This window comes from Nocardiopsis baichengensis YIM 90130, assembly GCF_000341205.1.
Classification (GTDB): Bacteria; Actinomycetota; Actinomycetes; order Streptosporangiales; family Streptosporangiaceae; genus Nocardiopsis_A; species Nocardiopsis_A halophila.
In genome coordinates this window covers 1-112,171 of sequence record NZ_ANAS01000036.1, presented here as the reverse complement: position 1 = coordinate 112,171, position 112,171 = coordinate 1, and the positions used below count along the sequence as shown (strand labels likewise).

102 protein-coding genes, 1 tRNA gene, 1 rRNA gene, 2 CRISPR repeat arrays and 2 riboswitches (1 of these 108 cut by a window edge) are annotated in these 112,171 nt (G+C 72.6%); of the genes, 37 read left to right on the top strand and 67 right to left on the bottom strand.

Features of this window, described 5'->3' with window-relative positions; genetic code table 11:
- The 19 genes from C892_RS29530 to C892_RS0124445 all read right to left on the bottom strand — a co-directional run.
- Window positions 1-313, bottom strand: partial view of a type III-B CRISPR module-associated protein Cmr5 gene (locus C892_RS29530; protein ID WP_017559362.1) — the 5' portion only. The gene continues 182 nt to the left of window position 1, outside the view; the window shows 313 of its 495 coding nt (coding positions 1-313); the start codon lies at window positions 311-313; its stop codon lies off the left edge, out of view.
- The gene (gene cmr4 / locus C892_RS0124530) at window positions 306-1,271 is read right to left on the bottom strand and encodes a type III-B CRISPR module RAMP protein Cmr4 (protein WP_017559361.1); all 966 of its coding nucleotides are present in this window, start codon (window positions 1,269-1,271) and stop codon (window positions 306-308) included. Before cmr4 ends, C892_RS29530 begins: the two co-directional genes overlap by 8 nt.
- Window positions 1,268-2,461: a type III-B CRISPR module-associated Cmr3 family protein gene (locus C892_RS29525; RefSeq protein WP_083934464.1), complete on the bottom strand. Its 1,194-nt coding sequence runs from the start codon at window positions 2,459-2,461 to the stop codon at window positions 1,268-1,270. The genes cmr4 and C892_RS29525 overlap by 4 nt, the downstream gene beginning before the upstream one ends.
- Window positions 2,458-4,323 carry a Cas10/Cmr2 second palm domain-containing protein gene (locus C892_RS29520; protein WP_017559359.1) on the bottom strand — a complete coding sequence of 622 codons (1,866 nt, stop codon included), beginning with the start codon at window positions 4,321-4,323 and terminating at the stop codon, window positions 2,458-2,460. Before C892_RS29520 ends, C892_RS29525 begins: the two co-directional genes overlap by 4 nt.
- 29 nt (window positions 4,324-4,352) lie before the next feature.
- Window positions 4,353-5,171 (bottom strand): CRISPR system precrRNA processing endoribonuclease RAMP protein Cas6, encoded by an 819-nt coding sequence (cas6, locus tag C892_RS29515; protein WP_086003178.1) that lies wholly within the window; start codon window positions 5,169-5,171, stop codon window positions 4,353-4,355.
- A 545-nt stretch (window positions 5,172-5,716) separates the two neighbouring features.
- Window positions 5,717-6,034, bottom strand: a complete 318-nt coding sequence (locus tag C892_RS29510; protein WP_040685579.1) for a hypothetical protein — start codon at window positions 6,032-6,034, stop codon at window positions 5,717-5,719.
- Window positions 6,035-6,127: 93 nt separating this feature from the next.
- Window positions 6,128-7,171 carry a C40 family peptidase gene (locus tag C892_RS0124505; protein ID WP_017559356.1) on the bottom strand — a complete coding sequence of 348 codons (1,044 nt, stop codon included), beginning with the start codon at window positions 7,169-7,171 and terminating at the stop codon, window positions 6,128-6,130.
- A 52-nt stretch (window positions 7,172-7,223) separates the two neighbouring features.
- Complete coding sequence (locus C892_RS0124500) at window positions 7,224-8,048, bottom strand: PrgI family protein (protein WP_017559355.1); 825 nt, start codon at window positions 8,046-8,048, stop codon at window positions 7,224-7,226.
- A gap of 12 nt (window positions 8,049-8,060) precedes the next feature.
- Complete coding sequence (locus tag C892_RS0124495; protein ID WP_017559354.1) at window positions 8,061-9,944, bottom strand: hypothetical protein; 1,884 nt, start codon at window positions 9,942-9,944, stop codon at window positions 8,061-8,063.
- A 2-nt stretch (window positions 9,945-9,946) separates the two neighbouring features.
- Window positions 9,947-10,369 (bottom strand): pilin, encoded by a 423-nt coding sequence (locus C892_RS0124490; protein WP_026124609.1) that lies wholly within the window; start codon window positions 10,367-10,369, stop codon window positions 9,947-9,949.
- A 178-nt stretch (window positions 10,370-10,547) separates the two neighbouring features.
- Window positions 10,548-11,345, bottom strand: a complete 798-nt coding sequence (locus tag C892_RS0124485) for a hypothetical protein (RefSeq protein ID WP_017559352.1) — start codon at window positions 11,343-11,345, stop codon at window positions 10,548-10,550.
- A 335-nt stretch (window positions 11,346-11,680) separates the two neighbouring features.
- Entirely contained in the window at window positions 11,681-11,902 is a 222-nt protein-coding gene (locus C892_RS0124480) for a hypothetical protein (protein ID WP_017559351.1), read from the bottom strand.
- Between the two features lie 513 nt (window positions 11,903-12,415).
- Window positions 12,416-14,200: a CRISPR direct-repeat array (repeat unit 37 nt; unit sequence GTTGCGATCCTCGGCCGCCGCTGAGGGCGACCGCCAC).
- Window positions 14,201-14,331: 131 nt separating this feature from the next.
- Entirely contained in the window at window positions 14,332-14,622 is a 291-nt protein-coding gene (gene cas2 / locus C892_RS0124475) for a CRISPR-associated endonuclease Cas2 (protein WP_017540923.1), read from the bottom strand.
- Entirely contained in the window at window positions 14,623-15,645 is a 1,023-nt protein-coding gene (gene cas1c / locus C892_RS0124470; RefSeq protein WP_017559350.1) for a type I-C CRISPR-associated endonuclease Cas1c, read from the bottom strand. It lies immediately after the preceding gene.
- Window positions 15,638-16,294: a CRISPR-associated protein Cas4 gene (gene cas4 / locus C892_RS0124465; RefSeq protein WP_026124607.1), complete on the bottom strand. Its 657-nt coding sequence runs from the start codon at window positions 16,292-16,294 to the stop codon at window positions 15,638-15,640. The genes cas1c and cas4 overlap by 8 nt, the downstream gene beginning before the upstream one ends.
- Entirely contained in the window at window positions 16,291-17,193 is a 903-nt protein-coding gene (gene cas7c / locus C892_RS0124460) for a type I-C CRISPR-associated protein Cas7/Csd2 (protein WP_017540926.1), read from the bottom strand. The genes cas4 and cas7c overlap by 4 nt, the downstream gene beginning before the upstream one ends.
- Window positions 17,190-18,971 carry a type I-C CRISPR-associated protein Cas8c/Csd1 gene (gene cas8c, locus C892_RS0124455; RefSeq protein WP_017559348.1) on the bottom strand — a complete coding sequence of 594 codons (1,782 nt, stop codon included), beginning with the start codon at window positions 18,969-18,971 and terminating at the stop codon, window positions 17,190-17,192. Before cas8c ends, cas7c begins: the two co-directional genes overlap by 4 nt.
- A 4-nt stretch (window positions 18,972-18,975) precedes the next feature.
- Window positions 18,976-19,662: a type I-C CRISPR-associated protein Cas5c gene (cas5c, locus tag C892_RS0124450; RefSeq protein WP_239647517.1), complete on the bottom strand. Its 687-nt coding sequence runs from the start codon at window positions 19,660-19,662 to the stop codon at window positions 18,976-18,978.
- Window positions 19,659-21,854 carry a CRISPR-associated helicase/endonuclease Cas3 gene (locus tag C892_RS0124445; RefSeq protein ID WP_017559346.1) on the bottom strand — a complete coding sequence of 732 codons (2,196 nt, stop codon included), beginning with the start codon at window positions 21,852-21,854 and terminating at the stop codon, window positions 19,659-19,661. The genes cas5c and C892_RS0124445 overlap by 4 nt, the downstream gene beginning before the upstream one ends.
- A 218-nt stretch (window positions 21,855-22,072) precedes the next feature.
- Window positions 22,073-22,836: a CRISPR direct-repeat array (repeat unit 37 nt; unit sequence GTTGCGATCCTCGGCCGCCGCTGACGGCGACCGCCAC).
- A 752-nt stretch (window positions 22,837-23,588) separates the two neighbouring features.
- Between C892_RS0124445 and C892_RS0124440 the strand changes: the two genes are divergently transcribed.
- Together C892_RS0124440 and C892_RS0124430 are read left to right on the top strand one after the other, a co-directional pair.
- Window positions 23,589-24,293, top strand: coding sequence for a hypothetical protein (locus C892_RS0124440; RefSeq protein WP_040685578.1), 705 nt, complete (start codon window positions 23,589-23,591; stop codon window positions 24,291-24,293).
- Between the two features lie 246 nt (window positions 24,294-24,539).
- Window positions 24,540-25,016: an NUDIX domain-containing protein gene (locus C892_RS0124430; RefSeq protein ID WP_017559343.1), complete on the top strand. Its 477-nt coding sequence runs from the start codon at window positions 24,540-24,542 to the stop codon at window positions 25,014-25,016.
- A gap of 96 nt (window positions 25,017-25,112) precedes the next feature.
- On the opposite strand, the gene C892_RS0124425 is transcribed toward C892_RS0124430, so the two are convergent.
- The gene (locus tag C892_RS0124425) at window positions 25,113-26,288 is read right to left on the bottom strand and encodes a serine hydrolase domain-containing protein (RefSeq protein ID WP_017559342.1); all 1,176 of its coding nucleotides are present in this window, start codon (window positions 26,286-26,288) and stop codon (window positions 25,113-25,115) included.
- 184 nt (window positions 26,289-26,472) lie between these two features.
- On the opposite strand from C892_RS0124425, the gene C892_RS0124420 reads away from it, so the two are divergent.
- Window positions 26,473-27,243, top strand: coding sequence for a MerR family transcriptional regulator (locus C892_RS0124420; protein ID WP_017559341.1), 771 nt, complete (start codon window positions 26,473-26,475; stop codon window positions 27,241-27,243).
- Window positions 27,244-27,441: 198 nt separating this feature from the next.
- Here C892_RS0124420 and C892_RS0124415 read toward each other — a convergent pair whose 3' ends face one another.
- A complete protein-coding gene (locus tag C892_RS0124415) occupies window positions 27,442-28,209 on the bottom strand; it encodes an SGNH/GDSL hydrolase family protein (RefSeq protein WP_017559340.1) in 768 nt (255 codons plus the stop codon).
- A gap of 113 nt (window positions 28,210-28,322) precedes the next feature.
- Here C892_RS0124415 and C892_RS0124410 point away from each other — a divergent pair, with 113 nt between their 5' ends.
- The 3 genes from C892_RS0124410 to C892_RS0124400 are packed head-to-tail and all read left to right on the top strand — an operon-like array spanning window position 28,323 to window position 30,954.
- On the top strand, window positions 28,323-28,994 hold the full coding sequence (locus C892_RS0124410; protein ID WP_017559339.1) for a response regulator: 672 nt from the start codon (window positions 28,323-28,325) through the stop codon (window positions 28,992-28,994).
- Window positions 28,991-30,433 carry an ATP-binding protein gene (locus C892_RS0124405; protein WP_239647516.1) on the top strand — a complete coding sequence of 481 codons (1,443 nt, stop codon included), beginning with the start codon at window positions 28,991-28,993 and terminating at the stop codon, window positions 30,431-30,433. Before C892_RS0124410 ends, C892_RS0124405 begins: the two co-directional genes overlap by 4 nt.
- Window positions 30,430-30,954, top strand: a complete 525-nt coding sequence (locus C892_RS0124400; RefSeq protein WP_017559337.1) for a hypothetical protein — start codon at window positions 30,430-30,432, stop codon at window positions 30,952-30,954. The genes C892_RS0124405 and C892_RS0124400 overlap by 4 nt, the downstream gene beginning before the upstream one ends.
- A 30-nt stretch (window positions 30,955-30,984) precedes the next feature.
- On the opposite strand, the gene C892_RS0124395 is transcribed toward C892_RS0124400, so the two are convergent.
- Complete coding sequence (locus C892_RS0124395; protein ID WP_017559336.1) at window positions 30,985-32,238, bottom strand: acyltransferase family protein; 1,254 nt, start codon at window positions 32,236-32,238, stop codon at window positions 30,985-30,987.
- 108 nt (window positions 32,239-32,346) lie between these two features.
- Window positions 32,347-33,375 carry an aldo/keto reductase gene (locus C892_RS0124390; RefSeq protein ID WP_017559335.1) on the bottom strand — a complete coding sequence of 343 codons (1,029 nt, stop codon included), beginning with the start codon at window positions 33,373-33,375 and terminating at the stop codon, window positions 32,347-32,349.
- Between the two features lie 142 nt (window positions 33,376-33,517).
- On the opposite strand from C892_RS0124390, the gene C892_RS0124385 reads away from it, so the two are divergent.
- On the top strand, window positions 33,518-34,408 hold the full coding sequence (locus C892_RS0124385) for a helix-turn-helix transcriptional regulator (RefSeq protein ID WP_017559334.1): 891 nt from the start codon (window positions 33,518-33,520) through the stop codon (window positions 34,406-34,408).
- A gap of 9 nt (window positions 34,409-34,417) precedes the next feature.
- On the opposite strand, the gene C892_RS0124380 is transcribed toward C892_RS0124385, so the two are convergent.
- From C892_RS0124380 to C892_RS0124365, 4 genes are all read right to left on the bottom strand, one after another.
- Entirely contained in the window at window positions 34,418-35,857 is a 1,440-nt protein-coding gene (locus C892_RS0124380; protein ID WP_017559333.1) for an MFS transporter, read from the bottom strand.
- A gap of 140 nt (window positions 35,858-35,997) precedes the next feature.
- A complete protein-coding gene (locus tag C892_RS0124375) occupies window positions 35,998-36,753 on the bottom strand; it encodes a dienelactone hydrolase family protein (RefSeq protein ID WP_017559332.1) in 756 nt (251 codons plus the stop codon).
- Between the two features lie 224 nt (window positions 36,754-36,977).
- Window positions 36,978-37,517 carry a hypothetical protein gene (locus tag C892_RS0124370; RefSeq protein WP_017559331.1) on the bottom strand — a complete coding sequence of 180 codons (540 nt, stop codon included), beginning with the start codon at window positions 37,515-37,517 and terminating at the stop codon, window positions 36,978-36,980.
- A gap of 490 nt (window positions 37,518-38,007) precedes the next feature.
- Window positions 38,008-38,616 carry a short chain dehydrogenase gene (locus C892_RS0124365; RefSeq protein WP_017559330.1) on the bottom strand — a complete coding sequence of 203 codons (609 nt, stop codon included), beginning with the start codon at window positions 38,614-38,616 and terminating at the stop codon, window positions 38,008-38,010.
- A 70-nt stretch (window positions 38,617-38,686) separates the two neighbouring features.
- Here C892_RS0124365 and C892_RS0124360 point away from each other — a divergent pair, with 70 nt between their 5' ends.
- The 3 genes from C892_RS0124360 (at window position 38,687) to C892_RS0124350 (ending at window position 41,992) form a co-directional block, all read left to right on the top strand.
- Window positions 38,687-39,574 (top strand): LysR family transcriptional regulator, encoded by an 888-nt coding sequence (locus tag C892_RS0124360; protein WP_017559329.1) that lies wholly within the window; start codon window positions 38,687-38,689, stop codon window positions 39,572-39,574.
- 710 nt (window positions 39,575-40,284) lie between these two features.
- Entirely contained in the window at window positions 40,285-41,478 is a 1,194-nt protein-coding gene (locus tag C892_RS30165) for a hypothetical protein (protein ID WP_051060600.1), read from the top strand.
- Window positions 41,456-41,992, top strand: a complete 537-nt coding sequence (locus tag C892_RS0124350) for a hypothetical protein (protein WP_239647515.1) — start codon at window positions 41,456-41,458, stop codon at window positions 41,990-41,992. The genes C892_RS30165 and C892_RS0124350 overlap by 23 nt, the downstream gene beginning before the upstream one ends.
- 79 nt (window positions 41,993-42,071) lie before the next feature.
- Here the strand turns inward: C892_RS0124350 and C892_RS32430 are convergent, their stop codons facing one another.
- The 3 genes from C892_RS32430 to C892_RS0124335 form a co-directional block, all read right to left on the bottom strand.
- Window positions 42,072-42,257 (bottom strand): hypothetical protein, encoded by a 186-nt coding sequence (locus tag C892_RS32430; RefSeq protein WP_026124604.1) that lies wholly within the window; start codon window positions 42,255-42,257, stop codon window positions 42,072-42,074.
- Window positions 42,258-42,483: 226 nt separating this feature from the next.
- Entirely contained in the window at window positions 42,484-42,711 is a 228-nt protein-coding gene (locus C892_RS32425) for a hypothetical protein (protein ID WP_026124603.1), read from the bottom strand.
- A gap of 57 nt (window positions 42,712-42,768) precedes the next feature.
- Complete coding sequence (locus C892_RS0124335; RefSeq protein ID WP_239647514.1) at window positions 42,769-44,916, bottom strand: terpene synthase family protein; 2,148 nt, start codon at window positions 44,914-44,916, stop codon at window positions 42,769-42,771.
- 315 nt (window positions 44,917-45,231) lie between these two features.
- Between C892_RS0124335 and C892_RS29495 the strand changes: the two genes are divergently transcribed.
- Window positions 45,232-46,338: a hypothetical protein gene (locus C892_RS29495; RefSeq protein ID WP_239647513.1), complete on the top strand. Its 1,107-nt coding sequence runs from the start codon at window positions 45,232-45,234 to the stop codon at window positions 46,336-46,338.
- A 212-nt stretch (window positions 46,339-46,550) separates the two neighbouring features.
- On the opposite strand, the gene C892_RS0124325 is transcribed toward C892_RS29495, so the two are convergent.
- Window positions 46,551-47,357: a family 1 encapsulin nanocompartment shell protein gene (locus C892_RS0124325; RefSeq protein WP_017559325.1), complete on the bottom strand. Its 807-nt coding sequence runs from the start codon at window positions 47,355-47,357 to the stop codon at window positions 46,551-46,553.
- 79 nt (window positions 47,358-47,436) lie between these two features.
- Window positions 47,437-48,435, bottom strand: coding sequence for a Dyp-type peroxidase (locus C892_RS0124320; protein ID WP_017559324.1), 999 nt, complete (start codon window positions 48,433-48,435; stop codon window positions 47,437-47,439).
- A gap of 295 nt (window positions 48,436-48,730) precedes the next feature.
- Between C892_RS0124320 and C892_RS32665 the strand changes: the two genes are divergently transcribed.
- Window positions 48,731-50,317, top strand: a complete 1,587-nt coding sequence (locus tag C892_RS32665; RefSeq protein ID WP_026124602.1) for an OmpA family protein — start codon at window positions 48,731-48,733, stop codon at window positions 50,315-50,317.
- A gap of 122 nt (window positions 50,318-50,439) precedes the next feature.
- On the opposite strand, the gene C892_RS0124310 is transcribed toward C892_RS32665, so the two are convergent.
- The 7 genes from C892_RS0124310 to C892_RS0124280 form a co-directional block, all read right to left on the bottom strand.
- Complete coding sequence (locus C892_RS0124310) at window positions 50,440-51,102, bottom strand: hypothetical protein (RefSeq protein ID WP_017559322.1); 663 nt, start codon at window positions 51,100-51,102, stop codon at window positions 50,440-50,442.
- Between the two features lie 486 nt (window positions 51,103-51,588).
- The gene (locus C892_RS0124305) at window positions 51,589-52,503 is read right to left on the bottom strand and encodes a phosphotransferase enzyme family protein (RefSeq protein WP_051060604.1); all 915 of its coding nucleotides are present in this window, start codon (window positions 52,501-52,503) and stop codon (window positions 51,589-51,591) included.
- Window positions 52,504-52,514: 11 nt separating this feature from the next.
- Window positions 52,515-52,994: a nitroreductase family deazaflavin-dependent oxidoreductase gene (locus C892_RS0124300; RefSeq protein ID WP_017559320.1), complete on the bottom strand. Its 480-nt coding sequence runs from the start codon at window positions 52,992-52,994 to the stop codon at window positions 52,515-52,517.
- A 134-nt stretch (window positions 52,995-53,128) separates the two neighbouring features.
- Window positions 53,129-53,593: an ATP-binding protein gene (locus C892_RS0124295; protein WP_017559319.1), complete on the bottom strand. Its 465-nt coding sequence runs from the start codon at window positions 53,591-53,593 to the stop codon at window positions 53,129-53,131.
- A 215-nt stretch (window positions 53,594-53,808) separates the two neighbouring features.
- Window positions 53,809-54,612: a GntR family transcriptional regulator gene (locus tag C892_RS0124290; protein ID WP_017559318.1), complete on the bottom strand. Its 804-nt coding sequence runs from the start codon at window positions 54,610-54,612 to the stop codon at window positions 53,809-53,811.
- 86 nt (window positions 54,613-54,698) lie between these two features.
- A complete protein-coding gene (gene deoC, locus C892_RS0124285) occupies window positions 54,699-55,391 on the bottom strand; it encodes a deoxyribose-phosphate aldolase (protein ID WP_017559317.1) in 693 nt (230 codons plus the stop codon).
- A gap of 80 nt (window positions 55,392-55,471) precedes the next feature.
- Entirely contained in the window at window positions 55,472-56,377 is a 906-nt protein-coding gene (locus C892_RS0124280; protein WP_017559316.1) for a ribokinase, read from the bottom strand.
- Window positions 56,378-56,602: 225 nt separating this feature from the next.
- Between C892_RS0124280 and C892_RS0124275 the strand changes: the two genes are divergently transcribed.
- Complete coding sequence (locus C892_RS0124275; RefSeq protein WP_017559315.1) at window positions 56,603-57,571, top strand: nucleoside hydrolase; 969 nt, start codon at window positions 56,603-56,605, stop codon at window positions 57,569-57,571.
- A 12-nt stretch (window positions 57,572-57,583) separates the two neighbouring features.
- On the opposite strand, the gene nadE is transcribed toward C892_RS0124275, so the two are convergent.
- The 3 genes from nadE to putP all read right to left on the bottom strand — a co-directional run bounded on the left by nadE (window position 57,584) and on the right by putP (window position 60,817).
- Entirely contained in the window at window positions 57,584-58,414 is an 831-nt protein-coding gene (gene nadE / locus C892_RS0124270) for an NAD(+) synthase (protein WP_017559314.1), read from the bottom strand.
- Between the two features lie 122 nt (window positions 58,415-58,536).
- Complete coding sequence (locus C892_RS0124265; protein WP_026124600.1) at window positions 58,537-59,094, bottom strand: putative glycolipid-binding domain-containing protein; 558 nt, start codon at window positions 59,092-59,094, stop codon at window positions 58,537-58,539.
- A gap of 178 nt (window positions 59,095-59,272) precedes the next feature.
- Window positions 59,273-60,817, bottom strand: a complete 1,545-nt coding sequence (putP, locus tag C892_RS0124260) for a sodium/proline symporter PutP (protein ID WP_017559312.1) — start codon at window positions 60,815-60,817, stop codon at window positions 59,273-59,275.
- 216 nt (window positions 60,818-61,033) lie between these two features.
- Window positions 61,034-61,200, top strand: a riboswitch (cobalamin riboswitch).
- Window positions 61,201-61,293: 93 nt separating this feature from the next.
- On the opposite strand from putP, the gene C892_RS0124255 reads away from it, so the two are divergent.
- Both C892_RS0124255 and C892_RS0124250 read left to right on the top strand, forming a co-directional pair.
- A complete protein-coding gene (locus tag C892_RS0124255) occupies window positions 61,294-62,286 on the top strand; it encodes an ABC transporter substrate-binding protein (RefSeq protein WP_017559311.1) in 993 nt (330 codons plus the stop codon).
- Between the two features lie 2 nt (window positions 62,287-62,288).
- Window positions 62,289-63,353: a FecCD family ABC transporter permease gene (locus C892_RS0124250; protein ID WP_017559310.1), complete on the top strand. Its 1,065-nt coding sequence runs from the start codon at window positions 62,289-62,291 to the stop codon at window positions 63,351-63,353.
- A 48-nt stretch (window positions 63,354-63,401) separates the two neighbouring features.
- Here C892_RS0124250 and C892_RS0124245 read toward each other — a convergent pair whose 3' ends face one another.
- Window positions 63,402-64,157, bottom strand: a complete 756-nt coding sequence (locus C892_RS0124245; protein WP_017559309.1) for an MHYT domain-containing protein — start codon at window positions 64,155-64,157, stop codon at window positions 63,402-63,404.
- A 212-nt stretch (window positions 64,158-64,369) separates the two neighbouring features.
- Between C892_RS0124245 and C892_RS0124240 the strand changes: the two genes are divergently transcribed.
- Complete coding sequence (locus tag C892_RS0124240) at window positions 64,370-66,532, top strand: phosphocholine-specific phospholipase C (RefSeq protein WP_017559308.1); 2,163 nt, start codon at window positions 64,370-64,372, stop codon at window positions 66,530-66,532.
- Window positions 66,533-66,535: 3 nt separating this feature from the next.
- Here C892_RS0124240 and C892_RS0124235 read toward each other — a convergent pair whose 3' ends face one another.
- From C892_RS0124235 to C892_RS0124220, 4 genes are all read right to left on the bottom strand, one after another.
- A complete protein-coding gene (locus tag C892_RS0124235) occupies window positions 66,536-67,363 on the bottom strand; it encodes an alpha/beta fold hydrolase (protein ID WP_017559307.1) in 828 nt (275 codons plus the stop codon).
- 212 nt (window positions 67,364-67,575) lie between these two features.
- Window positions 67,576-67,923: a VOC family protein gene (locus C892_RS0124230; protein WP_017559306.1), complete on the bottom strand. Its 348-nt coding sequence runs from the start codon at window positions 67,921-67,923 to the stop codon at window positions 67,576-67,578.
- 206 nt (window positions 67,924-68,129) lie between these two features.
- The gene (locus tag C892_RS0124225) at window positions 68,130-69,203 is read right to left on the bottom strand and encodes a ribonucleotide-diphosphate reductase subunit beta (protein ID WP_017540989.1); all 1,074 of its coding nucleotides are present in this window, start codon (window positions 69,201-69,203) and stop codon (window positions 68,130-68,132) included.
- Between the two features lie 72 nt (window positions 69,204-69,275).
- Window positions 69,276-72,902 (bottom strand): ribonucleoside-diphosphate reductase subunit alpha, encoded by a 3,627-nt coding sequence (locus tag C892_RS0124220; protein ID WP_017559305.1) that lies wholly within the window; start codon window positions 72,900-72,902, stop codon window positions 69,276-69,278.
- A 137-nt stretch (window positions 72,903-73,039) separates the two neighbouring features.
- Window positions 73,040-73,304: riboswitch (cobalamin riboswitch) on the bottom strand.
- Window positions 73,305-73,377: 73 nt separating this feature from the next.
- Between C892_RS0124220 and C892_RS0124215 the strand changes: the two genes are divergently transcribed.
- A complete protein-coding gene (locus tag C892_RS0124215) occupies window positions 73,378-74,031 on the top strand; it encodes an HAD family hydrolase (protein ID WP_017559304.1) in 654 nt (217 codons plus the stop codon).
- Between the two features lie 86 nt (window positions 74,032-74,117).
- Here C892_RS0124215 and C892_RS0124210 read toward each other — a convergent pair whose 3' ends face one another.
- The 3 genes from C892_RS0124210 to C892_RS30160 form a co-directional block, all read right to left on the bottom strand.
- Window positions 74,118-74,669, bottom strand: coding sequence for a tetratricopeptide repeat protein (locus C892_RS0124210; protein WP_017559303.1), 552 nt, complete (start codon window positions 74,667-74,669; stop codon window positions 74,118-74,120).
- Between the two features lie 41 nt (window positions 74,670-74,710).
- Window positions 74,711-76,477, bottom strand: a complete 1,767-nt coding sequence (locus tag C892_RS0124205) for an NYN domain-containing protein (RefSeq protein ID WP_017559302.1) — start codon at window positions 76,475-76,477, stop codon at window positions 74,711-74,713.
- A 187-nt stretch (window positions 76,478-76,664) separates the two neighbouring features.
- Window positions 76,665-79,493 carry a sigma-70 family RNA polymerase sigma factor gene (locus C892_RS30160; RefSeq protein WP_026124599.1) on the bottom strand — a complete coding sequence of 943 codons (2,829 nt, stop codon included), beginning with the start codon at window positions 79,491-79,493 and terminating at the stop codon, window positions 76,665-76,667.
- Between the two features lie 267 nt (window positions 79,494-79,760).
- Between C892_RS30160 and C892_RS0124195 the strand changes: the two genes are divergently transcribed.
- On the top strand, window positions 79,761-80,513 hold the full coding sequence (locus C892_RS0124195; protein WP_017559301.1) for a hypothetical protein: 753 nt from the start codon (window positions 79,761-79,763) through the stop codon (window positions 80,511-80,513).
- 2,308 nt (window positions 80,514-82,821) lie between these two features.
- Here the strand turns inward: C892_RS0124195 and C892_RS0124190 are convergent.
- Entirely contained in the window at window positions 82,822-83,475 is a 654-nt protein-coding gene (locus tag C892_RS0124190) for a hypothetical protein (RefSeq protein ID WP_051060598.1), read from the bottom strand.
- Window positions 83,472-83,816 (bottom strand): divalent-cation tolerance protein CutA, encoded by a 345-nt coding sequence (cutA, locus tag C892_RS0124185; protein ID WP_017540995.1) that lies wholly within the window; start codon window positions 83,814-83,816, stop codon window positions 83,472-83,474. Before cutA ends, C892_RS0124190 begins: the two co-directional genes overlap by 4 nt.
- Window positions 83,817-83,894: 78 nt before the next feature.
- Between cutA and pyrE the strand changes: the two genes are divergently transcribed.
- A complete protein-coding gene (gene pyrE, locus C892_RS0124180; RefSeq protein WP_017559300.1) occupies window positions 83,895-84,428 on the top strand; it encodes an orotate phosphoribosyltransferase in 534 nt (177 codons plus the stop codon).
- Between the two features lie 51 nt (window positions 84,429-84,479).
- On the opposite strand, the gene C892_RS0124175 is transcribed toward pyrE, so the two are convergent.
- Entirely contained in the window at window positions 84,480-84,851 is a 372-nt protein-coding gene (locus tag C892_RS0124175) for a hypothetical protein (protein ID WP_017540997.1), read from the bottom strand.
- Between the two features lie 225 nt (window positions 84,852-85,076).
- The gene (locus C892_RS0124170) at window positions 85,077-85,463 is read right to left on the bottom strand and encodes a RodZ domain-containing protein (RefSeq protein ID WP_017559299.1); all 387 of its coding nucleotides are present in this window, start codon (window positions 85,461-85,463) and stop codon (window positions 85,077-85,079) included.
- A gap of 344 nt (window positions 85,464-85,807) precedes the next feature.
- Between C892_RS0124170 and fbaA the strand changes: the two genes are divergently transcribed.
- From fbaA to C892_RS0124130, 8 genes are all read left to right on the top strand, one after another.
- Window positions 85,808-86,830 carry a class II fructose-bisphosphate aldolase gene (fbaA, locus tag C892_RS0124165; RefSeq protein ID WP_017559298.1) on the top strand — a complete coding sequence of 341 codons (1,023 nt, stop codon included), beginning with the start codon at window positions 85,808-85,810 and terminating at the stop codon, window positions 86,828-86,830.
- A 157-nt stretch (window positions 86,831-86,987) separates the two neighbouring features.
- On the top strand, window positions 86,988-87,401 hold the full coding sequence (locus C892_RS0124160; protein WP_017559297.1) for a DUF3151 domain-containing protein: 414 nt from the start codon (window positions 86,988-86,990) through the stop codon (window positions 87,399-87,401).
- Window positions 87,402-87,579: 178 nt separating this feature from the next.
- On the top strand, window positions 87,580-88,863 hold the full coding sequence (locus C892_RS0124155) for an adenylosuccinate synthase (RefSeq protein ID WP_017559296.1): 1,284 nt from the start codon (window positions 87,580-87,582) through the stop codon (window positions 88,861-88,863).
- Window positions 88,864-88,916: 53 nt separating this feature from the next.
- A complete protein-coding gene (gene purD / locus C892_RS0124150; protein ID WP_017559295.1) occupies window positions 88,917-90,179 on the top strand; it encodes a phosphoribosylamine--glycine ligase in 1,263 nt (420 codons plus the stop codon).
- A 45-nt stretch (window positions 90,180-90,224) separates the two neighbouring features.
- The gene (purB, locus tag C892_RS0124145; protein WP_017559294.1) at window positions 90,225-91,532 is read left to right on the top strand and encodes an adenylosuccinate lyase; all 1,308 of its coding nucleotides are present in this window, start codon (window positions 90,225-90,227) and stop codon (window positions 91,530-91,532) included.
- Window positions 91,529-92,437 (top strand): phosphoribosylaminoimidazolesuccinocarboxamide synthase, encoded by a 909-nt coding sequence (locus C892_RS0124140; RefSeq protein WP_017559293.1) that lies wholly within the window; start codon window positions 91,529-91,531, stop codon window positions 92,435-92,437. Before purB ends, C892_RS0124140 begins: the two co-directional genes overlap by 4 nt.
- A 331-nt stretch (window positions 92,438-92,768) precedes the next feature.
- The gene (gene murA / locus C892_RS0124135; RefSeq protein ID WP_040685575.1) at window positions 92,769-94,070 is read left to right on the top strand and encodes a UDP-N-acetylglucosamine 1-carboxyvinyltransferase; all 1,302 of its coding nucleotides are present in this window, start codon (window positions 92,769-92,771) and stop codon (window positions 94,068-94,070) included.
- 275 nt (window positions 94,071-94,345) lie between these two features.
- Window positions 94,346-95,599: a hypothetical protein gene (locus tag C892_RS0124130; RefSeq protein WP_017559291.1), complete on the top strand. Its 1,254-nt coding sequence runs from the start codon at window positions 94,346-94,348 to the stop codon at window positions 95,597-95,599.
- 54 nt (window positions 95,600-95,653) lie between these two features.
- Here the strand turns inward: C892_RS0124130 and hisC are convergent, their stop codons facing one another.
- Window positions 95,654-96,742: a histidinol-phosphate transaminase gene (gene hisC, locus C892_RS0124125; RefSeq protein WP_017559290.1), complete on the bottom strand. Its 1,089-nt coding sequence runs from the start codon at window positions 96,740-96,742 to the stop codon at window positions 95,654-95,656.
- A gap of 110 nt (window positions 96,743-96,852) precedes the next feature.
- Here hisC and C892_RS0124120 point away from each other — a divergent pair, with 110 nt between their 5' ends.
- On the top strand, window positions 96,853-97,566 hold the full coding sequence (locus tag C892_RS0124120) for a hypothetical protein (RefSeq protein ID WP_017559289.1): 714 nt from the start codon (window positions 96,853-96,855) through the stop codon (window positions 97,564-97,566).
- A 53-nt stretch (window positions 97,567-97,619) separates the two neighbouring features.
- Entirely contained in the window at window positions 97,620-97,817 is a 198-nt protein-coding gene (locus C892_RS0124115) for a hypothetical protein (RefSeq protein WP_017559288.1), read from the top strand.
- Between the two features lie 92 nt (window positions 97,818-97,909).
- On the opposite strand, the gene C892_RS0124110 is transcribed toward C892_RS0124115, so the two are convergent.
- On the bottom strand, window positions 97,910-98,944 hold the full coding sequence (locus C892_RS0124110; RefSeq protein ID WP_017541009.1) for a MauE/DoxX family redox-associated membrane protein: 1,035 nt from the start codon (window positions 98,942-98,944) through the stop codon (window positions 97,910-97,912).
- The gene (locus C892_RS0124105; protein ID WP_017559287.1) at window positions 98,941-99,894 is read right to left on the bottom strand and encodes a hypothetical protein; all 954 of its coding nucleotides are present in this window, start codon (window positions 99,892-99,894) and stop codon (window positions 98,941-98,943) included. The genes C892_RS0124110 and C892_RS0124105 overlap by 4 nt, the downstream gene beginning before the upstream one ends.
- A gap of 275 nt (window positions 99,895-100,169) precedes the next feature.
- On the opposite strand from C892_RS0124105, the gene C892_RS0124100 reads away from it, so the two are divergent.
- Both C892_RS0124100 and C892_RS0124095 read left to right on the top strand, forming a co-directional pair.
- Window positions 100,170-100,688: a SigE family RNA polymerase sigma factor gene (locus C892_RS0124100; protein ID WP_017541011.1), complete on the top strand. Its 519-nt coding sequence runs from the start codon at window positions 100,170-100,172 to the stop codon at window positions 100,686-100,688.
- A gap of 125 nt (window positions 100,689-100,813) precedes the next feature.
- Window positions 100,814-100,900 (top strand) — tRNA-Ser (locus C892_RS0124095).
- A gap of 118 nt (window positions 100,901-101,018) precedes the next feature.
- On the opposite strand, the gene C892_RS0124090 is transcribed toward C892_RS0124095, so the two are convergent.
- Window positions 101,019-101,963 (bottom strand): saccharopine dehydrogenase family protein, encoded by a 945-nt coding sequence (locus C892_RS0124090; protein ID WP_017559286.1) that lies wholly within the window; start codon window positions 101,961-101,963, stop codon window positions 101,019-101,021.
- Window positions 101,964-102,082: 119 nt separating this feature from the next.
- Between C892_RS0124090 and C892_RS0124085 the strand changes: the two genes are divergently transcribed.
- Together C892_RS0124085 and C892_RS0124080 are read left to right on the top strand one after the other, a co-directional pair.
- Window positions 102,083-102,739, top strand: coding sequence for a TetR/AcrR family transcriptional regulator (locus C892_RS0124085; RefSeq protein WP_017559285.1), 657 nt, complete (start codon window positions 102,083-102,085; stop codon window positions 102,737-102,739).
- A 92-nt stretch (window positions 102,740-102,831) separates the two neighbouring features.
- Window positions 102,832-103,107: a hypothetical protein gene (locus C892_RS0124080; RefSeq protein WP_017559284.1), complete on the top strand. Its 276-nt coding sequence runs from the start codon at window positions 102,832-102,834 to the stop codon at window positions 103,105-103,107.
- 426 nt (window positions 103,108-103,533) lie between these two features.
- Here C892_RS0124080 and C892_RS31650 read toward each other — a convergent pair whose 3' ends face one another.
- Window positions 103,534-103,719 carry a hypothetical protein gene (locus C892_RS31650; RefSeq protein WP_161632000.1) on the bottom strand — a complete coding sequence of 62 codons (186 nt, stop codon included), beginning with the start codon at window positions 103,717-103,719 and terminating at the stop codon, window positions 103,534-103,536.
- A 356-nt stretch (window positions 103,720-104,075) separates the two neighbouring features.
- Between C892_RS31650 and C892_RS0124070 the strand changes: the two genes are divergently transcribed.
- Window positions 104,076-104,456: an ATP-binding cassette domain-containing protein gene (locus tag C892_RS0124070; protein WP_026124594.1), complete on the top strand. Its 381-nt coding sequence runs from the start codon at window positions 104,076-104,078 to the stop codon at window positions 104,454-104,456.
- Here C892_RS0124070 and C892_RS32415 read toward each other — a convergent pair.
- The 3 genes from C892_RS32415 to C892_RS0124055 all read right to left on the bottom strand — a co-directional run bounded on the left by C892_RS32415 (window position 104,426) and on the right by C892_RS0124055 (window position 106,482).
- Window positions 104,426-104,593, bottom strand: coding sequence for a response regulator transcription factor (locus C892_RS32415; protein ID WP_017559281.1), 168 nt, complete (start codon window positions 104,591-104,593; stop codon window positions 104,426-104,428). The genes C892_RS0124070 and C892_RS32415 overlap by 31 nt on opposite strands.
- A 250-nt stretch (window positions 104,594-104,843) precedes the next feature.
- The gene (locus C892_RS0124060; RefSeq protein ID WP_017559280.1) at window positions 104,844-105,512 is read right to left on the bottom strand and encodes an MBL fold metallo-hydrolase; all 669 of its coding nucleotides are present in this window, start codon (window positions 105,510-105,512) and stop codon (window positions 104,844-104,846) included.
- A 10-nt stretch (window positions 105,513-105,522) separates the two neighbouring features.
- Window positions 105,523-106,482 carry an aldo/keto reductase gene (locus tag C892_RS0124055; RefSeq protein ID WP_017559279.1) on the bottom strand — a complete coding sequence of 320 codons (960 nt, stop codon included), beginning with the start codon at window positions 106,480-106,482 and terminating at the stop codon, window positions 105,523-105,525.
- A 225-nt stretch (window positions 106,483-106,707) separates the two neighbouring features.
- On the opposite strand from C892_RS0124055, the gene C892_RS0124050 reads away from it, so the two are divergent.
- Window positions 106,708-107,175 (top strand): MarR family winged helix-turn-helix transcriptional regulator, encoded by a 468-nt coding sequence (locus C892_RS0124050; RefSeq protein ID WP_017559278.1) that lies wholly within the window; start codon window positions 106,708-106,710, stop codon window positions 107,173-107,175.
- Window positions 107,176-107,194: 19 nt separating this feature from the next.
- Here C892_RS0124050 and C892_RS0124045 read toward each other — a convergent pair whose 3' ends face one another.
- The 3 genes from C892_RS0124045 to C892_RS0124035 form a co-directional block, all read right to left on the bottom strand.
- On the bottom strand, window positions 107,195-107,716 hold the full coding sequence (locus tag C892_RS0124045) for a Uma2 family endonuclease (RefSeq protein ID WP_275041835.1): 522 nt from the start codon (window positions 107,714-107,716) through the stop codon (window positions 107,195-107,197).
- A 177-nt stretch (window positions 107,717-107,893) separates the two neighbouring features.
- On the bottom strand, window positions 107,894-108,178 hold the full coding sequence (locus C892_RS0124040) for a hypothetical protein (RefSeq protein ID WP_017559276.1): 285 nt from the start codon (window positions 108,176-108,178) through the stop codon (window positions 107,894-107,896).
- Window positions 108,179-108,292: 114 nt separating this feature from the next.
- Complete coding sequence (locus C892_RS0124035; protein WP_017559275.1) at window positions 108,293-109,219, bottom strand: LysR family transcriptional regulator; 927 nt, start codon at window positions 109,217-109,219, stop codon at window positions 108,293-108,295.
- Window positions 109,220-109,292: 73 nt separating this feature from the next.
- Between C892_RS0124035 and C892_RS0124030 the strand changes: the two genes are divergently transcribed.
- Window positions 109,293-110,231 carry an EamA family transporter gene (locus C892_RS0124030; protein WP_017559274.1) on the top strand — a complete coding sequence of 313 codons (939 nt, stop codon included), beginning with the start codon at window positions 109,293-109,295 and terminating at the stop codon, window positions 110,229-110,231.
- A gap of 20 nt (window positions 110,232-110,251) precedes the next feature.
- Here the strand turns inward: C892_RS0124030 and rrf are convergent.
- Window positions 110,252-110,370: ribosomal RNA gene (rrf, locus tag C892_RS0124025) — 5S ribosomal RNA — on the bottom strand.
- 266 nt (window positions 110,371-110,636) lie between these two features.
- Between rrf and C892_RS0124020 the strand changes: the two genes are divergently transcribed.
- The gene (locus C892_RS0124020) at window positions 110,637-111,458 is read left to right on the top strand and encodes a putative protein N(5)-glutamine methyltransferase (protein WP_017559273.1); all 822 of its coding nucleotides are present in this window, start codon (window positions 110,637-110,639) and stop codon (window positions 111,456-111,458) included.
- 84 nt (window positions 111,459-111,542) lie between these two features.
- Here the strand turns inward: C892_RS0124020 and C892_RS0124015 are convergent, their stop codons facing one another.
- Window positions 111,543-111,995: a VOC family protein gene (locus C892_RS0124015; protein ID WP_017559272.1), complete on the bottom strand. Its 453-nt coding sequence runs from the start codon at window positions 111,993-111,995 to the stop codon at window positions 111,543-111,545.
- Window positions 111,996-112,171 lie beyond the last annotated feature (176 nt).

Below are 112,171 nucleotides of genomic sequence, written 5' to 3'. Positions count from 1 at the left end.
ACTCCGCGGGCGCGGTATCAGACGTGACGTCTTCGAGCAGCTCCTCCTCGGCGATCCGGCCGATGAGCAGGTCGCGCAGGTCGCGGTAGGCGCGGGCCACGGCGGTGGTGTCGCCGGACTTGGAGTGGATGAAGGCGAAGGCCGCGACGAAGCCGGTGGAGCGCAGCCGCAGGGGGAGCTGGCGCATGCGGGTGCGCAGGGTCTTGGCGGCCTCCACGTCGGTGCCGGTGTCGGGGAGGATGCGGGCGGCTTGGGCCGCCATGGCCTGGTCCAGGCGCGGCGCGCGGGGCTGGGGCTGCGGGGGTTCACCCATCGTGGTGCTCCTGCGGGGTCGCGGGGTCGACGAGGCGGGCCCACATCAGCCCTTTGCCGGTGCTCTCCTGCCCGCCGATGCGCAGGGGCTTGCCGTCGAGCAGGGTGTGCAGCCGCTGCAGGTGGGCGGAGGCCTCGGACCGGATCAGCGGGGTGTCGGTGCGCAGGGTGATCAGGGCCGCCAGCAGTGTCTCGGCGGGCAGGTACTCGCTGGTGAACATCTGCTGGACGGTCTTGGTCTGGCGCCCCAGTTGGACGCGGACGGCGAACTCGGTGCACTCGCGCAGCAGGGTGCGCATCACGGTCTCGTCCAGGGCCACCAGGTCGGTGCTGAACTTCTTCGCGAACGGGGCCAGGTGGTCGCCGGCCAGGGCCGTCCTGGACAGGTGGGCGGCCCAGGCCCGGACCGGGTTGGCGGCATCGGCCTCCAGGGCGGGGATGTCCACGACGCAGGGGCCCAGCACCTCGCCGCGGGGCCCGGACCAGAACTCATCGGCCGCGGCCGCCTCGGCGTCCTCCAACTCGACCGGGGCGGGAGGGTCGATCTCCATCAGGGCGTGCTTGCGGGCCAGGCGGGCCAGGGCCAGCGGGGAGGTGGCCCAGGCGAAGGAGCGGCGCAGCGTGGGCACTGGCAGCGCGACCAGTTGGGCATCGCCCACCATCAGCGACCCCGGGGTGGTGGCCTCGTCGGTGTCCTCCCCCTGGCCGCCCCCGGCCTGCTGTCCGTCCCCGTTGTCGGCGATGTCGGAGCCGAACACCGCGGTCACCGCCTCTAGGTCCCAGCCGGCCTCCCCGGCGGCCTGGCGCAGGGCCCCTTTGAGGCTCTGACCCCAGACGAGGGGGTAGCCGGTGGCGGCCTCCCGCTGGATGGGCAGGTCCAGGACCCCGTCGGCGGCGGCCGCCCCCGCGTGCACGGGGGATTCGGCGTAGAGGTAGAGCAGCAGGGACGTGGTCGTCATGTCCAGACTCCTGTGAGCACGATGCCGAACCCGGCCGAGTGCAGTGCGGCCTGCTCGGGCGGTCCGGGTGTGCCGCCGGGGTGGTCGGCGGCCCAGTCGGCGGCGGGCGTGAGGGGGCGGTTGTGCCAGCGGGCGGCGAAGGAGGCGGCCGTGCCGGCAGGTAGTTGCAGCCAGTAGACCGAGCCGGGCGGCACCGCCCAGCGCAGCATGCGGGTGGCGCCGAAACCCCGCCGGGAAGAAGCGGTGGCCACCGGCATCGGCTCCCCCACAGCCGCAGCCACCAGGGACGCCTGCTCCGGCAGCGGCGGGCACCACCCATCGGGCCACAGGGCCGGGGTGGCCACGTACAGCAAGAGCCGGTCCTGCGGGAACTCCTCGGGCCGCTGGGGCCAGACCCCCTCCGGGCCGACGGGGGCGGCCTCCGTGGTCACGTCGGCCATGCGCGTCTGCCCGCCGAACGGCACCGGGCTCCTCAGCTGCAGGGGGTGGCCGCCGGGCGCGGCGGTCTGGGCCAGCAGGGCCCAGCCGGGCCGGGGCCGCAGGTGGGTGGCCTGGTACAGGTAGCCGATGCGCACCTGTCGACCGCGCCGGGCCACCCCGATGCGCGGCTCAGCGGCCCACGGGGGTTCGGCGGCCGGCTCCAGACGGCCCAGCGCAACGGGCTCCCCCGGCGTGGTGAACAGTTCCCCGCGCAGGTAGGAGCCCAGCGCATGGGCGTGGACCAGCCCTGCGAGGGGCTGAGCGCCCCAGGCGTCGGCGGGCTCCTGGAGCAGTCTCCGCGGCGCTGCCGGGGCGCCGGTGCCCATCGCACCCAGGTCGCTCGCGGAGGAATCGGCCCCGGGCGCCAGGCGGTAGGCCGAGCGCCCGCCCGCATCGACCACCACGTCCAGGGGCGCGGGAAAATGGGGCTGCCAGGGGCCGTCCTGCCGGTCGCGCCGGGCGGCGACCGGCCCGCGCACATAGGCGAGTTCGCCGCCGTGGGCCCGGCCCAGCGCCCCGGCCACGGTGCTGGGCCCGGGGGTGATGGTCTCGGCCACGGCGGCGCCGTCGTCACCGGCCTCGAACCGGCGCCCGTCGCGTACCAGAACGGTGTCGTGGGGCTCGATCACCGCCCACGTCGCAGGTCCGGCCCCGGCGTCGGGTTCCTGACCGTCTGCCGGGGCGGCGGCCGTCGCAGGGGTGGTCCTCACATGCACTCCTTGGCAACGAAGGTTCCCACTCGCACCGCGTCGGCCAGCGCCCCGCCGCCCCGCCAGGGCGGGGCCGCCCCGGCCAGGATCCGCAGCCGCTTGGCGGTGTGCGAGGCGAACTCCTCCCGTGCCGCCTTGGTGGATCCGGAGGTGTGGCGCAGCACCAGGCGCCGCAGCTCGTGCTCGTAGTCGTCCTGGTCGGCATCGCGCAGCTCGGCCAGGGCATCGCGGTCGCGCTCCACATCGGCCAGCAGCCGCGGCGAGAGCACGCGCGGCCGGACCTGCTCCCCCTGTGCTTCGCGGCCTTCGGGGGGAGGCGCGGGCAGGAAGACCGCCATGTCGTCGGCGGCCAGCGCCGCCCCGGGACCGGTCTCGGGCCGCCAGGGGTGAACGGTTGCCCCTCGGGCGCCGGAGCGGCGGATGTAGCCCACCGACAGTGCGTGCTTACCGGGCATGCGCTTGGCATCGGCCAGCACCTGGCGCACCGTCTCCAGCACCGCGTGCAACGGGTAGCGGTGGTGGAAGAACAGCACGGCACTGGAGGCGGAAGGCAGTTGCGCCTTCGCCGTGGCCGGTGCGCCGTAGCAGGCGACCGCGGCCGCCAGGGCGGTGGCGGCCGGGGTGAAGGCGAGCAGGTCGTCGCCGCCGGCGTAGACCGCATCGCCCAGGAGCTCGGGGGCGCGCAGCAGGTCGGTCTGTGCGCTAGCCACCGCATCGAGCTGGGCCGAGACCTGCCGGTGGCCCTGGGGCGTGGGGGTCCGGCCCAGGTGCGCGCCCATGTCGTCGAGGTCTTGTGCGAGCACGGCCAGATGCGGGACCGGCGGGGCCACCCCGCGCTCGCCCATCAGCCTCTCCAGCTCGCTCGCGGCCATGCGTCCCAAGGCGCAGTGCTCGGCGAACGCGGCGAAGCCCGGCCCGGTGGTGGCCAGCCCGAATTCTCGGGCCAGCGTGGCCGCCTCCCAGGTCTTCGGGTAGACCCAGCGCCCGCCGCGCCCCCACAGCCAGCGCAGGGCTTCCCCTTCCGGGCGCTCCAGCCCGGGCACCGGTGTCTCGGGGGTGTCCAGTACCGGTGTGCCGGCAGGGACACCGTTCGGGCGGTGCGCGACCATGGCGTGCAGGTCGACCACCGCCCCAGCCACATCGGAGTCGGTGGCTGCGTGCTCCAGGACGGCGCGCCGGTAGAAGGCCGAGGCGAAGCCGCTGGTCGAGGCGATGCCCTGGCTGCGGTGGGGCGAGTCGCGTGCGGCGCTGCGGCCGCGCTGGCGCTTGACCCAGTTCGCTGCGGCCAGCGTGTCGTCCTCGTGCTTGGGCATGCGCTTCTCGGGGCGCGGGTCCACGGGCCAGCGCGGGCTCAGCGTGCACACCCGGGTTCGGGGCCAGGCCTGGGCCCGGAAGTCCTGAACGCGTTTGCGCGCGGCCAGCATCTGCTGGGCCCGCTGCCACTGGCCCTGGTAGCCGTCGTCGGAGGCAGGCGCGCACACCCACACCACCCGCGGCATCCCCGGCGTGGCAGGTGCCCCGCCTGCACCCTTGTAGACCTCTTCGACGGAATCGGACCACTGCTTGTGCACGGCGGCGGCGGCCAGCGCGGCGATGTCGGCTCCTTCGCCGGCCGGGGCCAGGGCGACGATGCGGTTGGGGGCGCCGGTGGAGGGCGTGGCCGAGGGCAGCACCAGGCGGGCGCGGTGGGCGGCGCAGGTGTGCGCGGCGGTCTCGGCCAGCTCGGACATGATCCGGCTGGCCGCGCGCAGGTCGGCGGTCGAGCGCGACTCGGTGATGAAGCGCTGCACCCCCGACAGGGCGACGATGATCAGGTCTTCTCCGGCCTCGGGCCCGGTCCCGGGCGCCGCCTGCTGTTCCATGTTCGCGCCTGATTCGTTCCCCTGCCCCGTCACCGGGCCGCCCCCGTCCGCCGGGGCGGCGCGCTACGAGCGCCGTGGTCGGCACCGCGGCGGCGGGAGCGGGATGCTCCGGCCGAGGGGGGATCCTCCCCCGGGTAGACGGTGACCTGGCCGAGTCCGTGGGTGGTGTGGGCGCCGACCCCGCTGAAGGAGGCGAAGCGCCACAACGCGGCCAGCCACCGCCGCAGCGCCAGCGGCGCCTGCGCCGAGAGCCCGAAGGTGGCCGTTCCCACGAACCCGGCCCGGCCCTGGCCGCGAAGCTCCAGGGGCACGGTGCGCACCTCGTGACGCGCCACGTACACCGAGGCGAGCAGTTCCGCCGCCTGGGGCTCGGGAACGACCAGCGGGCTGAAGGCGTTCCACCGCCGCAGCAGACCGGACATCAGTAGTTCGGGCTCGGGCAGCGGGAGGTTGCGCCCGCCGCGGCGCACCAGCGCCGGCGCCTCGAACACCACCCCGACCCGGGACACCGCCGCACACGTGGCCAGATCGGCGTAGGAGGCAGTTTCCTGCTCCACAGCGCGCACCTGCACCGGCCGCGCCCCCAACCGTGTCTCCTTCTGGTGCCAGGACTCCCAGGCCGGGACGCGCTCGTCATCGAGCCAGCCGATCACCAGCGAGCCGGCCGACTCGCCGCGGGAGGGGGACGGTGTACCGATCCCCTGCAGCGCGAACGGCTTCACCGGCGCGTGATGGTCACGGTCCTCATCCTCCACCAGGGCGCACGCAAGCCCGTGCGCCTGTGCGGCCGTGACGCCGCCCGCTCCTGCGGCCGCGCCGTGCACGTGGACCTGTAACCGACTCGGCACGTGCCCCTCCTCCCGCCTAGGGTCGCTGCGGTCTTTGCACCGTCAAAGACGCGGCTCCGCACCCCCTGGGGGTGCGGGGAAGGTGAACGCTAGCAACCTGGGCTCTGCGTGCGGGGCGAAAGCGCAAAAACATGGCCACAACCGGCGCGAGCATGGACACCGGTACCCGCCGGCGCGACAATCCCGCAGGTGAAGGCATGCCGGGTTCGGCCGTGTACAACAGGTGCGGACACCGCCCCAGAACCCATGATCGCGTGCACGGCGTTTTCGCAGGTAGAACCCCCACAAGCCGACTTTGAGACGTGCATCACCCGACTCCGAAGCATCTGTGGAATGGTCGCGTGCAATCGGACACCATCACCGCAGGTCAGGTACTGCGAAATCCCGCAAGGGGTCCGAAGGACGTCAAAGCCCGAAGGGCATAAGAACACACTCCTGGTCGATTGACGCTGGACAGAGACTGGTCCGAAGGACGTCAAAGCCCGAAGGGCATAAGAACACACTCCTGGTCGATTGACGCTGGACAGAGACTGGTCCGAAGGACGTCAAAGCCCGAAGGGCATAAGAACTTGAGCCCGCCGTCGCGCAGCTTCTGGAGTTCCTCCATCGGTCCGAAGGACGTCAACGCCCGAAAGGCGCCGCCCCTCCACGGGCCACTCGGTGGACACGAGGGAGCGGCGGACGAGTTCGGTTTCTTCGTCACCCTTGGTGGGCGCCTGGCTGATGAGCACGCTGCGGATTTCGTCGGGTCCGCGGAAGCGGGGGATGTTCCCATGGTCGCCTGCGGCGAGTTCGATGACAGGCTCGCCGCGGTGGTCGAGGAGGTCGGTGAGCCGGTCGCCGGTGTCGGGGCCCAGACTCATAGGGCGACGCCGGAGATGAGAACGGCCCGATTGCCCCACATTGGTAGGGCCGACCTAGATTTGCTGGCCTGCCGGGCATTCACCTCGTCGCTCTCAGGGACGCCGCGCTCCCATGAAGCGTGGGCTGTAGTAGCCCGAGGCCACCGGCTCGACGCGGATGTCCTTGCCGGTCCTGGGGGCGTTGACCATCTGGCCGTCGCCGACGTACATCGTGACGTGGGTGGGCGGGGGCCCTGGGGCGTCGGTCTTGTAGAAGAGCAGATCTCCGGGCTCAAGCTCGTCGAGGGAGACGGCTTCACCGTTCCGGTACTGCTGGGTGGTGACGCGGCCGATGTCGGCCCCGGCGTGGGCCCAGGCCTTCATGGTCAGCCCGGAGCAGTCGAAGGCGTTCGGGCCGGTGCCGCCCCAGGCGTAGGGCTTGCCGACCTGGGCCAGCGCCCACTCGGCCGCCGCCCGGCCCTGCTCGCTCCCACCGCCGGCCACGCCCACGGCTGGTATTCCCATGGCGGTGTAGCGGTCGATCTCGGCCATGACCTCCTCGACATACCAGGTGGCCGGGTTGTAGCGGAAGAGGGCGTCTTCGAGCTGGGCGCGGTCGGTGAAGTCGACCCCGCCGGGGCCACTGGTACACAGTTCGACGGCGGTGGACAGGGTGGCGTCGTAGGCGTTGTGCGGGTCGGCCTTGTCGTCGTTGTTGCCGTCGCGGCCGTAGCGGGCCCAGTTGGCGGGCAGGTGCTGGGTGATACCGACGGCGCGGTCGTACTCGGTGTCGCGGTCCCACTTCCCGCCGTCGGTGTCGTAGTGCGGGGTGAGGTTGCCCCCGTTCCCGCTGCCGTCGAGCCGGGGGCCGATCACGGGCGGGGCGACATCGCCGTCGGGGCCGATGTCGCGCCCGTAGGCGTGGTCGGATTCGACTTTGGCGATGCCAGCGATGTGGGCCCAGGTCAGGCCGGTGCACTCCGGATGCGACTCCGAAAAGCCGTTGGCGGCTCGGGTGTAGGCGTCCAGCAGGACCGGGTGGATGCCGTCAACTGAGGCGGGAGCGCCTCCGCTTCCGGCGGCGCCTGCGGCGATGGCGGTGATGACGACCGGCAGCGAGAGCACTCCGGCCACGCCTGCCAGAGCGGCCTTGAGCACAGCAGCGCCCCCTCTTTCCAGCGACGGTGTCGTGTCCTAGTGGCCGGTGCGCTCAGGTGGCGATGTCGGCGATCTGGATGCGGCGGTCGCTTCCGGCCGGGCGCCAGATGGCCGAGGCCGCTCCGCTGGCGGCCATCAGGTCCGGGGCGGTGACCACGAGGAGGGCTTGGCGGCAGGTGAGCTCGTAGCGGTGCTGGACGCCCTCGAGGAAGTCGGCGTGGTCCTGCGCGGCCCGGGCCAGCGCCGGGTCGGGCGCCTCGGCGGCGTTGTCGCGTAGCAGCGAGGTGTAGGGGGCCAGGTCGAGCGGGCGGGCCTGGATGAGGACCTGCACGGGGTGGGCCAGCGAGTCGAGCACGGCGGCGAAGGCCCCCACGATCGCCTCCTGCTCCCGGTTCGAGGCGAGGTGGAAGTTGACCGAGGAGCAGGCGACCACCACGGCCTGCCGGCCTTCGCCCAGGGTGATGACCCCGTCGTCTCCGATGGCCGATGCCGGCAGCCGCAGCGGCGCCAACCGCACCCGGCTCCCCCGCACCCGCGGCGCCCACCCCGGCAGGCGCCCGGTGCGCCCTTCCAGGGCGCCGATGCGACGCTTGGGCGAGCGCCACCACACCAGCCCGGCGGCGAGGTAGGCGTCCAGGCCCATGCCGTCGCGCTCGCCCAGCGCCAGCCCCAAAACCAGCCCGCCCATGGCCACGGCGACGGCGATCTGCGCCCACACAGGAACCCGGTCTCCGGCGACCAGGTAGCCGACCCACAGTCCCAGGGCGGCCGGGGCGATGAGCAGGAGCTGCCGTCCGGTCAGGCCGAAGGCGACCGGTTCGGGTCGGTCGATGTCGGCGGGGATCCGCGCCCGCCACCGCGATGCCTCATCAGCCATCGCTGGCTCACCTCATTTCCTGTTGAAGCCGACGCGGTCGAGCGGAAGGCGGCGCTGGACCCAGTGCTTCTTGGGGTTGGCGAACAAAGGCACCTGCCCCCTGGGCGGGCGGACCGGCCGCTCGGGCCCCTTGACGGGTGCGTCGAAGACCTCGCCCAGGCGCTTTGCGCCGCGCCGCCCCGGGGCTCGCTCGGGCGGCGGAATCGGCAGCACCCCCTGGCGCCACCGCCTCCTGTGCCCGGAGGCCTCGGACTTCTTCGTTGGCGGCGGGGCGGGGCGGAAGAGCTCTTGCTGCTCGCTCCGTGGCCGCTTCGGGGTGGAGCCGTCGCCCAGGCGGCCCCGGGCGGGGTTGGTGCCGTGCGGGCGGGGCGGCGGCGGGCCGCCCAGGCCGCGCGGCCCCGGCAACCCGCGCGGTACGTCACCGGGAGGCAGTTCCTTGCGGCCGGTGCCCAGCTCGCCCGCCGCCCCACGGTGTTCGGGGCGGGGCCGGTACCACCAGATGCTCGGCCGCACCCGGTCCACCCCGCCAGAAGGCCCACTTGGGCCGCTCGGGCCGGGCGGCAGCGGCCCGCCCGGGGCGCCGGCCGCGCCCGGTCCGCCGAGGCGGGGCAGGCGCCGGCGCAGCGGCGTCAGGTGCGCCCGCAGCATCCCCGAGCCGCCCGGCGGCCCCAGGCCGGTGGACGGCTTGCGAGTGAAGGACAGGTTGCGCAGGGTCTTGAACAGCAGCACCGCCGCGGCCGCCTTGGCGGCGGTCATGACCGGCGAGGAGCCCGGGTGGGGCGACCAGACCAGCTTCATCACCCAGAACGGCACCCGGATCTGGATGTAGACCACGACCAGGAACAACACCAGGTCGTACAGCGCCGTCCCGCCGGCCTCGGAGTCCCCCTCCTCCGGGCGGGCATCACCGGTCGGGGCGCCCAGCAGCGCGACGGCATCCGGCACGTCGGGGACCATGTGGCCGTACAGGCTCATCTGGCCCTCGAAGAAGAGCTTCATCATCACGATGAAGGCCAGGCACTGGGCGATCGGCATCGCGCACAGCCCGGCCATCGAGCGCCACCACAGGGCGGCCAGCCGGTTGGTCTGCGGCAGGGCGTGGAAGCACAGCAGCAGCGGGGCCGCGATGACCAGCACGATCGACATGACCGTGCGCACCACGTCGGCGATCACCCACACCACCAGCCCCACCACCAGGGCCACAAGGAGCAGGACGGTGAAGGCCACGCCCTCCATGAGCAGGACCTGCATGCGCTCGCGCATGTTCTCGGCCGCCTCGACCGGATCCAGGCCCAGGGCGCCGATGCCCCGGGAGATGCCGTTGGCCGCGGTGAACAACTCCTTGGCGATCCAAAGCGAGGCGTTGCAGGCGATGAACGCGAACACCAAGCGGCCGAGCACTTCGCCCAGGCCGTAACGGGTCTGGACCGTGTGGTGGCCCATGAGCAGGCCGCCGCCTGCCAGCACCAGCAGCACGAACAGAAGGTTCGCCACAGTGAGCACCCCGGCCCACAGCCCCTCCACCCCCTCCGAAGGCAGCGGGACGCGGAAGGCCACCGAGGCCACCCAGGCGAACAGGGGGTTCAGGGCGCCGACCACCAGGTCGGCGAACCACGCCGAGACGTGGCAGCCCACATCGCCGAAGCCGCACTCGATCGGCGACTCCAACTCCCCGCTGCCGGCCCCGGACCCGGTGCCGGGTTCGGGCACCGAGTCGGGGTCGGGCGGAGGCGGGCCCGGGGACGGGTTCGGCTCGGGCAGCGCTTCGTCCTGCGGTGCCCCGTCGCCGGTCCCCTCCTCACCGGTGTCCGGCTCCGGTTCCGGTCCGGATCCGCTCGGCGGCGCGGGCTCCGGTCCTGGCGCGGCCGGTTCGGGTTCGGGCTGGGCCGGGAGCACGCTCAGGCCTCCGGCCCGGCGACCACGTAGTCCAGGACCGCCATCAGCACCGTCGCCAGAACAGCGATGCCGTACCCGATGCCCGCCCCCGACAGGGACTTCTTGGCCGCGTCCACCTGCGAGGGGTCCCCGCCGGCCATCAGCCACCGGATCCCGGCCACCGTCAGGAACAGGGTGCCGATCGCCGAGGCCAGTGCGACGATGACCTCGCGCAGGCGGTCGATGACTTCGCGGATGTCGGCGGTGGACTCCATTGCCGGACCGGCCCCCTGCGCCCAGGCGGCCTCAGCCCCCATGGCCACGAGCGCGACGGCGGCCATCACCGCCCCGGCTCCCCCGGCGAAGGCGAGCGTTCCGGCCCTGAGTTCTGCTTCGTGCCGCCTTGCGGCCTCCGAGCGGCCCTGTCGGTCTCCTCGTGTCGCCATGCCCGCATCCCCTCCCTGGTCCGGCTCGCCTGCGGAAGGTCCGGGCGCACACCCCGAAGGGGGTGTGGGGAGGGCGGGCTCCCCCTCTCCTGATCCGGTGGCGGTAGTCGCTCGTGCCAGGGCGAGTAGCACGGTAAGCAGGCCCCGCACCCCCGGGTGTGTGCGCCCGAACTACCCGTTAAAGAGCCAGCGCCCAGGCGCCCTTGGACAGCACCGGCGAAACCGAATCCACCACCAAGCCGCGCGGCCACCTCTCAAGGAGGGTCTCGGGGTCGAGGCGACCGTCGCGGATCGCGGTTGCCAGGCGCTCCTCGGCCCGCGAGCGGCGTTTGGCCAGCGCCCAGTACCCCTCACCGGACCGGTCGGCGACCTCGCGAAGCGGGGCCCCCTCAAGCCGGGTGGTGCCGATCAGCTCGGCCTCGGCCGCCGTGAGCACCCCGAGGGTGACGGCGCGCTGCAAGACCTCGTCCGCGCTGCCGACCGCCTCGGCCCCCTCGCCAGCCGGGTCGGTCTCGGTGTCCAGAGGGGCGGGGTCGGCCAGCACCCGGAGCCGGGCCCGCAGTCCGGCGCGCTGGGCGCGGCAGCGCAGGTACCACGACAGCTGGGCATAACCGGTGTTGATGCGCCGCACCTCGGCGATGAAGGCCGCGGCGACCTCCGACTCCACCTCGGCTGCCTGCTCGGCGGTCAGGCCCCGGGAGCACCGGCGGCCCACTGCCCCCAGGGCGGGCATGGCCAGCCCCAACGCGCCGGTCATCCACTCAGACGAGACGCGGGCGCGGGCGATGACCACCCGCCACACCGCATCCTTCGCGCTCCTGCTGGTGCCCGGTTCCAGGAGCAGGTCGCGGACGGCGAGCAGCCCCATCACCGGCTCGGGCAGCCCGGCGTCGACGTCGCGGGCCTCAAGGTGGAGCGGGTCGGGGACCAGGCGGTAGAACTCGCGCTCGGCGGCCTGCAAAGCGGTGGTGGTCATGTCGGCGTCTCCCCCGTACGGCGTTCCTTCTCGGACAGCGCCCAGGCAAGACACCTCCGCGATCACGGGGGCTTCACCGCGCACTCAAGCCGCGATCAGCGCACCTTCACAGCGCGCTCGTCCACAAGAAAATCCCGCCCCGCCGCAAACGGCGGAGCGGGGCTCTCCGTCAGGTCGCCGCGCGCCGCGATGACACCGTGAATACGGTCTGACCTGCATGATCATCTCTTCAGAAGCGCGGGCGCCGTCCCTGCCCGACACGCTCCGAGGTGTTCACGGCGCCATCACGGCGTGGCCGCCGAAAAAATTCCGGACCGCCGTCAGAACCCAGGGCATCAGGCCGCCGTGGGGGCCCGCAGCAAGGCGGCCAGCTCGTCCACCAGGCGCCGGGCCGCCCCCTGCGCATCCGCCCACGGGTGGGTGCGCTGGGCGCCGTCGGCGCCGCGCCAGCAGAACGCCCCGCCGCGTACCCACACGGTGATCCCGCCCGGGAGTGACACCACCGACACCCGGGCGTCCACCGACCCGAACACCCGCCCCACCCCGGCGGCCCGCACCGCTGCGAACAGCGCCTGCGCGGCCCCCGCAGCATCGCCCTGACACCGATCCAGGGGCCGATGGCCCGCCCGGGGCGCGGGAACCCCTGCAGGGGCGCCAGTCGCGCGTTGGCGGCCGCCAAACGCCCGCGCGGGCCCGGTCGCCCCGCGCGGGCGGGGCCGCACCAGCCCCAGCGGCCCGGCGGTGCCCCGAACGGTCTCGGTAGCGGTGGTGGTCGGCATGGACGCCCCTCCCATGGCCCGGCGCCGCCGCACGCGGCGCGATCACCACCGATGGACCCTCACCTCGACGAGAACCTTCAATACAGGGCAGCAAAGTACCTCGAGAATCTCGCATTGCAGACCTGAAGTCACTGCGCTCGCGCCCTGCCCTGTGGCCCTTCGACCGAACTGCTCCTTCCCTGGGCGGGGAAGCACGTCGTCGTCCGCGGGAGTAAGCCCCGCCGACCGGGGCGCCCCGTGTGGCAGCAACCGCCATCGCTGGAGCCCACGCTCGCCCGCCCCGAGTTCATCGTTGCGATCCTCGGCCGCCGCTGAGGGCGACCGCCACCGTCGTCATGGGCGGGGCGCTGCTCGACCTCCCAGGGTTGCGATCCTCGGCCGCCGCTGACGGCGACCGCCACCGGGCTCCTGCTGCAGGTGGTACAGCTCGTTGACGTCGTTGCGATCCTCGGCCGCCGCTGAGGGCGACCGCCACCCCGGGGAGCGCTCGCGCGCAACCCGCCCCGGAGCGTTGCGATCCTCGGCCGCCGCTGAGGGCGACCGCCACACCGTGAGCAGACGACGCGGTCGGTGCAGGTGTACCTGTTGCGATCCTCGGCCGCCGCTGAGGGCGACCGCCACGACCCGGACCTGACCCATCGGGGCTACCTCACCTGGTTGCGATCCTCGGCCGCCGCTGAGGGCGACCGCCACCCCGGGGCCCGCCACCACCAGACCACCGCGACCTAGTTGCGATCCTCGGCCGCCGCTGAGGGCGACCGCCACGCCCAGACAGGCCGTGTAGTGGCCACCACCGACCTGTTGCGATCCTCGGCCGCCGCTGAGGGCGACCGCCACCTGGTGCGTTCGGCGCCGATGTGGGTGGGCAGGGTGTTGCGATCCTCGGCCGCCGCTGAGGGCGACCGCCACGATGGCGCCCGGCCCCCTCAGCCGGACGCGGGAGGGGTTGCGATCCTCGGCCGCCGCTGAGGGCGACCGCCACACCACGGGCCCGAAGGTGTCCTGGTCGTCCATCGAGTTGCGATCCTCGGCCGCCGCTGAGGGCGACCGCCACCCGGGGCGCCCGCCCCCGCCGTTCGTGAGGGAGGGGTTGCGATCCTCGGCCGCCGCTGAGGGCGACCGCCACACTTCTCCAGCGACCCGAACCCGGCCCGGCCGTAGCTGTTGCGATCCTCGGCCGCCGCTGAGGGCGACCGCCACGAGCAGGGCGTTTTACCCCATCTACCCGATCACGGTGTTGCGATCCTCGGCCGCCGCTGAGGGCGACCGCCACTCGATGGCGACCTGGCCCGGCTGGCCCAGGTCCGCGCGTTGCGATCCTCGGCCGCCGCTGAGGGCGACCGCCACGGTCCACGGCCGCCAGGGCCTCGCACAGACGCTGGTTGCGATCCTCGGCCGCCGCTGAGGGCGACCGCCACCACTCCGCCCGGAACGCATCCCGCACATCGGGCTGAGAGTTGCGATCCTCGGCCGCCGCTGAGGGCGACCGCCACTCGATGGCGACCTGGCCCGGCTGGCCCAGGTCCGCGCGTTGCGATCCTCGGCCGCCGCTGAGGGCGACCGCCACGGTCCACGGCCGCCAGGGCCTCGCACAGACGCTGGTTGCGATCCTCGGCCGCCGCTGAGGGCGACCGCCACCACTCCGCCCGGAACACATCCAGCACATCGGGCTGAGAGTTGCGATCCTCGGCCGCCGCTGAGGGCGACCGCCACCTCTCCGCCCGGAACACATCCAGCACATCGGGCTGAGAGTTGCGATCCTCGGCCGCCGCTGAGGGCGACCGCCACGCCCTGCAGGAGCAGGTGCGCACCGCCAAGGAGATGTTGCGATCCTCGGCCGCCGCTGAGGGCGACCGCCACCACTGGGGTTAGATCCGATCATCGGATCTCCGTGAGTTGCGATCCTCGGCCGCCGCTGAGGGCGACCGCCACTACTACCCCGCCGACCGGAGCGAGATCGGGTTCTCGTTGCGATCCTCGGCCGCCGCTGAGGGCGACCGCCACGCGGATGCCTGGCGGCGGTAGTAGGCATCCGCCGAGTTGCGATCCTCGGCCGCCGCTGAGGGCGACCGCCACGGCGCCTGAAATGGGGAAACACCCCGGTCCGCGACGGTAAAACCGACGCGCGAACCGGACTCTCCTCCACGAAAAGGCGCAAACCTCATTGAGAACCTCCCCGGGATTCCATGGGCACCGGAGGTTCCCAACTACAGCACCAGCGCATCATCATGCGGCAGCGCACGAGCCCTCCCCATCGTCGCCACCGCCTTGAACGACCCGCGGTTCATCCGGTACACCCGGATGCTGTCCTCTTCCTCGTCGATGATACGCGCCAGCTGGTCGTTCAACCGCACCAGGTCCGCCTCGCCGCACACGACCTCGAAGACCGACTTCTGCACCCGCATCCCGAACCCCTCGCACAGCTTGGCCACCCGGCGCAGGCGTTGGGCGCCCTCCGGGGTCGTGGTGGCCACGTCGTAGGTGATGAGCAGTTCCATTCACACCGTCCAAGGAACATAGCCCGGCAGCTCGTCGCGCAGGTGGCGCGCCATCAGGCGGGCCTGCACCGAAGGCATCAGCGCGTGCTGCACTCTGCGTCCCAGCACCCGGTGCGACTGGTCCTTCTGGCGGTGCTGCTGCCACTGGGAGAGCACGACCTTGCGCCCCTCCTCGGTCAGCTGCACCGCCCCGCCGGGCAGGGTCTCGAAGTGGTCGGGGTTCACCTGGCGCCGGTTGACCAGGGTCAGGGCGAGCCGGTCGGCGATGACGGCCCGGAACTCCTCCATCATGTCCAGCGCCAGCGCCGGTTTCCCGGGGCGGATGCCGTGCAGGAACCCCACGTAGGGGTCCAGCCCCACCTGCTCGCAGGCGCCGTGGACCGTGGAGCGCACCAGCCCGTAGAGGAAGGACAGCAGGGCGTTGACCGGGTCGGTCGGCGGGCGCTTGATGCGCCCGGGGAAGGTGAACCCGCTCTCCGGGCGCACCATCAGCGCGAAGGCCTCGAAGTAGGCCCGTGCCGCCGCTCCTTCGGCCCCGAACAGCTCGCCGATGTCGGCCGCCTCGGCCGCCGTCTCCAGGCAGCCTTCCAGCGCGGCGGCCTTGTCCCGCAGCTCCTGCTTGTGCGTCGTGGAGTCGCGGGCGCCCCTGAGCAGGACCTGCCTGCTGTTCTGGATCTTGCCGGCCACGCAGGCCCGCGCGATCTCCAGCCGCTTGGCCTCATCCGCATGGGCCAAGTGCTGGCAGTGGCGCAGCAGCACGTTCCCTCGGGTGGGCCCTTCGACGCGGTAGCGGTACCTGCCGCCGCGGGTCATCCACACGATGGGGCGCCCGTCCTGGGCGCAGCGGTCCTGCAGGGGCGAGGTGACGTGCACCTCCCCCATGGCCACGATCGATTCCAGTCTCAGCAGCGGCAGCGTTGTCCGGCCCTCGGTCTCGGGCAGGACGATGCGGACCGTGTCGCCGTCCAGGTGCAGGGAGGCTCCCGGGGTCTGGACATAGAGGGTGTTGAGGAGTTCAGTCATCCCACTCGGTCTCCTCGGCGGGCCGGTACAGGGCGGCCAGGTGGCGCTGGTAGCGGGCCTGTCCGGCCAGGACTTTGGGCATGCAGGAGGTGTTCATCGAGCAGCGCCGACAGCGGGCGTCGGCGGCCGGGGGCGGCAGGACCGAGCCGCTCATGATCGCGCGCACCTGCTCGACGGCCGAGCGAACGCGCCCGCGCAATTCCTCGTCGACCGCGACGGTGTGGCGGCGCCGGTCGGCCATGGAGTAGACGGCCGCATCGGCGATGCGGGTGTCCATGCGCTCCTCCAGGCACATCGCCTGCGCCCCCACCTGGACATCGGCGGCCCCGCCCGGCTTGTAGGCCCCGGACTTGTACTCCACCGGAAGGACGGTGCCGTCGGAGAGGAGCTCCACCACGTCGCACACCCCGGTCATCCCCAGGCCGTGGTGCCACACGGGCAGGGCCCGCAGGGTGCGCACCCTGGGTCGGGACTCCTGTCCGGGGTCGTGGACCCGGTGGTGGGCCAGAGTGCCGCGCACGGTGGCGGCGTCGTCGGCGAAGCCGTCCTCCAGGAGGATGAGCCCGGCCTGGCGGGGGCAGTAGTCGTAGTGCTCCAGCGCGGACAGCGGCACCGGCAGCGGCTCCTGCACCCCGCCTGCGGTGCTCATCCGGCGAGCAGCGGCGTCAGCGTGATGCCCTCGGGCAGGCCGCTCTCCTCGGCGGTGATCTTGTAGTCGCTGAAGGAGCGCACCGGCCGCTGCTGGTGCTCGTCGACCAGGCCGGCGCGCACCCGGTCGAAGAGGGTGTGGGCCGGGGCGCGGCCGAAGGCGTCGTCGTGGGTGAACACGTACAGCCCGCGCATGGCCATCTCCCCGCGGGAGGAGGCGCGGTCGTGCTCGAACATCATGGCCATGGCCCGCCAGAAGGCCTCCATGTCGTCGGCGGTGACGCCGGTGCGCTTGGCCAGAGGGGCGCTGAAGTGGCCGAAGCCCTGGTAGAGCCCGTAGGGCACGGTGTGCTTGTTGCCCATCTCGGTGGACTCGCCCTTGTCGATGTCGGCGGTGCGGGTCTGGGTGATGCGGGTGATGCCGTGCTCCTGTTGCAGCACCGGGTGCAGGGAGCGGGAGAAGGTGAGCTGGAGCGGGCCCTGGACGCGCCCGGCGGGCTTGTCGCCGGTGCTCATCACCGCGCCGAACATGCGCACGTCGAAGAAGGTCTGGCACATCCAGTCGCGGGCGCGGGGCTGGTTGCCGGCGGTCTGCTTCTTGTCGTTCTTGTCGCCCTTGAGGCCCAGCTCGGTGTAGGCGCGCTCGTGCTGGGAGTTGAGGGAGACCCCGGCCTCGACGTAGATATCGAAGCCGGGCTGGCCCTGCTTGAACAGGGGGATGGTGTTGCGGATCTTGCGCTTGAGGGCCACGTCGGTGACCAGGCCCTGGCCGGTGTCGGGGTCCGTGCGCGGGGCGCCTGCGGCGTCCGGGTCGCCGTTGGGGTTGCCGTCGCGCACGTCGAAGAAGAAGACGAAGTCGTGCTTGCGCTCGGGGTCGAGGTGGGCGGGCGTGGTGGTCATCGCTGCTCTTCCTGGTCGGTGCCGCCGTTGGCGTGGGCGCGGCGCTGGCGCTGGTCGTGGGAGTGCTGCTGGTAGTAGCCCAGGCTGAACAGGGACTGGCCCTCCTGGTCGAGGGTGTCGGGCAGCGGGCCCTCCAGCAGGTCGTGCAGGGTGCAGATGGTGGTGAAGTAGGCGTGCTGGGCGGCCTGGTCCTTGGGCTTGCCCGAGGCGCGCAGGCGGCGCAGGTGGGCCTGGGACTTGTCCAGCAGCGGCTCCATCCGGGAGCGCGGGGTGGCCTTGGCCGCCGAGAGCCACTTGTCGGCGATGGTGCTGTTGGGGCCCTCGTTGGTCTCCGGGTCGCGCAGGGCCCGGTACTGCAGGGACTCCAGAACAGCGAAAAGGCGCCCGGCCACGTAGGCCGGGTCGGTGCGGTCCTCTTTGAGCACGGGCGGCACCTTTCCGTGGTCGGTTGCGAATGTGCGGTTGAACAACAGGCGCAGCAGGGCGGCACGGGGGTGGTCGATGCGCCCATCGGCGCCGATGCGCTGGTTGAGGTGGGACAGCAGGGAGCGGGGCGGCACGGTGTCGTTGAGGGCGGCCAGCATGAGCTGGCGCTGGGCCCCGTCGGGTGCGGTGTCGGGCAGGTAGCGCCACCCCTCGGCGGTGTCCCGTCCACGCCCCAGCGATGCGGCCATGCGCCAGACCGGGACGGGCCGCGGGCCGTCGCTGCGCCAGTCCTGGACCTGGTGGTCGTCGAACCAGGAGGCCAGGTGGTCCAGTTCCTGGCGCAGGGCCACGTCGATCCATTCACGCACGATGACGCGGCTCTGGTTGACCGACAGGATCAGGGCGTGGAAGCGGTTGGCGTCGATGTCCTGGGCGCCGCTGGTCCCGCGCGGCTTGTCGAGTTCAGCGAAGACGTGCGCGACGTCCTGGGCCTCAGTGGCCTCGAACAGGTCCATCACCGAGACGGCGGCGGGCTCCTTGAGCCACCAGGTGATGACCGAGTCGGGCATGCGGTAGCGGTGCCGGCGGTCGGCCAGGAGCGCGTTGAGCACGGCGGCCGAGCGGGCCCCGCAGGCTTCGCACACGGGGATGTCGGAGAGCTGGATACGGCCCCCGCGCCCTTGGGCCGAGGTGTTGACCGACACCAGCTGGGCGTCGCGTCCCCGGTTGGAGCCGGTCGGGATCAGCCCGGCCTTGACGGGTTCGGGAAGCGAGTCCAGCAGGGGGCGGTCCTTCCCGCAGGACAGGCACTGCCCCTGCCCGGCGCGGCCGCTCTTGCGGGCGGTGACGGTGGCCTGCCAGGCCTGCTGGGCGGCCGGTTGCAGGTGCGGCCAGGGCTGCCCGGACACGTCCACCGCGACCAGGTCCGAGGGTTTGGCCTTGCCGGGATCGACCGCGCGGTGGTGGCCGCCTTCGAAGCAGGCCAGTACAGCGCGGGCCGTGGCGTCGTCTTCGGCGGCCTGTGCCCACTGCCTGAGCAGGTCGATGTAGGCCTCGTTGCGGCGCCGGGCCTCTGTGCGGGCCTTCTCGGTGTCGGTCTTGGGGACGCCGAGCACGTACTCCAGGGTGTCGACCAGCAGGACGGGCGGGGGTTTGGCCCCGGAGCGGTAGACGTAGGGGGCGTTGAGCTCGATGCCCGTGGGGTGGTCGGCACCGGCGAGGTCGAGGAGCTCCGGGGACGGCCGGCCCTGGGCGTCCAGCTTCAGGCACCAGCGGATGGTGCGGGGGCGGTAGTGGGCCGGCGGCAGGTCCTCGATGTGGGGGGCGTGGTCGGCCAGGGCTTTGAGCAGCACCGCTTCATCCCCTCCCGCCGGTGCGCCCGGCCGGCGAGCCGGGCAGCTCGCCGCCGCGCTCGGGGACGTGCAGGACCCCCTCGGCCATGGCGGCGTGGAACCAGCGGTAGGCCTCGCGCTTGGCGCTGTAGTCGATGCTGTGCAGCATCACCCCCAGGTCCTCGCTCTCGGGAATGGGCGCGCGGTCGGTGGGTTTGAAGAAGGAGGCGGAGAATTCGCGGGTGCCCAGGAACGGCTGGCTGAAGCAGGCCCCGCGTTCGACGCGGCGGCGGAACTGGTCGCGGTACTTGGCCGGGTGGGCGTCGGCGTGGTCGCGCAGCCTGATGTGGGCGTGGATCCGGTAGGCCACGTCGCGCAGGGCCTTCATGTGGCGCTGGTCGCGGTGGGCTTCGACGTCGAACCGCTCGGCCGGGTCGTCCATGGCCTTGCGCACCCAGTCGGCGGAGGTGGTCTGGTCGACCTCGTTGCGCCGCACCGAGACCCACCGGATGGGTTTGAGGACCTCGATGCGCTCGATGCGGTAGGAGAACTCGGGCTTCCAGAAGATCGCTTCGAGGACGCCTTTGGCGGCCGAGGGGGTCATGACCGGGTAGCTGAACCGCTCGGTCTTGAGCTCGGGGCGGGTGAAGCAGGCGAAGGGGCCCTCGACCTCCACCGCCAGAGGTGGGGGCCCGGGGGGTGGGCTGGTCAAAACACGTACTCCTTGGTGTCGGCGATCACGATGCCGCGCTCGTCGTCGTAGTCGCCGAGCCACTCGTACAGGTCGCCTACGACAGGGGCGAGCAATCCGGCGGCCTTGCGCTCGGCCAGGCCTCGGGGAAGCGTGGCGGTGAAGGGGCGCAGCTCGCGCAGCAGGTGGCCGGGCGGGACGCCCTGGCGCAACAGGCTGAGCATCTCGCGGACGCGTTCGGCGTCTTCGGCGTAGCGCTCGGGAACGGCCACGACCGGGATGCTCACCTCTTTGATCATCGTGAACAGGCGGTCAGCCTCGGGGAAGTCGCCGTCGCGGCGGGCATCCTGGATCTTCTGGCCGTCGTTTTCGACGTTGGTGTACTTGAACCGGTCCTTGTAATAGGCGTCCATGACGTCAGGGGAATCGGGCCAGGCCTTTCCAGGGCCGAAATGCTCCCGGGTGGCCTCCAGCGCGGCCCCGTAGATGAACTCCCCGCCGCTGGAGACCTTTCCGTCGTCGCCGGTCAGGTCGAACACGACCACCCGGCCCTGCTCCAGGCGCCCGGAACGGTTGCAGCGGCCCGCGGCCTGCTGCAGCGATTCGGCCGGGGCGAAGGCGCGGAAGACCTCGGGAAAGTCCAGGTCCACCCCGGCCTCGACGAGCTGGGTGGACACGACCGCTGCCGGGGCTCCCGCCTTGTTCAGTTCGGTGATCTTCGCCAGGACGTCCTGGCGGTGGCGGGCCACCATGCGGGTGGACAAGTGCAGCACCGGACCGTCGTCCTGCCGGTGCTTGCTGATTCCTTCGTGGAGTTCCTGGGCCTGGGTGGTGGTGTTGCACACCACCAGCACCGAGGGCGAGGCGGCCGCGCGTTCGGCCAGCTCCTCGCGGGTGGGGGCCGGGTCGGTCCACCACGAGTAGGTCACCCGTGCCAGGCGCCGGTACAGCGGCGCCGGGTCCTCGATCACATCGCGGGCGGGCACGTCTTGGAAGGGCGAGAGGTCGAAGAAGGCCGGCTGGGTGGCCGAGGCCAGCAGCACGGTGACCCCGAAGTGCTCAGTCAGCGTGCGCAGCATCGACAGGATCGGCACCAGCAGTCGGTCGGGAAGCGCCTGCACCTCGTCCAGCACCAGCACCGAACCGGCTAGGCGGTGCAGGCGCCGCATCGCCTCGGGCTTGTGGGAGAACAGGGACTCGAACAGGCGCACCGTGGTGGTCACCACGAACGGGGCGTCCCAGTTCTCCGAGGCGAGCTTGGCCCACCGGTTCCCCGGGGCTTTGTCGGCGTCCAGATCGATGCCGCTGTGGTGCTCCAGCACCACCGGCTCCTGCCCGGGGGCCTCCAGCAGGTCCCGGTACTCCTTCGCGTTCTGTTCGGTGATCGTGGTGAAGGGGACGGCCACGATCACCCGGCCCAGCCCGTGGCGGCGGGCGTGGTGCAGCCCGAAGGCGCCCGCGGCATAGGTCTTGCCCGAACCGGTGGGCGCGGGCATCCGGTAGATGCCCTGTGGTCCTTCGGCGGCGGCCACGGCCTGCTCGTAGAGCCGGGCGCGGTCGGCGTCCACCGGCGACGGCGCCCGCCCCTCCAGCCGGGCCAGGCGGGACTGCTCGTAGCGCTCGACCAGGTCTCCGGCGGCCACCGGGTGGTCGGGGCGCGCGATGGCGTCCATGTGCTCGGCGGTGTCGAGGCGGTCGGCGTCCACCACCGCGCTGAAGACCATGCGCACCAGCACGTCTGTGACCAGCGGGGCGGAGGTGAAGGCGTCTTGGACCCAGGAGGGGAGGCCGGGCCCCTCTAAGATCTCGGGCACCACCTGGGAGACCCGGTCGATGGCCTCGTCGACCGACGCCTTGTGCTCAGTGCGGGCCTCTTGCAGTGCTCTCTTGAGTTCGGGGCGGCACTGCAGGCCGCCGTGGTGCCCGAACACCACGTTCGCGAGGGGCCCGAGTCCGGCCTTGAAGGCGAGGTGGGTGCCGGCGTGCTTGTGCGGGATCCCCACGCGCCCGCCCGAGGCCTCGGCCCGCAGGAGCCCGTTCTGCCAGGCGCAGCTCCCCTTGCCGACGTCGTGGACCCGCCCGAGGTACCCGGCGAGTTCACCTGCATGGAACCGGGCACCGTAGCGCCGGGCCCGCTCCTCGGTCCCGCGAAGATGATCAGCAAGGGTGTGACGCTCACCGGCGTCGTTGGCACTGTGGCCCCAGATCCCCATGCAACCGTCCCGAAGAAAAGCCGTCTGACTGGAATGCTCGGAACGCTAGCCCACCCCACCGACACCCGCCGGGGTTTCTATAAAAATCACTCACAAGCAGCCGAAATGCCGCGTACCCCCTATCGAACCGCAAACGCCTGGCGAGGCCGGGCCGCCACAGGGCGGCCCGGCGCTCACCACAAGCAGTGGATCTTCACCTCATGAAGTCCAGCCAACAAGTTGCGATCCTCAGCCGCCATCAAGGGCGACCGCCATGTCGTTCAACACCACGCTACTGGGCAGTGCGATTTTGGTGCGATCCTCGGCCGCCGCTGACGGCGACCGCCACTGCACCGTGTCCGGGCTGTACCACCGCCACTGCGGGGTTGCGATCCTCGGCCGCCGCTGACGGCGACCGCCACGCCCATCCTTCCTGCCAACCAGGCCGGTGCCGGTACCCGTTGCGATCCTCGGCCGCCGCTGACGGCGACCGCCACCGCCTACGACCTGGCCGCCTGACGGCCCCATGAAGTTGCGATCCTCGGCCGCCGCTGACGGCGACCGCCACCTCCCCGGCACCGGCACCGCCCGCCGCCGCGCGGAGTTGCGATCCTCGGCCGCCGCTGACGGCGACCGCCACCCCCGTCTCGCTCGGATCCGGTCGGCGCTTGGCGTGTTGCGATCCTCGGCCGCCGCTGACGGCGACCGCCACTTTTCGGAGGTGTCAGCTATGGCCGGTAATCCGGCGTTGCGATCCTCGGCCGCCGCTGACGGCGACCGCCACTCCGACGCCGTCCACGTGGGCGGTGGCGTCCTGGCGGTTGCGATCCTCGGCCGCCGCTGACGGCGACCGCCACCACCAGCCGCAAGACCACCAAGACGACGCCGGAGGGTTGCGATCCTCGGCCGCCGCTGACGGCGACCGCCACCAGCTGGTGCGCCTGCACGGCGAGCGCGCCCCGGCCTGTTGCGATCCTCGGCCGCCGCTGACGGCGACCGCCACGGCGTCTGAACAGGTAGGACGGCCCGGGAACGGAGCGCTGACCGGCACCTGGAACCTGCCACCAGACACCAAAACCACCCATACCCTTTTGAGAACCTCCCCGGGATTCCATGGGCACCGAGGGTTCCCAAGCGACAGACACCGCCCACCCGCGAACGCCAGCCGAAGGATAGCCCACACCACCCACACGAACCCCGGCGACGACTGAAAAGGCAGGCCCAGCCCGCCGTCCACCCTCGCGGGTGCACCGACCCCGCACAGGTGGTCCACCCTGAGGGTGCACCACTGGGAAAGCATCCCGGAGCAACCCGGCACACCCTGGACGACGCCTCCCCCTTCGCCTGCACATTCTCGAATTCATGCAGGTCAGAGCCCTGACCCTGGGGCATTCGATTCCCGTCATCCGCTCCATTCGCAAGAAAGCCCTGACCTGCAATGACACATCGAACAGGCAGGGCTTTTCTGCTGTCGGAGGTGAATGCGGGGAGCCGGCGCCCGAACACCTGAAGCCGTTCCCCTACCCGAGGCACCGCGCGACCGCCACGACTCCCTGGTCATCGGGCCGATCGTCGCCTGCAAGGTGCGATCCTCGGTCGCCGGCGGACACCACCCCGCGAAGACGCATGCGGGTCCCTCGGTCACCGCACTGCTGTGGGCCTGTGCGAGCCTGCCCCCCCCGGGTCCGTATGGGCGCGTGACCGAACGCTCGGTGCGGCCCGGGCTTCGGGTTCCAGTCTGTATGGGGGCGGCAAATGAGTTCGGCATTGGTGCTGGTCATCGTCATCTTCGGGACTCTGGCCATTCTCGCCGGCGTGGCCTTGCTGATCTTCTTCGTCCTCCGGGCCACCCGGGCCGCCCGCCCGCCTGAGGCGCAGCAGCTCCGACCCGCGATCGAGCAGTGCGGGTGGGCGTTCTCCGAGCGCGACGACACGCTCATCGAGCTGTACAACCGCCAGTTCGACCGGCGGGACCGGCGTACGCCGCTGGCGGGTCCCCCCAGAGCCACGGCGGCACATGACGTCGTCTCAGGAACCCACCGGGGGCGGCGCTTCCTCGCGTCCACCTTCGACGTGACCTACCAGGGGAACCACCAACGTGAGCGGGCCATCTGGGTCGCGACCCCGTCCCCCCATCCGATCCTGAACATCACGCGCGTCCCGCGGCTCCAGAACTCCGCCAACCAGGCCATCGGCCGTGGCGGGACATCGATCGGGCTCCCGGAGTTCGACGGCCAGTTCGAGGTGACGACCGAAGACGACGACTTCGCGCGGGCCGTACTGCAACCGGATGTCGTCAACCTCCTGCTGGCCGATCCGCGCGCTCCCCGCGGAATCCACTTCCGCGGGGAGTTCCTTGACGCGATCGACTCGATCAACGACCACCGGGACCCCCGGGAGCTGCTGCCCGCCCTCGACCTTCGGTGCGACATCCTGGACCGCATCCCGAATTGGAGGTAGGGCGCCGTACCACCGGGACTCGACGGAGGCACCGGGCACGGACCCGCCGGGATCGTATACACCACCAGTACTGCGACCGGGCGAGGAGATGCGCGCACGTCGACCACACGCCGGAGGGACGATGGCAATGGGCGAATGCGCGCCGCCGGAGGTGTCCGGACCGCCGGCGGTGGGATGGTGAGCACATACCTGGAGAGCTTCAAGCGCCTTGAGAGCGAAGCGGCGCCGCTGGACTGAGGGAGGACCATGCCCAAGCGGATCGACCACTACGACGACCCGCAGGCCCCGCCCGCCAACAGCCTCGTCCCCTCGGTCAACGTGATCGTCGTCAACGAGAGGGACGAGGTGCTGATGATCTGCCGCACCGACAACGGCAACTGGGCCGTGCCGGGCGGCGCGATCGATCTCGGAGAGTCCCTGACCGAGGCGGCGGTGCGCGAGACGCAGGAGGAGACCGGCATTACCTGCGAGATCACGGGAATCTCGGGGACCTACACCGACCCGAAGCACGTCATCCACTACACGAGCGATGACGAGGTTCGTCAGGAGTTCTCGATCGTGCTGACGGCGCTACCGGTCTCGGGGGAGGCGACACCGAGCAGCGAGTCCCGCGAAGTCCGCTGGATCCCGAAGGCGGAGTTGGAGGGATACCGGATGGACCGGTCGATGAAGCTCCGGCTCAGCCACTACGTGGAAGGCCGGGTCAGGCCCTACATCGGGTGAGGTCCGGCCCCTCCCGACCTCGGTCGATTCACCGGCCGGGATCAAGGGGCGTGCCCTCTGCGGTCCCGACCGTCTGCCCCGCCTTGTCGGCCCGCCTCAGAACACCTCGCTCTCGAGCCTCTGGTAGGCCTCCTGGCCCCGGGCGCTCATGGTCATGTCGGCGTCGTCCACGTAATTGATCACCGCCGTCAAGGTCGTGCTCCCGTCGGGCGCGGCGGCCGCCAGCGCGGCGTAACCCGGGACACCGCCATTGTGGTTGATGACGGTGCCGCTCTCCGTCTCCTGGACGAACACCCCGAGGCCGTAGTCCATCGACGGGATCCCCGTGGACCGCGGCGTGCACATCTCGACCACCAGCTCGGGCGGCAGGAGCTGGCCGCCCAACAGTGCGGACAGGAACACGGCCAGGTCCTCGGTGGTCGAGATCATGTCGCCGCCGGTGGAGAGCCAGGAGGGGTTCTGGCGAGTGATGTCGACCGTCTCCTGCACGCCGTCCTTCTCGTAGCGGAAGTAGGCACGGGCGTGCGGCGCGGGGATCTCCGGCGAGTCCTCCGGCAGCACGGTGCCCGTCAGTCCGAGCGGCCCCAGGATCTGCCGCTGCATCTCCTCAGGGAACGTGCGGCCGGTGACGCTCTCGACCAGCAGCCGGGCCAGCACATAGTTGGTGTTGGAGTAGCTCCATTCGGCCCCCGGCTCGAACCGCGGCGGCTTGGAGAGCGCCGGCCGCACCAGGTCCTCAGGGCGGTGGCTCGCCAGCCGACCGTCCAGCCACTCTTCGGTCGTCGCGCCGTAGGGCGTGGTGACGCCCGGGATCAGTGTCCCCTCGGCGTCGAACTCGCCCGTGAAATTGAAGACGCCGCTGGTGTGCTGCAGCAGCATCCGCACCGTGATCCGCTCGTCCAGACCGAACCCCGGCAAGTGGTCCGCTGCCGGGGCGTCCAGCCCGATCCGCCCCTCGGCCACCGTCCGCAGCACCAGGGCGGCGGCGAAGGTCTTGGTCGTGCTGCCGATCCGCGTGAAGGCGTCCGTCGCCGGCGCTGCGGTCCCGCCCAGCTCGGCCCGTCCGGCGCTGCCGGCCCACTCGCCCCGCTGGTCACGTACGCGCAGCGACACCCCGAGGAAGCCGGATTCGACGATCTCCTCGATCGCCCTCTGCAGCTCCGGGCGGTCCTGCCCGGCGGCATCCGTTCCGGGGGTGTCCGCTCCGGTGGTGCCGGCCGGCGGAGCGCTCTCGTGTCGGTCCTCGTGCCGACCGGAAAGGGGTGTGGTCATCGTGGCCCGCTCCTTCGAATCCGTCGTGCGCGGTCGGCACTGTGCCGTTGTGCCCGTTGTGCCGCTGTGCCTCTATGAGGAGCCTGGCCCTTGCCCTAAGGTCAACCTCAAGCGTGACCTACGCCACACGGACTCGGAGCACCCTCAGCGCATGGTCTCCGCACAGAAGGAAGGCGTCGCGCCGATGACGGACGGACTCACGATCGGCCAGGTGGCCTCCTTCGCCGAAGTGACGGTCAAGGCCGTCCGCCACTACCACCGGGTCGGACTGCTCGCCGAGCCCCCGCGCGACGCCTCCGGCTACCGCCGCTACGGCGCGGCCGAGGTACTGCGGCTGGTCCGGATCCGCACGCTGGCCGCCGCCGGAGTGCCCCTGGCCGAGATCGGCACCATGCTCGAATACGGCCCCGAGCGCTTCGCCGCGGCCCTCGACGACGTCGAGACGCGCTTGAACCGGCGGATCGAGGAGATGACCGCCCAGCGCACCAAGCTGCGCCGCCTGGCCGACGGCGACCAGGCCCTGCTCCCCGACCGCGCCGCGGTCCTGCTGGAACAGGGGCGCGCCTCCGGGCTCACCCCGGAGGAGGTGGCCGCCACCCGGGAGGGCATGGTCCTGGCCCGGGCGCTGGACCCCGATGCCTTCGACGAATACCTCGACAACGTGGAGGCCGCCCTGGGCGATCCGCACGTCATCGACCTGCACAAGCGTGCGGGGGAGGCCCTCGCCTGGGAGCCGGACGACCCCCGCGTCGAAGAGGTCGCCACCGACCTGGCCGAGTACGTCCTGGCCCACCCCGCGATGCTGAAGGTCGTGACCAGCTTTCAGAACGCCCGCACCTCGCCCGCGACCCGCTACCGGCTCATCAGCCGCTTCGGCAACCGGTCACCGGCCGGGGCCCGGCTTCTCGACCTCATCGAGGCCCGGCTCCGCTCCGCAGGCGTGTTCATCCCGTGAGGCCCGCCGGTTCCGCTCCTTAGGGGCACTCGACGCAGGTTCGAGCCCGCGTTCGCGTCCCCGGCCGACACCGACGGCCCGGAGGCGGCCTACCGGAACGTCCCTGACCTTCCTTGATGAGCCCGACAGGTCGAGGACGCGATACGCGAACGCGGCGGTCTCCCCGCGCCGAGAGGTCAGCGGCGCCTTCCAGGCGGGTCAGCAGCCCTTGAAGCGTTCGTCGGCCGACCAGCCGGTGTCGGCCCATTCGTCGGGCTCTGCCGGGGTGAACCCCGGGTAGGCGTCGCTCAGCTCTTCAAGCAGCCACTGGGTGAACCGCGCGGCGCCCTGGGGGCAGGTGTGGATTCCGTCCTCACTGCGGTCGGGTTCGCCGTCGCGCGCCCTCTGGTACTCGTCGCCCCACACCTCACCGGCGTCGAGAAGTCTCGCATCGCCCGAGGAATCCGCGACCTGCCCTGCGATCTCTGACGTTCGCTCCAGCTGGTCCATGTGCGGCCGGTAGAAGTCATCGGGCTTGATCGGCGGCATGGTCACGAACACCAGGTCCGCGCCCTGGTCGGTCACCGTGGTGAGCAGCTTCCCGTACCCCTCCCGCTGCTCGTCGGCGGTCCCCCAGTCGTAGGTGGTGACCTGGTAGACGACCAGGTCAGGGTCGGCGTCGGCGATCCGGTCGGGCAGCTCCTCCCAGTTCTTCTCGGAGAAGGGCCCGACGACGTTGCCCCCGCCGTCCGAGGCCTCCGACACGAACTCGACACCGCTCGCGTCGAACGCCTCCGCCATGGGGAGCGCCTGGCCCGCGGCCACCGAGTCCCCGAGCAGGAGGACCTCGGAGAGCCCGGGACCGGCCGAGGCGTCAGCACCTTCGGGCGCGCCCGCGTCCTCGGACGCGGAGCTCCCTCCGGAGCAGCCGACGGACAGGAGAAGGGGCCCGACCAGGCCCGCGATGAGGATCGGTCTGTTGATCATGTCCCCGACGGTGCCTGCCGCATGTCCCGGCCCCTCCGCCACCGTGTCCCGGTCGTGTCGCAGTCCCCCGCGCCTGCGGGCCCGGCGGCCGGCCGTTGCGCATACTTGGAGCGATGGCTGCGATTCTGCTGATCGAGGACGATCCCCTGGTCCGGCGCGGCCTCCAGCTCGCCCTCTCCCGGCACGGCCACGGGGTCGGCGCCGCGGACACCGGCGAGCGGGGCCTGCGGGAACTGGAGTCGGCCGCGTACGAGCTGGTGGTGCTCGACCTGATGCTCCCGGGCATCAGCGGTCTGGAGGTGTGCCGCCGCATCCGCGCGTCCGGCGGGGTCCCGGTGATCATGCTGACCGCCCGCGGCGACGACTTCGACATCGTCAGCGGGTTGGAGGCGGGCGCGGACGACTACGTCGTCAAACCGGCCCGGCCCACCGTGCTGGACGCGCGCATCCGCGCCGTGCTGCGCCGCAGCACCCCGTCCGACGGCCTGCGCGTGCACCGCGACCTGAGCATCGACACCTCGGCCCTGACGGTGGCGCTGCACGGCGATCCGGTGGCCCTGACGCCGACGGAGCTGCGACTGCTGCTGACCCTGTCCCGGGCGCCCGGCCGGGTGTTCAGCAGGCAGCAGCTGCTGGAGGAGGTCTGGGAGCACGACTACCTGGGCGACTCCCGCCTGGTCGACAACTGCGTGCAGCGGCTGCGCGCCAAGATCGAGGCGCGCCCCTCCGCGCCGGAGTACGTGCAGACGGTCCGCGGGTTCGGCTACCGCTTCGGGCCGGTGTGAGCCCCGTGCTCGGACGGCTGCGGCCGCGCGGGCTGCGCCCCCGGCTGGTGGTCGCCTTCGTCCTGGTGACCGTGCTCGGGGCCGCCGCGACGGCGTGGGCCGGCGCGGGTTCGGCCGCGACCGCCCTGGTCGACGGCGCCCAGGAGCGGATCACCGGGGAGGTCGCCGACCGGGTGGGTGCCGCCGCCCCCGAGCTGGCCTACCCCCCGGACCAGGACGCCCTCGACCGCCTGCGCCGGGATGTGGGCCCGAACACCCTGGTGACCTACGAGGACATGCGCTCCGCCGACGACACCGGCCCCCGCCTGGTCACCGACGCGCTGCGCGGGGCCGTGCGCGAGCGCTACCGGATCACCGTCCAGCGGGTCGCGGCCGACGGCCGCCCGTGGCTCCTCGTCGGGGTGCCGCTCATGATCACGGCCCCGGACGGCGGGCGCACCCCGTCCGGCATCGAGGTGTACGCCGTGCGCGACCTGTCGGGCGTGCAGGACCAGGTCGACGCGCTCACCCGGGCGGCGGCCGGCGCCTCCGCGCTGGCCCTGGTCCCGGCGGTGCTCCTGGCCCTGCTGGCCGCGCGCGGCGTCCTGCGCCCCGTGCGCGATCTCCGCGACACCGCGCGCCGGCTCGCCGGCGGCGACCTCGGCGCCCGGACCGCGCCACAGGGCGCCGACGAACTGGCCGAACTGACCGCCACCGTCAACGAGATGGCCGAATCCGTCCAGACGTCGATGGCGGAGATGGAGCGGATGCGGGCCGACGCCCGCCGGTTCGCCTCGGACGTCTCCCATGAGCTCAGGACGCCCCTGAGCACGCTCACCGCGGTGGTCGAGGTCCTGGCGACCGCGTCCGACCGCATGGAGCCGGACGACCGCGAGTCGGTCGAGTTGGCGGTCACCGAGACCCGGCGCCTGGTCGGGCTCGTGGAGGACCTCATGGAGGTGTCGCGCTTCGACGCCGGTTCGGTCCGGCTCCGGGTGGAGGAGTTCGACGCGGTCGGCGCGGTACGCGACTGCCTGCGCGCGCGTGGCTGGCTCGACCGGGTCGAGCTGGAGGGGGTCGAGGGGATCACGCTGCGGGCCGACCGGCGCCGCCTGGACGTCGTGGTGGCCAACCTGGTCGGCAACGCGCTGCGGCACGGGGAGCCGCCCGTGCGGGTGCGCGTCACGGCGACACCTGAGGAGGTGCGGATCGAGGTGACCGACGACGGACCGGGCCTGCCGGAGGAGGTGCGGCCGCACGTGTTCGACCGCTTCTACAAGGCCGACACGGCCCGCGCCCGCACCCCCGGCAGCGGGCTCGGCCTGGCGATCGCCGCGGAGAACGCCCGCCTGCACGGCGGCGGCATCACCGCGGAGAACGCCGGCGGCGGCGGTGCGCGGTTCGTGCTGCGGCTGCCGAGGGACCCGGGCGGGCAGGAGAAGCAGGAGGAGGGGTCGTGAGGCCGGCACAGGCGGTGCGGACGCGGTCGGCCGCGCGGGTCCTGCTCGGGCTGTGCGCGCTCGTGGCCTCGGTCCTGCTGTCCTCGGGCTGCGGGCTGCACCCCACCGGCCCGACCGACGGCGGTCGGGCCCCGACCGGCGTGGCGCCCGGCATGACCCTCTACTTCGTCGACGGCGACGGCGAACTCACAGCGCAGCAGCGCGAAAGCGGCCGCCTGGGATCGGTCTCGGACGCGGTGTCCTTGCTCCTGACCGGCCCCGGGCCCACGTCCGGCCTGCGCACGGAGATCGCCCCGGTCCCCACGACACGGGTCGCCGTGACCACCGCGCCCGACGTGCTCACGGTGGTGGTGCCCCTGTCGGTCGACGAGGTGACCCCGCGGGGCATCGACCAGATCGTGTGCACCGCGCTGGGCGCCCACGTGCAGCAAGGGGGATCGACGGAGACGAAGGTCCAGGTCCGCTTCACCCTGGGCACCGCGGAATCGGAGGAGCACCGGACCTGCCCGCTGATCGGGTGACGCGCCATGGACGGTGGAAGGCGTCGCCGGTCACTCCAGTTTCGCGATGTCGACGGCGGGCGGGGCCGGGGCCGGCAGCACGACCCACAGGACGGCGAGTCCCACCATGGCCCCCGCGAACGCCCACGCCCCGCTGCGCCCGCGCGCCCACCGGGCGCGGAACCGGATCGGGTCCTCGACCAGGTACTTCGACAGGGCGGCCAGGGCGACGGCCGCGGCCGCCACGACCGCGGTCCAGGCCCACCCCTCCAGGCCGGTGCGCTCGGGCGAGAGCAGCACGATGACCGGCCAGTGCCACAGGTACAGGCTGTAGGAGACCAGGCCCAGCCAGCGCAGCGGCCGCCAGGACAGCGCGCGGGAGAGGCGCGTCCGCGGGGCCCGGACGCACAGGCCGATCAGCAGGGCCGAGGCCAGTGAGTGTGCGAAGAGCCCGCCGGTGAACAGCCACCTCGTGTCCGCGCCGTCCGCGAGCAGCCAGATGACGGCGATTGCGGCGGCCGTCGCCGCCGCGGCCGCGCCCGCCCACCGGCCGACGGCGGCCGCGAGGAGGGCGCGGGCCGGGCGCGTGGCGGCCGCGGCGCCCAGGAGCAGCGAGAACGCGCGGGTATCGGTGCCCATGTAGACGCGGGACGTCCCGTCGGCGCCGACGAGGAGGACCATCAGCACCAGCGAGGCGGCGGAGACGGCGACGGACGCCACCGCGATCCGGCGGTCCACCGGCCGTTCCGGGTGCCCGCGCCGTCCCGGGCGCCGTGCGGATCGGGCCGCGGCCAGCAGGACCAGCGGCCACACCAGGTAGAACTGCTCCTCGACCGCGATGCTCCACAGGTGCTCGAAGACCCGTTCCGCTCCGAAGCGGTCCCAGTACCCGGCCGACTCGGCGAGCAGGTGCCAGTTGACCAGGTTCACCTGCACCCACGGCCCGTCGGAGAGCATCGTGCGCACCGTGTCCGGCGGCCCGAGGGCCCAGACCAGTACGGCGACGGAGGCGAGCATCGCCGCCAGGGCGGGGAACAGGCGGCGGATCCGCCGACCCCAGAAGGCGGCGAGGGAGACCGATCCGCTCGCCGCGACCTCGCGCAGCAGCAGATCGGTGATGAGGTAGCCGGAGAGGGCGAAGAACAGGTCCACGCCGAGGAAGCCCCCGGGGAGGCGGTCGGTGTGGAACAGCAGCACCCCGAGGATCGCGACCCCCCGCAACCCGTCCAGGGCGGGAACGTACGGTGCGCGCCCGGAGGCGCCGTCGGCGGCCCGGACGGCCCGGTTCGGCTCGGCTTGCGTCATGGAAGCGAGGCTGCCGTGCCCGGGTCCGAGCCCCGTCGCCGCCGGGTCGCAGTCCTGTCGCAGCCTGCCGTCCGGCCCCGCGCCCAGGGAGCGGAGGGCCAGGCGGGCTCAGCGGCGCCGGAGCCCCAGCTCGGTGAGGTGCGGCGGGGAGTAGAAGACCGGGTCGCGGACCACGTCGGTGCCCGGTGGGACGATCGCGTCGATCCGGTCGAGGACGTCGTCGTCCAGCCGCACGTCCGAGCCCCGCAGCAGGTCGTCCAGCTGCTCCCGGGTGCGCGGGCCGATGATCACCGACGACACGGCGGGGTGGCTGCGAACGAACGCGGTCGCCAGGTGCGGCAGGGACAGGCCGGCCTCCGCCGCCACCTGATGCAGCTCGTCCACCGCTTCGAGCTTGGCGCGGTTGCCCGGCACGGACAGGTCGTACATCCCGGACAGGAACGCGCTGCGGTGGGCCGTCGCGGGGTCAGCGCCGCTCCCTCCGCCGTACTTGCCCGACAGCCAGCCCGCACTCAGCGGGCTCCAGGTCAGCACCCCCATCCCATGGCGCTGCGCCGTCGGGAGGACGTCCCGCTCGATCCCCCGCGCCAGGATCGAGTACGGCGGCTGCTCGCTCCGGAACCTGATGTGGCCGCCCGCCGAGGCCGCCCACTGCGCCTCGACGATCTCCTCGGCAGGGAAGGCCGACGTGCCGATCGCCCTCACCTTGCCCTGGCGGACCAGGTCCGACAGGGCGGACAGGGTCTCGTCGATGTCGGTCTCCGGGTCGGGGCGGTGCACCTGGTACAGGTCGATCCGGTCGGTGTCCAGCCGCCGCAGGCTGTCCTCCACCGCCCGCATGATCCACCGGCGCGAGTTGCCGCGCTGGTTGGCGTCTGGGCCCATCGGGTTGTGGAACTTGGTCGCCAGGACCACGTCGTCGCGCCGGCCCTTGAGCGCCTTTCCGACGACGGCCTCGGACTCGCCATCGGAGTACATGTCGGCGGTGTCGATCGTGTTGACCCCGGCGTCCAGCGCGGCGTGGACCATGGCGACCGCGTCGCCGTGGTCGGTGTTGCCCCACGCGCCCAGCATCATGGTGCCGAGAGTCAATTCGCTGACGGAGATCCCGGTCCTGCCCAGTGTCCGGCGTTCCATGTCGGTAGTGTCCTTTCGCCCCTGCCTGCGGACCGTCCTGTCGATCCGGCCTCTGGGACAGCACCCTGTCCCTCTCAGGAAGACCGAGCCAGGCCCGCCGCAACCTGGTTCTCCGAGTACCAGGTCGGCTAGATTCCCGGCCATGGCCCAATCGCCCTCCGACCTCAGCCGCTTCCTCAAGTCCCGCCGCGCAGCCGTCGACCCCGCGCAGACCGACGTGCCCCGCACGGCCAACCGCCGCCGCGTTGCGGGGCTGCGCCGGGAAGAGGTCGCCCAGCTGGCGGGGGTGAGCGTGGACTACTACACGCGCATCGAGCAGGGCCGCGCCGGAGAGGTCTCTGAGGAGATCCTGGACGCCCTTGCCCGCGCGCTGCGCTTGACCGGGGACGAGCGCTCGTACCTGGTCAACCTCGTCCGCCATGCGCGTCCTCAAGGCGCGAAGGGATCCGGCGGCCACGACGAGCGCCGCGTTCCCCCGACGGCGCCGCGCCAGCGCGTGCGCCCGGAGCTGCGCAATCTGCTGAACTCGATGGGCGGCGTCCCGGCCGCGATCCTCGGTAGCGGGCTGGACCTTCTGGCATGGAACCGGCCGCTCTCCCTCATCTGGCCGGGGGTGGACGACCTTCCGGAGGCGGAGCTCAATCTGCCCCGGATGGTGTTCCTGAACCCGGTCACCGGCGACCTTCATAGGGACGCCGAGACGGTCCGCCAGGACATCGTGGCCGGCCTGAGGGCCGCGGTCGGCCGGACCCCGGACGAACCGCGCCTGTGCGCCGTGGTGGTCGACCTGCGCCGGGGCAGCGCCCGGTTCCGTGAACTATGGGACAGCCAGCTGGTCGCCGAGCGTGTGCACGGCACCCACACCTTCCACCACCCCGAAGCCGGTGAACTCCGCCTGCGCTATGAGAAGCTCCCGATGCCCGCAGACCCGCAGCAGGTTCTGCTCCTGTACTCGGCGGCACCGGGATCACCGACAGAGGACCGACTGCGCAGGCTGCGCGAGGCGCACCCTGTCGGCGCGGCGCATCCCTGATGAGACCGGCTACCCTCCCGCTTCCCCAGAGCGCAGGCGGGGAAGAACGGCGAGGACGAACACGGCACCTGCCATGAGCACGAGGCCGCCGATCTGGAACGCGAACCCGTAGCCGCCCGCCAGCGCTTCGGGAGCGGACCGGCCCGCCGTGTACGACGCCGCCACCGTGGACAGCACGGCGAGCCCCAGCGCTCCACCGACGGTGCGCGCGGTGTTGACCAGGCCCGAGACGAGCCCCGCGTCCTCCGGTGCCGCGCCCGAGGTGGCCGACGACGTCAGGGGCGTCGCCGCCAGCCCCGATCCGAGCGCCATCAGGATCCCGGGGCCGAGGACCGTGGCGACGTATCCGCCGCCGGCCGGGATCCCCCACCCGGCCCACAGGAAGCCGGCGCCGCTGACGGCGATCCCCGCCATCGCCACGTACTTCCCGTCGAGGGCCCGCATCACCACCGGGGCGACCTTGGAGCCGAGGATGATGCTCACCGTCTGCGCGAGGAACCCCAGACCGGCTTGGAGCGGGCTGAAGTGCAGGACGTTCTGCATGTACAGCGACATGAAGTACCACATCGACACCATGGCGGCACCGCATACGAACATCGCGGCGTTCGCGGCCGATACCGGGCGCGACGCGAACAGCCGCAGCGGCACCAGCGGGGCCTCCGTCCGCGCCTCCACGAGGACGAACGCCCCCAGCATCACGAGCCCGCCGATCAGCGGTCCGAAGGCGCCCGGGGCGCCCCAGCCCTGCGTCTCGGTCTGCACCACCCCGTAGACCAGCGTCACCAGGCCGAGGGTGACCAGCAGGGCACCCGGCACGTCGAGCCGGGGCGGCGCGCCCTCCCGGTCGTCCCGCCGCTCGGTGACCCACAGAGCGGCCGCGACGACGGCCAGCATCCCGATGGGCACGTTGATGAGCAGCACCCAGCGCCAGGACAACAGCTCGGTCAGCGCGCCGCCGATGATCCCGCCGGCCGCCCCGCCTCCGGCGCCGACGGCCGTCCACGTGGCGATGGCCCGGGTCCGCGCCGCCCCCGGAGGGAAGGACGTGGTGAGGATCGTCAGCGTCGCCGGGGCGAGCACAGCGGCCCCGATCCCCTGCACCGTGCGCGCGCCGAGCAGCTGCCACGGCTCCTGGGCGAGGCCGCCGACCAGGCTGGCGACGATGAAGGTACCGAGGCCGAGGAGGAACATCCTCTTCCGGCCGAAGACGTCGACGGCCCTGCCTCCGAGCAGCATGAGTCCGGCGAAGGCGATGGTGTAGAGGTTGACCACCCATTGCAGGCCGGTGGCGCTCAGGCCGAGGTCGCTCCGCATCGCGGGGAGCGCGACGTTGACGACCGACACGTCGAGGACGACCAGGAACTGCCCGGCACAGGCGGCGAGCACCACGGCCCACAGCCGCGGGGAGCGGCCGCCCGCCGTATCGGGGTGGGCGGGTGATGTGACCACGTGACCGGCCATTCGTCGTCCAATCGGGGTGGGCCGCACAGGGCGGCGGCGGGCGGCGGCGGGCGGCGCCGATCCGGACCGACGGGATTCGGGGCCGAGGGAGCCGGGGGCCGACAGGGGCGGGGTCGGCGGCGCCGGGATCAGTCGGTCGTGAGGTTCCGGTCGAGCAGCGGGACGAGGTCCTTCCAGTGCCGGTCGAGGCCGGAGGGGCTGAACGCGGAGGTGTCGGCCATCGTGAAGCCGTGGACGGTGCCCGGGTACACCTCGGAGGCGCAGGTGACGCCCGCCTCGTCCATGGCGTCGTCCCAGCGCGCGATGTCCTCGGGCTTCATGCCGTCGTCGTGCTCGGCGAAGCCGAAGTAGAGCTCGGCCGCGATGTCGGAGGCGAGCCGGTGCGGGCTGTCCGGGGCGTCGGTGACCAGGGAGCCGGGGTGGAAGCCCGCCGCGGCGGCGACCTGGCCGGGCCGGGCGGCGGCCGTGCGCACGGCCAGCACGGCGCCGAAGCAGTAGCCGACGGTCCCGACCGGCCCCGGCCGGACCTCCGGCCGCGCCGCGAGGAAGTCGAGGTAGGCGCCGGCGTCGGCGAGCGCGCGCTCGACGGTGTGCTCGTGCAGCAGGGGCAGGGCCTCCCGGAAGAAGGCCTCGCGGTTCTCGGGCACCGTCAGGTCGGGGACCTCGACCACCGGGGCGGGGCCGTGGCGGTAGAAGAGGTTGGGGACGAGGACGTGGTAGCCGTGCGAGGCGAGCCGCTCGGCCATCTCGTGGATCACCGGGCGCGGCCCGATGACGTCCGGGTACAGGAGCACCCCCGGGTGCCGCTCCCCGTCGTCGGGGGACGCGACGACGGCGTCGGCGGTGCCGTCGGGCGTGGGGACCTGGACCGAACGTGTCGACATGTGCGGGTTCCTCTCTGGACGTCGTCAGGTGCGCCGCAGGCGCACGCGCCCATCCTCCGCCATGGGCCGCGCTTCCCGCTCCGAACGCACCTCCCGGACGCACGAACGACCCTAGAACCTCAAGCTCACTGGAGGTCAATGGGGACCGCGGATCTGTCACCTTCCCTGCGTGCGCGGCAGATCCCCGTCCTGACCTCCCCGCGCCGCCCCGAAACGGCCGACCCCTACTCGGCCTCCGGATCCCCGAACGCCCTGCGCAGAGACGCCGCCGCGTCGCCACCGATCGCCTCCCCGACCAGGGGGAAAAGACACTGCTTGGCGATCTGCGGATGCCTGGCGGGGTCGGGGCACATGAAGACGGCCATGATCCTCATGATCAGGATCGGATCGCTCAAGTTCACGAGCAGGACCGCTTTTACACAGAGAACAGCGAGGTCCTTCTGACTCTCGTCAAGGAAAGGATGCCCCTCCTCAGAGAGCCCCTCTGCGAATTCCAGTGGAGCATCCCCCACGTCGGCGACCTTGTCCAAGGCTCCTGACATCTCGGCTAGAAGGGAACACCAAAAATGGCCGAGTGTCCGCCTCTCCGGATCGGCCTCCCTCCCCTGCACGGGGGGCTGCTTCTTGGCGATCTCCATTGCTTCGGCCCGCACGGCCCCGGACAGGTGTTCTCCGAGCCGCGCTACCTGCTCCAGGAGCCTGTCGTCGACGGCGACCACATCAACGAGCTCGGCCGTGGCCTTCTTGACCGCCGCCCCCTTCATCTTGAGAGTCGGCTCCTTTAAGTGCTTACCACCTTGGAGCGCCGAACCCCACTCTTCGCCTGCAGCTCGGTGGCGTTCATTTCGATCCGCAGCCGAACCTCGGGCGAGATCCTGGAAACCCGGCCACCCGTGGAGGGCTCCGCCGCACCCCCCGCACTTGCACCCTGGACGCTTGGCACTCGCGCAATTCATGTTATGGGCCATGAGAACTCCGAGCCTGTGACGGGGGCAGGGTTGGAACAGAACAGGTCCACCAACGTCATTCCATCCCTCACCAGGAAGGAAAAACCCTCCGACAGGCACAGGATTCTGACCTTCAAGAAAGCAGGGTATTCCTGATCGGAGATGCTTGGCCTCGACACATCTCCGCGACGGCGCGGAGAGCTGGGACTCCTCGCAAGCTACGGGACCGCGCCGTTCCCGCGACAGCGGCCGGATGAGGACAGCAGTGCAACAACCCGCCGCACTCATCCGGCCACAGAGGAAGCGACTACGCCAGCTCGTAGACTCGGCCGGTGTGGGCTCCTTCCAGGGAGCGGATGTAGGCCTGGGCCACCTCCGCGAGGGGGACCGGGGGGACACCCGGGAAGAAATCGCCGTACTTCTCCAGGCTCTCGGTGAAGACCGTGGGGCTGACCGCGTTGATGCGCTGCGGAGCGATCTCGATGGACGCCGCCCGGACGAACGCCTCGACCGCGCCGTTGGCCATCGCGGCCGCGCTGGAGGTCGGGATGGGATCGCGGGACAGGACGCCGGTGATCAGAGTGAACGACCCGCGTTCGGCCACGCGGGTCAGGCCCTGGCGGACCAGGTCGATCTGGGCGAGCACCTTTCCGTGGAAGGCGGAGGTGTAATCCTCCGGTTCCATGTCGGCGACCGGCTTGTAGAGGACGTCGCCCGCGGCGCTGGCCACCGCGTCGAGGGGGCCGGCCCGGCGGGCCTCGCTGTACATCGCCGCCACTTGGGCCGGGTCGGTGATGTCGTACCGGAGGTCGCCGCTCGACCTGCCGACGGTGGTGATGTCGTGCCCGCGCTCCACCAGTGCCTGCTCCACCGCCGTGCCGAGCTTGCCGGCGGCCCCGATCAGAAGAATCCTCATGGCAAGGACGGTAGGCCGCCGGTACCGGTTCGGGGAAATGCCGATCGTGCAGGATTTATGATCGGGACGCATGAATGTGGAACTGCGCCATCTGCGCGCGCTGGCCGCGATCGGGGACGAGGGGACGCTCACCGGAGCCGCGGAGGTCCTGCACATCGGCCAGCCCGCGCTGTCGCGGACGCTGGTCCAGCTGGAGGGCCGGGTCGGCACGCGGCTCGTCGAACGCACCACGCGCAGCCTCGCACTCACCGAGGCCGGGCGGCGCCTGTACGAGCACGCGCACCGCATCCTCAACCAGCTCGACGACGCGCTCCTTGAGGTCCGCGCCGGCACGCGGCCGCTGCGGCTGGGCTTCGCCCATACGGTCCTCGGCGCGCTCACCGTTCCCCTGCTGCAGGACTGGCGCGACACCCGGCCCGACACTCCCGTTCGGGTCCACCGCCGCGGCGACCCGGTGGAGGCGCTGCGGCGGGGCGACATCGACGCCGCTCTGCTGCGCACGGAGCCGCCGACCGCTCCCGACCTGCGCGTTCTCGCCCTGATGCGTGAGCGCCGCGTCGCCGCGCTCCCCGACGGGGACCCGCTGGCGGCCTCCGGCTCCTTGCGCCTGGAGGACCTCGCCGACCGCGACGTCGCCCTCTGCACCACCGCCGCGAGCACGGGCCCCGGCCTCTGGCCCGAGGGCCGCCGCCCCCGCACCGTCGAGGTCGCCGACGTCGACGAGTGGCTCGCCGCGATCGCCACCGGGGAGGCCGTCGGCGTCACCGCCGAGGGCACGGTGCACGGCCACCCCTACCCCGGCGTGCGCTACGTCCCGATCTCCGATGCGCCCCCGGTGACCGTCCACCTGGTGTGGCCGGAGGTCCCGACGCACCCGGCGACCGGCGCCTTCGCCGAGCACTGCACAGGAGCACTCGAAACGAACGGCCCCCTCTCCCCGGGGACGTCTGGACAATGAGCCTCGGCCCTTTCTGCATCCGCATGGCCGGCAGGGACCAGCAGCAATTGCAGTTCCTCCAGAAGTGAGCGGTGGTAGACGGCTCGAGAACTCAGGAGCATGTGCTGGACTTTCCCGACGGGGATCTCCAAACCAACACTCACCGTGAACATTCGCAACCTACAGCAAGAAGTTCCCGTTGCGGCTGTCGCGCTTTCCGTTCAACACATTACAAAGCCCTGTGTTTCCGCCTTGCCTTCCATGCTCCCCATCCCCGGACCACCGTGGTGGTCGGGCAACGGGAAGGGACACCGCTTCACGCCGCGGGCGGCGGACGTCCGCACACAGCCATGGCGATGGCCGGTACCGGCCGGGGGTGACAACGGTCTCGGTGTGCCTGTCGCCCCCTGCACAGCATCGGCAAGCCGTGCCACCTTCTCTTCCACCAGCACGGATTCACTCCGGAGACGTCCTCCGCCCCCTGCGTCGCCCGCGTCCGAGGCCCGCCGCCCTCAGGAAACAGCGGCTCAGGGGGCTCTTCGTAGGACACATGGGGTCGTTACCGTGATGCAGACGTTCGCGCCCTTGACAGGGCGATGTTCACCCCCTGACGCTTCGCCCGTTCTGTGGAGACTCGGTGCGGCAGCGGAATCCGGAGACGTGGAATGCACTGGGTATGGCGCGCTGAGCACGGCGGATTCAAAGTCGAATACGGTGCCTTGATCCTCTTGGTGGCGACGGTCGTCGCCGCGGTCTTCGCCTTCGGCCTCCCGACCGATGTCCAGCGCCTCTACGCCGTCGGCATGTGCCGCGTGCAAGGCGAGGAGAACTGCGACGAACTCGCCGGTGACGGAAGCCCCGGCCAAGACGGCGCGGCCGATGACGGGGAGGGGGCCCCGGAGGAGGACGGCTCGGACGGCCGCGCCGATGAGGACGCGCCCGGCACGGACGGCCCCGAGGGGAACGGCGACGGCGGAGAGGACGGTCAGGGCTCCGACGACGGTCCCGTGTCCTGGGAGGGCGTCTACAACCCCGATCTCGCGCAGGATTTGGAGGACGCGGAGAGCGAGCTCGATGATGCCGAGGCGGCGCTCGCCGATACCGGCTACGACGAGGTCTACGACGAACTGCTGGAGGTCGTCGCCGACATCGTCGGGTGGACGGATGCCAAGGCGTGCATCACCGAGGGCGACATCATCGCCTGCCTGACCACCATCGTGGGCTTCACCCCGTGGGGGAAGGGCGCCAAGCTCATCTCCAAGTCACCCAAGATCATCAAACTGTGGAACCGCTTCCGCAAGGCCAAGAAGGCCCGTGACGAGGCGAAGACGCGGGTCGACGACGCGAAGGGCAAACGCGACGACGCCGCGCGGGCCTGCAACGGCAATCGGCCGCGCGCGGTGCACCCCGCCACGGAGACCATGGTGCTCTCCGACGGTGCGACCGTCGTCCTCGACTGGTCGGAAGGCGAAGGCGACGCCCGGCTCAATCCGGGACACCCCCCTGAGGCGTCCGCTCCGGTCGGCGGCACGGAGGCTTGGGCGGATGAGCCCTCGCAGACGGTGATCGTTCCCGCGCAGTCGTCGAACGGCCAGGGCGACACCTGCGACATCGGGAACGACTACGACAAGGACGACCCCTACCTTGAGCAGGACCTGGAGGAGGACGCCGCACTGATCGCGCGGCACTCCAACAGGGCGGAAGAGCTCGGCTTCGAGAACCAGGACGAGTTGACCGACTACATCCAGAAGACGATCGACCCGCGGAACCCGCCCGGTTCGATCGTCAAGAAGCCAACGCTGAAGAACGGACGGATCGCCTGGTATGACGAGGACACCGGGGTGATCATCATCCGGAACGCCAACAACCCGGCCAGAAGCACGGTGTACAAGGGGACGCTTGATGAGTTCCTCAGACTCAGCTGAGAACGGGCCGCCTCAGGACGGCGCCCCTCCGCCCGCCGATCTCGCCGACCTGGTGAGGAGCGATCGGGCCACCGACGACGACTTCCGCAGCGCGTTCGCGGCCATCGATCGCCACGAGACCCCGGACGAGGCGGCCGGGGAACTGATCAACGCCATCGCCCGGTCGCCACTGGCAACTGAACGACTTCCCGAGCTGAGCCGCTCGTTGCGGGAGACACGCAGCCCAGGCCGGGCCATCCTGCTCATCAGGGCGCTCAGACGGCACGGCGGGCTCCCTGGGATCGTGCCCGACCTGATCCGGATCTCCGAAGGCTCCGAGGCCTCCGACTGGGACCCAGAGCGCCAGGCATGGGCGGTGGCCGTGAACACCCTCGCCCAGCACGCCGGCGCCACGGGCGACACTGTGCTGCTGGAACGGCTCGGCGCTCTAGCGGAGGACCCCGGCCTCACGGACGACGACGTCGCCTGGGTACGGAAGTGCCTCGCCAAGGCCGAACCGGGAGCCGGGCGCTGAGTCCGGGGCGGGCGGCCTGTCACACGACGCCGACTCGCGCCTGACGATCGGCCGGAGCGGAGGCCGCACCCGTGCCGTCCTAGGGCTTCGGCGGCATGGGCGGAACGGGAAGGTCGACAAGGCGGGCGAGGGCGGCCGTGACGGGAGCACAGTGGCCGGGCAGGTGCCTGGACGACCAATCGGCCGCCCGCGTGAGGAAGTCGGCCAGGTCACGCTCGACACCGGTGAGCAGGTGGCGGAGCTCGGCCACGCGCAGCTCGACCACCGGACTGTCACTCTGCTCGGCGTTGACAGTGAGCCGGACCGTGTCGCCGAAGCGCTCTGCGGTCGGTGATACAGGGGGTGGCCGAATCCGAGCAGGCCGCCGTCCTCGACAAGCCGGTGCCAGTCGCGCCACTCCTCCAGGCCATCACAGCAATCGGGCAGGAAGGTGACGCCTGTCGAGTGGTCGGTGGCCCGCAGGCCGACGGGTGCGATGAGGTCGTCGCACGTCAGCAGTCCGCAGAGGAACGAGGCGAGTGCGGCGGTCGGTTGAGGCGACCGATCCCGTCGGGGTCGATGTCGTTGTCGTCGGCGATGCGCATCATGGCCGCCCCGACCTCGGCCGGTGAGAGCTCACCACTGAGGGGCAGGAAGTCGAACGGCTCGATCTCGGCGATCGGCCAGAGGTCGAAGCCGTCAGGCGTGTACATCTCCAAGACGGGCTGCATCACGATCACACGGCGAAGTGTCCCGTATCCCGTGCCCGTACCGCCTCCCGTTTTCGCCCGGCACGGCTAAAGCGTCAGCGGGCGGCGGTAGGAGGCGTCGACGGGGCCCCTCGAGGGGTGGAGGGGGTGGGGTTCGGGGAGGAGGTACGGGCGCCTCCTGGGGCGGTTGTACCGGTCGGTCCTGCGGTACCACTCGTTGTCGCCGGCCATCCAGGTCTTCAGGGCTTCCACATGCCTGTGGACGGCCTCTCGGGTCGGGGCGTCGAAGGACGTCCGGTCGAGGGCCGACGGCAGGTCGGCCTCCGCGCTGCGGAAGTCGGCCACGCGCTCGGTGAACAGGGCGTAGGCCAGGTCGACCGCCTCCTGCACCGTGCAGTCGAGGAAGCGCCGGATCGCCACCACCCCGTTGGCGGCCCCGTCCTCCTCTTCGGTCTCCTTGCGGTAGGAGTGGACGTCGTTGCGGATCCCCACCGTGTCGGCGAACGCCGCGTGCAAGGGGTGGAGAAGGGCCGATCCGAGCAGGGCCTGGAGGCCTGAGGAATGGGACCCCTCAGCGGAGGCGTGCAGCATCAGGGCGATGGAAAGGTCCGCCCTGGACGTCGTGCGGCGCGTTTCGAGGTGGTCCACGGGATCGAGCGTCCGTACCCGGATCATGTCGTCCAACTCCCACAGGTGGGATCGGGCGAAGGCGACGACGCCGGAGCGGAACCGTCGCCGCAGGGCCTCCGGCATGTCGGAGGAGGTCGTGCGCCACAGATCGGCGACGGCGGCTTCGATCCGGTCGCGACGGTTGCGGGGCGGAGCAGGCACGCGAGACGCGCAGGGCACGTCTGTGAGGGGCATGAGGGCGGGCAGGCGGCTGACGAACGCGCGCGCGGCGGCGAGCTCCCCCTCGTCGTTCAGCGCCGGTCCGGTGGCCGAAGCGAAATGGTCGTCGACGGCCATGAGGCAGACGTTCCAGAGCGCCGCGCGGCACAGCCGCTCCTCGGTCGCATCGGGAAGCGTCAGGGCGGCCAGGAGGGGGACGTCGTCGGCGGTGAAGGTGTGCTCGGTCCAGACGGGTGCCGTCGACGCGTCCGTGCCCGTGGAGATGAGGCCGACCCCGCGCGCCCACCGGCGGGCCCTCTTCCGTGCGGCTTCGACGTGCGGGTTGATCCGGTGCGCCCACGGCAGGTCGAAGGGCGGGAGCCGGAACGGGTGGCCTAGAGAGGACGGGGGAAAGGTCGGCGGCCGGGCGGCTGAAGGGGCGGCAGGGCGGAGGGTGAGGACGGCGGCCGCTCCCTGCCCCGTCTGCCTCGCCTGCGTCATCGATGCGCGGTACCGGCCCGACCTCTGGTGCCACTCGACGATCCCGGCCTGCCAGTCCTGCAGGCCCCTGAGGTAGTCCGCGATCGCCGCGCACTCCCCCGGGGACAGGTCGTGGTCGGCCAGCCAGGCCGGCGCTTCGGACGCCGACATCTCCTCGAAGCGCCGCATCCTCGCGGTGCGCAGCCCGTTCACCCGCTCGGCCGCCTCCTGCGGCGGGACGCCGAGGGCGTACTCCAGCGCCGACACGGCGTTGTCCAGCGCCCCCTCGTCCTCGGTCTCCCTGCGATAGGAGTAGAGGTCGTTCACCAGGTGCGCCGCGTCCGAGAAGCATGCGCGCAGGGAGGCGAACCGCCGCGCCCCCAGCACCCGGCCGGGCGGCGCCTCAGGGCAGGTGACAGCGACCAGCTGCATCGCCCATACCGCGGCGCCCGATTCCCTCCGCCGGGACAACAGCCGCAATGGGTGGGGAGCCGATACGCCCGGCATCCCTTGCAGGCCGGACTCGGAGACGATGAGCGCGCGCGTCGCCGCGGCGAAGCCGTCGAGCAGGTGTTCCGGGGCGGTCGCCGCCGTGCGCGGCCAGAGATCGGCGAGCCCGGCCTCGGAGGCGGAACGCGGACAGTCGGCGGGCGGTGCCTTCCCGTCGAGGAACCGCGCCAGGCGTTCGGCACGCTCCGCGGCGCAGTACCGACCGTGCAGGCCGTACCGACCTTGCCGGCCGTCCCGGAGATCGCGGCGGAACCGGTCGGCCGTGAAGAACAGCCATGTGTACCACTGGGTGAGCAATTCGAGCTCCGAAGCCGATGCGTCGGGATGCGCATAGGCACCGAGGAGGCCGGTGTCCATGGAGTCGAATTCCTCCTCCGACCACGCCGCCCCTGCCCGCCCCCTCTGACCGGCGAGCATGCCCACCCCTTTGGCCCACTCTCTTCCACAGGCGCGGGCCGCTTGGATATTGACGTTCAATCGCGCCGGATACGGGCGGTACAGATCGGGGACGACATAGGGCTGCGCCATGGGCCCGGCTCCGCTCTCTACGGGTCAGGAGACACCCCTCTGCGGTCAACCCTGCTCGGAGCGCACATGCCGCGTCAACGCGAACGGAGAATGACGGGACGTTGTACCGGTTTTCCCGGATAGCGGACGAAACACCGTTTTCCTCCCGCCCGTTTCTCGCGCATCCGCCTGCGGATGCGCCGACCGCGCGGCTACTCTCCCGCCATGGGAAGCCGAGCGCATTACGTGATCATCGAAGACGGCCGCCACCGGAACCTCTACTCCCAGTGGGGCGCACACGAAATCGACCTGGACCTTCTCCCCGGCCCCGGAAGCGCCCTCCGGTTCGCCCGGGCGCAGCATCCCGTCGAGGCCTGGACGGACGCCGAGATGTGCGACGGGGCCGCCCTGTTCGACCTGGACACCCGCACACTGCTCTGGTTCGGCCACTGCGACGGCGACCCCGCGGTCCGCACGGCCGCCCTCATGGCTCTGCGCCGCACCTGGCCCGGCTGGACGGTGGAGTGGGCCTACAACGGCCTGATGGACGTGGTGGCCCGCCTCGGCACGGACCCCGCCGCGATCCGGGCGCCGCGCGCCATGCCCGTGGCCGACGACCTGCGCACCCCCGAGGACTTCCACGCGGCCTTCCCTCAGATGCGCCTGGGCCCCGAGGCGTACCCTCCCGGCTCCCTGCTCCCCCGGGAACTGCCGCTCGGCCCGATCGGCCTCGGGGAGGCGGACCCGGACGAGCCATGGGGTTCCGTCCTGCTCACCGTTCGGCAGGAGGGCCGCGTCAGCGCCTATGACGTGGACGGCACGCCGGCGATCATCGCGGAGAACGGGGCGGAGCGCGTGTTCGAGTACCTCGCCTCCTGGACCCCCCGCACCCGCCTGCCGCGGCCCCCCGTCGCCGGCGTCCACCTGGACGCGGACGCGCGCCGGGCCGGCGTCTGGACCTCGTACCCGGACCTGCTCGGTGAACCGGCCATGTCCGCCGCGCTCTGGCCCTCATGGCGGTGGGACCTGTGGCAGGACCGGTCCGGCGAACAGCTCGAGCGCTGCGACGGCGCGGTGGCGGTCCCCGCCCCCGACCTCTGCGCGGGGTTCGACCGCCTCTCCGAGCGCTTCACCAAGCACCAGGACGGCGGTTCCGCGGTGGAGGGGATCTCCATGCTGCTCTCGGTGGTCGGCGGCCTGCGGGCCGCGGCCGAGGAAAAGGGGGCCCGACTCCGCGCCGATACCGGTGCCGCCATGCTGCACCGACCGATCGACCTCGAAGAGCACGAGCGGAAGGCGGCCGAGACGGCGATCGAGGAGGTCCGGCCCTGAGCCGGGATTCGCCCCCGGAGTCCGGCCGGGTCCGTGGAGCCGCCCCGTTCCGTGGTTTCCCCGTCCCCGGATTCCCCGTCGGCGCGGAAATGTCGACAAATCGACGAATCGACGTGGAGACATTTCCAGCGGAACTCTCGGGACGACTTTATCGGTTCCGCTCTTTCCGTGGGGCCGGTGACCGAAATCGGCACCCGCGCCGCGGACGCCCGCTATGCCGGGAGCGGCACCGCGGCCTCGGCCGCGAAGAGCAGGAACGCAAGGGTCTCGCGCAGGTAGAGGCGGACCTGGGTGGCGTCGTGGTCCAGGTACCCGATGGACAGGTCCTCCCCCAGGCGCAGCTCGAAGTCGCCGCCCCGCAGCGACAGCACGAGGCCGCCCGAGAGCGACGGCGCCCACACGATCCCGCCGTCCACGAGCTCCTTCAGGTGGTCCCTCACCGGGTAGCCGTGGATGCTCGTGTCGGACACCGCCGTGTAGGCGTCGGCGTCCAAGAGCAGGGCGTACGGCCCGTCCACGCCCTGTTCGCGCAGCAGGCGCAGGGCCCGCCCGACGGCGTCGGGGTACTCGCGCACCGACTCCGGCAGCTGCACCGCGGCGTTGGAGGAGCCGGAGGCGATGCCGGTGAACCCTGCCGCCTCGTAGCCGCGGACGACCGCGGTGTCCTCGGCCAGCGCCATGCTCTTCACCGCGTCCTTCACCGGCTGCCAGTCGGCGTCCTTCGCCCCGCGCTCCACGGCGTCGATCTCTTCGCGGCTCAGCACGAAAGGGATCTCCAACTCGACCAACGGCACGGACTCCCGCACACGGGCGAGGACGTCCTCGCCCGGGGGAGCCGCGGGATAGGACCGCCCGGTGCCCACCGATGCCAGGTCCGACCCTGCCGGGTCGGGCACGTCGACCACCTTGCGAGCGGCCGCATGGCGCCGGAAGGTCCGGCGCGCCTCCTCCTCCAGGTCGGCCCATGCGGCGCCGGAGACCGGCGCCAACCACCGGTGGAGGTTGTCTCGCGTGCCCATTCGGGCCTCCTCTCCGTCGTCTCCGTCGTCCGGGTCAGAGCGGGTCCTGTGTGCGCGGCCCTGCGCGCTCCTCAGGGCCTCAGAGGCCTCTCAGGCCGCCGATCCCCAGGGACCCGTTGCCGGACCCGTCTTGGGGCGCGTCCGGCATGTCGTCGAGGAAGTCGAGTGTGGGGACGTGGAACAGCCCGCCGGTGAGCGCCGTGGAGAAGTCGAGGATCCGGTCGTACGTGCCCGGCGGATCCCCGATGAACATGTTCTCCAGCATCCGCTCGGTCACGTCCGGCGTGGAGGAGTAGCCGATGAAGTAGGTACCGAACTCCTCCTCCCCCACCCGGCCGAACGGCATGTTGTGCCGGACGATCTTGCGCTCGGTGCCGTCCGGGTCCGTGATGGTGTTCAGCGCGACGTGCGAGTCCGCGGGCTTGGCGTCGTCGTCCATCTCGATGTCGGTGAGCTTGGTGCGGCCGATGACCGCCTCCTGCCGCTCGGTCGTCAGCGCCTGCCAGGCCGCCATGTCGTGGAGGTACTTCTGCACGATCACGTAGCTGCCGCCGGCGAAGGCCGGGTCCTCGTCGCCGATGCGCACCGAGTCCTCGGCCTCGGTGTCGGTCGGGTTCTCCGTGCCGTCGACGAACCCCAGCAGGTCGCGCTCGTCGAAGTAGCGGAACCCGTGCACCTCCTCGACGATGCGCAGCGCCGGCCCCGCGGCCGCGGTGATCTGCAAGGCCAGTTCGAAACAGACGTCCATCTGCCCCGCGCGGATGTGGAAGAGCAGGTCGCCGGGGGTGGACGGGGCGCGGTGCACCCCGCCGTCCAGCTCCCGGAACGGGTGCAGGCCCGCCGGGCGCGGCCCGGTGAAGAGCCGGTCCCAGGCCGCCGACCCGATGCCGGCCACGCAGGCCAGCCCGCTGTTCAGGTTGCGGAAGCCCACGGACCGCTGCAGCGCCTCCAGCGACCCCAGCACCTCGCGCGCGCCGTCCTCGCCGCCGGGCGGGACGACCGCGGTCAGGAAGATCGCGGAGCGGGTCAGCGGCGCCAGCACCGGCTGCGGCCGGGGGCGCCCGGGGGCGCTGGGCATGGGCTCTCCTCGCGGTCGGCGGTTCCGCCCGCCGGCCGCCGGGGCCGGGAGCGGGCGCGTCCCCACCGGGTCTACCCGTGGCAGGTCAATGCGGGGTCGGCCGCGGCCCGGCTGCGGGTCAAGGCGGCGCGGTGCGACGCTGAGGCGGCACAGGGGCCGCACAGGAACGGCACGGAGACGAAGCGGCGCGGGGCCGGACCAAGCGGGCCCGGGAGACCCCGTTTCGCGCCGACGCGCCCGTGTGCCCCAGGATGTTGACCGACACGTCCCCCTCAAACGATCGGAGTTCACCCGCATGGCGCGGAAACGGGCCCTCTCTGCGGTGGCGCTGGCGGTGTCGGGCGCTCTCCTGCTGAGCGGTTGCAGCGGCGACTGGTCCGACTGGTTCGGAGGCGGCCCGCCGGAGGTCACGGAGGAGTTCCCCTACACCAAGGAAGGGCGCATCTTCCAGGACACCGGGCAGGACAACGAGATGCGCTTCTCCATCACCGGTCTGGAACGCACCGACGACTACACGGTGATGCACTACGAGATCTCCTACCCCGACGGCTTCAACGGCGCGAACCGCAACCTGAGCATGCCCCACACGCTCGTCGACACGGTCACCGGGCGGGCCTGGCGCCAGTACTTCGACGCCGACGGTCTCAAGTACGGATCGGTCAGCCCCAACGGGGACGGCCTGTACCCGGTGCACGACGGCGTCACCAACGAGTACCGGCGCTACTTCCCCCGCCTCCCCGACGAGGTCCGGCAAGTGACGTTCGTCGGCAGCGGCCTGGGGGCGATGACCGGCATCCCCGTCCAGGACGTCGAGGAGGAGCGGGCCGACCCGGAGGACCCCAACGGGCCGGACCACCTGACCGTCGACGATCCGCCGCCCGCCGGCGAGGACCTGGTCTTCGAGAACCGCCGCCCCGGGGAGGACGCCACCGCCGAGGAGGGCGAGGTGGAGAGCTTCGTGGACTCGGAGATCGCCTCGACCACCCGTGACGGCGACACCGAGACCATCTCGCTGCACTCCGACGTCATGTTCGAGTTCGACGAGTACGAGTTGACGGCCGAGGCCGAGGACGTCGTGCGGCAGGCCGCCGCGTCGCTGGCCGCCAACGTCGACCCGGACGACCCCGCCATCACCGTGATCGGCCACACCGACGGCAAGGGCACCGACGCCTACAACCAGACCCTGTCGGAGAAGCGCGCGGAGACCGTCCGGGACCTGTTGCAGGAGGAGATCGACGGGGACTACACCTACGAGGTGGAGGGGCGCGGCAGCAAGGAGCCGATCGCCCGTGAGGGCGGTCCCGACGACGAGCAGGCGCGCGCCCGCAACCGCCGGGTGGAGTTCTCCTACACCGTCACCACCGCCGACGAGGAGGACGTCGAGGAGGAGGACCAGGCGGTCGACGGCGGCCTGGGCGTGGCCGACCGCCACGTGAACTGGCCCGCCCCGTTCAGCGACGACCCGGGCGGCGCGGCCGCGAGCGCCGAGAAGGACGGCGTGACGCTGGACGTGTACCCGCTGGTGCGGGACGGCGCCTATGTGATCGGCACTGTGGAGCTGACCAACACCACCGACGAGGCCCTCACTCCGGACATGGGCGGCCTGGACCAGAAGGTCGCCGGCGGGCCCGAGCAGTTCAGCAAGGGCTCTCTGGGCGGCTTCCAGCTTCTGGAGCCCGAGACGGGGCTGGTGCGGTACGTGGCGCAGATGAACTTCGGCGACGGCGTCTACGACGGCTTCGCCGAGGAGGTGCACCGGCTCCAACCCGGCAACACCTACCAGCTGGTCGCCGTGTTCCCGGCTCCCGGCAAGGACGTCGAGGAACTGGACCTGCGCGCCGGACCCTTCGGCGTCCTGGAGGACGTACCGGTGGAGGGCTGAGGCCTTCGCCGGTCCCCGCCGGCCCTCCCTTGTTGATCTCGGGGAACTCGGCCTTATGACGGCCCCCTTAAGGCCGACTTTCCCGAGATCAACAAGGGAGGGGGCGGGCGGCGGGGGACCGCCTAGTTCCCCTGCATCCGCTGGCCCGCCTCCAGGGCGATCTGCTCCAGGTCCTGCTGTTCCAGGTCGCCGCCGGTCGCCGCGGCGGCCACGTGGACGTCGCCCGGCAGGGTGAGGAAGACGTACCGGGTGGTGTCGCCGGCGGTGGCCATGTACTCCAGCTCGCCGCCGACGGCGTCGGCGTCCTCGGAGTGGTAGGTGTCGCCGTAGACGTCCACGTCGACCTCCCAGTTGGCCTCCTCCTGCCCCGCGGAGACCTGCACCACCTGCGCCAGGTCGGTGGTGTCGACGTTGACCGCGTACACCACGGCGACCGACTCGCCCTGCCCCGACCACACGCAGCCGAGCCGCTCGCTGTCCTCGACGCCCTCGACCGCGCCGGTCTCCTCCTCCAGCTGCGCCCCGGCCGGTACGCTGCCCCCGACCAGCTCGGCGGCGCCCGCCTCGGCGCAGCTCGCGGGAAGGGCGGGTGCCTCGGCGCCCTCGGCGTCCGCCGACGGGGAGGCCGAGGGGACCACCTCGCCCAGGTCGGGCAGCTCCAGCTCGCCGACCTCGCCGCCGAAGTCGACGGACCCGCTGCAGCCCGCCAGCAGCACACCGGCGGCGGTGAGCGCGCCGGCGGCCGACGCGGCGCGGGTCAGAGGGGAGGAGGACGGGAGGGGCATGGGGGACTCTCCGGCTCGGGGCGGCTGCCGCGCGGGGATCCGGCGACATCTCGGACGACACACCGCACGGTAGCAAGAAGCGTCAGGCCCGGCGGGCCCACGCGGGTCCGGGGCCCGGTCGCACACCGGGTGCGCCCGGGGCCCGGACCGCGCCGCTCCGGCCGGTCCCACCGGGTGTGGACGGATCGCCTGCCAGGTGGCGAACACCCGGGACACGTTCCGGAGCGGGTCGGGACACGTGTTTCGAGGCGCGCGACCGCTGGGCCCCTCCCCTGTCTCGCGCGGTTGGCGACGCCCCGTTGATCACCCCACGTGAGCGGAATCCTTCGGCGGACAGGATCGATCTTCCCATGTTGGAATGTCAACATTCTTCGGTCACGGCTACCGGATCCGGCCAATTCCCAGGGATGCCGCTCATCCGAGCGCGTCCCGCCCGTCCGGAGCCGTTCCGGCGCGCCCGTTCCGTGGCGACCGAGGGTGAAGAGGCTAGAAGGGGCGCCAGCGGACCGAGGGGGCCCCGTCCCTCAGTGAGGCGACGCGCCGTTCGAACTCCGTGCGGGCCTGCGGGCGGCCCGGGGCGTGCTGGGCGACCCACGCCGCGCTCGCGGTCTCCCGCGCCCCGCGCAGCACCGCCGCCCCCTCCCACAGGGCCACGTCCCACCCGTAGACGGCGGTGAAGGCCCGGTACTCCTCGGCCGGCATTCCGTACCGGTCCCGCATCAGCCACATGACGACGAGGTCGTGCTCGCGCATGTCGTCGGCGAAGGTCTCCAGGTCCACCAGGACGGGGCCGTCGGGCCCCACGTGCACGTTGCGCAGCAGGGCGTCGCCGTGCACGGGGCCGGGCGCGAGCGGCGGGTCCAGCACCCTGAGCCGTTCGGTGAAGGCGTCGCGCCGCTCCTCCAGGTAAGCGGCGTCGGCCGGGTCGATGTGCCCCTCGGCGGCGGCGAGCCAGCGCTCGACCCCGGAGAGGAGGTCGCGCGAGGGGAGGGCGAAGGGCGGCCGCTCCAGGGCGTGGACCCGCCGCAGCAGCCCTGCCAGGTCCGCACCGCCCGGCGGACGCACCGGGTCGGGCAGGCGCCGCCAGAAGGAGACCGGGTGCCCGTCGACGAGCCGGGGTTCAGGCGCCCCCTCCGCAGGGCGGACGGCGGGCACGCCCTCTTCGGCGAGCCACGATGCGACCCGCACTTCGCGCCGTGCCCGTTCCAGGAGGGCGGGGTCCCGACCGACGCGCACCACGACCCCGGGGCCGTCGAGCGCGAACACCGCGTTCTCCCCCAGGGCGATCTCCCGAGCGCCTTGAGAGGGATATCCGGCCTCAGCGCACGCCCGCTCCAGCACGGCACGGGCGGCTGCACCGTCGAACACCCCGCGCTCCTTCCCCACGCTCACGTCACGCATGTCCGGCGACACTACCGGCGGGGCTCGAAGCGGACGAAGGGCAGGCGGCGCCCCGCCTCCCGGAAGTCGGCCTCACTCCCATCGACGCGGAACCCCATGAAGCCCGCCAGCGCTCTGGCCGAGCGCGCATGGCGATGCGCATAGCGGGCCATCGCTTCGGCCCCCTCTTCGGCCCTGAGAGGGCGTGCGGTCACCCGCATGCGCTTGACGCCCACCTGGATAACGGCCTTGGGCTCGGCGAGCAGGTTCCGGTACCAGTCCGAACGGGGGCCGAACCCGGAGCACACCGTGTAGGTGCCCTGCGGGGCGTCCCGGTCCACCACTTCGACGACCGTACGGCGCACGAGCCCCGAACGGCGACCGATGTGGCTGAGCATCAGGAAGCGCCTGCCCATGAGCCACCCGAGGTTCCACCGGTACAGGTGGGTCGGGGCGCGGAACAATGCCTTCGACAGGCCCGTCGGCCGCTTCGGCCTGCCGGTCTCCTCCATGGCCCCTCCCCTGCGCGCCTTGAGCGGGAGGGTACCGGTCCGCCCCCGTCATCCCTTGGAGGCGGCGCCAGTGGCCGCGTCGGTGGCGGCGTCGGTGGCGGCGTCGGTGGTGGAGGAGCCGATGGCGGAGCCGCTCAGGAACGCGACCGCTCGGTAGGGAACTCAGCCCAGGTGGCCATCGCGCCCGTGCCGTCGTGGGGGGCGCGGCCCCATTCGCTGCTCAGGGCGGCGGCCAGGAACAGTCCCCGGCCGTCGGGGCGGCTCAGCGTCGGGGCGAGCACCCGCGCGGCGGTCGCCGGGCGGTCGGCGCAGGCCCCCTGGTCCACCACGGTCAACCGCACCGGGGCCCCGTAGCCGCCGGTGAGCTCCACGTCCACCACGCCTCCCGGCCTGCCGGAGGCGGTGTGCCGGACGGCGTTGCCGAAGAACTCGCTGACGACCACCTCGACCGCGTCGGCGGCGTCGGGGAAGGGCCGCATCACCGAACGCGCCCACAGGCGGGCCTCACGGCACTGCTCGGGCACGCCGGGGAAGGTCCGGCGCGCATCCAGCGCCGGGGGGTCACCGACCATGGACGTGGCGTCTCCGGTCTCGTTCATCAGGCCACCGCCGGGGGCACGCCGCCGCGCCGGGGCAGAGCGGGCGGCCGGTTCGGAACGGCTCCGCGCCGCCGTGCGCGCCTGGCGGTGCGGGACGGTGCGGGACCCTGTGCAGCCGGACGATATCGGACTCCCCACCCCGAGACCACTGCAGGGCCGATAGCGGCCGGAAGGCGTTCCCCTGCCGTCCCGCCCGCCCCTGTGGGCCCCGCGGCCTACCGGGCCCGGCGCGCCCCTCCCACCGGCCCGCGGTCCAGGAGCGAGGTGACCTTCACGCGTGTGCTGTCGATCCACACGTCCGAGTACTCCACCGCGTGCCCCCGGCGCGTGTAGGTCACCTGCTCCAGGTAGAGCACGGGGGCGCCGGGCTCCAGGCCCAGCGCTTCGGCGGCCTCGTCGCGCGCGGGCTCGGCGCTGAAGGAGCGGCGCCCCTCGGTGATGTCCAGTCCGTAGCGCTGTTCGAGGGTGCCGAACAGCGACTCCCGGGAGAAGTCGACCCCTTCGATCTCCGGGCACAGGTCCGCCCGCACATAGTTCACCAGGTAGGCGAGCGGCCCCTCGTCCCCGTGGAAGACCCTGACCAGGCGCAGCCCGGGGGTGTTGGCCTCCGCGCCGAGGAGCGCCTGGACGGTCAGCGGCAGGCGCACCAGGCGCGCGTCCACGACCTCGGCCCGCACCTCGATGCCCTGGTCCCGGAAGTCCTCCGACAGCGAGCGCAGCCGCTGGGCGATGGAGGGCTCGGCCTTGCCGGAGGTGACGAAGGTGCCGCGGCCGCGGGACTGCACCAGCAGGCCCTCGTCGGTGAGCGCGGCCAGCGCCTTGCGCACCGTCCCCCGGTTCACGCCGAGCTCGCGGGCGAGGGCGGGTTCGGCGGGGAGCTTGAAGTGCGGCGGCCACGCCCCGCTCGCGATGCGCTCGCGCACCGCCCGGGCGATCTGCACGTTCAGCGGCTCGGGTGCACCGCGGGAGACCGCCCCGGCCAGTCCCGCACCGCCCCCGGCGGCGTCCACGCCGTCCACTTCGTCCCTCCGTGTCCCACTTTCGCTCCCCGGCACCCTACCGACACGCGACCCGACGACCGGCAGGTTCTCCCCCTCAGGCGCGGTCAGTACGCCCCCGAGCTCTCGCCCCCGCTGACGATGGCCACACCGGAGCTGGTGCCGAGCAGGGAGGCACCGGCCTCCAGCAGCGCGCGCGCCTGCTCCCGGGTCTTGATGCCCCCGGAGGCCTTGACCTTCACCCCTTCACGCACCCGGGCGGCCAGGTAGGCCACGCTGTCGGGGTCGGCCACCTCGACGGCGCCACTGCTGGCGTTCTTCAGGTAGGCGGCGCCCGCGTCCATGGCCAGTTCCACGGCACGCTCGCGCTCGGCGGGTGTCAGCAGCGGCAGCTCCAGCATGACCTTGACCGGGACGCCGGCGGCGACCACTCCGGCGATGTCGTCGTGGAACTCCTTCTCCATGCCGCTGCGCAGCCAGCCGATCTGCACCCCCATGTCGATCTGCCCGCCGCCCGCGGCGGCGATGGCGCGCGCTTCGGCGGCCTTGCCCTCGGACGTCATGACGCCGACGGTCGGGAAGTCGAGCGCGGAGGCCACGGCGATCCCCGTGCCCTTGAGGACCTCGGAGGCCAGGCGGGTCCAGGACGCCGGGATCATCGCGGCGTTGAAGCCGTAGCGCGCCGCCTCTTCACAGTGGGCGACGATGTCGTCCCGCGTCAGGCCGGCGTCGATGGCGGTGTGCTGGATGTAGGGCGCCAGGGATGCGGCGTCGGTCGCGGTGGCCTGTGCGTCGGTCATGGTCCTTCTCCTCGTTCGTGGGGCCGCGCCTCGTCGGCGGACGGGGCCCGGCGGCGGTGCTCTCTTCAGCCGAGCCCTCTTCAGCCGATGAGGGCGTCGATGTCCGCGGGACGCCCGAGCCCCGGCAGCGCCTCGTGGCGGGAAACGGCGAACGCCCCCGCCGCGACGGCGCGCTGCACGGCCGCGTCGAGCGCGAACCCGGCGCACACGGCGGCGGCGAGGGCCGCGTTGAAGGCGTCCCCCGCGCCGGTGGTGTCGGCGACGCACGTGGGTCGCACGGCGGGCACCCGGGTGCGCGTCCGCCCGTCGTCGGCCCACGCCCCTTCGGCACCGCAGGTCAGCACGGTGGCGGCGGAGGGGAAGCGGACGCGCAGCGCGTCCAGGAGCCGCTCGGGCCCGGCCTCCTCCCCCAGACCGGTGAGCAGGCGCGCCTCGCCGAGGTTGGGGGTGAGGTAGCCGACGAGGGCGGCGTCGGCGTCGGACAGGTCGCGGGCGGGGGCGGGGTTGAGCAGGGCGGGGGTGCCGACGCGGTGCGCGGTGCGCAGGGCGGCCGAGACGGTCGCGGCGGGGATCTCGTTGCACGTCATCATCAGGTCCGCCTCGGCGATGCGTCCGGCGAAGCCCTCGACGTGCTCCGGGCGCAGCTCGTCCAGCGCACCGGGGGCGATGACGATGCGGTTCTCCCCGTCGCCTTCGACGAGGATCACCCCGACCATGGTGGCCGCCCGCGCGGTGACCACGGAGCGCGCGTCCACGCCCTCGGCGCACCACAGGTCCCGTGCCTCGTCCCCGAAGGCGTCCGGGCCGATGGCCGTCAGGAGGGACACGTCGGCGCCGAGCCGGGCCGCTCCGATGGCCTGGTTCGACCCTTTTCCGCCGGGCCCGGAGGCGAACACACCGCCGCCGAGGGTCTCCCCGGGATCCGGCATCCGGGGCGTGCGCATGGTCAGGCCCGCGCCGTAGCTGCCGACGACCGCGATCCGCATACTCTCACCCGATCTTCGCAAGGGGGGGGGTAGACATCTCTGTACATTTGTACCCCATGCACGGTGTCCACTTCCACGCGCCGTTCCACCGATATGACCGATTGACGCACGTCAGATCCGTGGCATAGCGTGCTCTGGCGACGCGCGGACGGGAGGCGGCGGCCGGTCGGCCCCCGGAGGGCGCAGTCGACAAAGGATGGACACATCGCGCTCCCGGAGGGGTCAATGCCCGTTCCCCTGATCATCGACACCGACACCGCACAGGACGACTGCGTTGCACTGCTCGCCGGACTCCTGGACCCGGAGGCAGACCTGCGCGCGATCACGATGGTGGCCGGGAACGTCGGGTTCGAGCGCCAGGTGCGCAACGCCTACCTGACCCTCAGCGCCGCCGGGCGCCTCGGCGAGGTCCCCATCCACCTGGGCTGCCGCCGCCCGATGGTGCGCCCCTGGGTGAGCGCCGAGGACGTGCACGGCGACGGGGCCGGCGGCCTGACCATGGACGACGCCGACCTGTCCCCCGAGGACGAGCACGCCGTGGACGCCCTGGTACGGCTGGCCGCCGAGAACCCGGGCGAGCTGTCCATCGTGGCGATCGGCCCGCTCACCAACATCGCCACGGCCGTGGTGAAGGACCCTCGCTTCGCCGAGAACGTCAAGGCGCTCTACGTCATGGGCGGGTCCAACAACGGGCGGGGCAACATCACCGCCGCCGCAGAGTTCAACTTCTACGTCGACCCGGAGGCGGCCAAGACGGTCTTCGCCGCCGGCTTCGACGTCACCGTCGTGCCCTGGGACCCGCTCACCCTGCGCCAGGCTGTGTTCGGGGAGGAGCGGCTGGAGGAGATCGCGGCGCTGGGCACCCCGCTGTCGGACTTCTTCACCCGGGTGTGCGCGGCGACGCTGGAGTTCGACCGCAGCGTCGGCATCGACGGCACCACCCACCCCGACTCGCTCACCGCCGCCGTTCTGCTCCACCGCGGCCTGGTGCGCGCCTCGTCCCGGTACCACGTGGACGTGGAGACCGCGGGCGAGCTGACCCGCGGCTACTCCGCGATGTCGTGGGGCGTCCACGGCCTGGAGCCCAACGCCGAGGTGGTCGAGGAGATCGACGCCGAGGGGTTCTACGCCTACATCAAGGACCTGCTGTCCACCCCGACCACCCCGTCGCGGGAGATCCGCGCCCCGCAGTAGGCGCGGGGAGCGCTAGGGGGCCGTCGGCAGCGCGCGCTTGTGCGCGGTGGCCCGGTAGCGCGCCACGAGGGCCTCCTCGGCGCGGGCGTCGACGGGGAGGCCCTCCAGGAAGTCGTCGATCTGGTCGTAGGTGAGGCCGAGCGCCTCCTCGTCGGGCTTCTGCGGGCTCAGCGACTCCAGGTCGGCCGTGGGGGTCTTGTCCACGATGTCCGCCGGAGCGCCCAGCTCGGCGGCGACCGCGCGGACGCGACGCTTGGTCAGCCCGGTGAGCGGCACCAGGTCGGCGGCTCCGTCGCCGAACTTGGTGAAGAAGCCGGTCACCGCCTCGGCCGCGTGGTCGGTGCCGACCACCAGGCCGCCGGCCGCCCCGGCGACGGCGTACTGGGCGGCCATCCGCTCGCGCGCCTTGGCGTTGCCGATGACGAAGTCCCGGGCCGAGTCGCCCGCGTAGTCCAGGCCGGCCTTGTCCAGGGCGTCGGCCAGCCCGTCCGTGGCGGGACGGACGTCGACGGTCAGGATCCTGTCCGGGGCGATGAAGCCCAGCGCGCGCTGGGCGTCGTCCTCGTCGCGCTGCACCCCGTAGGGCAGGCGCATGGCGATGAACTCGGCGTCCCCGCCGCCCTCGCGCACCCGCTCGGCGGCCAGCTGGCACAGCCGCCCGGCGGTGCTGGAGTCGACGCCCCCACTGATCCCCAGCACCAGCGCGCGGGCACCGGTGGAGATCAGCCGCTCGACGAGGAACGCGACGCGGCGCTCGATCTCCCGGCGCACGTCGAACTCCGGGGCGACCTCCAGGTCGCGGATGATCTCACTGCGGGCGTCGCTCAGGTCGGGTGCGCTCATGTGGGTCCTCCCCGGGGCTGCGTCTGTCCTCGGAGGATTATCCCGCTCCCGGGCAGGGCACCGGGCATCGGGGCCTGAAGCGGGCCGACAGGGGGCCGGGAGGGGCCGGGGTGCGCCGACGCTCACGCGGCGCGCGTGTACATGCCTTCGAGGTCGAAGGGAACCCCCTCGCGGTCGACGGTCACCCGGACGGTGCCCAGCGCCTCGTCGCTGATCTCGTAGCACTGGCGTCCCCCGGCCGGCTCCAAGCGGGTGCACCGGCGGGCGATCTTGCGCACCGTCAGGCCGGGAACGTCGACCCACGCCATCGCGATCTCGCGCGCCTCCCCCTTGCGCAGGCCCAGCCTGCGGACGGGAAGGGTCACCGTCAGCGGGGTGCAGGAGGCGCACACGTCCACGCAGCCGTCGAGGTCGGGGCGGCGTGTCCCGTCGACGCTCCACTGCGCCCCCGCGCGGCACAGCTCCACCGCCTTCATGCCCTGATCGGTCACGGCCTCAAAGCGCGCACGGAGGACCTCCCAGGCCAGGTCCGTGCGCACGGTCAGGCGGCCGCCGAAAGGGCGCTCCCCCGCGGCGGCCTCCGTCGCCTCCAGGCGGAAGCCGTCGCGCTCGGCGATGACCGTGCCCACACCCGTGCCCTCGCCGCCCAGGCGGCGCCATGCAGCGGGATGCTCACACATGCGTCTGTTCTACCGTTCGCCCCCGTTACGCACCAGAACGCCCCCATCACAATGCATGAACGGAGGGCGATCCGGAGATGGGACGCCGAAACGGCGGTGCGCATGCGGAAGGGCCCCGCGCGGACGGTACGCGGGGCCCTTCCTTGTGAGGGGGGCGTGGTCGGATCGGACCGCGCCGTCAGGCGGACCCGGCCCTCTGCTTGGCGCCGCGGTACTCGGCGTCCACGCGGTCGAAGTCCTCGGCCATCCCGTCGGTCGCCTTGGCGAGCCCGTTGAAGACGAAGATCGCCGCGACGCTGACCACGACCGCCGGGACCATCGCGTACAGGCCGGTCTCCAGCACCTTCTCGTCCAGGACGTCCCAGATGACCGCGGTGGCGCCGCCGCCGACCATCCCGGCCAGCGCGCCGGTCCAGGTCATCCTCTTCCAGTACAGCGACAGCAGGATCACCGGGCCGAAGCCGGCGCCGAACCCGGCCCAGGCGTAGCCCACCAGGTCCATCACGGTGTTGTTCCCGCTCAGCGCGATCCCGGCGGCGGCCACCGCCACCGCCACGACCGCCAGCCGGCTGACCCACACCAGGGTCAGCGGCGAGGCGTCGCGCTTGAGGAAGGCCCGGTAGCCGTCCTCGGTGAGCGCCGAGGAGGCGACCAGCAGCTGGGAGTCGGCGGTGCTCATCACCGCGGCCAGGATGGCGGCCAGCAGCAGCCCGGCCACCCACGGGTTCATCAGGGCCTGGATGAGCGAGGGGAAGACGTTCTCGGCGTTGTCCAGCTCGCTGTCGAAGCCGAAGTAGGCGACGCCGGCGAAGCCCATGACCACGGCCAGGGTCATCGCCGAGACGGCCCAGGCCACGCTGACCGCGCCGGCCCGCGGCACGTCGCCCACCGAGCGGATGCCCATGAAGCGGGCGAGGATGTGCGGCTGGCCGAGGTAGCCGATGCCCCAGGCCAGACCGGAGATGACGACGACCGGGGCGAGGACGGCGCCGGTGTCGAGCGCCCCCTGGCCCTGGAAGCCGCCCAGGACGGAGGAGAGGCCGCCGGTGCCGCGCTCGGCGTCGCCGGTGATCGCGACGATGGCCACGATCGGCACGACGAGCAGCGCGATCCACATCATGACGGCCTGCACGACGTCGGTGTAGCTGACCGCGAGGAACCCGCCCAGGAAGGTGTAGAGCACCACGATCGACACGCCGGCCACGATGGCGACGGCCGAGCTCAGACCGAAGACCTGCTCGAAGAGCCCGCCCATGGCCACCAGGCCGGAGGCGACGTAGAACAGGTAGAAGGCCAGGATGAGCAGGGCCGAGACGCCGCGCAGCAGACCGGTGCGGTCGCCGAAGCGGTTCTCCAGGTAGGAGGAGAGCGTCAGGGAGTCGGACTCGCCGCCGCTGCGGGCGTCGGTGGCGCGCTCGGTGTACACGCGCAACCGGCCGGCGATGAGGATCCAGCTGCCGGCGAAGCCGAGCGCCAGGCCCACGGCGATCCAGGCCTCTCCCAGGCCCGACAGGTAGATGGCACCGGGCAGCCCCAGCAGGAGCCAGCCGCTGAAGTCGCTGGCGTTCGCGCTCAGGCCGGCGACCCAGCTGTTGAGCCTTCGGCCGCCGAGCACGAAGTCCGACAGCGACACGGTTCGCTTGTACACCCACAGACCGATCCCCACCATCACCACGAAGTACGCGGCGAAGGTGAGGACGGACGCCAGCAGTGACTGGTCCACGCCTGGCCCCCTTTTCTCCAGCTCAGGATGGTGACGACCACCGCATCCTGTACTCCGCGTCACGTGCGGCGCAATGACCGATATGCACTTCGCCACTCCTTCGAGATACGGCCGTCACATTCGTCCTCCATAGTTGTCCGACCAGCCAGAACATGGCCGAGCAGTTGTCCGATCGCACAGCGCGGACCTGCCTTCTCCCGCTCTGGGCCCTCCCCGTACGCTGGTGCCGCGACGGGAGCCAGGAAGCCGGTGCGAGTCCGGCACGGTCCCGCCACTGTGACCGGGGAGCCGACCCCGCTGGAGGCCACGGCGCGCGAGCGCTGGAAGGCCGGGCGACGCGACGATCCGGGAGTCAGGAGACTGACCCGTCGCGGAACGTTGCCGACCAGGGGCGCGGACCCCGGAGAGGATGCACACGTGCACGGCCCTGCCCTGCCCTTTCCCGGACGCGCCCGGATCCCGGGAGAGGACCGGACGTGCACCTTCGACCCCCGCACGGCGCCCCCGCGCGCCTGATCGCCCTGACCGCGGCCGCCGCAGCACTGGCCGGCTGCGGCACCACCGGCGCCTCCGAGGAGGAGGCCGCCCCCGCAGAGGGCTACCCCGTCACGGTCTCCGAGTGCGACCGCGAGGTGACCGTCGACGCCCCGCCCGAGCGGGCGGTCACCCTGAACCAGCACGCCACCGAGGTGATGCTGGCGCTCGGCCTGGAGGACCGCATGGTCGGCACCGCCTACCTCGACGACGCGGTGCTGCCCGAGTACGAGCAGGCCTACGAGGAGGTCCCGGTCCTGGCCGACGAGTACCCCTCCTTCGAGGACCTGCTCGCCGCCGAGCCCGACTTCGCCTACGCCGGCTACCCCGGCAGCGCCTTCGACGAGGCCGAGGGGCGCGGCCGCGACGCCCTCGAGGACGCGGGCATGACCACCTACGGCAGCCTCGAGCAGTGCGCGGACGAGGTGGGCGTGGAGACCTCACACCAGGAGATCCGCAACATCGGCGAGCTCTTCGGCGTCGAGGACCGCGCCGAGGAGCTGATCGCCGGGATCGATGAGCGCCTCGCGGAGACGGACTCCCGGATGGAGGGCACCGAACCGGTCGACGTGCTGGTGGTGGACAACGTCGACACCACGGTCTTCACCTCCGGCGGCAAGGGGATCGGCACCGACATCATCGAGCGCGCGGGCGGGCGCAACGTCTTCGACGACGTCGACCAGGTGTTCTCCGACGTGTCCATCGAGCAGGCCGCCGACCGCGAGCCCGAGGCCATCGTCTTCTACGACTACGGCTCGATCACGGTCGAGGAGAAGATCCAGGCCGTCAAGGACGACCCCCTGCTCTCGGGCACCGAGGCGGTGCGCGAGGAGCGCTTCGCGGTCCTGCCGCTGTCCTCGGCGGTGGTGGGGGTGCGCATCGGCGACGCCGTCGCCGACGTCGCCGACCAGCTGCACCCGGGCGAGGACGGCTGAGCGTGCGCACCGCGACGGGGCGCCGCCCCGGCCTGCTCCCCCTGCCCCTGGTGCTGGGTCTGCTCGCGGGCGCGCTGCCGGTGGCGGCCACCTTCGGCGTGATCGTCGGCTCGGTGGACGTCTCCTTCGCCGACACCTGGCGCATCACCGCCCACCGCCTGCTGCCCGGGCTGGTCGAACCGGACTGGCCGCGCGCCCACGAGGCGATCGTGGTCACCGCCCGCGCCCCGCGCGTGCTGCTGGCGGCGATGACGGGCGCGGGGCTGGCCGGGGTGGGCGCCGTGCTGCAGACCCTGGTGCGCAACCCGCTGGCCGACCCGCTGCTGCTGGGCATCTCCTCGGGGGCGACCCTGGGGGCGGTCCTGGTGGTGATCGGCGGCGTCACGCTCTTCGGCGCCTACTCCATGCCGGCGGCCGCGTTCCTCGGCGCGCTGGGCACGCTCGTGGCCGTGTACCTGCTGGCCCGCACCGGGCGGCGGATGACGGTCACCCGGCTCATCCTGTCCGGGGTGGTCGTGGGCCAGGTGTGCTCGGCCATGGCGAGCCTGATGATCATGATGTCGGGCGACCCGCACGCCTCGCGGGCCGTCCAGCGCTGGACGCTGGGCGGCCTGGGCGGGACCACCTGGGAGGACCTGCCGCTGGCCGCAGTGGCGGTGGGGGTCGGGCTGCTGGCGACGGCCGCCGCCACGCCCGCGCTCAACGTGCTCCAGCTGGGCGAGGAGATGGCGCACGGCATGGGGCTGAGGGTGCACCGGTTCCGCGCGCTGATGTTCGTCGCCACGTCCCTGGCGACGGGGGTGCTCGTCGCCCTCTCAGGGCCGATCGGGTTCGTCGGGCTGATGATGCCGCACATCGCCCGGCTGCTGGTGGGGACGGACCACCGGCGCGCCGTCCCGGTCGCGGTCCTGCTCGGGGCGTCGTTCATGGTCATGGCCGACCTGGCGGCGCGCACGCTCGCCGCGCCCCAGGAGATCCCGGTCGGCATCCTCACCGCCCTGTGCGGGGCGCCCTTCTTCCTGTGGCTGATGCGCCGCGACGCGCGCGCGGGCAAGACGATGGGCTGAGCGGACCGTTCGGGGCCCTGGGCCTGGGCCGGTGCACCGGAGGAGCGGCTAGGGGACGGCGGCTTCTCCGGTGACCGGGCGCTCGTCGGGCAGGACCAGGAGCAGCAGGGTGCCCAGCACCAGGAAGGCGCCCGGACCGATCACCATCGGGGTCAGGAAGGCCAGGGCGGGGACGCCTCCGGACGCCTCGTGCCCCGGGGCGCCCGCCGCCTCCACGCGCACCCCGGCCATCGCGATGTAGTGCATGGCCGACACCGCGCAGCCCAGCAGCCCGGCCCCCAGCAGCGTGGCCGACAGCGTCCACCGCTTGCCCACGAACCACAGCGCGCCGCCCGAGGCGCCCAGCGCCACCACCGCGGCACCCGCGACGAACAGCGGCTCATGGGCCATCGCCGCGTCCATCCGCATCGAGGCCATGCCCATGTAGTGCATGGTGAGCATCGCCGTCGCGACCAGCACCCCGCCGACCGGCAGCACGACCAGGCGGCGCCACCGGCGGGCGACCACCACGGCCAGCGCGCCGGTCATCACGACCACGGGGACGGCGGCGCTGGCGGCGGTCAGCAGCGGGTCGTAGCGGATCGGGGTGCCGGGGACGCGGAACCCGAGCATCGCGATGAAGTGCATGGACCACACCGCCGCCCCGCCCAGCGAGAGCCCGCCCAGCGCGGTCCAGGCCGCCCGGGTCCGGCCCGAGGACGACAGCGCCCGCGAGGCGTACCTGAGGCCGAGGAAGGCCCCCAGCACCGACACCGCGCACGCCACCAGCGGCGTCCACACCCCCTGAGCGAAATGCTCCACCATGCCTGTTTCCCCTCGCGGCCCGCACTACCAGGCCGTTTCCCCCTACCGCAGAACGCCGCAGATCATCGCAACCCGTGCAGCGCACCCGCAATCCCTGCACAGCGGCCGTTCCCGGACAACGGCCGTTCTCCCGCGCTCCATCCGCGGGCCTTCCCGCCGCCCCCTCGCACCCCTAGCGTTCCCGGGCGGCACCGTCGGAAGGAGCACCACCCGTGTCCCAGCCCAGCCCCCGCCCCCTCTCCCGCCGCGGCCTGTTCGGCGCCGGCGCGGCCGCCGCCGGAGGGGCCGCCGCGCTCTCGCTGCTGCCGCCCTCCCTGCGCACCGCGCTCGCCGAGCCCGCACCGCCCGGCGGGGTCGGGCGGATCGAGCACGTGGTCCTGCTCATGCAGGAGAACCGCAGTTTCGACCACTACTTCGGCACCCTGCAGGGGGTGCGGGGGTTCGGCGACCGCAACGCCGTGCGCCTGCCCGACGGGCGGAGCGTGTTCGAGCAGGGGCCGCCCTCCGCACCGGTGCCGCCGTTCGGCGTCCGCGAGGCGGCCGAGCGGCAGCGGGAGGAGCTGCAGTACATCGGCGCCCTCGACCACTCCTGGCACGGCGGGCGCCGCGCGTGGAACCGGGGGCGGATGGACGGCTGGACCGCGGCCAAGACCGCCGCGACCATGGCCCACTACGACCGCCGCGACCTGCCGCTGCAGTTCGAGCTGGCCGACACCTTCACCGTCTGCGACGCCTACCACTCGTCGATCCACACCTCCACCAGCCCCAACCGCAACCACTGGATCAGCGGGTGGACCGGCTTCGAGGCCGACGGGAGCCGGGCGGTCGGCAACGACGCCTACGACGAGGGGCGCCACCCGGGCTACGACTGGACGACCTACCCCGAGCGCCTGCAGGAGGCGGGCGTGAGCTGGCAGGTGTACCAGGAATGGGACAACTTCACCGACAACAACCTCGACTTCTTCGCCCGCTTCAAGGCGATCGCCCGCAAGGCGCTGTCGAAGGCCGGGGACTACAGCGGCCTCACCGAGTTCTACGGCGATCTCGCCGGCCGGCCCGAGGACGAGCGCGAGCGCCTGCTGGAGCTGCTGGAGCAGGGCGTGGAGGCGCTCGGCCGCGATGAGCGCGTGCTGTACGACCGGGGGCTGCGCCGCGGAACGCCGGGGAGCCTCACCGACGCCTTCCGCTCCGACGTCGAGTCCGGACGCCTGCCCCGGGTCAGCTACCTGGTGCCCAGCTCGGCCGAGTCCGAGCACCCCGGCTCCTCCTCGCCCGTCCAGAGCGCCACCCTGACCTACCGCGTCCTCGACGCCCTGGCCTCCTCCCCCGAGGTGTGGGCGAAGACCGCGCTCCTGATCTCCTTCGACGAGAACGACGGGTTCTTCGACCACGTGCCGCCGCCGGTGCCCCCGCCCGGCACCGAGGAGGAGTACTGGGACGGCGCCCCCACCGGCCTGGGCGTCCGCGTGCCCATGCTGGTGGTCTCCCCCTGGAGCGTGGGCGGCTACGTGTGCTCGGAGGTCTTCGACCACACCTCACAGATCCGGTTCCTGGAGCGCGTGACGGGGGTGGGCGAACCCAACATCACGCCGTGGCGGCGCACCGTGTGCGGCGACCTGACCGGCGCGTTCGACTTCACCCGCGGCCGCCCCCAGCCGGCCGTGGAGGAGCCCGGCCCGGTCCCGGAGTTCACCCGGCGCTGGCGGCCGCGGCCTCCGGACCAGGGCACCGTGCCCGCGCAGGAGGAGGGGCGCCGCCCCGCGCGCCCGCTGCCCTACCGGCCCGAGGCCTGGGCCGACCACGACGCCGACGCGGCGGAGGTGGCGGTGGCCGCCTCCAACGCCGGCGGCTCCAGCGTGCACCTCATCCTCTTCGCCTACGCCGGTGAGCTGGACGAGCCGCAGCACCGCGACGTCGGCCCGGGCGCCGACGCGGGCGCGTGGACGGTCCCGGTCCCCGGCGACGCCTACGACCTGCTGCTGGTCGGCCCCAACGGGTTCCGACGCGAGTTCGCCGGGGGCGCTTCGCCCGATGCGGCGGGCAGCGCGGCCCGGGTGGAGGCCCGGACCGAGTCCAAGGGCCGCAGAGTGGTCGTCACACTGGCCAACCGCGGTGAGGAGGAGCTGGTGTTCACCGTCTCCCCCGACGCGCACGGCGGGAACGGGGGGCACGGAGAGCACGGGGAGCACGGGGAGAGGAAGGGCAAGAAGGAGAAGACCGTCCGGGTGTCGCCCGGAGGGCAGCACCGGGAGACCTGGCCTGCGGCGCCGACCCAGGGCTGGTACGACCTGACCGTGACCGTGGAGGGGGACGACGGCTTCCGCCGCCGCTTCGCCGGACACATCGAGAACGGCCGGGAGAGCGTGACGGGCTGATGCTCAGGCGGCGGCCGGGGCCACAGCGCGCGGGGCGGCGCCGCTCAGGCAGGTGCTCAGGATGGTGTGGGCCACCGCGCGCGGGTCGTCGTCCATCGGGACGTGCCCGCAGCCCAGAAGCCGCACCTCGCGCGCGTGCGGGATCGCCCGAAGGACCCGCCGCACCGCGCGCACCGGCAGGACGCGGTCGTTCTCTCCCCAGGCCACGGTGGCGGGGCAGGTCAGGACCGGGCCGCCGGTGAAGTTGTAGCGCACCACCTCGGGTGCGAGCCGGGTGTAGGGCGAACCGCGGGTCACCGCCGCCGGGTCCAGCCTGGCCAGCCCGCCGTGGGAGTCGCGCAGGCCGCCGTGCACCGCCAGGGTGGTCAGGGTGCGCACCGGGCGGCTGTCGATCACCGCGCGCCAGGCCCGGGCCGGGACCCGGGTGGCGACGTGCATGCCCCCCACCATGAGGCGGCTGCCCAGCATCTCCGCCCCGCGGGCGAAGCCGATCGGGGACAGGGCGGTCACCGAAGCGGCCAGCCCGCGCGCGCCGAGCTCCAGGGCGACGGCCCCGCCGAGGGAGTTCCCTGCCAGGTGCGGGCGGTGCAGCCCGGCCGCTGCGCACCACGCGGCGACCGCGTCGACCAGGGCGGGTATGCCGTAGGGGCCCTCGGGTTCGGGGCCGGGGGAATCACCGAACCCCGGCAGGTCCAGGGCATAGACCTCGTGCCGCCCGGCCAGGTCGTCCAGGACCGACTCCCACGCCTGGCGCCGGTGGCCCAGCCCGTGCAGGAGCACGAGGGGGTCGCCCCGGCCGTGCCGCTCGTAAACGATGTCTCGGTGGTCCATAAAGAAACGGTCTACCCGAGGTAACGAGTCGGCGCCAGCGAAGGCGCGCTCCGGGCGCCGCCCTGTCGCCTCCCCCATGCCCCGGAACAGCTGACACACCGCCCCCACAGGAGGGAAATGTGATATGCGACACATTTTCGCAGTGCATCTCAGTGCATCTCAACGCGCCCTGCCGTGCACTGGTGCGCCGCTCCTCCCCAGGAGAACCCCCTTCAGCGGTGGCTCAGCACATTGACCACCTTGCCGTCGGGGTCACGGACGAAGAACCGGCGGACCCCCCACTCCTCGTCCTGCAAGGGGTGAACGATCTCCGCCCCGCTGTCCCGCACGGCCGCATAAGCCGCGTCGACGTCGTCCACCTCCACGCTCATGTCGGGGACGACCGGAGCGGTCGCGTCACCGGTCATGAGGATGATCTGAGCCTTGGGCTCCGTGGGCGAGGCGAGCGCCACGACCCAGCCGAGGTCCATCACCTCCTCGAACCCCAGGAGCCCATAGAACTCCCGGCTCTCCTGCAGGTCCTGCGAACGGATGTCGGGCACCACGCGGCGGACGGACATCGACGGCTCCAATCGGAACGGGACCTCACCGCAGATCCGTGGACCGCCCCGTCACGGCGGCCCCTCTCTGCTCCATGCGCCCCATCCTCGCCCAGGGGCGCACCCGTGTCTTGGAGGAATGGGAACCGCCGGCCCCGGCCCCTCCCGCGCGCGAAAACGGCCCCCGGACCCTCCGCCGACGGGTCCAGGGGCCGTGTCCTGTCAGGTCAGTCCCAGCTCAGGCCGCCGCCGGTCTGGTACTCGATGACTCGGGTTTCAAAGAAGTTCTTCTCCTTGTTCAGGTCCATCATCTCCGACATCCACGGGAACGGGTTCTCCGTGCCGCCGAAGATCGGCTCCAGGCCGATCTGCTCGGCGCGGCGGTCGGTGATGAAGTGCATGTACTGCTCGCACAGCTCGGCGTTGAGGCCCAGGACGCCGCGCGGCATGGTCTCCTTGCCGTAGGCGACCTCCAGCTCGCAGGCCTCGCGGAGCATGGTGCGCACCTCGCGCTGGAACTCCTCCCCCCACAGGTGCGGGTTCTCCAGCTTGATCTGGTTGATCACGTCGATGCCGAAGTTCAGGTGGATCGACTCGTCGCGCAGGATGTACTGGTACTGCTCGGCGACGCCGACCATCTTGTTGCGCCGGCCCAGCGAGAGGATCTGCGCGAAACCGGTGTAGAACCACATCCCCTCGAACACCACGTAGAAGGCGATCAGGTCGCGCAGGAACGCCTGGTCGGCCTCGGGCGTGCCGGTGGCGAAGTCGGGGTCCTCCAGGTTCTGGGTGAACTTCAGCGCCCAGGCGTCCTTCTCCGTGATGGAGGGGACCTCCCGGTACATGTTGAACAGCTCGCCCTCGTCCAGCCCCAGGCTCTCGCAGATGTACTGGAAGGTGTGCGTGTGCACCGCCTCCTCGAAGGCCTGGCGCAGCAGGTACTGGCGGCACTCGGGGTTGGTCAGCTGCCGGTAGACGGCGAGCACGATGTTGTTGGCGACCAGCGACTCCGCCGTGGCGAAGAAGCCGAGGTTGCGCTTGACCATCAGGCGCTCGTCGTCGGTGAGCCCGTCGGCCGACTTCCACAGGGCGATGTCGGCCTGCATGGACACCTCGGTGGGCATCCAGTGGTTGTTGCACCCGGCCAGGTACTTGTCCCAGGCCCACCGGTACTTCAGCGGAAGGAGCTGGTTCACGTCGGCGCGGGCGTTGATCATCGACTTGTCGTCGACGCTCACGCGGGCGCCGCCGCGGTCGATCTCGCCGAGTCCGGTGCCGTGGGTCTCCGGGGCCGTCGTCATGGGTGGGAACCGTCGTCTTTCGTGATTCGGTGCTCGATCGGGTGGCGGGGGCTCGGGCGGGGGCCGCCAGGGCTACTGGCAGGCCTCGCACTCGGGGTCCTCGATGGAGCAGGCCGCGCCCGCCGCATCGGGACCGTCCTGCTCCCCCGCGGCCGCTGCCGCCGCGGACGGGCCGGACGCGGGTGCGGAGGACCCGGAGGACCCGGAGGACCCGGAGGGCGACGGGGTCGCGGCGACCGCGTTGAGCCGGCCGTCGGTGCCCTTCAGCGTCGACTTCTCCACGTGCGTGGCGCTCTGCGACCGCAGGTAGTAGGTGGTCTTCAGACCGGTCCGCCACGCGCGCCGGTACAGCGCGTCCAGCTTCCGGCCGCTGGGGGCGGCCATGTACAGGTTCAGCGACTGGGCCTGGTCGATCCACTTCTGCCGCCGGGCCGCCGCCTCGACCAGCCACTCGGGGTCGATCTCGAAGGCGGTGGCGTACAGCTCCTTCAGGTCGGCGGGCACCCGGTCGATCGGGCCGAGGCTGCCGTCGTGCAGCTTGAGCCGCGCCACCATGTCGTCGTCCCACAGGCCGCGCTCCTTCAGGTCGCGCACCAGGTAGGGGTTGACCACGGTGAAGTCGCCGGACATGTTCGACTTCACGAACAGGTTCCGGTAGATCGGCTCGATGGACTGGCCGACGCCGGTGATGTTGGCGATGGTGGCGGTCGGGGCGATCGCCATCACGTTGGAGTTGCGCATCCCCTGGTCGCGCACCCGCGCGCGCAGCCCGTCCCAGTCGAGGCGGGCGGTGCGGTCGACGTCCAGCTCGCCCCCGCGGGCCTCGGCGAGGGCCTCCAGCGAGTCGATCGGCAGCACGCCCCTGCTCCACAGCGACCCCTCGAAGGAGGCGTAGGAGCCGCGCTCGGCCGCCAGATCGCTGGAGGCGGCGATGGCGTGGTAGGAGATCAGCTCCATGCTCTCGTCGGCGAAGGCCACCGCCTCCTGCGATCCCACCGGGATGCGCAGCCGGAACAGCGCGTCCTGGTGCCCCATGAGCCCCAGGCCCACCGGGCGGTGGCGCATGTTGGCGGTCCGCGCCTCGGGGATCGTGTAGTAGTTCACGTCGATGACGTTGTCGAGCATGCGCACCGCGGTGCGCACCGTGCGCTCCAGGCGCTCGGAGTCCAGCCGGCCGCCGGAGACGTGCCGGGCCAGGTTGACCGAGCCGAGGTTGCAGACCGCGACCTCCTCGCCGGCCTTGGTGTTCAGGGTGATCTCGGTGCACAGGTTGGAGGAGTGCACCACCCCGGCGTGCTGCTGCGGCGAGCGCAGGTTGCACGGGTCCTTGAAGGTGATCCAGGGGTGGCCGGTCTCGAAGAGCATGGTGAGCATCCGCCGCCACAGGTCGACGGCGCGCACCCGCCGCCACACCTTGACCTGCCCGGCGTCGGCGGCCCGCTCGTAGGCCTCGTAGCGCTCCTCGAACTCCCGGCCGTACACCTCGTGCAGGTCGGCGGTCTCGTCCGGGGAGAACAGGGTCCACTCGGCGTCGGCCTCGACCCGCCGCATGAACAGGTCGGGCACCCAGTTGGCGGTGTTCATGTCATGCGTGCGCCGCCGCTCGTCCCCGGTGTTCTTGCGCAGGTCGAGGAACTCCTCGACGTCGATGTGCCAGCTCTCCAGGTAGGCGCAGACGGCGCCCTTGCGCTTGCCTCCGTTGTGCGCGAGGGCGGAGGCCGTCATGTAGGTCTCATCGCCCTCCACTTTCAGGTCGACCACCTGGGGAACGGTCTCCGTCTCAGCCACGTCCCGCACACGGGTGAAGACCATGCCGGCGTGCTCGATCCAGTTCCGCTTGGTGAGCGGGCGGCAGCCGAGGAGCTCGGCGATCCCCTCCACCGCGGGGACACGGATGTCGAACGCCTTCACCAGGCCGTCGAAGAAGATCTCGGTGCCGTCCGAGCGGCGACCGGTGTGCGCCTGGCCGCGTTCCCGGTACTGGCCGGCCGCAGGCACCCCCAGCCGCAGCAGCTGGTACCGGACGCCCATCGCCAGGGGACGCGACGTGGTGGTGAAGTAGATCTCCACCCCGCGCGAGACACCGCCGTCGGTTTCGAGCAGACCGTGCAGCAGGGCTTTCGTCTGGTCCAGGGGGAGGTGCATGAAGCGCCGCGCGATGCGCTTCTTCCGGCCCCCGTCGTAGATGTCGTCGGCGGTGAAGGGAAGGGTGGGCGCCCCGGCACCGGTGATGCGACCGGTCTCGGCGCAGCGCGTCGCGCCGCTGCCGAAGGACCAGTGGATCTGCAGGTAGGTGTCGTCCCTGCCGGTCTCCCAGTAGTGGATGCCCCGTTCTTCCAGGTAGCCGCGGACGAACTCGAGGTGCGGGTCGAGTTCGGGGTTGCCGGAGACCCCCCACTGCGTGCCGTTCTTGCCCAGGTGGCCGTCGCCCAGCAGGATCCCGTAGAGCCGGGCGTCGTCGGCGGTGAAGCCCTCGACGGGAACGGTCTCCCGGGGGACGACCTGGGCGACGTAGTCGCCTGTTTCCAGCTCGCCCGCCTCTACCCACTCGGGGCGGACCTTCCCCTTGGCGATCCAGTCATAGGTGCGGCTGTTCGACTGGCCCAGCGGAACACCGCGGATCGCGTAGAAGGGGTGGCCGGACGTTACCTTGAGGGTCTCGACCGCGTGCTTGACGTTGATCTCGACCATCGGATCGGTCTGGTCGTAGACCATCACGTCGGTGACCTCGCGGTAGGTCCCGCTGTCGCCCAGAACGAGGTCCCCCGCGCGGATCTCACCGATGGGCCGCGTCCCCTCGGCCGTGTAGACGGACGTCTCCGGAGCGAAGCACTGGTTGACCGCCACGGCCGTGTCGTTGGCGATCTTGAGGAAGGGGACGACGCCCTGGCTCTTGCCGTTGGTGCCGCGGATGTGGGCGCCGATGCCGCGGACCGGGGTCCAGTCGTTGCCCAGGCCGCCCGAGTACTTCGACAGCAGGGCGTTGTCCGAGATGCCCTTGAAGATCGCCTGGAGGTCGTCGTCGACGGTGGTCAGGAAGCACGACGAGAGCTGGGCGTGCCGGGTGCCGGCGTTGAACAGGGTCGGGGTGGAGCACATGAAGTCGAACGACGAGAGCAGGTCGTAGAACTGCTCCGCGCGCGCGTCGCGGTCGTCCTCCTCCAGGGCCAGGCCCATCGCCACGCGCATGAAGAAGGCCTGCGGCAGCTCGTAGCGGACCCCGTCGCTGTGCAGGAAGTAGCGGTCGTAGAGGGTCTGCAGGCCCAGGAAGGTGAACTCCAGGTCGCGCTCGGGCCGCAGCGCCGCCCCCAGGCGCTCCAGGTCGAACTTCTGCAGTTCGGGGTCGAGCTGGCCCAGGGCCGTGCCGCGCGCCACGTAGTCGGCGAAGTAGGCGGGGTAGCGGTCGGCCATCGCCTGCTGGCCGACGGCGTCGCCGAACCCGGACAGGAAGCTCAGCGCCTCGCGGCGCAGCGACCCCAGCAGCAGGCGGGCCGCCAGCGGCGAGTAGTCGGGGTCCTCCTCGACGAGGCTGCGCGCCGCCATGATCAGCGCCAGCTCCACCTCGTCGTCGCGGATACCGGGGTACAGGCCGCGGCGCGCCTCGGCGACGACCGCCTCCGGCCGCACTCCGGCCAGTCCGGCGCTCGCCTCCCGCACCGCATCGGCGATGTAGGCCGCCGGCTCCGTGTCGAGGGTCATTCGCTCGCTCCCACCAGGTAGTCGATGAACCGGTCGGGAAGTCGAGGCCGGAGAAGCGCGAAGCGGGGGCGCACCCGGACACGCCGGTCCCCCGTCTCACGGCGGCCCGCCCTCGAGGCCCCGTAGATCGTGCACGCGAAAGGCGCACACCGACGGCAGGTCTTCGGACTCGCGGGCGTCGCCCGGCCTTGGCCGGGCGGCCTGGCGTCCGCCGCTTCCCGGGCGCTCACGCGCCCAGTGCGCTCGTGCGGACATCGGAAGGCGCGGACCCCGGTCCCCCCGGGCCGTTGGGCCGCGCCGCTTCCCGCTCACCGCTGCGGGGCAGTCCCGGATTCGCACCGGGTTCCCTCTTGCCTCACCCCGGTCTCGCATCCGGGGTGAACCATCGGCGGGAGCGATACTACATCTGGTGCCCCCCGGTCGCGACCACCGCAAGATAGCCGTGTCTCACAGGGCCGGTATAGGCTGCCGAGCGATGACGCGACTCCACATCTTCGACATGGACGGGACCCTGATCGCCGACAGCACCGCCAGCCTGGAGCTGGCCCGGGCCAGCGGGACCGAGGAGGCGATCACCGCGCTGGAGCGCCGCTTCGCCGCCGGCGAGCTGGACACCCGGGGGTTCTCCGGCGCCCTGTACGAGGTGTGGCGCCACCTGACCCCCGCGCACGTGGACACCGCCTTCGCCGGCGGGCCGTTCCTCGACGGTATCGCGCGGGTCTGCGCCGACATCCGCCGCCGCGGCGAGCACTCCCTGGTGATCACGATGTCCCCGTCGTTCTTCGCCGAGCGGCTGGCCGCTTTCGGTTTCGACCGGGTCGAGGCCTCGCTGTTCCCCGCTCCCCCGTTCACCGGGCCGCCGGACCCCGGCCGCATCCTCACCCCTGCGGACAAGGTCGGCATCTGCGAGCGGGTCCGAACGGCGCTGGGCGTGGCACCCGAGCACTGCATCGCCTACGGGGACTCGATGTCCGACGCGCCGCTCTTCCGCCACCTGCCGCACACGGTCGCGGTCAACGGCGACGCGCACATCGACCACTTGGCGGCGGCCGCCTACCGCGGGCGGAGCCTGGAGGAGGCCTACCGGCTGGGGCGGGGGCTCGTGGAGGACGGCGCGGCGGCGCCCTGAGGGGCGGCGGGCCGGGGCACGCCCGGCGCCGGCCAGAGCCGCCCGGTACCGCTCGGTGCGGTCGTTTCCGGTGCCGATCGGCGCGCTCAGTCGAGCATCCGGTCCAGGGCGTCCTCGTCGAAGCCCAGGTCGACACGGATCCGGAAGCGGATCCGCAGCAGCTCCATGAGCAGGTCGTGCACGTAGGGCGAGACGTCCTGGTGCCGGAAGCGCTCCACGCCCAGCGTCGACCAGGCGTGGGCGCCCTTGAGGTCGCCGTGCGCCTGCAGCGTCTCGGCGATGTGGATGAAGGTGGGCAGGTTCCGCGGCCCCTCGGCGCGCAGCTGTTCCAGCCGGGCGGCGGCGCCGTCCATGTCGTCGAGCTCCAGCAGCGCCCCGGCCTGGAGCGCGCGGGCGTCGATGACGGTGATCCCCCCGTCGTCGATGGCCCGCTGGTAGGAGCGGGAGGCGCGGTCGAACTCCTGGGCCATCTCCCACTGCTCACCGGCGCGGACGAACAGCTCGGCGCGCGACACCTCGCTGTCGGCGTCCACACTGTTGGCCAGCCCGAGGAGCTCCACCGCCACGTCGGCATGGTCGCCGGACTGGACGGCCCGGAACTCCAGGCGGTCCAGATCGGCCGTGGTAACTCGGGTCACAATCGGCCTCCCTCGCTTGTCGCCGCCCCGCAGCGCCCCGGTCATTCCCGGTGCCGCTCCAGCGCCTCCCAGAAGCCCTGCCGCAGCGCCTCGCGGACCTCGTCGCGCAGCAGGAAGTCGATCGGCAGCGCCGACCCCTGCAACAGCCGCGCCTCCAGGTCGGAGGGCATCCGGGGGCGGCGGACGAGCACCGCCTCAAGCCACAGGACGGGCGCGTCGCGCGCGATGGACTCGGCGAAGTCGTTCCCCTCCTGGCGCGCGACATTCACGGCGTCCTCGATGGTGCGCGCGACCGACCCCCCGGCGCGGGCGAAGTCCGCACTGGGGGTCGGGTCGGTGTAGGGCCCGTGCTGGACCCTGGGTCGGGGTCGGGGGCCAGTACCGCCGTCCGGGGGCCCCTGCGGTCCCCCCGGGCCGCTCCCCTGCGGGGAGTCAGCCTCCGTACTGGCCCCAAAAATAGGGTTTGGCCCGGTATTACCTCCGTATCCGGGGTTCTCCCCGGTCGTAGGGCCGTGGCCGTACCGCGGATCCGGCGGGGCGGTACCGGGCGGCGCCTCCCGCTCATAGGGGGGTTGCGGCTGGTGCGGCGCCTGGCGCTGCTGCGGCGGGGCGCCGTAGGCATCCGGGGCGAACGACGGCTGCTGCCCGGTGTGGCCGGTGTGCGCGGCGGGGCCGTGGTGCGGCGCCTGCTGCGGGCCGGTCGGCGGGTGGGCGGGCTGCCCCCCGGTGGCCTGCTGGTGCCCCATGGCGGGCTGGGCGCCCGTCTGGTGCCCCATCGCCTGCTGGGCGCCCGTCTGGTGCCCCATGGCCGGCTGCGGCCCCGTCGGGTGGCCCATGGCGGGCCTACCCCCGGTGGCCTGCTGGTGCCCGGCGGCCGGTGGGCCCCCCGCGGCCTGGGGCGGGGTCTGCGGGGGCGGGGCGGCGTGCGAGGCGCGCGGCCCGGTCGGGAAGCCGTTGGCGTCGATCGGGCCCGAGGGGTTCTGCTGCGGCGTGTCCGGGCCGGCCTGCGGGGCGAGCTGGTCGCCACCGCGCTGCCGGTCCAGGGTCTGGCGCATGGCCCGCAGCTGGTCCATGGCGCTGCCGCCCATCGACTGCTGGGACCCGGTGGCCGCCAGCACCGCCTCCACGCCGCCGCTCTGCGCGGCGGCCGGCTCGACCCGGGCCGAGGCCGGGTGCGCCTCCACCGGGTGCCGCTCGGTCTCGGGGGCCGAGCGAGCGCGGCCGTTGGTCAGCGGGGCGGTGGTCTCGGCCGAGGACTCCCCGGCGCCGGCCCCGGACAGCAGGTTGACGTAGGGCCGCAGGTGCCCCGCGCCGATCTCGATGAGGTCGTCGCACTCCCGGCGCAGCGCGCGCGAGATGGTCCAGTTGCCCTCGACAGAGACGTGCACGACGGTGACCCGCACCCCCATGTCCTGCACGTCGGCCACCACTTGGGCCATGTCCTCGTCCCCGCTGACCAGCACCGCCTCGCACAGGATGCCGGTGCGGGCCAGGGTGGTCAGGTCTCTTTGGACATAGCTCTCGACGCCCTCCCGTCTGCCTGGACGGATGCGCGCGGCTCGGAACTTGATTCCGGGGATGTCCGCGATCCCGTCCTGCTCCTGGGTGCGGCGGCCGTCGGCGGTCGCCTCGTACCAGTAGCACCGCAGCAGGGGGAGCCCTGTACGGTCCCGGGCGACCTCGTCGAGGAGCCGGGCGAGTCCCGCGTAGTCCCAGGACACGGAGTCGCGGTTGCGGGTTCCGTGTACAGCCATCGCGCCGTCGGCAAGGAGGTAGCCGGCGTCAACGAACAGCGCGCAGCGATCCACGCGACACCGCCCCTTCCCAAGGTCCTGCCGCCCGGAGCGACTGATGTCCGCACCGGGCCGCTCCGCGAAGTACCGGCCTGTGTTCGGCGTCCGGCCGTTGGACAGGCCGCCCACAGCCTAGCCAAGTCTGTGTCGGTTTGCGTGCGGGGTGCCACAGCCGGTCGTCCGCACCCCGCTCACCTGCGCCTCACGTGCGCATCGGCGTGGTCACCGCGACCACCCCGGCCATCACCGCGTCCCCCTCGGAGACCAGGCGCAGCTCGGGGTCGCGGGGCAGCCGGGCGGGGAAGCGCACCACGTCGGTGCCGAAGGTCAGCGGCGGCCCGGAGGCGCCCCGGGAATGGCTCGCCAGGGCGTTGTCCGGGTCGCGGTCGCCACCGGACGGGGTGAGCGGTTCGCCGTTCAGCAGCACCCGGTCGCCGGGCAGGTCGGCGTCGCCCTCCCAGGCGACCACGTCGACGGTGCCGGAGACGGCGGCCGGCAGCAGCCCGGCCAGCGGGAACCGCGCCCCCCGGTCGTCGTGGAAGACGGGGGCGGCGTCGTCCAGCACCATGGCCTGGTTGAACGACTCCTCCGGGTCCTCCAGGACGACGACCAGACTCCACCCCGCGTAGGTGCTCACACCCTCCTTTCCGGGTACGTCGGCCACCCACCACTCGCCGCCGCCGCCCTGCCGGACCTGGGAGGTGACGTCGGCGTAGGCCTGGTAGGCGGTGTAGCCGGGCAGCTCGGCGGTACGCACCTCGGAGGCGGCGACCTCGGTGTAGGAGGACGCGCCCGGGCCCTTGAAGCGGGCCGACGCGCTCCCTGGGGAGCCCACCCCGGAGAAGTAGAGCCCGGCCCAGCGGACCGATCCCTCGGAGGGCAGCGTCCAGCGTGCGGAGCTGGAGGTGCGGGTGCCGGGATCGGAGTCCCGGTCGAGCGGGCGCATGTCCCACAGGTCGTTGTCGCGCATGTCGCCCTGGCGCTGCCGGGCCTCGGCACAGGGGCCGGGCTCCTCGGGCTCCTCGGGTTCTTCCGGCTTCTCCGGTTTCTCGGGCTTCTCGGGGTGTTCCGGCTCAGCGGGCTTCTCGGGCTTCTCAGGGGCCTCCGGCTTGTCCGGGGGCAGGGGCGTGGGCGAGGCGGGAGGTTCGGGCGACTCCGGCGTCGCGGGTTCCTCCTCCTCGGGGGACTCGGGCTCCGGAGCCTCGGGGAGTCCGGCCGCGGCAGGGGCTCGGCGCTCGTCGGCGGCGGGGGCCTCCTGGCCGCCGTCTCCGCCGCCGCGCCCGGGGCCCCGCCCGTCGCCGACCACACCCGGCCACCACGGCCAGTCGTCGTAGCCGTGGTCGTGATCGTGTCCATGGTCATGGTCGTGGTCGTCGTCCGGCGGCTCCACGTCCTCGCACGTGAGCAGCGCGTTGCCGACGCTCTCCACCCGGACGCGCCCTGCGGTGGCGTACCGCGCGGGCGTCCCCTCGGGGTCGACGCCGTAGGTGCCCCCCGCGGAGACGGTCCGACCCCCGTAGGAGACCCGGATCCCGGGCGGGTCCCCGGCCGGGGCGCCCCCGTCGACGTCCACGTCCAGGTACTGGGTGGTGCTCTCCCCCTCGCCCAGGCCGTCGCGCACGCAGCGGGCGCCTTCGGCCCGGGGCGTGCAGCTCCACCCGTCCTCGCCGACGGAGAAGGGCACCGTGCTGCCGGGCCCCCCGCCCTCGGCGAAGGACACCCCGTCGGGCAGCAGGATGTCGGCGACCACGTCCTGCACGGCCGGGTCGCCCTCGTTGAGCACGCTCATCACCACGATGCCGGCGCGGCCGGGGACCAGGGAGCCGACCGGGTCGACCCGGGCGGCGAACACGGGCTCGCCCGGCTCGTCGGGCGCCGGCGGGTCCTCGGGGTCGGGCTCGTCGGGGGCGGGCTCCTCCCCGGGCGCGCGCGGCGGGTCCGGCGGGAGGACCACCGGCGGGTCCGCGGGCGGCGGGGCCTGGACCGGCGGGTCCGCCGGCGGCTCCCCCTGCGGCGCGGGCGGGTCCGGCGCGGGCGGGTCCTCGGCGGGCGGATCCTGCGCCGGAGGGGCCGCCGCCGGCGGGGGCGAGCCGGGCGGCGGCAGCGGCGACTCGGCACCCACCAGCGCCAGGGCGACCGCAGCGGCGACGGCCGCCGCGGCGGTCCCGCCCGCGGTGGCCTGCTGCTGCCCCTTGGACATCCGCGCCCACCAACCGCCCGCCAGGGCGCCCGTGGGCAGGCTGGACAGGTACCCGGCGGCCGCCGGGCCGACGATGAGCGGCAGCACCAGCCCGCGCAGCCCGACGTTGACGTCCATAAGCTCGGCGCAGACCTCGCGGCACTGCGCGCACCCGTCCAGGTGCCCCTCGACCACCGCGGTGTCGCGCTTGGCCAGGCCGCCGCGCACGTAGCCGCCGAGCAGCTCGAGGGCGGGCCGACAGCTCTCCGCGGGCGCACCCCCGGCCAGGTGCATCTGCAGGTAGGCCCGGCGCAGCCCTTCCCGGGCGCGGTAGGCCATGGCGGCCACGCTGCCCGGGTCCTTGCCCAGGTAGCCGGCGGCCTCGGCCGGGCCCAGCCCCTCGATCTCGGTGTACCAGAGCACCGACTGCCAGTCCGGGCGCAGCGACAGGAAGGCCCGGGCGATCAGCGACCGCTCCAGCCCCTCCACCGCCGGGTCGACGAACGGCTCACCGCTGTCGAAGCGCTCCATATCGTCGGTGACGACCTGGCGCTTGTCCTTGCGGCCGCGGTCGTAGACGCAGTGCCGCAGGGCGGTGAGCAGGTAGGGCCGGAACCCGGCCGACGGCCCGCCGCCGCGCTGGAGCACGTCCAGCACTCGTGCGAAGGCGTCGGCGACGGCGTCGTCGACCTCCGCCTCGCCCCGCACCAGTTGGCGGGCCAGTCCCCGCGCGGCGTCCACGTGCCGTTCCCACAGCGTCCCGTACGCGCCCGTATCGCCCGCGCGCACGCGGTCGAGCAACTCGTCGTCGCCGGCCAGCAACTCGGTGTGCTCACCCCGAGCGTCCGCCATGCACCCGCCCCTCCCGCCGGTCCCCGGCGTCCGCGTCTGTCGTGCATCGCCCGCGGGGCGGGCGGTTCGGCACGGCCCCTCCGCCGCGCCCCCTCCCTTGCGGACCGCCCCGCGAAAGAGAGCCGAAAAAAATATCCCGCAATCGCGTCATAGCCGCCACCCGAGTCCGTGATTAGGGGTGAAGGCGCACCGGCGGGGCCCACCGCAACGGGGGCGTAGGCCCTGCCGGACAGCGCCGGGACCTGGACGACGACGGGAGCTTCAGCGATGGAGGCATGTGGAAGGGACGGCCCCGGGCAGCTGCGCGAGGCGGCCGAGCGCCGCAGGCTGCGCACCCTGTGGAGCCGTAGGAGCCGGGAGAACGGGTGGGACCCGCCGGACGACTGGTGGACCCCGGTGGTGGACCACATCTGCGAGGCGGCGGCGCGCGGGGACGACCTGGCGCCCGGGTGCTTCCGGTTCGGCCAGGCGCGGGCCCGCTCCGGGGTGGGCATCGGCGCGACCATGACCGACATGGCCTCGCTGGCCGAGGTACTGGACTGGCGGAGCGTGCCGCTGCCGCTGCTGCGGGCGCTGGCCGAGGGCTGGGTGGACGGGGGGCGCTCGCCCGACGACTGCCAGGACCCGCTGACCGGCCTGGCCACCGCCGCCTTCCTGCACACGCGGATCGGCGAGCTGTACCGGGGCGCCGCCGCGGGGGCCGGCGCCGCGGCACGGCACCGCCTGGTGGTGGTGGCGCTGGAGCAGCGGGCCGACCCGTGGCGGCGCACCGCCCAGCTGATCGTGCTCGGGCACGAGCTGAGCCGGTCGTTCAGCGGCGGGGAGTCGCTGGCGCTGCTGAGCAGGACCCGGCTGGCGGTGCTGGCCCCGGACGGGCCCGAGCTCGCCGAGCACACCCGCCACCTGAAGGAGAACCTGTGCCGGGAGCACGGCGCGGAGCTGTGGACCGTGCCGCTGCCCGACACCGAGCGCGAGGCGCGCGCCCTGCTCGACGACATCGGAAGGCCGCTGTCGACATGACCACCGTCCCCACCGTCCCCGTCCCCATCCGCCGGCCCGAGCGGCCCGAACCAGCGGCGAGGTGCCCCATGGACACCGACTGACCCCCGACGCCGCCGGTGCCGCGCGGCCCCGTAGAGGGGGCGGGGCCCGCCACCGGCGGCCGGTCGGCCTGCTGCGCCCCGTTTGAGGGGGCGGGAGCGCGCAGGCCGGCCCGCCACCGGGCTCCGCCCCGGTGAAGGGTTGCCGGATCGTCGAGCGGGAGGGCCCTCTGGTCCCCGGCGGGGACGGTCCCCCGAACCGACCGGTAACCACGGGAATGCCGCAAGGCGTTCCCACGGAGGCGCGTCCGCAAGGGGAGGCGGGCGCGCCTCCCCTTATGCCCGGAAGAGGGGCCTTATGCCCGGGAGAGGGGAAGGGGGGGGGGGAGGCGGTACGGGCACGCGGCCGCCCCAGGGGCGCGCGCCGCCGGGACCACCCGCCGGGCGGAGGCTTCTCACGGTCCACCCTGGCGGGGTCGGCGGCACGGCGGGTACCCCGCTCCAGGCCACCGGCCGGGCAGCGGGTCGCCGGAGTGACCGGGGAAGAAGAGCGGCGATGAGGAAGCGGGACGGTTCCCCGGCCCTGCTTGTCGGCCGCCGGGCTCCTCGCGGTCCGGGTGGAAGGGGCGGCGACGACGGCCCGGCCGGTACCCCGCTCCAGGCCACCGGCCGGGCGGCGGGCCGCCGGAGCGCCGGGGAGGTGGAACCGCGACGAAGAAGGCCGGCGACCCCTACATCGACGCTGCCGGGTGCACGGCGTGCGGGCGGACAACGGAGCGGACGGCGACGACGAGGAAGCGGGGCGGTTCCCCCATCCTGGCAGTCGAGCGCCGGGCCGCCCGGGATCCCAGGTGACAGGCGTCGACAATGCGGACATGCGGGCCGGTGGGCCGTCCCGCCCGGATGAGCCCGGCGTTCAGGAAGCAGCCTCATCGATAGTGGTGGTATCGCCACCTGATTGCACATTAGGTGGCGATACCACCACTATCGATGCCCTGGTCGTGTCCGCCGGAGTGGTGGAACTTTCGGCCGCGTCCTTGTGAGCGGTGCGACCGCTGCGGCGCGATCGGCGACCCCGCCCCGGCTGCGCGCCCCCTCCTCGCCGTTGATCTCGGCGAAGTCGGGGTAATACCGGCGAGTATTACCCCGACTTCCCCGAGATCAACGGGGGTGTCGATACGGGCGGCCGGGGCCCGGAGGGTTCCACCACGCCAGCGGACACGACCGATGCCCTGACCTGCTCTCCTGCTCCCGACCGCCGTCGGACACGCACCATCAGGGGGCCGCTTCGTCCGGAACGGAGGGCTGTGCGGCGCTCAGTCGCCCCAGTCGCGCCTTTCGAGGGGACTGGGGCGCGGCGGCGGCCAGACCAGAACCGGATTCGGTGCCCACTCCCCCTCTAACGGCACCATGATTCCACTTGCAGTGCCCACTTGTCACTATGGGTAACCAGTCATGGGTCAACGGCGACACGAGATCCGGTGCGACCCGACACCTCTGCCCGGCTTCAGCGAAGCCTGCCCATCACTGAAGTGATGATCAGCGTCATTCCTGACATTTCTCCACCGAATCGCGTTCTGGTCTGGCCGACATCGCCCCCGGACCACCTGAAGAGGCGTCGATGGGCGTGCCCCCGCCCGCCCCACCCCATGACGGTACGTGTTTCCCCGGTTCAGAAGAGTGCCGTGAATCCCCGCTCAGGACGATCGGCCGCCTCGAACGCGCGGGCGAGGTCCGACCCCGACCAGACCACGGGGGGGAAGTCACCGCCTGGCGAGCGGGGAGGAGCGGGGTGCCCGGCGTGGCGGGGTCGCGGATCCTCCGGGACCGCGAGGAGCCCGGCGGCCGACGAGCAGGCCCCTGGGAACCGCCCCGGTTCTTCGTCGCCGCTCATCGCCTGGCATTCCGCCGGCCCGGCGGCCGGGAAGCGGCCGTGAGCGGGGCACCGGCCGTGCCGTTGCCGCTGCTCCGGTGGGCATCCGCGCGCCGTGCAGCCGACAGCGTCGCTGTAGGGGCCGCCGACCTTCTTCGTCGCCGCTCATCGCCTGGCACTCCGCCGACCCGGCGGCCGACTGGCAGGCCCGGGGGAACCGCCTCGCTCCTCTGTCGCCGCCTTCCCCCAGGACCACCGGCGGCCCACCGCCCGCCCGGGGCCGTGAGCGGGGCGCCGGCCACGCCTTCGCCGCCTCTCCCCTGGACCACCGGCGGCCCGGCGGGCCCCTGTCGGCGCTGTCTGCCTGGGCGGCCCGACCACTCGCCCGCCCGGCACGGCCGCTTTCGGGGCGGGGCTACATTCTCGCGACCAGCTCCAACAGCGCCTCGGCCAGGTCGTCCGGGGTGTGCGCCGTCGTCGCGTCCGCGGTCGGCCAGCCTCGCAGGACCGCCAGGCGGGCGCAGGGCGCGTGCCCCGGGTCGGTGTACAGGTAGCCGCACGGGGCGTCGGGCCAGTCCTGGACCAGCGGGAGCGGCTCGGTCCGGTACCCGCGGGGCGCCTCGGGGCCGCCCGGCTCCTCCGCGGCCGGGTTCTGGGCCCGGTGCAGCTCGGCCCGGGTCGGGGCGCCCTGCTGGGGCATCAGCCCGTCGGCGATCACGTACCCGGCCGGAGGGCGGCGCGCGGCGCGCTGGGCGGCGCCCACGGCGGCAGCGAGCGGCGCCGCCTCGCCGGCGGCGATGATCAGCGGTCCCGGCCGACCGGCGCCCGGGTCCGGGGCGGACGCGGCCGCCGCCCCGCCCGCGACTCCGCCCGCCGCTCCGGCCGCGAGGCCCGATGCGGCGGCCAGTGACGCGGCGGCCACGAAGCCCGCCGCGTGGGGCGGGCCGCCGGCCGGGTCGGGGTCGGCGGCCACCGGCGGCAGCCCTCGCCCCTCCAGCGCGCCGGCCAGGCCCGGCCACGGGCCGGGGGCGCTCGCTCCGCCCAGGATCAGGGGGACCGCGGCCCTCAACGGACGGGGCGGGTCTCGTCGGTGACCCAGTCCAGGTACTCGGCCGAGCCGCCCTCGACCGGCACCGCCACCACCTCGGGCACGTCGTAGGGGTGCACCTCGCCCAGGTGGGCGGTGAGCGCGTCCAGGCGGTCGGCCGCGGTCTTCATGACCACCAGCCACTCCTCGTCGGCCTGCACCGCCCCCTCCCACCGGTAGAAGCTGGTGATCGGCCCCGCCACCTGCGCACAGGCGGCCAGCCGGTGCTCGACCGCGGAGCGGGCCAGCGCCTGGGCCCCCTCCCGGTCGGCCGCGGTGGTCTCCACCCGCACGTGCCCGTTGTCCCGGTGCCGCTCCGCCATGCTCGCCCTCTCCCGCTTTCCGCTGATCAGGGTGGTGATCCAGCCGGTCTAGGCTCATGGACCATGAGCGATGGGACCATGAGCGACCGCGAAGAACTCCTGCGACAGGTCAACGATAAGGCCGTGGTGCACGGCCGCGTCACCCTCTCCTCGGGCAAGGAGGCCGACTACTACGTCGACCTGCGCCGGGTCACCCTGGACGGGGAGAGCGCCCCGCTGGTCGGCCGGGCCATGCTGGAGGCCACCGCCGACCTGGACTACGAAGCCGTGGGCGGGCTGACCCTGGGCGCCGACCCGGTGGCCGCGTCCATGCTGCACGCCGCGGCCGCCCGGGGCCGCCGGCTGGACGCCTTCGTGGTGCGCAAGGCCGGCAAGGCGCACGGCCTGCAGCGGCGCATCGAGGGCCCCGACGTGGCCGGGCGCCGGGTGCTGGCGGTGGAGGACACCTCCACCACGGGCGGCTCGGTGCTGACGGCCGTGGAGGCGCTGCGCGAGGCCGGTGCCGAGGTCGTGGGCGTCGCGGTGATCGTGGACCGGGGCGCCCGGGAGAAGGTGGCCGGCGAGGGCTTGGAGTACCGGACCGTGTTCGAGCCGTCCGACCTGGACGTGTGAGGCGGCCGCGGCCGCGGAGGCGGTACCTCCGCGGCCGGGCGCCGGCCCCGGTCAGGTGATCGGGTGCCAGTCGGAGTGGTTGATGCCGACCATGCTGAGCCGGAAGTTGTACGAGCGCGGGACCTCGTGCCACTCGCCGTCGCCCTCGCACCCTTCGTCGTCCCAGTACTCGGTCCCGGGCTCGGCGTCCACCTCGCCGTGCGGGCTGTAGGCGTCGCAGCGCTCGTCGTGCACCCGGAGGCGGTCCTTGCCGTCCATCTCGACGTATCCCACGAGTTCGCCCTCGTGGTAGCCCTCGATCCTGTTCTCCAGGTAGACGTACTCGACCTCCTCCGGATCCGCCGAGGCGGAGACGGGGAGCAGCAGCGCTCCCATGAGGCCCCCGATCAGGGCCGCGGCACCGGCATTGCGTGCGATGGACATGTGCCTCTCCTAGCGAGATTCGTCGACCGTGGCCCCGGAACAGCCCGAGACCGGACAATTACTCAGAGTAAGGAGAGAGGTGGCGAAAGCAACGACCGCAGCACAGTGCGGCGAAACCCGGACCTCGATTGATGGCCCGGGCCGGAGCGGAGCCGACCGCGGTCGCGCGATGGCCGCGGGGAACCGGCGGCCCGGGACGCCCATGGAAAGCGCCCCTCAGGACCCTCAGGAGGCGGCCTCGGCCACGAAGGTGTACCCCTCCTCGGCATCGGACAGGTCCATCAGCTCGCCGTTGACATGGACCTCCACGGCCTCGGGGTCGCCCAGGGTCACCTCCAGCTGGGCCTGGTCGTAGCTGAGGTACTGGCCCTGGGTCATGCTCTGGTCGGTCAGCACCTCACCCCCGGGCACGCGCACGAGCACGTCGCTCGCCTGCCCCACGACCTTGATGTACAGCACGCTTCCGTCGGCCTCGCCCGCCTCCTCGGCGGCGGCCGGAGGGGTGTCGGTCGCCGGTCCGGCGGCCTGTCCGGGCAGGGAGTTGTAGAGGAAGAACACCCCGAGGCCGACGAGCACGACGAAGAGGGCGATCGCGGCGGCGATTCCCAGCACCTGCCCGATGCCCCGAGGGTCATTGCGATGTCGTCCCACGGTGGTGAATGTAGCGTGAATCACGCGGGGCATTCGAGACCTGGTGCGAAGAGAGGGGGAATATCACCGGATTTCCTACGCACCGCGAGCAGACCCCTACTCCCCGTCGACCGATCGCCCCGGTCGCCGCCCCCTCCGGGCACCCCGTCGACCGATCCGGACACCCGGCCTCTGACCTGCTCATTCCGTACATTTGGTCTAGACCTTTCCGCGGACTCCCCGGGTTCGCGATACTGGGGCCCGACCCCCCGTGCTACAGGGGGCATCGCAACCGGATCACTCCAGGCCAACCAGGGAGTCACACCATGCCTATCGCGACCCCGGAGATCTACACGGAGATGCTGGGCCGCGCGAAGTCCCAGGGCTTCGCTTACCCGGCGATCAACGTGACCTCCAGCCAGACCCTGCACGCCGCCCTGCGCGGCTTCGCCGAGGCGGAGAGCGACGGCATCGTGCAGATCTCCACCGGGGGAGCCGAGTTCCTCTCCGGTGCGACCGTCAAGGACATGGTCACCGGTTCCGTGGCCTTCGCCGAGTACGCCCGCGTGGTCGCCGACAAGTACCCGGTGAACATCGCCCTGCACACCGACCACTGCCCCAAGGACAAGCTCGACGCGTTCGTCCGCCCGCTGCTGAAGCTCTCCGAGGAGCGGGTGGCCAAGGGGCAGCAGCCGCTGTTCCAGTCCCACATGTGGGACGGCTCGGCCGTGCCGCTGGAGGAGAACCTCCAGATCGCCGAGGAGCTGCTGGCCGCTTCCAACGCCGCCCGCACGATCCTGGAGATCGAGGTCGGCGTCGTCGGCGGCGAAGAGGACGGCATCGTCGGCGAGATCAACGAGAAGCTCTACACCACGCCTGAGGACGCCCTGCGCACCGCCGAGGCCCTGGGCCTGGGCGACCGGGGCTACTACATGACCGCGCTCACCTTCGGCAACGTGCACGGGGTCTATAAGCCCGGCCACGTCAAGCTGCGCCCGGAGGTCCTCAAGGAGGCCCAGGACGCGGTGGGTGAGAAGTACGGCCGGACCAAGCCGTTCGACTTCGTCTTCCACGGCGGGTCCGGGTCGACCCTTGAGGAGATCCACGCCGCCATCGACTACGGCGTGGTGAAGATGAACATCGACACCGACACCCAGTACGCCTTCACCCGCCCCATCGCCGACCACATGCTGCGCAACTACGACGGCGTGCTCAAGGTCGACGACGAGGTCGGCAACAAGAAGCAGTACGACCCGCGCTCCTACGGCAAGGCGGCCGAGGCCGGCATGGCCGAGCGCGTGGTCGACGCCTGCCGCCAGCTGAAGTCCGCCGGTCAGAAGATGAACTAATCTGCCCGTGGGAGCGCGCCCCGTGCGGGCGCGCCCCCTGGGCCGGCCCCCACTTCCCAGCGGATTCGGGGGCCGCCGCGCGCCCGGCCGCCTGACATCCATGGGCGGACGCGTCGGCCGGGCGCGCACCCCCGTCCCCCGCTGGCAGGATGGGGCCATGGACCTGCATGCGAATCTCCTCGGGGAGCCGCCGGCCACCCGCCTGCCCGACCAGACCGAGCCGCGCGAGGCGCTGGCCGCGGGGAGCGCCCCCTCCGAGGTCGCCGCCCGCCACCCCTCGCACTCCGCCGCCTGGGCCGCGCTGGCCGAGCGCGCCCTGGAGGCCGGCGACCCGGTCACCGCCTACGCCTACGCCCGCACCGGCTACCACCGCGGCCTGGACCAGCTGCGCCGCGCCGGCTGGAAGGGCCACGGCCCGGTCCCGTGGGACCACGAGCCCAACCGCGGCTTCCTGCGCGCCCTGAACGCGCTGGCCCGCGCCGCCGGGGAGATCGGGGAGAGCGAGGAGGAGGAGCGCTGCTCCACCTTCCTGCGGGAGAGCAGCCCCGAGGCCGCCGACGCGCTGTCCTGAGCGCCGGCGCCCCGCGCCGCCCCGTCCCGACCGGCGCTGACCGGGCATTCCGCGCTTAACGCGCGGGGCGTGGTCGTGTACGCTCTAGACGCAAGGGCCCCTGTCGCTGTCTTGCGCCAGGGGCTTACCCATGTCCGGGCACCGGTCACGGTCCGAACGATTGAAGGGGTAGACCCGCATGCCGGCGATCACGCTCGTTGGGGCCCAGTGGGGCGACGAGGGCAAGGGCAAGGCCACCGACCTGGTGGGCGACCGCGTCGACTACGTGGTCCGCTACCAGGGGGGCAACAACGCCGGGCACACCGTCGTCATCGGCGACCAGAAGTACGCCCTGCACCTGCTGCCCTCGGGCATCCTCTCGCCCGACGTCGTACCGGTCATCGCCAACGGCGTCGTCATCGACCCGGCGGTGCTCTTCGAGGAGCTGGGCGGCCTCCAGGAGCGCGGCGTGGACACCTCGCGCCTGCTGATCTCGGCGAACGCGCACCTGATCATGCCCTACCACCGCGAGCTGGACAAGGTCAGCGAGCGCTTCCTGGGCAAGGGGCGGATCGGCACCACCGGACGCGGCATCGGCCCGACCTACGCCGACAAGATCTCCCGCCAGGGCGTGCGCGTGCAGGACATGTTCGACGCCAAGATCCTGCGCAAGAAGGTCGAGCTGGCGCTCAACGACAAGAACCAGGTGCTCACCAAGGTCTTCAACCGCCGCGGCCTGGACCCCGAGCGCGTCATCGACGAGTACCTGGGCTACGCCGAGCGGCTGCGCCCGCACGTCACCGACACCTCCCTGGTGCTCAACAAGGCGCTGGACGCGGGCGAGAACGTGTACCTGGAGGGCTCCCAGGGCACCCTGCTCGACATCGACCACGGCACCTACCCGTTCGTGACCTCCTCCTCGCCGACCTCCGGCGGGGCCTGCATCGGCGCGGGCATCGGCCCCACCCGCATCACCAAGGTGGTGGGCATCCTCAAGGCCTACACCACCCGTGTGGGATCGGGGCCCTTCCCCACCGAGCTGCACGACGAGTGGGGCGAGTGGCTGCGCACCCAGGGCCACGAGTTCGGCGTCACCACCGGGCGCAACCGGCGCTGCGGCTGGTTCGACGCCCCCATCGCCCGCTACGCCACCCGCGTCAACGGCATCACCGACTTCTTCCTGACCAAGCTGGACGTGCTCACCGGCCTGGACCGGATCCCGGTCTGCGTCGGCTACGACGTCGACGGGGTCCGCCACGACGAGATCCCGATGACCCAGACCGAGTTCCACCACGCGGTGCCGGTCTATGAGCACCTCGAGGGCTGGAGCGAGGACATCACCGGCGCGCGATCCTTCGGCGAACTTCCCAAGCCCGCCCAGGACTACGTGCGTACCCTGGAGGAGATGGCCGGGGCGCCGATCTCGGCCATCGGCGTCGGTCCCGGGCGCGACCAGACCCTGGAGCTGCGCTCCCTGGTCTGACCCCGGCCCGCACGCCTCCCCTCGATCCCCACGACACACAAAGGGTCCGTTACGTGAAAGCCCTGGTACTCGGCGGCGGAGGCCGCGAGCACGCCCTCGTCCGAGCCCTGTCCCTCGACCCGGGTGTCACCGAGCTGCACTGCGCTCCCGGCAACCCGGGCACCTCGGCCCTGGCCGACAACCACGTGATCAACACGGTGGACGGCCTGGCCGTGACCGAGCTGGCCGCCCGCATCCGGGCCGAGCTCGTGGTCATCGGCCCGGAGGCGCCCCTGGTGGCCGGGGTCGCCGACGCGCTGCGCGACCGGGGCATCCCGGTCTTCGGGCCCGACCGAGAGGCCGCCCGGATCGAGGGGTCCAAGGCCTTCGCCAAGGAGGTCATGCAGGCCGCCGGGGTGCCCACCGCCCGGGCCCGGGTCTGCCGCACCCCGGCGCAGGTCGCCGAGGCCCTGGACGCCTTCGGCCCGCCGTACGTGGTCAAGGACGACGGCCTGGCCGCCGGCAAGGGCGTGGTGGTCACCGAGGACCGCGCCGCCGCCGAGCGGCACGCCCGCGAGTGCGGCCGGGTCGTGGTCGAGGAGTTCCTGGACGGGCCCGAGGTGTCGCTGTTCGTGCTCAGCGACGGGGTGCACGCCGTGCCGCTGCCCGCCGCCCAGGACTTCAAGCGGGCCCACGACGGCGGCACCGGCCCCAACACCGGCGGCATGGGCGCCTACGCCCCGCTGGGCTGGGCGCCGGACGGGCTCGCCGAGGAGGTCATGACCTCGGTCGTGGGCCCCACGATCCGGGAGATGGCCAAGCGCGGCCACCGCTACCAGGGGCTTCTCTACGTCGGGCTGGCGCTGACCTCCGAGGGGCCCAAGGTGGTGGAGTTCAACGCCCGCTTCGGCGACCCCGAGGCCCAGGTGGTGCTCGACCGCCTCGCCACCCCGGTGGGCACGCTGCTGCAGGCCGCCGACACCGGCGGCCTGGGCGGCATCACGTCCCTGGAGTGGCGCAACGGCGCCGCGGTCACCGTGGTCCTGGCCTCCGAGGGCTACCCCGGCTCGCCCGCCAAGGGCGACGCCATCGGCGGCCTCGACGAGGCGGACGCGGTGGAGGGCGCCTACGTCCTGCACGCCGGGACCGCCTGGGGCCCCGACCGCGGCGTCGTCTCCAACGGCGGCCGGGTCCTGAGCGTGGTCGGCACCGGCGAGACCCTGGCCGCCGCGCGCGAGCGCGCCTACACGGCGGTCTCCAAGGTCGAGCTGCGCGGCTCGTTCTACCGCTCGGACATCGCCGAGGAGGCCGCCGCCCACGAGGCGAAGGGCTCCTGAACCCCTGCGCGCGCCCGAGCCGGTGAGTCCTGCGAAAATGTAGGCGTGATCGAGCGCTACACCCTTCCGGAAATCGGGCGCGTCTTCAGCGACGCCCACAAGTACGAGCTCTGGTGCCGGGTCGAGACCCTGGTGATGGAGGCCCACGCCGAGGCGGGGACCATCCCGGCCGACGCGGTCGAACCGGTGCGCCAGGCGCCGCCGCCCACCCCGGAGCGGGTGGCCGAGATCGAGGCGGTCACCCAGCACGACGTCATCGCGTTCCTGACCGCCTGGGCCGACAACACCGAGCCCCGCGAGGCCGCCAAGTGGGTCCACTTCGGCATGACCTCCTCGGACCTGCTCGACACCGCGCTGGCCGCCCAGCTGGTCGAGGCCACCGACATCCTGCTGGCCAAGGCCGACACGCTGGTGGCGGCGCTGCGCGACCACGCCCTGGAGCACCGCGGCACCCTGCGCGTGGGCCGCACCCACGGCATCCACGGCGAGCCGGACGTGTGGGGCCACCGGGTGGCCGACTTCGCCTTCGGCATGGCCCGCTCCCGCGACCGGCTGCGCCGCGCGCGCGAGGCGGTCGGGGTGATGGCCATCTCGGGCCCGGTGGGCACCTACTCCAACATCGACCCCGAGGTCGAGGCCTACGTCGCCGAGAAGCTGGGCCTGCGTCCGGCCGACGTGTCCACCCAGGTGGTGCTGCGCGACGGCATCTCCGAGTGGGTGTCCTGCCTGGCGGTCATGGCGACCGTCTGCGAGGCGGTCGCCCTAGAGGTCCGGCACGGCCAGCGCACCGAGGTGCGGGAGCTGTGGGAGCCCTTCGGCAAGGGCCAGAAGGGCTCCAGCGCCATGCCGCACAAGAAGAACCCGATCATGTCGGAGCGCATCTGCGGGATGGCGCGCAACGTGCGCGCGCAGATCGTCCCCGTCATGGAGGGCATCCCGCTCTGGCACGAGCGCGACATCTCGCACTCCTCCACCGAGCGCATCAGCCTCCCCGACGCCGCGATCGCCACCGACTACCTGCTCAACCTGACCACCCGGCTGGTCACCGGGCTGGTCGTGGACACCGACCGGATGCTGGCCAACCTGGACTCCACGCACGGGCTGATCTACTCCTCCACCGTGGTCTCGGAGCTGATCGAGACCGGGCTCTCCCGCGAGGACGTCTACGCCGTCGTGCAGTCCGCGGCCATGCGCACCTGGGACAGCGGCGCGCCGTTCCGGCAGACCCTGCGCGAGGAGGCCGGCTCCCGCGGCATCGCCCTGGACGAGGCCCGCCTGGACGAGGTCTGCCGCCCCGAGCGCTTCACGCGGCGCCTGGCCGGCGTGTTCGAGCGGCTGGAGAAGCTGGCGTGAGCGGCTTCACCGTGCGCCCCGTGCCGGCCGAGGTCCCGGGGCTGACGCACCTGCACACCGGCAAGGTGCGCGACCTGTACGCCACCGGCTCCGGCGACCTGGTGATGGTGGCCAGCGACCGGGTGTCGGCCTACGACTGGGTGCTGCCCACCGAGGTCCCCGACAAGGGGCGGCTGCTGACCGCGCTGTCGCTGTGGTGGTTCGAGCGGCTGGCCGACATCGCGCCCGCGCACGTCGTCTCGGACACGCCCCCGCCGGGCGCGCCGGCCGACTGGGCGGGCCGCACCCTGGTCTGCCGCCGCCTGGACATGGTCCCGGTGGAGTGCGTGGCCCGCGGCTACCTGACCGGGTCGGGCCTGGCCGAGTACCGGGCCGGCGGGGCCGTCTGCGGCGTGCCGCTGCCCGACGGGCTGGTGGACGGGTCCCGCCTGGAGGAGCCGGTCTTCACCCCGGCCACCAAGGCCGAGGTGGGCGAGCACGACGAGAACGTCTCCTTCGAGCAGGTCGCGGCCCGGCACGGCGCCGAGCTCGCCGGGGAGCTGCGCACCCTGACCCTGGCGCTGTACCGCCGGGGGCGGGAGCTGGCCGAGGAGCGCGGCATCCTGCTCGCCGACACCAAGTTCGAGTTCGGCCGGGACTCCGGGGGGTCGCTGGTGCTGGCCGACGAGGTCTTCACCCCCGACTCCTCCCGGTTCTGGCCGGCCGAGGAGTGGGAGCCGGGGCGCCCCCAGCCCTCGTTCGACAAGCAGATCATCCGCGACTGGCTGACCTCCCCGGCCTCGGGCTGGGACCGCGCCTCGGAGGAGCCGCCCCCGCCGCTGCCCGAGGAGGTCGTCGCCCGCACGCGCGACCGCTACCTGGAGGTCTACGAGCGCCTCACCGGCGCGCCGGCGCCGGTCGGCTGACCGCCCCGCCCGCGCGCGACACGCCGACTGCCGGTGCCGGGCCCGTGATCCCGGCCACGATGGCACCGGCAGCCGCGCGGAGCGCTTACAGTGGAAGCCGTCCTTTTGCCGGGGCGCGGCCGCCGGTTGCCGGGGCGGGTCCGCCGGCGCCCACGCATGGGACGTTCACACAACCGCCGGCACGGCAGCCCGTGCGATCCCTCCGACCTGCACCGCGTTAGCCGCTTCGGGATCGCGGCCATACGGCAGGAACGAGCCGGGAAAAGAACGCGTCTCACGAGGTAGGCGCGACGAAGTCGAGATCTTTCACATCCGCCTCACGAAGGAGCACATGAGCATGGGCCAGGAGGTTCGCTACCGCGTCCGCGGCGGCCGTCCCCTCAACGGGACGGCGTTCATCCAGGGCGCGAAGAACGCCGTGCTGCCGATGATCGGCGCCGCCCTGCTCGCGAGCAAGGGACGCACCGTGCTGCGCAACGTCCCGAGCATCGAGGACGTCCACCGGGCCTTGGAGCTGGCCGAGCACGTGGGCGCCAAGGTCGAGTTCCACGAGGCCGAGCGCACGGTGGTCATCGACGCCTCCCGCCTGAACGACCCCGAGCGCGCCGTCCTGCCGGCCGACATCGCCGCCCGCTTCCGCGGCTCGGTGCTGTTCGTGCCCGCCCTCATGCACCGCATGGGGCGCGCCCGCATCGAGGGCGTCGGCGGCTGCAACCTGGGCAGCCGCAAACTCGACTTCCACTACCGCGGATTCGCCCGCCTGGGCGCCGAGGTGGTCGAGGACGAAGAGCGCAACCACATCAACATCACCTCGCCCTTCCTGCGCGGCGGCCACCTGTACCTGGACACCCCCTCGCACACCGGCACCGAGAACCTCATCATGGCCGCCGTGCTCGCCCGCGGGACGACGGTCATCGAGCACGCCGCGCTGGAGCCCGAGGTCATCGACGTCATCGAGTTCCTGCGCGCCATGGGCGCCAAGATCAGCGGCGGCGGCACCGGGTTCATCACCGTGGAGGGCGTCGAGGAGCTCACCGCGGTCGAGCACACCATCATGAGCGACCGCATCGACGCCGGCGTGTTCGCCATGGCGACCGCGGCCGCCGGCGGCGAGGTCAGCCTGGTCGGCGCCAACCTGGAGCACCTGGGCGTGGCCCGCTGGAAGCTGGACCAGATGGGCGTGGAGTTCGCCCAGCAGGGCGCGGTGCTGCACGTGCGCCGCGACCCCTCGGTGCCGCTGCGCCCGATCAACGCCGTCACCTCGCCCTACCCGGGCTTCGCCACCGACCTGCAGTCCCCGCTGATGGCGCTGGCCACCCTCGCCGAGGGCGAGAGCTACCTGCACGAGAACATCTACGACGGCCGCTTCGCGCTGGCCGACGAGCTGAACAAGATGGGCGCCAAGATCGAGGTCGAGGGCACCCGCGCGATCGTGCACGGCCCCACCGAGCTGCGCGGCACCGAGGTGGTCGCGCACGACCTGCGCACCGGCGCCTCGCTGGTGGTGGCCGGCCTGGTCGCCGATGGCGACACCCTGGTGGCGCCGGGCTACCTGGTGGACCGGGGACACGCCCAGTTCGCGTCGCGGCTGGCCGCTTTGGGCGCCGACGTCGTCCGCGAGAACGCGGGCTGACGCCGCATCACCGCAGTTCAGGCCGGGGTGGGGGACGCGCGGCAGCGGCGCTCCCGCCTCGGCTTTCGGTCTTCTGCGTGAAACGATCATCATTGGCCCCGCACAATGGGTACGATCGCGGCAATCATGCCGTGACAGAAACAGGTTCGGGAACCAGTGGGCGCACATAGTGAAGAACGTGGAATGGTAGCGGGGAGCAGCCCGAGGTGAGTGCGCAGCGTACTGGCGATTTGACTATTGGTGTCATCGGCCCGCATGAGGTCGTCGAGCGCGTCATGCTGATGGGCCCGGGGTCGACGGGACCCCTCAACGCCAGACTCATCGCCGCCGCCTATCGAGACGAGCAAGAGGCCACCGACAAGGTCCTGCGCCTTGGGTCGGCGATCGACGCGTATCTGTTCGCCAGTCCCGTCCCCTACGAGTTCGCGCGCAAGGCGGGGGTGCTGACGATGCCCGCCACCTACGTGCCGCTCGGCGGGGCGAGCCTGCACGAGGCCCTGCTGCGGGCCACCCTGGACGAGAGATACGACCCCACCAGGGCGAGCCTGGACGTGCTCAGCCGGGCCGACGTCGTCGAGGCCTACTCCGAGGTGGACCTGCCCGTCGACGGCATCCACGTCCACGAGGAGCTCACCAGCACCGCCCAGCTGACCTCCTTCCACGAGGGGCTGTGGCGGCGCAAGGCCACCCGCATGGCCATCACCTGCGTACGGGGGGTGGCCGAGCGCCTGGAGGCCATCGGCGTGCCCGTGATGCGCCTGCGCCCGACCAACGCGGGGGTGCGCAGCGCCCTGCAGACCGCCGGTCTGCTCGGCGCCCACCACCGGCTGGAGGAGGCGCAGCTGGGGGTGGTGATCGTGGACGTGCCCACGCTGCGCGACTCCACCCGCCGCTCCACGCCCCGCTACTGGCGCGACGAGCTCCGCCTGGCCCTGCACCGGCTGCTGCTGCAGGAGGCCCACCGGATCAACGCCACCGCCCACCCGGTGGACGACCACACCTTCATGGTCACCGCCACCCGCGGCTCGCTGGTCTCGGCCACAGAGGGGTTCCGCCAGCCGCCCTTCGTGGAGCGGATCAAGGCCGAGCTGGGCATCGCCATCGAGGTCGGCATCGGCATGGGGCGCACCACCCAGGACGCCGAGACGCACGCGCGCGCGGCACTGAGCCGGGCGCAGGCGACACGGCAGAGCTTCGCGGTGGACCGGGAGGGCCGCTCACTGGTCCCCGCACAGCGGGCGCCCCAGCGGCAGCAGACGCCCGAGCCGCTGCGCACCAAGGGGCGCGAGACCCTGATGCGGCTGTCGGAGCGGATCGCCGAGGAGGACGGCCCGCTGGTAGTCGACGCCGAGAACGCCGGCCGGATGCTGGGGGTCACCCCGCGCACCGCCCGGCGGCTGCTGCGCACCCTGGTCGAGGAGGGGCTGGCCTGGCCCCTGCCGCCGAACCGGACACTGCAGCCCGGCCGCCCGCGCCAGCTGTACCGGCTCATCATCGAAAAGCTCGACAAGGACAAGGCCGGCAAGTAGACGGACCGGCGCGAAGGGCCCCGCGGTGCGGGGCCCTTCGCCGTTCGCGGCGCATCAGCCGGTGTTGCGGCGCCCGAAGGCGTGCGCGGCGGCCAGGAAGGCGTCGTTCTCCTCGGGGGCGCCGATGCTGATCCGCGCGCCCTCGCCGGTGAAGGGGCGGACCGCGACCCCCTCGGCGGCGCACGCCTCGGCGAAGGCGTCGGTGTCGGAGCCCAGGCGCAGCCACACGAAGTTGGCCTCCGTCGGCGGGACCCGCCAGCCGTCGGCGAGCAGCGCGTCCCGGACCCGGGTGCGCTCCTTGACGGTGCGCTCCACCCGCTCGGCCAGCTCGTCCTCGGCGGCCAGCGACGCGGTGGCGGCGGCCTGGGCCAGGTGGTTCACGGCGAAGGGAACCAGCGTCTTGCGCACGGCGGAGGCCACGTGCGGGTGGCCGATCAGGAAGCCCACGCGCAGCGCGGCCAGGCCGTAGGCCTTGGAGAAGGTGCGCAGCACCGCCACGTTGGGGCGGTCCCGGTACAGCTCCAGGCCGTCGGGGACGCGGGGGTCGCGCACGTACTCGCGATAGGCCTCGTCCAGGACCACCAGCACGTGCTCGGGCACGCGGTCGAGGAAGGAGGCCAGCTCCTCCTCGTGCACCACGGTGCCGGTGGGGTTGTTCGGGTTGCACACCAGCACCATGCGGGTGCGGTCGGTGATCGCCCCGAGCATGGCCTCCAGGTCGTGCGCCTCGCCGTCGAGCGGCACGGTCACCGCCTCGGCCCCGGACAGCGCGGTCAGCAGCGGGTAGGCCTCGAACGAGCGCCAGGCGTACAGCACCTCGGCCCCCGGCTCGGTGACCGCCTGCAGCAGCTGCTGGAGCACCCCGACCGAGCCGGCGCCGGTGGCCACGTGGTCGGCGGGCACCCCGAAGCGCCGGGCCAGGGCCTCGGTGAGCCCGGTGACACCGGCGTCCGGGTAGCGGTTGGCCTGCGCGGCGGCCGCGGTGATCGCGGAGACGACCGAGGGCAGCGGATCGTAGGGGTTCTCATTGGACGAGAGCTTGAAGGAGCGCCCGTCGGGCCCCTCCACCCTGCGCCCGGGGCGGTAGCCGGGGATCCCGTCGAGGACAGCCCGGAAATATGGCGAATTCCGCTCCGACACCATTGTCCTTCCTCGATACTCTGTGCAAGGTCCACGCTACCCAGTGCGAGAATCAGCCGCCGGGAAGGGCGTGGACCTCAGCGGCAATATCGCACAGAACAGGAAAAGGCACCATGGAGCACCCCCGAGCAGCGCGCACGGCGGCGGCCGCGGTCCCCGCCGCGGCGGTCCTGGTCACGGCGCTCGCCGCCTGCGGGGGCGGCGGACCGGACACGGCCCAGGACGGCCCCGGCTCCGAGGCCGCCGAGAAGCTGGGCCAGGCGCAGCTGGTCCAGTACGAGGACGCCAAGGTGGTCCCCGAGGCCGGGGAGAGCGGCATCTACGGCGAACTGGCCGGGGTGGAGCGCACCGAGAAGCTGCGCTCCTCCACCGAGCTGGACAAGCCCGAGTGCGCGGACGCCGCCAACTCCTGGGGCAGCCTGCCGGAGGTCCAGGAGGCCCCGGCGTCGGTCGCGGTCTTCGCGCGCGGGGACGACACGGTCTCGCACACGATCCTGGCGGTGCCCGAGAGCGTCGCCGAGAAGGCCCTGGAGACCGTGGCCCCGGAGCAGGACTGCACCGCCTACGAGGCGACCCTGGAGGACGGTTCGACGTCCTCCTACACCATGTCGGAGCTGGACATCGGGAAGGTGGGGGACGCCTCGCGGGCGTTCGCGGTCAAGACCGAGACCGGGGGCGAGACGGTGTGGATGCACAGCGTCGTCTACCGGCACGGCGACCACCTGGCGGCGGCCACCGTGCTGGGGCCGGACAGCAAGGGGGACCACGAGGAACTGCTGTCGGGGTTCGCCGCGTCGTCGGTGGAACGAGAGGAGAAGGTCCTGTAGGATTCCCATTATATCGAACAGGTGTTCGAGTACGGGTAAGGGGGCGGGGAACGATGTCGAGGGCAGCGCACGACCTGGAACGTCGAACGCACCGGCGCACGGCCGGTTCCCCCCGCCCCTCCCCGCACCGCCCCGGTCCCCCTTCCGGCGACCGCCACCTGCTGCGCCGCGTCGACTGGGGCGCCCGGTCCGCGGCCGACTTCTACCGCTCACTCGAAGAGGCCCTGGACACCCCGGCCCCGTTCCCGTGAAGAACCGCGTTGATCTCGGGGAAGTCGGCCTTGTACCGGCCGGTACAAGGCCGACTTCCCCGAGATCAACGACACGGTGTCCGCCCGGCGGTTCAGGTCGGGCGGACCGGGCCCGCCCCGGATTCGGCGTTCGCCCCGGAAGGCCGGCCGTCGGCCCCCTCCTCGCCGGCACGGCCGTCCGGATCCTTTTTCCCGGCTCCGCCGTGCCGGGCCCGGGGCACCCGAGGCCCGTCGACCACCCGGGCGCCGGTGGGCACCACGGTTCCCGTCGCCTGCGGCGCCCCGCCCTGGGTGCGCGGCAGCGGAGCGCCGCCCTCCGCCGCCACCTCGCCGAGTACGGCCAGCGTCACGCCCGTCTCGGCGTCGCTCACCGCCGCCCGGACCCGGGGGCGGCGCCCGCGCACCTCCACCGCGAACACCGCGTCCACCGGGCGGCCGTTGCGGTGCCCGGAGAAGCGCAGCAGCCGCCAGCAGCCGTGCCGCCACACGTCGACCGGCCCGCGCCCCTCCACCACCACCTGGTTGGCCCGCCAGACGTCGCTCGTGTGCAGCCGGGCCAGGGTGCGGCGCACCGGGACCGGGCGCAGCGCGCAGGGCTCGCGGCCCAGGACGCGCAGCGCCGCCTCCCGCAGCTCCGGGGACAGTGCCACGAGCACCCCCAGCTCGACCGCGCCCAGCGCCGCCTGCGTGCCCGTCAGCCCCAGCAGCACCTGGAGTCCGCCGCCGCCCGCCACCGCCGCACCGGAGGCCGCCGCGGCCAGCACGGCCGCCCGGGCGATGGTCCGCCACCCCACCGGCTCGGTGCTCAGACCGCCGAAGCAGCCGCAGCCCATCTGCGGGTCGCGCCGGCGCACCACCGCCAGCAGCACCGCCGCGCCCCCGAAGAGCACGGCGGCCGCCCAGCCCGCGGCGGTTCCCGCCGTCCCGGCGGTCAGCAGCAGCACCGCCCCCAGGACCGCCTCCAGCAGCGCGGTGGCGGCGGACGCGGGGCGCTGCAGAGCGCCGGGCAGAAGTCGGACCGGCCCGCCGGCGCCCGATCGGTCGGCGGCCTTGGCCGCGGCGCCCAGGAGCAGCAGCAGGGCGACGACCGGCGGCTGGATCCGGATCAGCTCTTCGACCAGGGTCATCCCGCCTCCATCGTCGCGGCGAAGCAGCCGGCCTCCGGTCGCCCGCCGAGGGCGACGAAGGCAGGCAGGGTCAGTTCGGCCAGGCGGCCGCTCGTGTCACCGGTGCCGTCCCGGCAGCGGTCGCAGAACCGGCTCGCCGCGGAGGCGCAGTTCAGCACCGGGAACACCCCGGCCACGCCGGTGTCGTCGTTGCGCACCCCCACCGTCGCCCCCAGGGACAGCAGCGGGAGCGGCAGGCAGGGGTCGGACCGGTCGCAGTCCGGACCGCAGTCGGATCCCGGGTCAAGGGCGGGATAGGCGGCCCCGGGCGCGTGTGCGCGCGGGTCGGTGTGCGCCGCGCGGCCGTAGGCCGGGTCGTACCAGGAGACGATGCCCGACAGCGCGCGCGGGACGCGGCGCACCGGCGGGCGCCGGGGAGCGCGGGAGACCGGATGGGGCGGCTGGGTGGTGGCGGGGACGGTGGTCTGCACGGTCCCGCCCTCGCGCACGCCCACGGCGTCGAACAGGTATCCCGGCTCGAGGACCGGGTGGCGCACCGACATGCGCCCTGAGGAGCGGTAGGGGATCACCGCGGTGGCCGGAGGGCGGCCGTGGCCGGGGTCGACCACCACCGTGTCCCCGTCGGCGGACACGATGGTCCCGGTGATGCGGCCGAGCTGCGCCCACAGGCGGTCGACCACCCAGCGGCCGCCCCCGCCGCAGCGGACCAGTACGTCGTCGCCCACGCGGATCTCCTGGGGGCCGACGTCGCGGCCGCGCCAGAAAGCGGTCGTGCGCTCGAACAGGAAGCGCTCCTCCCCTTTGGGCGTGGCGACGGTGAGCATGTGCGCGGTGACGTGCAGGGCGACGCCCCGCACCACCTGGGGCGACGGATCGCTCGGCGGCGGCGCCGCCTCGTCCCCCAGCAGCGCGGCGGTGAACTTCCGCCGCTCCTGGACATCTACTGACATCGCCCCTCCTCGCCCCGAGTGCCCGCGGCGCCCGTTTCCATTCTCACCGCCGGACCCGCGACGACGTGTCCGACACGCGCGGCCCATGAGCGCTCACTCACCGCTCCCGTCACCCGAACCCCAGCGTGGCAGGCGATCCCGCACCACGGAGGCGATCCGGTTTGCCAGATCATGGCGCCCGGGTTTGCTGCGGATTGCCCCGACCGTGGAAAAGTGGTGATCAAGGCGGAGATGTGACACAACGCACGCAAGCGGACGAATGGGCCGGTGATCCTATGGCCGAGACGGCGCGGCGAACGAGGTACGAGGAGTTCACCGCCTACGTCACCGACCGGGGGCCGGCGCTGCTGCGGATGGCCCGCTCGCTCACACCGGGGCACGCGGACGCCGAGGACCTGCTGCAGGCCGCCCTGCTGAAGACGTTCTTCGCCTGGGACCGGATCTCCAGCCCGAAGGCCCGCGACGGGTACGTGCGGCGGGCGATGGTGAACACGCAGATCTCGGAGTGGCGGCGGAACCGGCTGGAGGTGTACCCCACCGACGAGATCCCCGAGCAGCGGGTGGACGACCCGACCGACCACTCTGACCTGGCGGCGACGGTGAGCAGGGCGATCGACCGGCTCCCCGAGCGCCAGCGGCAGGTCGTGCGGCTGCGCTACTACGAGGACCTCACCGAGGCGCAGATCGCCGAACGGCTGGGGGTGACGATCGGCACGGTGAAGAGCACGGTGTCGAGGGCCGTCCGGAAGCTGCGGGAGGACGCGGACCTGACGATCGCCCGAGCCACAACGTGATCCCGGCCCCAGAAGCAGGGCTCCCCGAGAGGCGCCCCGGGAGACCTGAGGCTCGGGTCTGTGACCACCCCGGACCGATTCGTTTTGCACGTGCGTCATGGGAGTCTGTAGTCTTGATCCGCCGAGGAGGATTCGCCTAGAGGCCTAGGGCGCCGCACTGCTAATGCGGTTGGGGAGCAATCCCCTCATGGGTTCAAATCCCATATCCTCCGCAGGTCAGAAGGGGCCCCGCACACAGTGCGGGGCCCCTTCTTCGTGTCGGGCCTCAGTTGGGGTCGCAGTTCGGGTTGCCGTTCACACCCCCTCTCACCTGCCCTGAGGCGGTTCCGGTCACGGGACGGCGCGCACCACGTCGATCCCCGGCAGGGCGGCGGCGTCGGCCAGGGTGAGGACGTGGTGCAGGTGGTGCACCCCCGGTTCCAGGTCCACGGCGGCCTCGGCGGCGAGCGCGGCGACCGACGCCGTCCCGCGCGACTGGCCCCGGCCTAAGGCGTGAACGGAGCCGTGCTCCGCCTGGGCCGAAAGGATCCACGCATCGGAGCCCGGGAGGTGCAGCCCCGCCGGGACCCGGGGACGCAGCCCGGCGGGGAGCCGGGTGAGGGCGGCGAGCGCGGCGGTCGCCGCCCGCGAGTCGAGCCCGAACCGGGTGCGCACCGGCACCCCGAGGTCGCGGCCGAGGGTGTGCTGGTCGGAGAAGTCCGCCCGGTAGAGGCGGCGGCGCCCCGCCCCGGGGAGCCGGAAGGTCTTCGGCCCGGTGAAGTTGCGGACCGGGGTTCCTGAGACCGGGTCGGGGAAGTCCGCGCCGATCAGACCGAACGACCACTCCTGGGCCGCCTTCCCGTGCTCCTCTCCGGCGCCGAGCAGCACGGCGAGGTCGATGGGCGTCGGCCCCGGGGCCGACGCCGCGAGGTCGGCGGCGAGCAGGTTGGTGAGTCCCGGGGCCAGGCCGACGCTGAGCAGGACCGGTGCCGCCGGACCGAGCCGCTCGGCCTCGGCGATGTAGGACGAGGTGGCGGTGGCGTCGACGAACGCCGCCCCCTGCCCGGTCGCCGCGGTGATCAACGCGGGGTCCTCCGCGCCCGCGGCGTTCACGACCACGTCGGCCCCGGCGAGAGCCTCGCGGTAGCCGCCCAGGCCGCTCTCGCGCAGATCGACGCGCACGTCGGCGCGGGCGGCGTCGCGCCCGGCGGCGAGCGCCGTATGGCCGCGCTCGCGAAGGAGCCGGACCGCCGGGGCGCCCACCGCGCCGTACCCGCCGAGGACCAGGGCCTTCATCCTCTGCCCCGGTCGGTGTCGGCGGGAACCGCCACGGCGCGCGGGGGCATGGACGCCACCCGAAGAGTTTTTGTAGTCATACTCCAAAAATGTATGTGGAGTGGAGCTATAGTCAAGTCATGAGTCCGAGTCCGCCACAAGGCACCGGGGACGGGCGCACGGCCCGCTCCCGGGCCACGCGCGCCCGGGTCGCCAGGGCCGCCGCCGACCTGTTCATCGAGTCCGGTTACACGTCGACGAGCGTCCAGGCCATCGCCGACCGCGCAGGGGTGGCCGCACAGACCGTCTACTACACGTTCACGACCAAGTCGGCGGTACTCACCGCCGCCCTCGACCTCGCGGTCGCCGGCGACGATGAACCGGTGCCCACACTCGACCGGCCGTGGGTGCGCGACGCGCTGGCCGCCGACCCGCTCGACCAGCTCGGCCGACAGGCCGACGGGGCCGCCGACGTCCTCGCCCGGGCCGCCCCCCTGCTGGAGGCGGTCCGCAGTGCGGCCTCCTCCGACCCGGACCTGCGCGCGGTATGGCGCACCAACACCGAGCAGCGGCTCACGGTGCAGCGGGTCTTCGCCGACGCCCTGGCCGACAAGGGCGCCCTCCGCCCGGACCTCACCCCGGAGAGGGCGGCCGACACGGCACTGGCCCTGCTCAGCCCCGAGGTGTACACCCTGCTGACCCGCGACCGCGGATGGACGCCGCGGCAGTGGCGCGACTGGGCCGCCGACGCGCTCCGCCGCGAGCTCACCGACCTTCCCGCGCCCGGCGGGCGGTAGCGCGGGCGACGCGGTGGAAGAACACTCCCGATGAAGAGTCCCTCATCTGCGTTTCATTCCGTCGGCGTCCGCGGCGGAGATGATCGGGGGCCATGAGACCCCTGTACCGCAACCTGCTCATCGGAGTGCTGGCGGTGATCGTCCTCGGCACCGCCGCGGTGGCGTGGGCGACCGGGCGCGGGGAGCCCGAGCGGAGTCCGGCGCGTGACGTCACCGTCGGCGAGTCCTACGACCCGTCGGACCATCCCCCGCCCTCCCCTTCGCCCAGCGCCGGTGCCACCGACGACGGTGATGATGACGACGGCGACGACGAGATCCTCGCCCCGCCGCCGGCCGTCACCGACGACGATGACGATGATGACGACTGACAGTGCCCTCCCCTCGGACGCCGCGGGCGAGAGCGGCGGCGCAGACGGGGAGCCGGGGCCCGCGCGGGAACCGGACGGACGGCTCCGCGGCCGCGTGCCCGCCCGGGCGCAGATCACCGCCTGGGTGGTCCTGCTCAAGACCGCCACCCTGGCCATGGTCAACATCGTCACCTGGCAGGCCCTGCGCACCGAGGTCGATGAGCGCATCGACCGGGCCCTGGAACAGGAGACCAGCGAGTTCCCCGAGGTCGCCCGGGACGGCGCCGACCCCGCGACCGGGCGGCGCTTCTCCGACGTCGACGCGCTGTTCCGCTCGCACGTGGGCGGCCAGCACCCGGACGCCCACGAGATCATCTTCGGCCACGTCGACGACTCCCCCGGGGCGACCGTCCCCACCGGCTGGGTCCGCCAGGGGCAGGAGCCGCTCTACGACGCCTCCGCCGACGGGCCGGTGCGCCGGGCCATCCTCGACAGCCCCGACGGACGGGGCGTCGTCGACACCCCGAAGGGACCGCTGCGCTGGGAGAAGGTCCGGGTGAACCCGCTGGACGGCGCCGCCCCGGCCAACCCCGGCGGCTGGTTCGTCATCGGCTGCTTCGTCGACGCCGACATGGCCGGCATCGTCTTCGGCGAGCGGGTGCTGGCCGAGAGGCTGGGCCAGTCGTGGGTGGCCGACGTGCGCGAGGCCCTGTTCCGCCGAGCCACCGACGCGCCCGCCCGCCGGCCCGGCCGGGGCCGCTCCACCGGCGGCGCGTCGCTGCGCATGATGGGCGACCTCGGCGCGCTGCGCCGGTGGGCCGGGCTGGGCCTGGCTCGGCTCGCCGTCGCGGTGCCGCCGGATTCGGGGCGGGCCCTGTTGGACGGGGGCGATGTGAACGCGTCCCGGGCGTCCTCGGTGCGCCGGGCGGTCGGCGTGGTCGGGCCGGACCTGCCGCTGCTGCGGGGCACGGTCGGGTCCAACGTGCGCTATGCCGACCCGCGTGTGTGTGGGGGGCGCGCGTTTCCGCGAGGCGGTCGGCGCCGGGGGCCTCGACCCGCTGATCGCCGAGCCGCCGCTGGGCCTGCAGACCCCGGTGCGGGAGAACGGCGGCGGCCTGTCGGCGGGCCAGCGCGTGGCCCTGGCCCGCGCCCTGCTGAACCGCCCCCGCGTGCTCCTGCTGGACGAGGCCGACGCCCATCTGGACGCCGAGGCGGCCGAGGTGATCGACACGGTGATCGCCGACTTCCCTGGGACGGTCGTGGTCGTCACCCACCGCCCCGAGCGGCTGGCCGCCGCCGACACGGTCTGGCGCCTGAGCGGAGGACTGCTGCGCACGGATCAGCGGTCCAGCCCGGTCCGGTGCGCGTAGGCCGCCGCCTCGGCGCGGTTCCGCAGGCCGGTCTTGGCGAACGCGTTGTTCACCTGCGTCTTCACCGTCGATTCCGCGATGAACAGGGCCCGGCCGATCTCGGCATTGCTCAGCCCGCGGGCGATGAGGCCGATCACTTCGGCCCCGCGGCGGCCGCCCGGACCGCCGTCGCGATGCCGTCCCTCCCGGTGTCCTTCGTCAGGTAGCCGTGGGCCCCCGCCCGCAGGGCCGGCGCGTTGGAGTCGTCATCGTCTTAGGTGGTCAGCACCGGCACCGCGACGCCGCGCAATGCTGGTCCTCGGGCTCCGGGACCGGGACCCGCGAAAGGTGGAGTTCGGGGTGGAGCCCGGGTGGAGGGCTCAGTGCGGAGGGCCCGGCGCGGAGGGCTCAGTGCGGGCGGAGGAAAGGGTGGATCCCGCGCTCCTCACCCAGGGTGGCGGTGTCGCCGTGGCCGGGGAGGGTCCGGGTCGTGTCGGGCAGGCCCGCGCAGTGCCGGGCCAGGGCCGCGCGGAGCCGGTCGGCCGCCTCGGGCGAGCCCCATGTCAGCCCCAGCTCGCCCTTGAGCAGGGCGTCCCCCGTGAACAGCACCCGTTCGTCGGACGCGGTTCCGGTGACGTGGACGAGCACGGAGCCCGGCGTGTGCTCGCCGGTGTGCAGTGTCTCGACGGTCAGGCCGACCAGTCGGAGGAGGTTCCGCTCGCCGTGCAGTTCCTTCAGGTCGGCGGGCTCGGTTGCGGGGTGCCCGTCGAACAGGTGCTGCGGGACGTCGTCGGGGAGGCCGCGCGCCGGGGCACCGACCATGAACCGGTCCGCGGCGTGCACGTACACCGGTGTCCCGAAGTGCTCCGAGAACGGGACGGCGTCCCAGGTGTGGTCCATGTGCCCGTGGGTGAGCAGGACGGCCTCCGGTTCGAGCCGGTGCCGCGCGATGAGGTCCGTCAGGCCGTCGAACGCGTCCTGCCCCGGGTCGATGACGATGCCGCGCTGTCCGTCGCCCTCGGCCGCGATGTAGGTGTTGGTCTCGAATCCCCCGGCGGGGAAACCGGTGATCAGCATGGTCTGCCCCTCAGTAGCGCGTACCGACCGGGGCCGGCACCTCGTCCAGGACGGCCAGGTGCTCTTCGGACAGCACCACATCGGCCGCCGCCGCGTTGTCCCTCAGGTACCGGGGCGTCTTCGTCCCAGGGATGGCGACGACCTGAGGCCCTTGGGCCAGCACCCAGGCCAGCGCGACCTGCGCCCCGGTCGTTCCCAGGTCGGCGGCGACGTTCCGGACGCGGTCGACGATGCTCTGGTTGGCGGCGATCGCCTCGGCCTGGAAGCGCGGTGTGCGGTGCCTGCCGTCCACCTCGGGGAGGTCGGACGGCGAGGTGATCCCTCCGGTCAGGAACCCCCGTCCCAGGGGCGAATAGGCGATGAAGGTGATCCCCTCTCGTGTGCAGTGGTCGAGGACCCCGTCGGCCAGCGCCTCCCGGCTCCAGAGGGAGAGCTCCGTCTGGACGCTGGAGACGGGGTGGATCGCATGGGCGGCACGGATCTGCTCCACGCTCGCCTCGGACAGCCCGATCGCGCCGACCTTCCCCTCCGCGACCATCTCGGCGAGCGTGCCCCAGCTCTCCTCCAGGGGGACCTCCGGGTCGACACGGTGCAGCTGGTAAAGGTCCACGTGGTCGACGCCCAGGCGTCCGAGACTGCCCTCCAGGGCGGACCGGAGGTGCTCGGGACGGCCGTTCCGGTGGCTGGCGAACGTGGCCGGGTCGTCGACGACGAGTCCTCCCTTGGTCGCCAGGTAGGCGCGCTCGCGGTGGCCGCGCAGCGCCCGCCCGACGAGCTCCTCGTTGGTGAACGGACCGTACTGGTCCGAGGTGTCGACCAGGTCGACGCCGAGGTCGAGGGCCTCGCGGACGACCCGGACCGACACGGCGTCGTCCCGGCCGAGTTCGTCGTACCCCCACGACATGCCCATGCAGCCCAGCCCGATGGCGCCGACCCGCCTGCCCGTCGTACCGATCTCCCGTTCGATCACGGCCCTGTTCCTCTCGTCGCCTTCCGCGCCGTCTGCGCCTGCTGCGCCCGGCGCGGGGGTCCGCGGACGTCCGCGGTGGACCGACAGCGTAACAGAGGTCTGTTTCATGACAGAACTCTGTTTCAGTGGAGCCACGACGCCGCACCGCGCTCCGCAGAGGAGGCGGAGCAGGGATAATCGGTGGTCGCCCCAGCACCGGAGCGGCGGCGGAGAGGTGGCAGAGCAATGGTGAAGGAGACCCCGGCCGGGGACGGGCCGACGAGCGACGTGGGCGCCGGGCGGCTCGGACAGACGATCAAGCGGGCCGAACAGGCGCTGATCAACCGCAAGTCCCGCGTTCTCAAGGAGTTCGGACTGACGGTCCCCCAGTACGCCGTGCTCCTGGTCCTCTCCGCCTCCGAGGGGATGTCGGCCGCGCAACTCGCCCGGGAGTGCATGGTCACCCCGCAGACGATGGCCACGGTGCTGACCAACCTGCACCGGTCCGGACACATCGAGCGGAGCCCGTCGGCCCTGCACCAGAAGATCACGGTCAACCGGATCTCGGAGTGCGGCCGCGCCTTGCTGACCCGCGCCGACCAGGCGGCCCTCGCCGTGGAGGGCGCCCTGTCGGCCGAGTTCAGCACGAGCGAGCTCCAGGCGTTCGAGTCCTACCTGGAGCGCGCCGTCGCGACGCTCACGGCCGGCGACTGACGCGTGAAGGCGGCCCGGTTCAGGAGCTGTAGAGCGGGAGGACCCCGGTGTCGATCGGGGAAGGCAGCGGGGCCGGCAGTTCCACGGGTTCTCCGTACGCGCCGTGCACCTGGCCGCGGTACTCCCCGTCCCTGGGGCGGGTGTGCAGGGCCCAGACTCCGGTACGAAGATCCAGGACGAGCAGCACGGCGACGCCCGCGCGCGCGTACCAGCCGTTCTTGTCCGTGATGTCCTTGGCCTTCTCGGACTTGGAGACCACTTCGACGGCCAAGGCGACGTCACCGGGGTCGGCCAGCCAGGAGTCGTCCTCATCCCAGTCGACGGGGAGGATCGTCAGATCGGGCGTCGCATGGTCGCCGTCATCCTCGCCCGCCGACAGTGCGATCGATGTCACCCCGTAGGGAGCGAGATCCGCCGGTGGGCGAGACTCGATCTGGACACGCAGGCGACGGACCGTTGCGGCGTGCTTACCTCGGATCAGAGGGTGCGCCACGAACCCGCCTCCGACGATCTCGACCTGTAACCCGTTAGCGCGCTCGATGTCCTCGGCGACCCGACGCAGACCTCCAGGAGGAGGATGCCTCCCGGGAACGGCAATGCGCGCTCGCCGTCTCCCCGACAGTCGCTCACGACCGTACCGGGTCCGGCTCAGGCAGGACGGGGACTTCCCGCGCCCCCTACCCCGGTGTCGGGCCGCCGCCCCTGAAGCAGAGACCGGTCAGAGGCCGAGGCGCATGCCGATCGCAGCGATCAGCAGGAGGCCGAAGTCGAGCAGGAAGAACCCCGCCCCCAGCCAGAACCCCCACAGGGCCAGAGCGCGCCCCCGCAGCCCTCGTGTGTGGGTGAGGCGCAGTGCGACGGCCCCGGTGATCGTCGCGGCGGCCGGGATCGCCGTGAAGAGCCCGAAGGCGGGCGTCGCCAGCGCACCGATGATTCCCAATACGAAGGCGGTGACGGCCGAGGCCGACATCTGTGGCGGGTGCCCCGCATAGGTGTGCGACATGGAGGCCTTTCCAGGGACGAGCCGGTCGGAACGGAAGCGGGGAACCCCAGGGGCCGGGGCGTTCCGAGCGTATCGGGAAACGGACATTTCCCGCCTGCCGCCACCTACTCCCGCTTACGACCACGCCGTCTCGGACCCGCCCGACGTGAGCCGTCCGGCCCCGGTCCGGATCGCCTCCAGGAATGCGCGCACCGGAGGATCGTCCGCCCCCTCGCGCCAGACGGCGGTGATGTCGCGGTGCAGCCCCTGCTCCACGGGGACGAACCGCACCCCCGGCGTCTCCGGGTACCGCGCCGTCTCCGGCACCAGGGCGACCGCGAGACCCGAACGCACCAGCTCCAACTGGGTCGGCATCTCGGTCAGCGTGTAAGGGATCCGGGGATCGAAGCCGGAAGCGCGCGCCACCTGCACCAGACTCTCGTAGGGCTCCGTCCCCGTCGGACAGCTCGCCCACGACTCGTCGGCCAGCTCCTCCAAGCGCACCCGGGCGCGCTCGGCCAGCGGGTGCCGACCCGCCAGGGCCACGCGGACCTCTTCCCGCACCAGGCGCTCGACCGCCGCACCCGCCGGAAGCGCGAGCGGCCGCGGCGACCAGCTCTCGACCACCACCAGGTCCAGCTCGCCGCGCATCAACCGGGGCAGGAGGGCCACCGCCTCCCCGTCGCCCACCGACGGCTCCACGCGCGGATGTCCGGCGAGCAGCGCGGCCAGGGCCGGTGGTACCAGCGTGCGCAGCGCCGTGCCGACCCCGCCCAGCCGCAGCGGCCCCAGGACCTCCTCCCCCAGGTCGTCGAGGTCGGCCCTGGCCTGCTCCAGCTGCGCCCCCACGCGCGCCGCATGGCCCGCCAGCACGCGCCCCGCCTGGGTCAGGCGGACGGTGCGCCCATCCGGTTCCAGAAGGGGTCGGCCCGCCTCCCGCTCCAGCCGCGCCAGCTGCTGGGACACCCCCGAGGGGGTGACGTGCAGGACGCGCGCGGCGGCGGCGATGGACCCGTGCTCGGCCACCGCGGCCAGGGCCCGGAGGCGGTCGGTACTGAACACATGAGCGATGCTACCGAGTCATCGGCACAGATCATCGCTTTTGTTTCACGGTCAGCACGGCGAGAGTGGAGGCATGCTCCTCCGCCTCACCGGTCGCCGCGCCGCCCCCTTGCCACTCGCCCTCTCCGGGGCGGCCTGCACCTCGCTGTCGGCGCCGATGGTCAAGGTGTCCGGCGCCGACGCCGGGACCGCCGCCTTCCTCCGCTGCGTCCTCGCCCTGCCGCCGCTGGCGCTGCTCGCCGCCGCCGAACTCCGCCGCGCCGGCCCCCGCCCCCGTCGGCTGGTGCTCACCGACGCGGCCGCCGGACTGCTCCTCGGCGCCGACTTCGTGCTGTGGGCCGCGAGCATCGAGCTGGTCGGCGCGGGTGTGGCCACCGTGCTGCTCAACGTCCAGGTCGCCGTCTTCCCCCTGCTCAGCCGCGTCACCAGCGGTGAGCGCACACCTCCCGGCTTCTGGCCCGCGGCCGCCGCGATCCTCGCCGGGCTGGCGCTCGCCTCCGGTGCGCTCACGCCCGCCGGGAGCGGCGGCGACGCCGTCCTCGGCCTGCTGCTCGGCGCAGGCGCCGGCACCGCCTACGCCGGATACCTGTTCCTCTCCCGGCTGGGCGGGGGCCGGGGCCACACCGCGACCCCGGTGCTCACCTCGACCGCCGCGGCCGCGCTGTCCGCGGCCGCCGTCGGCGGGCTGTCGACCGGCCTGCACCCCGGCGCGCTCGACGCGCACGGGTGGGCGTGGATGTCGGCGGTGGCGCTCTTCGGACAGGTCCTGACATGGATCCTGGTCGGCGCGGCCCTGCCCCGCCTGGCCCCCGGTGTCGGCGCCGCCGTCATGGTGCTTCCGCCGGTGATGGCGCTCGGGGCCGGCGCCGCCTTCCTCGGCGAGCGCCCGTCCCCGCTCCAGCTCGCCGGATGCGCGGTGGTGGTCGCCGCGGTGTGGGCGGTCGAGCGCGCCGGGAAGAAGGGCGCCAAGGGCGGGAAGAAGGGGGACACAACGAAAGAGGGGACCCACTAGGGTCCCCTCTTCGAAAGAATGTCCGGCGGCAACCTACTCTCCCACCCCACACCATGGAGGCAGTACCATCGGCGAGAAGAGGCTTAACGACCGGGTTCGGAATGGGACCGGGTGTTTCCCTCTACCTATGACCGCCGAAACTCTAGACCGCCACCCCCGAAGGGGCGCGGAAGCCTTTGTTTCGAACGGGTCCAGCATAGCACCGCTCGTGCGGTGCACCAACTCGTGTCCACGAACACATGCCGCCTGAGCTGCTGGTAGCCTCGGCGGGCATCGATCGGACCCGACCGGAGGAGGTGAGCCCCGTACTCGCAATGCACGCCCGGGCGCTCGTCTCCGACCGGCACGGCGGACGGCCGTTCCGGCCTGCCTAGGAGAGCGCCCCCGCTCCCCGGAAGGCCGTTCATGACCCCACCCTTCCCCACCGCCGCCGTCACCGACGCGACGCGGCGGCTCCGCACCGCGGGCTGCGTCTTCGCCGACGACGAGGCCCGCCTCCTCGCCGAAGCCGCGGAGGACCCCTCCGAACTCTCCCGCCTGGTCGACCGCCGCTCCGACGGCCTCCCCCTCGAGCACCTGCTCGGCTGGGCCGCCTTCGGCGACCTGCGCATCGCCGTCGGCCCCGGAGTGTTCGTCCCCCGCCCGCGCTCGATGTTCCTCGTGAAACGTGCCGCCGCACGCGCCCCCGCCGCCCGCCCCGCGGTCGTTCTGGACCTGTGCTGCGGCGCCGGCGGAATCGGGGCCGCGCTGGCCTCCCTGCTCCCCGGGGCCGAGCTGCACGCCGCCGACTCCGACGCCGCCGCGGTCGGCTACGCGCACCGCAACATCGCCCCCTTCGGGGGAAGAGCACATGTGGGCGACCTGTACACGGCCCTGCCCGCAGACCTCCGGGGACGGGTGGACCTCCTGGTCGTCAACGCGCCGTACGTCCCGTCCGGCGAGATCGACCTGCTCCCCTCCGAAGCACGCCTCTACGAGCCCCGGGCCTCGCTCGACGGGGGATCCGACGGAGTGGACGTCCAGCGCCGCGTCGCCCGAGGGGCCCCCGACTGGCTCGCCCCGGGAGGACACCTCCTGATCGAGACCAGTGCACGACAGGCGGCCGCAACGACGGCCGCCGTGACCGGGTCCGGACTGTCCGCCACCGTGGAGTCGTGCGAGGACTGGGACAGCACCGTCATCACGGGCACCGCCCCGGACGGGCGGCGGATCACCACATCGACCTGAGAGGGCCGTCTCCGACCATGTGCACCAGGCTCGACGCCGGATCCGTTCGCCCGGCGTCGACCCTGGCCTCCGCGGACTCCGCCGTTACTGAACGCAGAACTCGTTGCCTTCGGGGTCCGCCATCGTCACGTGGACGCCCTCCGCCTCCTCGACGCGGGCCAGGATCGTGGCCCCCAGGGCTTCAAGACGGGAGACCTCGGCCTCACGCCTCTCCGGCCCGACGGTCAGGTCCATGTGCAGACGGTTCTTCACTCGCTTGCCCTCAGGCACCTTGAGGAAGAGGATCCTGTGCTTCGCCTCCCCGCGCTCTTTCGCGTCCTCGGGGTGGCGGATCCCCGTCCCCTTATCGAAGACACGCCGGCCGTTGCGGACCGTGTAATCCGCCTCGGTGATGTAGCCCTGCTCTACGAGGCCGGCGATGAAGGCGTCGTGGTCCTCCACCTCGTATCCGAGGGCCGCCGCCCAGAAGTCCGCCTGCGCGTGGGGGTCACCGCTGTCGACGGTGAGCTGCCAGTTGATCGCCGGTGTCGCTGCCATGGTTCGCCTCCCTCGAACGGGACGGGTCACCGTCCCTGCGGACACGCTATAACCGACCGGCCACATTTTCACATATTCACAAGCAAGGGCAAAAAAAGAGAGGGCCCCGCAACCAGCGGGACCCCCTCGAAAAAAATGCGGCGGCAACCTACTCTCCCACCCCACACCATGGAGGC

Excerpts from the sequence above, each read along its gene's own strand:
- cmr4 (WP_017559361.1), bottom strand. The coding sequence starts at position 1,271 with ATGACGACCACGTCCCTGCTGCTCTACCTCTACGCCGAATCCCCCGTG.
- C892_RS29520 (WP_017559359.1), bottom strand. The coding sequence starts at position 4,323 with ATGGAACAGCAGGCGGCGCCCGGGACCGGGCCCGAGGCCGGAGAAGAC.
- C892_RS29510 (WP_040685579.1), bottom strand. The coding sequence starts at position 6,034 with ATGAGTCTGGGCCCCGACACCGGCGACCGGCTCACCGACCTCCTCGAC.
- C892_RS0124500 (WP_017559355.1), bottom strand. The coding sequence starts at position 8,048 with ATGGCTGATGAGGCATCGCGGTGGCGGGCGCGGATCCCCGCCGACATC.
- C892_RS0124490 (WP_026124609.1), bottom strand. The coding sequence starts at position 10,369 with ATGGCGACACGAGGAGACCGACAGGGCCGCTCGGAGGCCGCAAGGCGG.
- C892_RS0124485 (WP_017559352.1), bottom strand. The coding sequence starts at position 11,345 with ATGACCACCACCGCTTTGCAGGCCGCCGAGCGCGAGTTCTACCGCCTG.
- cas2 (WP_017540923.1), bottom strand. The coding sequence starts at position 14,622 with ATGGAACTGCTCATCACCTACGACGTGGCCACCACGACCCCGGAGGGC.
- cas1c (WP_017559350.1), bottom strand. The coding sequence starts at position 15,645 with ATGACTGAACTCCTCAACACCCTCTATGTCCAGACCCCGGGAGCCTCC.
- cas4 (WP_026124607.1), bottom strand. The coding sequence starts at position 16,294 with ATGAGCACCGCAGGCGGGGTGCAGGAGCCGCTGCCGGTGCCGCTGTCC.
- cas7c (WP_017540926.1), bottom strand. The coding sequence starts at position 17,193 with ATGACCACCACGCCCGCCCACCTCGACCCCGAGCGCAAGCACGACTTC.
- C892_RS0124445 (WP_017559346.1), bottom strand. The coding sequence starts at position 21,854 with ATGGGGATCTGGGGCCACAGTGCCAACGACGCCGGTGAGCGTCACACC.
- C892_RS0124440 (WP_040685578.1), top strand. The coding sequence starts at position 23,589 with ATGAGTTCGGCATTGGTGCTGGTCATCGTCATCTTCGGGACTCTGGCC.
- C892_RS0124430 (WP_017559343.1), top strand. The coding sequence starts at position 24,540 with ATGCCCAAGCGGATCGACCACTACGACGACCCGCAGGCCCCGCCCGCC.
- C892_RS0124425 (WP_017559342.1), bottom strand. The coding sequence starts at position 26,288 with ATGACCACACCCCTTTCCGGTCGGCACGAGGACCGACACGAGAGCGCT.
- C892_RS0124420 (WP_017559341.1), top strand. The coding sequence starts at position 26,473 with ATGACGGACGGACTCACGATCGGCCAGGTGGCCTCCTTCGCCGAAGTG.
- C892_RS0124415 (WP_017559340.1), bottom strand. The coding sequence starts at position 28,209 with ATGATCAACAGACCGATCCTCATCGCGGGCCTGGTCGGGCCCCTTCTC.
- C892_RS0124410 (WP_017559339.1), top strand. The coding sequence starts at position 28,323 with ATGGCTGCGATTCTGCTGATCGAGGACGATCCCCTGGTCCGGCGCGGC.
- C892_RS0124395 (WP_017559336.1), bottom strand. The coding sequence starts at position 32,238 with ATGACGCAAGCCGAGCCGAACCGGGCCGTCCGGGCCGCCGACGGCGCC.
- C892_RS0124390 (WP_017559335.1), bottom strand. The coding sequence starts at position 33,375 with ATGGAACGCCGGACACTGGGCAGGACCGGGATCTCCGTCAGCGAATTG.
- C892_RS0124385 (WP_017559334.1), top strand. The coding sequence starts at position 33,518 with ATGGCCCAATCGCCCTCCGACCTCAGCCGCTTCCTCAAGTCCCGCCGC.
- C892_RS0124375 (WP_017559332.1), bottom strand. The coding sequence starts at position 36,753 with ATGTCGACACGTTCGGTCCAGGTCCCCACGCCCGACGGCACCGCCGAC.
- C892_RS0124370 (WP_017559331.1), bottom strand. The coding sequence starts at position 37,517 with ATGAAGGGGGCGGCGGTCAAGAAGGCCACGGCCGAGCTCGTTGATGTG.
- C892_RS0124365 (WP_017559330.1), bottom strand. The coding sequence starts at position 38,616 with ATGAGGATTCTTCTGATCGGGGCCGCCGGCAAGCTCGGCACGGCGGTG.
- C892_RS0124360 (WP_017559329.1), top strand. The coding sequence starts at position 38,687 with ATGAATGTGGAACTGCGCCATCTGCGCGCGCTGGCCGCGATCGGGGAC.
- C892_RS0124350 (WP_239647515.1), top strand. The coding sequence starts at position 41,456 with ATGAGTTCCTCAGACTCAGCTGAGAACGGGCCGCCTCAGGACGGCGCC.
- C892_RS0124335 (WP_239647514.1), bottom strand. The coding sequence starts at position 44,916 with ATGCTCGCCGGTCAGAGGGGGCGGGCAGGGGCGGCGTGGTCGGAGGAG.
- C892_RS29495 (WP_239647513.1), top strand. The coding sequence starts at position 45,232 with ATGGGAAGCCGAGCGCATTACGTGATCATCGAAGACGGCCGCCACCGG.
- C892_RS0124325 (WP_017559325.1), bottom strand. The coding sequence starts at position 47,357 with ATGGGCACGCGAGACAACCTCCACCGGTGGTTGGCGCCGGTCTCCGGC.
- C892_RS0124320 (WP_017559324.1), bottom strand. The coding sequence starts at position 48,435 with ATGCCCAGCGCCCCCGGGCGCCCCCGGCCGCAGCCGGTGCTGGCGCCG.
- C892_RS32665 (WP_026124602.1), top strand. The coding sequence starts at position 48,731 with ATGGCGCGGAAACGGGCCCTCTCTGCGGTGGCGCTGGCGGTGTCGGGC.
- C892_RS0124310 (WP_017559322.1), bottom strand. The coding sequence starts at position 51,102 with ATGCCCCTCCCGTCCTCCTCCCCTCTGACCCGCGCCGCGTCGGCCGCC.
- C892_RS0124305 (WP_051060604.1), bottom strand. The coding sequence starts at position 52,503 with ATGCGTGACGTGAGCGTGGGGAAGGAGCGCGGGGTGTTCGACGGTGCA.
- C892_RS0124300 (WP_017559320.1), bottom strand. The coding sequence starts at position 52,994 with ATGGAGGAGACCGGCAGGCCGAAGCGGCCGACGGGCCTGTCGAAGGCA.
- C892_RS0124295 (WP_017559319.1), bottom strand. The coding sequence starts at position 53,593 with ATGAACGAGACCGGAGACGCCACGTCCATGGTCGGTGACCCCCCGGCG.
- deoC (WP_017559317.1), bottom strand. The coding sequence starts at position 55,391 with ATGACCGACGCACAGGCCACCGCGACCGACGCCGCATCCCTGGCGCCC.
- C892_RS0124280 (WP_017559316.1), bottom strand. The coding sequence starts at position 56,377 with ATGCGGATCGCGGTCGTCGGCAGCTACGGCGCGGGCCTGACCATGCGC.
- C892_RS0124275 (WP_017559315.1), top strand. The coding sequence starts at position 56,603 with ATGCCCGTTCCCCTGATCATCGACACCGACACCGCACAGGACGACTGC.
- nadE (WP_017559314.1), bottom strand. The coding sequence starts at position 58,414 with ATGAGCGCACCCGACCTGAGCGACGCCCGCAGTGAGATCATCCGCGAC.
- C892_RS0124265 (WP_026124600.1), bottom strand. The coding sequence starts at position 59,094 with ATGTGTGAGCATCCCGCTGCATGGCGCCGCCTGGGCGGCGAGGGCACG.
- C892_RS0124245 (WP_017559309.1), bottom strand. The coding sequence starts at position 64,157 with ATGGTGGAGCATTTCGCTCAGGGGGTGTGGACGCCGCTGGTGGCGTGC.
- C892_RS0124235 (WP_017559307.1), bottom strand. The coding sequence starts at position 67,363 with ATGGACCACCGAGACATCGTTTACGAGCGGCACGGCCGGGGCGACCCC.
- C892_RS0124230 (WP_017559306.1), bottom strand. The coding sequence starts at position 67,923 with ATGTCCGTCCGCCGCGTGGTGCCCGACATCCGTTCGCAGGACCTGCAG.
- C892_RS0124225 (WP_017540989.1), bottom strand. The coding sequence starts at position 69,203 with ATGACGACGGCCCCGGAGACCCACGGCACCGGACTCGGCGAGATCGAC.
- C892_RS0124220 (WP_017559305.1), bottom strand. The coding sequence starts at position 72,902 with ATGACCCTCGACACGGAGCCGGCGGCCTACATCGCCGATGCGGTGCGG.
- C892_RS0124215 (WP_017559304.1), top strand. The coding sequence starts at position 73,378 with ATGACGCGACTCCACATCTTCGACATGGACGGGACCCTGATCGCCGAC.
- C892_RS30160 (WP_026124599.1), bottom strand. The coding sequence starts at position 79,493 with ATGGCGGACGCTCGGGGTGAGCACACCGAGTTGCTGGCCGGCGACGAC.
- C892_RS0124195 (WP_017559301.1), top strand. The coding sequence starts at position 79,761 with ATGGAGGCATGTGGAAGGGACGGCCCCGGGCAGCTGCGCGAGGCGGCC.
- cutA (WP_017540995.1), bottom strand. The coding sequence starts at position 83,816 with ATGGCGGAGCGGCACCGGGACAACGGGCACGTGCGGGTGGAGACCACC.
- pyrE (WP_017559300.1), top strand. The coding sequence starts at position 83,895 with ATGAGCGACCGCGAAGAACTCCTGCGACAGGTCAACGATAAGGCCGTG.
- C892_RS0124175 (WP_017540997.1), bottom strand. The coding sequence starts at position 84,851 with ATGTCCATCGCACGCAATGCCGGTGCCGCGGCCCTGATCGGGGGCCTC.
- fbaA (WP_017559298.1), top strand. The coding sequence starts at position 85,808 with ATGCCTATCGCGACCCCGGAGATCTACACGGAGATGCTGGGCCGCGCG.
- C892_RS0124160 (WP_017559297.1), top strand. The coding sequence starts at position 86,988 with ATGGACCTGCATGCGAATCTCCTCGGGGAGCCGCCGGCCACCCGCCTG.
- C892_RS0124155 (WP_017559296.1), top strand. The coding sequence starts at position 87,580 with ATGCCGGCGATCACGCTCGTTGGGGCCCAGTGGGGCGACGAGGGCAAG.
- murA (WP_040685575.1), top strand. The coding sequence starts at position 92,769 with ATGAGCATGGGCCAGGAGGTTCGCTACCGCGTCCGCGGCGGCCGTCCC.
- C892_RS0124130 (WP_017559291.1), top strand. The coding sequence starts at position 94,346 with ATGCTGATGGGCCCGGGGTCGACGGGACCCCTCAACGCCAGACTCATC.
- hisC (WP_017559290.1), bottom strand. The coding sequence starts at position 96,742 with ATGGTGTCGGAGCGGAATTCGCCATATTTCCGGGCTGTCCTCGACGGG.
- C892_RS0124120 (WP_017559289.1), top strand. The coding sequence starts at position 96,853 with ATGGAGCACCCCCGAGCAGCGCGCACGGCGGCGGCCGCGGTCCCCGCC.
- C892_RS0124115 (WP_017559288.1), top strand. The coding sequence starts at position 97,620 with ATGTCGAGGGCAGCGCACGACCTGGAACGTCGAACGCACCGGCGCACG.
- C892_RS0124110 (WP_017541009.1), bottom strand. The coding sequence starts at position 98,944 with ATGACCCTGGTCGAAGAGCTGATCCGGATCCAGCCGCCGGTCGTCGCC.
- C892_RS0124105 (WP_017559287.1), bottom strand. The coding sequence starts at position 99,894 with ATGTCAGTAGATGTCCAGGAGCGGCGGAAGTTCACCGCCGCGCTGCTG.
- C892_RS0124100 (WP_017541011.1), top strand. The coding sequence starts at position 100,170 with ATGGCCGAGACGGCGCGGCGAACGAGGTACGAGGAGTTCACCGCCTAC.
- C892_RS0124090 (WP_017559286.1), bottom strand. The coding sequence starts at position 101,963 with ATGAAGGCCCTGGTCCTCGGCGGGTACGGCGCGGTGGGCGCCCCGGCG.
- C892_RS0124085 (WP_017559285.1), top strand. The coding sequence starts at position 102,083 with ATGAGTCCGAGTCCGCCACAAGGCACCGGGGACGGGCGCACGGCCCGC.
- C892_RS0124080 (WP_017559284.1), top strand. The coding sequence starts at position 102,832 with ATGAGACCCCTGTACCGCAACCTGCTCATCGGAGTGCTGGCGGTGATC.
- C892_RS31650 (WP_161632000.1), bottom strand. The coding sequence starts at position 103,719 with ATGTCGGCGTCGACGAAGCAGCCGATGACGAACCAGCCGCCGGGGTTG.
- C892_RS0124070 (WP_026124594.1), top strand. The coding sequence starts at position 104,076 with ATGCCGACCCGCGTGTGTGTGGGGGGCGCGCGTTTCCGCGAGGCGGTC.
- C892_RS0124060 (WP_017559280.1), bottom strand. The coding sequence starts at position 105,512 with ATGCTGATCACCGGTTTCCCCGCCGGGGGATTCGAGACCAACACCTAC.
- C892_RS0124050 (WP_017559278.1), top strand. The coding sequence starts at position 106,708 with ATGGTGAAGGAGACCCCGGCCGGGGACGGGCCGACGAGCGACGTGGGC.
- C892_RS0124040 (WP_017559276.1), bottom strand. The coding sequence starts at position 108,178 with ATGTCGCACACCTATGCGGGGCACCCGCCACAGATGTCGGCCTCGGCC.
- C892_RS0124030 (WP_017559274.1), top strand. The coding sequence starts at position 109,293 with ATGCTCCTCCGCCTCACCGGTCGCCGCGCCGCCCCCTTGCCACTCGCC.
- C892_RS0124020 (WP_017559273.1), top strand. The coding sequence starts at position 110,637 with ATGACCCCACCCTTCCCCACCGCCGCCGTCACCGACGCGACGCGGCGG.
- C892_RS0124015 (WP_017559272.1), bottom strand. The coding sequence starts at position 111,995 with ATGGCAGCGACACCGGCGATCAACTGGCAGCTCACCGTCGACAGCGGT.